At 48.3% G+C, this 115,343-nt stretch carries 102 protein-coding genes, 1 pseudogene and 1 riboswitch (2 of these 104 only partly in view); of the genes and pseudogenes, 69 read left to right on the top strand and 34 right to left on the bottom strand.

The features are described 5' to 3' along the window. The 5 genes from GRF59_RS06110 to GRF59_RS06090 form a co-directional block, all read left to right on the top strand. Positions 1-173, top strand: partial view of a radical SAM/SPASM domain-containing protein gene (locus GRF59_RS06110; protein WP_160496730.1) — the 3' end only. 748 nt of this gene lie to the left of the window's left edge; only the last 173 of its 921 coding nucleotides appear in the window; its start codon lies beyond the left edge, outside the window; it ends in the stop codon at positions 171-173. Between the two features lie 20 nt (positions 174-193). Then, entirely contained in the window at positions 194-643 is a 450-nt protein-coding gene (locus GRF59_RS06105) for an OsmC family protein (protein ID WP_160496729.1), read from the top strand. A 41-nt stretch (positions 644-684) separates the two neighbouring features. Next, positions 685-1,080 carry a hypothetical protein gene (locus GRF59_RS06100; protein WP_423802950.1) on the top strand — a complete coding sequence of 132 codons (396 nt, stop codon included), beginning with the start codon at positions 685-687 and terminating at the stop codon, positions 1,078-1,080. Between the two features lie 199 nt (positions 1,081-1,279). Next, positions 1,280-2,728 (top strand): aminotransferase-like domain-containing protein, encoded by a 1,449-nt coding sequence (locus GRF59_RS06095; protein ID WP_160496727.1) that lies wholly within the window; start codon positions 1,280-1,282, stop codon positions 2,726-2,728. A gap of 2 nt (positions 2,729-2,730) precedes the next feature. After that, positions 2,731-3,642, top strand: a complete 912-nt coding sequence (locus GRF59_RS06090) for a D-alanine--D-alanine ligase (protein WP_160496726.1) — start codon at positions 2,731-2,733, stop codon at positions 3,640-3,642. A 185-nt stretch (positions 3,643-3,827) separates the two neighbouring features. Here GRF59_RS06090 and GRF59_RS06085 read toward each other — a convergent pair whose 3' ends face one another. Continuing rightward, on the bottom strand, positions 3,828-5,924 hold the full coding sequence (locus GRF59_RS06085; RefSeq protein ID WP_160496725.1) for an acyltransferase family protein: 2,097 nt from the start codon (positions 5,922-5,924) through the stop codon (positions 3,828-3,830). A 252-nt stretch (positions 5,925-6,176) separates the two neighbouring features. Here GRF59_RS06085 and GRF59_RS06080 point away from each other — a divergent pair, with 252 nt between their 5' ends. The 4 genes from GRF59_RS06080 (at position 6,177) to GRF59_RS06065 (ending at position 10,707) form a co-directional block, all read left to right on the top strand. Further along, positions 6,177-7,064, top strand: a complete 888-nt coding sequence (locus GRF59_RS06080; RefSeq protein ID WP_237391773.1) for a GNAT family N-acetyltransferase — start codon at positions 6,177-6,179, stop codon at positions 7,062-7,064. Positions 7,065-7,204: 140 nt separating this feature from the next. Then, positions 7,205-8,560: a serine hydrolase domain-containing protein gene (locus GRF59_RS06075; protein ID WP_160496723.1), complete on the top strand. Its 1,356-nt coding sequence runs from the start codon at positions 7,205-7,207 to the stop codon at positions 8,558-8,560. A gap of 103 nt (positions 8,561-8,663) precedes the next feature. Beyond that, entirely contained in the window at positions 8,664-9,167 is a 504-nt protein-coding gene (locus GRF59_RS06070; RefSeq protein WP_160496722.1) for a hypothetical protein, read from the top strand. A 136-nt stretch (positions 9,168-9,303) separates the two neighbouring features. Then, positions 9,304-10,707, top strand: a complete 1,404-nt coding sequence (locus GRF59_RS06065) for an NAD-dependent malic enzyme (RefSeq protein WP_160496721.1) — start codon at positions 9,304-9,306, stop codon at positions 10,705-10,707. Positions 10,708-10,784: 77 nt separating this feature from the next. Here GRF59_RS06065 and GRF59_RS06060 read toward each other — a convergent pair whose 3' ends face one another. Both GRF59_RS06060 and GRF59_RS06055 read right to left on the bottom strand, forming a co-directional pair. Then, positions 10,785-11,633, bottom strand: a complete 849-nt coding sequence (locus GRF59_RS06060; protein ID WP_160496720.1) for a 1,4-dihydroxy-6-naphtoate synthase — start codon at positions 11,631-11,633, stop codon at positions 10,785-10,787. Further along, a complete protein-coding gene (locus GRF59_RS06055) occupies positions 11,630-12,337 on the bottom strand; it encodes a futalosine hydrolase (protein ID WP_423802932.1) in 708 nt (235 codons plus the stop codon). Before GRF59_RS06055 ends, GRF59_RS06060 begins: the two co-directional genes overlap by 4 nt. 225 nt (positions 12,338-12,562) lie before the next feature. Here GRF59_RS06055 and GRF59_RS06050 point away from each other — a divergent pair, with 225 nt between their 5' ends. Continuing rightward, positions 12,563-12,940 carry a nuclear transport factor 2 family protein gene (locus tag GRF59_RS06050; protein ID WP_160496719.1) on the top strand — a complete coding sequence of 126 codons (378 nt, stop codon included), beginning with the start codon at positions 12,563-12,565 and terminating at the stop codon, positions 12,938-12,940. Positions 12,941-12,959: 19 nt separating this feature from the next. On the opposite strand, the gene GRF59_RS06045 is transcribed toward GRF59_RS06050, so the two are convergent. Genes GRF59_RS06045 through GRF59_RS06035 form a run of 3 tightly spaced genes read right to left on the bottom strand, consistent with a single transcriptional unit; the run spans position 12,960 to position 16,676 of the window. Then, entirely contained in the window at positions 12,960-14,093 is a 1,134-nt protein-coding gene (locus GRF59_RS06045; RefSeq protein ID WP_160496718.1) for a Ger(x)C family spore germination protein, read from the bottom strand. A gap of 5 nt (positions 14,094-14,098) precedes the next feature. Further along, on the bottom strand, positions 14,099-15,589 hold the full coding sequence (locus tag GRF59_RS06040; RefSeq protein WP_160496717.1) for a spore germination protein: 1,491 nt from the start codon (positions 15,587-15,589) through the stop codon (positions 14,099-14,101). Beyond that, entirely contained in the window at positions 15,579-16,676 is a 1,098-nt protein-coding gene (locus tag GRF59_RS06035; RefSeq protein ID WP_160496716.1) for a GerAB/ArcD/ProY family transporter, read from the bottom strand. Before GRF59_RS06035 ends, GRF59_RS06040 begins: the two co-directional genes overlap by 11 nt. Positions 16,677-16,962: 286 nt before the next feature. Here GRF59_RS06035 and GRF59_RS06030 point away from each other — a divergent pair, with 286 nt between their 5' ends. Beyond that, positions 16,963-17,946, top strand: a complete 984-nt coding sequence (locus tag GRF59_RS06030; RefSeq protein ID WP_237391651.1) for a UDP-N-acetylmuramate dehydrogenase — start codon at positions 16,963-16,965, stop codon at positions 17,944-17,946. A 178-nt stretch (positions 17,947-18,124) separates the two neighbouring features. Beyond that, on the top strand, positions 18,125-18,724 hold the full coding sequence (locus GRF59_RS06025) for a nitroreductase family protein (protein ID WP_160496714.1): 600 nt from the start codon (positions 18,125-18,127) through the stop codon (positions 18,722-18,724). 108 nt (positions 18,725-18,832) lie between these two features. Here GRF59_RS06025 and GRF59_RS06020 read toward each other — a convergent pair whose 3' ends face one another. Continuing rightward, positions 18,833-19,267 carry a MarR family winged helix-turn-helix transcriptional regulator gene (locus tag GRF59_RS06020; RefSeq protein ID WP_160498148.1) on the bottom strand — a complete coding sequence of 145 codons (435 nt, stop codon included), beginning with the start codon at positions 19,265-19,267 and terminating at the stop codon, positions 18,833-18,835. 176 nt (positions 19,268-19,443) lie between these two features. Between GRF59_RS06020 and GRF59_RS06015 the strand changes: the two genes are divergently transcribed. The 6 genes from GRF59_RS06015 to map all read left to right on the top strand — a co-directional run bounded on the left by GRF59_RS06015 (position 19,444) and on the right by map (position 31,107). After that, complete coding sequence (locus GRF59_RS06015) at positions 19,444-20,970, top strand: MDR family MFS transporter (RefSeq protein WP_160496713.1); 1,527 nt, start codon at positions 19,444-19,446, stop codon at positions 20,968-20,970. A gap of 157 nt (positions 20,971-21,127) precedes the next feature. Beyond that, complete coding sequence (locus GRF59_RS06010; RefSeq protein ID WP_237391650.1) at positions 21,128-26,590, top strand: HAMP domain-containing protein; 5,463 nt, start codon at positions 21,128-21,130, stop codon at positions 26,588-26,590. Between the two features lie 186 nt (positions 26,591-26,776). After that, complete coding sequence (gene ymzB / locus GRF59_RS06005; protein ID WP_160496711.1) at positions 26,777-27,115, top strand: protein YmzB; 339 nt, start codon at positions 26,777-26,779, stop codon at positions 27,113-27,115. A 122-nt stretch (positions 27,116-27,237) separates the two neighbouring features. Next, complete coding sequence (locus tag GRF59_RS06000) at positions 27,238-27,819, top strand: TetR/AcrR family transcriptional regulator (RefSeq protein WP_341480058.1); 582 nt, start codon at positions 27,238-27,240, stop codon at positions 27,817-27,819. A gap of 184 nt (positions 27,820-28,003) precedes the next feature. Further along, positions 28,004-30,271, top strand: coding sequence for a YhgE/Pip family protein (locus GRF59_RS05995; protein WP_160496710.1), 2,268 nt, complete (start codon positions 28,004-28,006; stop codon positions 30,269-30,271). A gap of 89 nt (positions 30,272-30,360) precedes the next feature. After that, a complete protein-coding gene (map, locus tag GRF59_RS05990; RefSeq protein WP_160496709.1) occupies positions 30,361-31,107 on the top strand; it encodes a type I methionyl aminopeptidase in 747 nt (248 codons plus the stop codon). A 49-nt stretch (positions 31,108-31,156) separates the two neighbouring features. Here the strand turns inward: map and GRF59_RS05985 are convergent, their stop codons facing one another. From GRF59_RS05985 to fabV, 6 genes are all read right to left on the bottom strand, one after another. Continuing rightward, positions 31,157-31,357, bottom strand: a complete 201-nt coding sequence (locus GRF59_RS05985) for a hypothetical protein (protein WP_160496708.1) — start codon at positions 31,355-31,357, stop codon at positions 31,157-31,159. Positions 31,358-31,429: 72 nt separating this feature from the next. Beyond that, positions 31,430-32,575 carry a Ger(x)C family spore germination protein gene (locus GRF59_RS05980; protein WP_160496707.1) on the bottom strand — a complete coding sequence of 382 codons (1,146 nt, stop codon included), beginning with the start codon at positions 32,573-32,575 and terminating at the stop codon, positions 31,430-31,432. Continuing rightward, positions 32,572-34,059, bottom strand: coding sequence for a spore germination protein (locus tag GRF59_RS05975; protein WP_160496706.1), 1,488 nt, complete (start codon positions 34,057-34,059; stop codon positions 32,572-32,574). Before GRF59_RS05975 ends, GRF59_RS05980 begins: the two co-directional genes overlap by 4 nt. Beyond that, on the bottom strand, positions 34,056-35,147 hold the full coding sequence (locus tag GRF59_RS05970; RefSeq protein ID WP_160496705.1) for an endospore germination permease: 1,092 nt from the start codon (positions 35,145-35,147) through the stop codon (positions 34,056-34,058). Before GRF59_RS05970 ends, GRF59_RS05975 begins: the two co-directional genes overlap by 4 nt. 374 nt (positions 35,148-35,521) lie before the next feature. Beyond that, positions 35,522-36,931 (bottom strand): aspartate ammonia-lyase, encoded by a 1,410-nt coding sequence (gene aspA / locus GRF59_RS05965; protein ID WP_160496704.1) that lies wholly within the window; start codon positions 36,929-36,931, stop codon positions 35,522-35,524. Positions 36,932-37,197: 266 nt separating this feature from the next. Continuing rightward, positions 37,198-38,388 carry an enoyl-ACP reductase FabV gene (gene fabV / locus GRF59_RS05960; protein ID WP_160496703.1) on the bottom strand — a complete coding sequence of 397 codons (1,191 nt, stop codon included), beginning with the start codon at positions 38,386-38,388 and terminating at the stop codon, positions 37,198-37,200. Between the two features lie 222 nt (positions 38,389-38,610). Here fabV and GRF59_RS05955 point away from each other — a divergent pair, with 222 nt between their 5' ends. Further along, positions 38,611-38,940, top strand: a complete 330-nt coding sequence (locus GRF59_RS05955; RefSeq protein WP_160496702.1) for an antibiotic biosynthesis monooxygenase — start codon at positions 38,611-38,613, stop codon at positions 38,938-38,940. 174 nt (positions 38,941-39,114) lie between these two features. Here the strand turns inward: GRF59_RS05955 and GRF59_RS05950 are convergent, their stop codons facing one another. Further along, positions 39,115-40,284, bottom strand: coding sequence for an MFS transporter (locus GRF59_RS05950; RefSeq protein WP_237391649.1), 1,170 nt, complete (start codon positions 40,282-40,284; stop codon positions 39,115-39,117). Positions 40,285-40,466: 182 nt separating this feature from the next. Here GRF59_RS05950 and GRF59_RS05945 point away from each other — a divergent pair, with 182 nt between their 5' ends. Together GRF59_RS05945 and GRF59_RS05940 are read left to right on the top strand one after the other, a co-directional pair. Next, positions 40,467-41,252 carry an exodeoxyribonuclease III gene (locus GRF59_RS05945; RefSeq protein WP_160496700.1) on the top strand — a complete coding sequence of 262 codons (786 nt, stop codon included), beginning with the start codon at positions 40,467-40,469 and terminating at the stop codon, positions 41,250-41,252. Positions 41,253-41,474: 222 nt separating this feature from the next. Then, positions 41,475-42,728 carry an MFS transporter gene (locus GRF59_RS05940; RefSeq protein ID WP_160496699.1) on the top strand — a complete coding sequence of 418 codons (1,254 nt, stop codon included), beginning with the start codon at positions 41,475-41,477 and terminating at the stop codon, positions 42,726-42,728. 83 nt (positions 42,729-42,811) lie between these two features. Here GRF59_RS05940 and GRF59_RS05935 read toward each other — a convergent pair whose 3' ends face one another. The 4 genes from GRF59_RS05935 to GRF59_RS05920 all read right to left on the bottom strand — a co-directional run bounded on the left by GRF59_RS05935 (position 42,812) and on the right by GRF59_RS05920 (position 47,242). Beyond that, on the bottom strand, positions 42,812-44,050 hold the full coding sequence (locus GRF59_RS05935; protein ID WP_160496698.1) for an aminopeptidase: 1,239 nt from the start codon (positions 44,048-44,050) through the stop codon (positions 42,812-42,814). Positions 44,051-44,141: 91 nt separating this feature from the next. Then, positions 44,142-44,963: a carbohydrate ABC transporter permease gene (locus GRF59_RS05930; RefSeq protein ID WP_160496697.1), complete on the bottom strand. Its 822-nt coding sequence runs from the start codon at positions 44,961-44,963 to the stop codon at positions 44,142-44,144. 28 nt (positions 44,964-44,991) lie between these two features. Then, positions 44,992-45,939 carry a carbohydrate ABC transporter permease gene (locus GRF59_RS05925; RefSeq protein ID WP_160496696.1) on the bottom strand — a complete coding sequence of 316 codons (948 nt, stop codon included), beginning with the start codon at positions 45,937-45,939 and terminating at the stop codon, positions 44,992-44,994. A gap of 49 nt (positions 45,940-45,988) precedes the next feature. Beyond that, on the bottom strand, positions 45,989-47,242 hold the full coding sequence (locus tag GRF59_RS05920) for an ABC transporter substrate-binding protein (protein ID WP_160496695.1): 1,254 nt from the start codon (positions 47,240-47,242) through the stop codon (positions 45,989-45,991). A 244-nt stretch (positions 47,243-47,486) separates the two neighbouring features. On the opposite strand from GRF59_RS05920, the gene GRF59_RS05915 reads away from it, so the two are divergent. The 4 genes from GRF59_RS05915 (at position 47,487) to GRF59_RS05900 (ending at position 52,628) form a co-directional block, all read left to right on the top strand. Beyond that, complete coding sequence (locus GRF59_RS05915; RefSeq protein ID WP_160496694.1) at positions 47,487-48,932, top strand: serine hydrolase domain-containing protein; 1,446 nt, start codon at positions 47,487-47,489, stop codon at positions 48,930-48,932. A 230-nt stretch (positions 48,933-49,162) separates the two neighbouring features. Further along, positions 49,163-50,716, top strand: coding sequence for an efflux RND transporter periplasmic adaptor subunit (locus tag GRF59_RS05910; protein ID WP_160496693.1), 1,554 nt, complete (start codon positions 49,163-49,165; stop codon positions 50,714-50,716). 44 nt (positions 50,717-50,760) lie between these two features. After that, the gene (locus GRF59_RS05905) at positions 50,761-51,408 is read left to right on the top strand and encodes an ABC transporter ATP-binding protein (protein ID WP_160498146.1); all 648 of its coding nucleotides are present in this window, start codon (positions 50,761-50,763) and stop codon (positions 51,406-51,408) included. 2 nt (positions 51,409-51,410) lie between these two features. Next, entirely contained in the window at positions 51,411-52,628 is a 1,218-nt protein-coding gene (locus tag GRF59_RS05900; protein ID WP_237391648.1) for an ABC transporter permease, read from the top strand. A 117-nt stretch (positions 52,629-52,745) separates the two neighbouring features. Here the strand turns inward: GRF59_RS05900 and GRF59_RS05895 are convergent, their stop codons facing one another. Continuing rightward, positions 52,746-53,888, bottom strand: coding sequence for a VanZ family protein (locus GRF59_RS05895; RefSeq protein WP_160496691.1), 1,143 nt, complete (start codon positions 53,886-53,888; stop codon positions 52,746-52,748). 220 nt (positions 53,889-54,108) lie between these two features. Between GRF59_RS05895 and GRF59_RS05890 the strand changes: the two genes are divergently transcribed. Then, the gene (locus tag GRF59_RS05890; RefSeq protein WP_160496690.1) at positions 54,109-55,458 is read left to right on the top strand and encodes an amino acid permease; all 1,350 of its coding nucleotides are present in this window, start codon (positions 54,109-54,111) and stop codon (positions 55,456-55,458) included. A gap of 16 nt (positions 55,459-55,474) precedes the next feature. Here the strand turns inward: GRF59_RS05890 and GRF59_RS05885 are convergent, their stop codons facing one another. Further along, positions 55,475-56,071: a TetR/AcrR family transcriptional regulator gene (locus tag GRF59_RS05885; protein WP_160496689.1), complete on the bottom strand. Its 597-nt coding sequence runs from the start codon at positions 56,069-56,071 to the stop codon at positions 55,475-55,477. 282 nt (positions 56,072-56,353) lie between these two features. On the opposite strand from GRF59_RS05885, the gene GRF59_RS05880 reads away from it, so the two are divergent. The 3 genes from GRF59_RS05880 (at position 56,354) to GRF59_RS05870 (ending at position 58,874) form a co-directional block, all read left to right on the top strand. After that, positions 56,354-57,121: an SDR family NAD(P)-dependent oxidoreductase gene (locus GRF59_RS05880; protein WP_160496688.1), complete on the top strand. Its 768-nt coding sequence runs from the start codon at positions 56,354-56,356 to the stop codon at positions 57,119-57,121. 33 nt (positions 57,122-57,154) lie between these two features. Continuing rightward, positions 57,155-57,907: an SDR family NAD(P)-dependent oxidoreductase gene (locus tag GRF59_RS05875; RefSeq protein ID WP_160496687.1), complete on the top strand. Its 753-nt coding sequence runs from the start codon at positions 57,155-57,157 to the stop codon at positions 57,905-57,907. A gap of 175 nt (positions 57,908-58,082) precedes the next feature. Next, on the top strand, positions 58,083-58,874 hold the full coding sequence (locus tag GRF59_RS05870) for a hypothetical protein (protein ID WP_160496686.1): 792 nt from the start codon (positions 58,083-58,085) through the stop codon (positions 58,872-58,874). Between the two features lie 132 nt (positions 58,875-59,006). Here GRF59_RS05870 and GRF59_RS05865 read toward each other — a convergent pair whose 3' ends face one another. Further along, positions 59,007-59,399: a VOC family protein gene (locus tag GRF59_RS05865; protein ID WP_160496685.1), complete on the bottom strand. Its 393-nt coding sequence runs from the start codon at positions 59,397-59,399 to the stop codon at positions 59,007-59,009. A gap of 275 nt (positions 59,400-59,674) precedes the next feature. Between GRF59_RS05865 and GRF59_RS05860 the strand changes: the two genes are divergently transcribed. After that, entirely contained in the window at positions 59,675-59,887 is a 213-nt protein-coding gene (locus GRF59_RS05860) for a hypothetical protein (RefSeq protein WP_160496684.1), read from the top strand. A gap of 133 nt (positions 59,888-60,020) precedes the next feature. On the opposite strand, the gene GRF59_RS05855 is transcribed toward GRF59_RS05860, so the two are convergent. After that, a complete protein-coding gene (locus GRF59_RS05855; protein ID WP_160496683.1) occupies positions 60,021-60,890 on the bottom strand; it encodes a LysR family transcriptional regulator in 870 nt (289 codons plus the stop codon). A gap of 112 nt (positions 60,891-61,002) precedes the next feature. On the opposite strand from GRF59_RS05855, the gene dapA reads away from it, so the two are divergent. Beyond that, a complete protein-coding gene (gene dapA, locus GRF59_RS05850; RefSeq protein WP_160496682.1) occupies positions 61,003-61,887 on the top strand; it encodes a 4-hydroxy-tetrahydrodipicolinate synthase in 885 nt (294 codons plus the stop codon). A gap of 82 nt (positions 61,888-61,969) precedes the next feature. Here the strand turns inward: dapA and GRF59_RS05845 are convergent, their stop codons facing one another. Continuing rightward, on the bottom strand, positions 61,970-62,620 hold the full coding sequence (locus tag GRF59_RS05845; RefSeq protein WP_160496681.1) for a DUF2306 domain-containing protein: 651 nt from the start codon (positions 62,618-62,620) through the stop codon (positions 61,970-61,972). A 239-nt stretch (positions 62,621-62,859) separates the two neighbouring features. On the opposite strand from GRF59_RS05845, the gene GRF59_RS05840 reads away from it, so the two are divergent. The 3 genes from GRF59_RS05840 to GRF59_RS05830 all read left to right on the top strand — a co-directional run bounded on the left by GRF59_RS05840 (position 62,860) and on the right by GRF59_RS05830 (position 66,249). Then, on the top strand, positions 62,860-64,071 hold the full coding sequence (locus tag GRF59_RS05840; protein ID WP_160496680.1) for a phosphoenolpyruvate hydrolase family protein: 1,212 nt from the start codon (positions 62,860-62,862) through the stop codon (positions 64,069-64,071). 95 nt (positions 64,072-64,166) lie between these two features. Next, complete coding sequence (locus GRF59_RS05835) at positions 64,167-65,399, top strand: Tm-1-like ATP-binding domain-containing protein (protein ID WP_160496679.1); 1,233 nt, start codon at positions 64,167-64,169, stop codon at positions 65,397-65,399. Between the two features lie 25 nt (positions 65,400-65,424). Continuing rightward, the gene (locus GRF59_RS05830; RefSeq protein WP_160496678.1) at positions 65,425-66,249 is read left to right on the top strand and encodes a phosphoenolpyruvate hydrolase family protein; all 825 of its coding nucleotides are present in this window, start codon (positions 65,425-65,427) and stop codon (positions 66,247-66,249) included. A 108-nt stretch (positions 66,250-66,357) separates the two neighbouring features. On the opposite strand, the gene GRF59_RS05825 is transcribed toward GRF59_RS05830, so the two are convergent. From GRF59_RS05825 to GRF59_RS05810, 4 genes are all read right to left on the bottom strand, one after another. After that, positions 66,358-67,287: an alpha/beta hydrolase gene (locus tag GRF59_RS05825; protein ID WP_160496677.1), complete on the bottom strand. Its 930-nt coding sequence runs from the start codon at positions 67,285-67,287 to the stop codon at positions 66,358-66,360. A gap of 146 nt (positions 67,288-67,433) precedes the next feature. Beyond that, entirely contained in the window at positions 67,434-67,985 is a 552-nt protein-coding gene (locus GRF59_RS05820; RefSeq protein ID WP_160496676.1) for a DUF2812 domain-containing protein, read from the bottom strand. A 5-nt stretch (positions 67,986-67,990) separates the two neighbouring features. Beyond that, complete coding sequence (locus tag GRF59_RS05815) at positions 67,991-68,329, bottom strand: PadR family transcriptional regulator (protein WP_237391646.1); 339 nt, start codon at positions 68,327-68,329, stop codon at positions 67,991-67,993. A 154-nt stretch (positions 68,330-68,483) separates the two neighbouring features. Then, positions 68,484-69,005 carry a hypothetical protein gene (locus GRF59_RS05810; RefSeq protein ID WP_160496675.1) on the bottom strand — a complete coding sequence of 174 codons (522 nt, stop codon included), beginning with the start codon at positions 69,003-69,005 and terminating at the stop codon, positions 68,484-68,486. Positions 69,006-69,244: 239 nt separating this feature from the next. Between GRF59_RS05810 and GRF59_RS05805 the strand changes: the two genes are divergently transcribed. The 4 genes from GRF59_RS05805 (at position 69,245) to GRF59_RS05790 (ending at position 74,280) form a co-directional block, all read left to right on the top strand. Continuing rightward, the gene (locus tag GRF59_RS05805) at positions 69,245-70,306 is read left to right on the top strand and encodes a suppressor of fused domain protein (RefSeq protein WP_160496674.1); all 1,062 of its coding nucleotides are present in this window, start codon (positions 69,245-69,247) and stop codon (positions 70,304-70,306) included. A 43-nt stretch (positions 70,307-70,349) separates the two neighbouring features. Further along, positions 70,350-72,014 (top strand): DUF6138 family protein, encoded by a 1,665-nt coding sequence (locus tag GRF59_RS05800; RefSeq protein ID WP_160496673.1) that lies wholly within the window; start codon positions 70,350-70,352, stop codon positions 72,012-72,014. Between the two features lie 52 nt (positions 72,015-72,066). Next, the gene (locus GRF59_RS05795) at positions 72,067-73,365 is read left to right on the top strand and encodes a DUF1963 domain-containing protein (protein WP_160496672.1); all 1,299 of its coding nucleotides are present in this window, start codon (positions 72,067-72,069) and stop codon (positions 73,363-73,365) included. A gap of 117 nt (positions 73,366-73,482) precedes the next feature. Then, on the top strand, positions 73,483-74,280 hold the full coding sequence (locus tag GRF59_RS05790; RefSeq protein WP_160496671.1) for a hypothetical protein: 798 nt from the start codon (positions 73,483-73,485) through the stop codon (positions 74,278-74,280). Positions 74,281-74,352: 72 nt separating this feature from the next. On the opposite strand, the gene GRF59_RS05785 is transcribed toward GRF59_RS05790, so the two are convergent. After that, the gene (locus tag GRF59_RS05785; protein ID WP_160496670.1) at positions 74,353-75,084 is read right to left on the bottom strand and encodes an MORN repeat-containing protein; all 732 of its coding nucleotides are present in this window, start codon (positions 75,082-75,084) and stop codon (positions 74,353-74,355) included. A 332-nt stretch (positions 75,085-75,416) separates the two neighbouring features. On the opposite strand from GRF59_RS05785, the gene GRF59_RS05780 reads away from it, so the two are divergent. Beyond that, on the top strand, positions 75,417-76,178 hold the full coding sequence (locus tag GRF59_RS05780; RefSeq protein ID WP_160496669.1) for an SDR family NAD(P)-dependent oxidoreductase: 762 nt from the start codon (positions 75,417-75,419) through the stop codon (positions 76,176-76,178). A gap of 278 nt (positions 76,179-76,456) precedes the next feature. Then, a complete protein-coding gene (locus GRF59_RS05775) occupies positions 76,457-77,713 on the top strand; it encodes an MFS transporter (protein ID WP_237391645.1) in 1,257 nt (418 codons plus the stop codon). A 75-nt stretch (positions 77,714-77,788) separates the two neighbouring features. On the opposite strand, the pseudogene GRF59_RS05770 reads toward GRF59_RS05775, so the two are convergent. The 3 genes and pseudogenes from GRF59_RS05770 to GRF59_RS05760 all read right to left on the bottom strand — a co-directional run bounded on the left by GRF59_RS05770 (position 77,789) and on the right by GRF59_RS05760 (position 81,063). Continuing rightward, positions 77,789-78,366, bottom strand: a pseudogene (locus tag GRF59_RS05770) (flavin reductase family protein). 519 nt (positions 78,367-78,885) lie between these two features. Then, a complete protein-coding gene (locus GRF59_RS05765) occupies positions 78,886-79,869 on the bottom strand; it encodes a serine hydrolase domain-containing protein (protein WP_160496668.1) in 984 nt (327 codons plus the stop codon). 357 nt (positions 79,870-80,226) lie between these two features. Continuing rightward, entirely contained in the window at positions 80,227-81,063 is an 837-nt protein-coding gene (locus GRF59_RS05760; RefSeq protein ID WP_160496667.1) for a sulfurtransferase, read from the bottom strand. Between the two features lie 277 nt (positions 81,064-81,340). On the opposite strand from GRF59_RS05760, the gene GRF59_RS05755 reads away from it, so the two are divergent. The 14 genes from GRF59_RS05755 (at position 81,341) to nagZ (ending at position 98,054) form a co-directional block, all read left to right on the top strand. Continuing rightward, positions 81,341-81,670 carry a rhodanese-like domain-containing protein gene (locus GRF59_RS05755; RefSeq protein WP_237391644.1) on the top strand — a complete coding sequence of 110 codons (330 nt, stop codon included), beginning with the start codon at positions 81,341-81,343 and terminating at the stop codon, positions 81,668-81,670. Between the two features lie 75 nt (positions 81,671-81,745). Then, positions 81,746-82,357, top strand: coding sequence for a sulfurtransferase TusA family protein (locus GRF59_RS05750; protein ID WP_160496666.1), 612 nt, complete (start codon positions 81,746-81,748; stop codon positions 82,355-82,357). Between the two features lie 2 nt (positions 82,358-82,359). Continuing rightward, complete coding sequence (locus tag GRF59_RS05745) at positions 82,360-82,755, top strand: DsrE/DsrF/DrsH-like family protein (protein ID WP_160496665.1); 396 nt, start codon at positions 82,360-82,362, stop codon at positions 82,753-82,755. A 51-nt stretch (positions 82,756-82,806) separates the two neighbouring features. Beyond that, the gene (locus GRF59_RS05740; protein ID WP_423802949.1) at positions 82,807-83,934 is read left to right on the top strand and encodes an MBL fold metallo-hydrolase; all 1,128 of its coding nucleotides are present in this window, start codon (positions 82,807-82,809) and stop codon (positions 83,932-83,934) included. A 47-nt stretch (positions 83,935-83,981) separates the two neighbouring features. Next, positions 83,982-84,209, top strand: a complete 228-nt coding sequence (locus tag GRF59_RS05735) for a sulfurtransferase TusA family protein (protein WP_160496663.1) — start codon at positions 83,982-83,984, stop codon at positions 84,207-84,209. Positions 84,210-84,600: 391 nt separating this feature from the next. Next, positions 84,601-85,401 (top strand): sulfite exporter TauE/SafE family protein, encoded by an 801-nt coding sequence (locus GRF59_RS05730; RefSeq protein WP_160496662.1) that lies wholly within the window; start codon positions 84,601-84,603, stop codon positions 85,399-85,401. Between the two features lie 398 nt (positions 85,402-85,799). After that, positions 85,800-86,987 carry a glycoside hydrolase family 88 protein gene (locus GRF59_RS05725; RefSeq protein ID WP_160496661.1) on the top strand — a complete coding sequence of 396 codons (1,188 nt, stop codon included), beginning with the start codon at positions 85,800-85,802 and terminating at the stop codon, positions 86,985-86,987. A gap of 15 nt (positions 86,988-87,002) precedes the next feature. Further along, complete coding sequence (locus GRF59_RS05720; protein ID WP_160496660.1) at positions 87,003-88,757, top strand: alpha-L-fucosidase; 1,755 nt, start codon at positions 87,003-87,005, stop codon at positions 88,755-88,757. Between the two features lie 262 nt (positions 88,758-89,019). Next, on the top strand, positions 89,020-90,642 hold the full coding sequence (locus GRF59_RS05715) for a type 2 periplasmic-binding domain-containing protein (RefSeq protein ID WP_160496659.1): 1,623 nt from the start codon (positions 89,020-89,022) through the stop codon (positions 90,640-90,642). A gap of 144 nt (positions 90,643-90,786) precedes the next feature. Next, positions 90,787-91,698: an ABC transporter permease gene (locus GRF59_RS05710; protein ID WP_160498142.1), complete on the top strand. Its 912-nt coding sequence runs from the start codon at positions 90,787-90,789 to the stop codon at positions 91,696-91,698. Positions 91,699-91,711: 13 nt separating this feature from the next. Then, positions 91,712-92,590, top strand: coding sequence for a carbohydrate ABC transporter permease (locus tag GRF59_RS05705; protein WP_202128499.1), 879 nt, complete (start codon positions 91,712-91,714; stop codon positions 92,588-92,590). Between the two features lie 100 nt (positions 92,591-92,690). Beyond that, the gene (locus GRF59_RS05700; RefSeq protein ID WP_160496658.1) at positions 92,691-95,081 is read left to right on the top strand and encodes a helix-turn-helix domain-containing protein; all 2,391 of its coding nucleotides are present in this window, start codon (positions 92,691-92,693) and stop codon (positions 95,079-95,081) included. Positions 95,082-95,161: 80 nt separating this feature from the next. Continuing rightward, positions 95,162-95,221: riboswitch (Fluoride riboswitch) on the top strand. A 104-nt stretch (positions 95,222-95,325) separates the two neighbouring features. Further along, positions 95,326-96,690: a voltage-gated chloride channel family protein gene (locus GRF59_RS05695; protein WP_160496657.1), complete on the top strand. Its 1,365-nt coding sequence runs from the start codon at positions 95,326-95,328 to the stop codon at positions 96,688-96,690. 35 nt (positions 96,691-96,725) lie between these two features. Next, entirely contained in the window at positions 96,726-98,054 is a 1,329-nt protein-coding gene (gene nagZ / locus GRF59_RS05690; protein WP_341480013.1) for a beta-N-acetylhexosaminidase, read from the top strand. 71 nt (positions 98,055-98,125) lie between these two features. On the opposite strand, the gene GRF59_RS05685 is transcribed toward nagZ, so the two are convergent. Continuing rightward, positions 98,126-99,019, bottom strand: coding sequence for a DMT family transporter (locus tag GRF59_RS05685; RefSeq protein ID WP_160496655.1), 894 nt, complete (start codon positions 99,017-99,019; stop codon positions 98,126-98,128). Between the two features lie 150 nt (positions 99,020-99,169). Here GRF59_RS05685 and GRF59_RS05680 point away from each other — a divergent pair, with 150 nt between their 5' ends. Next, positions 99,170-100,072, top strand: coding sequence for a LysR substrate-binding domain-containing protein (locus tag GRF59_RS05680; protein ID WP_160496654.1), 903 nt, complete (start codon positions 99,170-99,172; stop codon positions 100,070-100,072). A gap of 22 nt (positions 100,073-100,094) precedes the next feature. On the opposite strand, the gene GRF59_RS05675 is transcribed toward GRF59_RS05680, so the two are convergent. Then, positions 100,095-100,676: a hypothetical protein gene (locus tag GRF59_RS05675; RefSeq protein WP_160496653.1), complete on the bottom strand. Its 582-nt coding sequence runs from the start codon at positions 100,674-100,676 to the stop codon at positions 100,095-100,097. A 48-nt stretch (positions 100,677-100,724) separates the two neighbouring features. Next, positions 100,725-101,258, bottom strand: coding sequence for a hypothetical protein (locus tag GRF59_RS05670; protein ID WP_160496652.1), 534 nt, complete (start codon positions 101,256-101,258; stop codon positions 100,725-100,727). Between the two features lie 243 nt (positions 101,259-101,501). On the opposite strand from GRF59_RS05670, the gene GRF59_RS05665 reads away from it, so the two are divergent. The 14 genes from GRF59_RS05665 to GRF59_RS05600 all read left to right on the top strand — a co-directional run. Further along, positions 101,502-102,224: a response regulator transcription factor gene (locus tag GRF59_RS05665; RefSeq protein WP_272914964.1), complete on the top strand. Its 723-nt coding sequence runs from the start codon at positions 101,502-101,504 to the stop codon at positions 102,222-102,224. Beyond that, on the top strand, positions 102,221-103,210 hold the full coding sequence (locus GRF59_RS05660; RefSeq protein WP_160496651.1) for a sensor histidine kinase: 990 nt from the start codon (positions 102,221-102,223) through the stop codon (positions 103,208-103,210). The genes GRF59_RS05665 and GRF59_RS05660 overlap by 4 nt, the downstream gene beginning before the upstream one ends. A 184-nt stretch (positions 103,211-103,394) precedes the next feature. Further along, the gene (locus tag GRF59_RS05655) at positions 103,395-104,168 is read left to right on the top strand and encodes an ABC transporter ATP-binding protein (RefSeq protein WP_160496650.1); all 774 of its coding nucleotides are present in this window, start codon (positions 103,395-103,397) and stop codon (positions 104,166-104,168) included. Then, complete coding sequence (locus GRF59_RS05650; protein ID WP_160496649.1) at positions 104,143-106,071, top strand: FtsX-like permease family protein; 1,929 nt, start codon at positions 104,143-104,145, stop codon at positions 106,069-106,071. Before GRF59_RS05655 ends, GRF59_RS05650 begins: the two co-directional genes overlap by 26 nt. Further along, complete coding sequence (locus GRF59_RS05645) at positions 106,071-107,090, top strand: DUF418 domain-containing protein (protein ID WP_237391643.1); 1,020 nt, start codon at positions 106,071-106,073, stop codon at positions 107,088-107,090. The genes GRF59_RS05650 and GRF59_RS05645 overlap by 1 nt, the downstream gene beginning before the upstream one ends. Positions 107,091-107,205: 115 nt before the next feature. Beyond that, positions 107,206-108,678 (top strand): sensor histidine kinase, encoded by a 1,473-nt coding sequence (locus tag GRF59_RS05640; protein WP_160496648.1) that lies wholly within the window; start codon positions 107,206-107,208, stop codon positions 108,676-108,678. 84 nt (positions 108,679-108,762) lie between these two features. Beyond that, on the top strand, positions 108,763-109,872 hold the full coding sequence (locus GRF59_RS05635; protein ID WP_160496647.1) for a PD40 domain-containing protein: 1,110 nt from the start codon (positions 108,763-108,765) through the stop codon (positions 109,870-109,872). Positions 109,873-109,895: 23 nt separating this feature from the next. Continuing rightward, positions 109,896-110,882 carry a hypothetical protein gene (locus GRF59_RS05630; protein WP_160496646.1) on the top strand — a complete coding sequence of 329 codons (987 nt, stop codon included), beginning with the start codon at positions 109,896-109,898 and terminating at the stop codon, positions 110,880-110,882. Positions 110,883-111,043: 161 nt separating this feature from the next. After that, positions 111,044-111,280: a hypothetical protein gene (locus GRF59_RS05625; RefSeq protein WP_160496645.1), complete on the top strand. Its 237-nt coding sequence runs from the start codon at positions 111,044-111,046 to the stop codon at positions 111,278-111,280. 862 nt (positions 111,281-112,142) lie between these two features. After that, positions 112,143-112,472, top strand: coding sequence for a hypothetical protein (locus tag GRF59_RS05620; protein ID WP_160496644.1), 330 nt, complete (start codon positions 112,143-112,145; stop codon positions 112,470-112,472). Between the two features lie 432 nt (positions 112,473-112,904). After that, complete coding sequence (locus tag GRF59_RS05615) at positions 112,905-113,960, top strand: hypothetical protein (RefSeq protein ID WP_160496643.1); 1,056 nt, start codon at positions 112,905-112,907, stop codon at positions 113,958-113,960. Positions 113,961-114,118: 158 nt separating this feature from the next. After that, on the top strand, positions 114,119-114,598 hold the full coding sequence (locus GRF59_RS05610) for a DNA polymerase III subunit gamma/tau (protein WP_160496642.1): 480 nt from the start codon (positions 114,119-114,121) through the stop codon (positions 114,596-114,598). Then, positions 114,559-114,915 (top strand): hypothetical protein, encoded by a 357-nt coding sequence (locus tag GRF59_RS29665; RefSeq protein WP_237391641.1) that lies wholly within the window; start codon positions 114,559-114,561, stop codon positions 114,913-114,915. Before GRF59_RS05610 ends, GRF59_RS29665 begins: the two co-directional genes overlap by 40 nt. A 72-nt stretch (positions 114,916-114,987) precedes the next feature. After that, positions 114,988-115,343: the start of a hypothetical protein gene (locus GRF59_RS05600; protein ID WP_160496641.1), read on the top strand. 4,132 nt of this gene lie beyond the right edge of the window; the window shows 356 of its 4,488 coding nt (coding positions 1-356); it begins with the start codon at positions 114,988-114,990; its stop codon lies beyond the right edge, outside the window.

Raw genomic sequence — 115,343 nt, 5'->3', positions numbered from 1 at the left:
TTTATAAGAATGCTTTTACAGACATTATCGAAGGCGAGCGGGCTACGAATATCGTAGACGGATTTTCACGACGTGAAGTGGTGGAAGAGCTTTGCCGCAAATGTGGATACCGGAAACGCTTTAACCATAAGGCCAACGGATTTGCCGCTGAATCTGAAGCCGCAACAGTCTGACAACCAAGGAGCTGATAACGATGAATCATTCATTTATATTGCAGGCAGAGTGGGACGGAGGCCGCAATAGCGAAGGGAGGATCGAAGCCGGTCAGCTGAAGACCGCTATTTCCATTCCCAAGGAGATGGGTGGACCGGGTATCGGCACCAATCCGGACGAGATGCTGCTTGGCGCTGCTGCGACCTGTTACTTGATTACGCTGGCAGCGATGATGGAGCGGGGCGGTTTGCCGGTTGAGAAGCTGTCGCTCCAGTCGGAAGGCATCGTGGACGTCACGAATAACATTTTTACGTACGTCAGCATTACGCATAAACCCTATGTACTACTGAAATCCGATGCCGAGGACAGAGATGTGGAGCATGCCAGAAGATTGGCGGAAAAAGCGGAAGGTTCCTGCATGATCTCCCGTGCTCTTGCCGGCAATGTGGCATTATCCACGGAGCCGCGCATCGAGAGAAGCGAACATTAGAGGTTAGGTACAGGTGTGAAGGAGAATTTCAAATGTCAGATTTGAAGGAAAATGGATTTCGAATGGTTTTTGGCTGGGAAGGCGATAATGAATTAGGTGAGATGTTGATCGGACAAATTCTCCGGGGAGAAAAGACGGCCACTTGCGCTCCGAAAGAGGAATATTCCGAAGAAGAACTGCATGCTACCTACGAGCCGGTCGGTCAAATCGTAACGGTTTACGATAAACAAGGTACAGCCAGATGCAATGTGAGACTTATAGAAGTGTTCGAGACTACATTTGGAAATCCGGACTTAAGGCTAGTACAGGGTGAAGGAAATGGGAATAACATCGGGCAGTTTCAGGATGACCATCGATTGGCTTGGAAGGATCTCGAGATCATCTTGAAAGATGATACGGTTCTCATTGTAGAACTGTTTGAGCTGGTAAAAGATTAAGCAGCATCAGCAAGTACTCACGGCGGTTCAACATAAATTGAATTCTGGGGCACTTCCCAAGGTCTGGGTCAGGGATCTTGGGGATGGCCCTTTTTGCCGTTATGCCAAGCCAAACCACGCCTGCCGTCAAAACACGGTGGGGTGGATCTTTCTTCCGCTTAAGCTTTATGCAAAGATAGTAGTACGGAGGGATCACGATATGTTCACCGATTTTAAAATTATAGAAGGCCGGCCATTGACGGTGCAGGTTAAAGAATATTTGAAGCAGTGGATTACCAAAGGCAAGGGCAGGGTGGATCAGAAGCTTCCTTCTACGCGAGAACTTAGCACCATGCTCGGGATTAGCCGCAATACGCTGGTGACCGTGTATTCGGAGCTTGAGGAGGAGGGATTCATCTACACCGTGCATTCCAAGGGGAGTTTTGTTTCCCGGGTCGGTATCGCCTCGGTCCCGTCCTGGTCGACGGATTGGCAGCAGCGTCTGAACAGCACGGCGAAACAGGCGGTCGATTATGATCTGATGAAGCGGGATTTGCGCGGGGAGAGAGGAATGATCAACTTCGCCAGCATCGCGCCGGATGAGAAGCTGTTCGACCTCGCCAACGTGAAACGCGCTTTTTTGGACCGCATGTCGCTGGAAGGGGAAATCCTGCTGAATTACGGCTATGCCAAAGGCTACAAACCGTTGATTCAATATCTGACGGGCTATATGGAGACCAAAGGCGTGGATATGGAAGGCAAGGATATTTTAATAACGAATGGTTTTACAGAAGCATATGACATCATCCTGTCTTCGCTTGAGGTTCCGAAGAAGCACATTCTATGCGAGAATCCCACACACCATACCGCGATTAAGATATCCCGATTGCATGGTTATGACATTACAGGAATTCCGATGGATCAGGATGGGGTAAGACTGGAGGCTTTTGAGCAGGCACTGAAGGAGCAGGAGTTTGGTCTTGCGTATCTCACGCCTTCATACCATAACCCTACCGGCATTGTCATGTCGGCCGAGAAACGGGTCGAAGTGCTGCGCCTCCTAGCCGAACACAGAATTCCGCTGATTGAGGATGGCTTTAATGAAGAGCTGCGTTATTCAGGTTCGCATATGGCCCCATTGGCTGCTTTTGGGGGAGAAGGCAACAGCATTATTTATCTGGGCAGTTTTTCCAAAATCCTGTTTCCAGGCATCCGGATCGGCTGGATTGCGGCTGACCGCGAGTTGATTGATGCGCTGGTCAGCGTGAAGCGCGCACGCAATATTCATACATCTACGCTCGATCAGGCCGTTTTATATCAATATTTCCACAATGGGAATTTCGAGAAGTACCTCAAACGGGCGAAATCGGAGTATAAACGCAAGCATGAGCTGGCAGTCCAATATTGCCATCAGTATATTCCCTTTAAGCGTCTGACCGGATCGGGAGGACTGCATTTGTTCATTGAATTGGAAGAGTTCTGCAATGCCAGGGAAATACTCGGCGAGTGCTATGAACAGGGCGTAGTTTACACTGCAGGGGACGTATTTTTTACCGATGGCGGCGGGTCTAACACGCTCCGGTTGGGCTTTTCACGGGTAAGCGATGACGAGTTGCACAGAGGCATTCAAATTATCGGCAGCGCGGTCAAAAAGAGAATGGAGGCATAATGATGAAGGTTGGCGTAATTATGGGGGGCGTTTCTTCCGAACGGGAAGTATCACTGGCAACGGGCCAGGAGATGATGGCGAATCTGGATTCTGGCAAATATGAGGTCATCCCGATCGATATCAAGCAGAAGCAGGATTTGCTGGAACAGGCGAAGGGGATTGATATCGCTCTCCTCGCGCTCCACGGCAGCTATGGGGAGGACGGCACGATTCAAGGCACGCTTGAAACGATGGGAATTCCGTACACGGGATGCTCACTCTTATCGAGCAGTTTGTGCATGGATAAGGATCTGAGCAAGAAACTGCTTCGTTACGAAGGTCTGCATACGCCGGATTGGACGGTTTTGCGAAGCATGGCAGATCTGGGGGACGGCAGAATGGATTCATTCGGGTATCCCCTCGTTGTCAAACCGAATGCGGGCGGCTCAAGCATCGGGGTTACGCTGGTCAGAAACGAGGAGCGGCTGCTTGATGCGGTCCAAACCGCTTTTTCCTTCGGCGAGGAGGTCCTGCTCGAGGAATATATCCAAGGCGAGGAGATCACCTGCAGCATCTTGAATGGACAGCATCTGCCGATTGTTTCCATTAAGCCAGGTGCGGAGTTTTTTGATTATACGTCGAAATATGAACCGGGACAGTGTGACGAACAGGTCGTTACTTTTGACAAAGAGACCCTGGAACGCATTCTTCAGGCGGCGGAAACAAGCTATCAGGCCATGAAATGCTCCGTCTATGCGCGAATCGATATCATGCTGAAAGACGGCGTTCCCTATATTCTTGAGGTCAATACGCTGCCGGGCATGACCCGTACCAGTTTGCTTCCGCGCAGCGCCCAGGCGGCCGGAATATCTTTTGGCGGGTTGCTGGATGCGATTATCGAAGGCTCGCTTTCGGAGCGGCCCCATGATGCTTAGTGATGCACCGTTGTTTCCACCCCGGCTCTTCCGCAGTATTCACCCTTTTCCTCCTCTTGCTTCACCAGACCATCTCCTTTTCAACGATACATTAACCCAAACCGCATGCCATTAGCGCATTACAATATGAAAAGAGGACCTCTTCAAGGAAGAAGTCCTCTTTAGCATGATAGATAAGTGCAGAATCATTTGGTTTTGTATCCAAGTTCCCCGGCAATCAGCCCTGCCAATATTTTGCCGCCTTGTGGTTTGAGGTGAACGCCGTCCGGCTCAAAGTATGATTTGCCGCTGCTTGCGGCGTGCCAGTCGAGAAGGGTGGTATTCGGGTAAGCGGCCGCGGCCTTTTTTATCGATGCGTTAACGACGCTTTCCCAGCTCCGCGGTACCCTTGCATTGACCAGCACGACCTTGCGCACGTCCTGCAGGGAATCAAGGAGCGACATCAACTGCTTGCTGCTGAATGGCCCATTGGTTCCAAGCTCGATCACCACCTGGTCGCCGAGTTTGCCTTGCGCCCTAAGGCTTGCGATCAAGCCTGGCGCTTCCGACATCTGTCTGCCGATTTTAGCGTCAATGACAGCTTCCGAAATCAGCTTCTGCAAGAAGGGTTCCGCATCCAGCATGACGGAATCGCCAATCGCCGTGATGGGTACTGCGCTTTTTCCCGCTTTGGATGAATCCGGTGCCGTGGAATTGCTGTCTTTTGACTCACCGGCAGGCGCAGTTTTACCGGATTTAGGGTTTGTTTCGGACGGATCTTGCAGATCCGAATTTACCGACTTTACAGTCTTATCTGTTTTGTCTTCATGCGGCTGTGTGTTGTGAACTTCTTCGGGATTAGGACTCGCTGTGGTTGTGTGTTTATTCTGTTCAGCACTTAATCCGCTATCCGGTTCAGGATGTGCTTCCGGATTCGAATCCGGTTGATCCCTTGGCGGTATCTGCTCCTGTACAGGCTTGCGAGATGAAGGCTGCTCGGACGCCTTGGTTTCAGGTGAGTCTCCATCACGATTCATGGGAGCAACAGATGCAGATGCCGGGGATGCCTCCTCTTTCAAGGTTGAAGCATTCACCGGTGTGCGGAGCGCAAAACCAGCGCATGATACCACAACCATGACCAAAACGGATGCAGAAGTTAGCCAGCCCCTGAGCGGTACGTTGGACAGGTTCACATGCCCCTTGCGGAATTTGTTCCACAATCTGCCGATCAAACCGCCCCGAATCGGTTCTTCAATATACTTGAAGGATAGGGAAGCCAGGAGCACGCTGGCTGCAGATTGCAGAATTGCCCGCCACACTTCGGGGTCGGAATTGGCTTGGGTCGTAAGTATAATCACGGGATAATGCCATATGTAAATGCTGTAGGAACGCAAGCCGAGCCAGCGAAGCGGCTTCATGCCGAGCAACTTTCCTACCATGCTGGCAGGATGCGCGGCAGAAGCAATGATCATTGCAGTCAAGACCGACAGGAGCAGAAAACCTCCGGGATACAAGAAGGAGTCATATTCATTGGTTTTCCACACCATGAGGAATACAGAGACAAGGCCGATGACTCCCGCTGCGTTGAGCACGAGGCGCGTTTGAAGTCCCGCTTTGACGGTTAACTTCCGGCTCGGCCATACGATGCTCAGTGCAGCGCCAATCAGCAGCGAAAAGGCTCGGGTATCGGTTCCGTAATAAACCCGGCTCGGATCCGCATCCGGATCATACAGGATGAGCATCATGATCGCCGAAACGGCCGCGGCCGTAAGAATGAAGAGGAAGACCGGACCGCGCTTCTTCAGCAGTTTCATAGCCAATAGCAAAAGCAAGGGCCACAGAAGATAGAACTGCTCTTCTACCGCCAGGGACCACATATGGCCAAAGGGAGAAACCGGACCAAACTTCTCAAAATAGGAGACCTGGTGAAAGATTAAGTACCAATTGTTCACGTAAAAGATGGATGAAACCACATCACCGCGAAGGACGGACAGCAATGAAGGATTGAATAATGTCACCCAGGCCACAATCGCTGCCATCATGACGAGCATGGCCGGAAGCAGCCTTCTGCAGCGGCGAATCCAAAAAGCTTTAAGATCAATGGTCTGCGTGCGGCTCCATTCGGCGGTTAACAAATCTGTAATCAGATATCCGGATAATACAAAAAAGATACTGACACCCAGCAGCCCTCCGGGTGCCCAGTTCACGTTCAAATGGTATAAAACGACAAAAAGCACTGCCAAAGTTCGCAGGCCGTCGAGTCCCGGCATATAACGCTTATGCAGTTTATGTTGATTAGACATATGGACAAACCCTGCTTTCTATGAGGGTAATGCCCCGTAAGGAACCCATTATGTATGCGGAAATCCTCATTTCCATTATGTTCATTTCCCTGATGCCTCCGACAAGATGATTTAATCAATGAAGTAGTTCACAGGTACTAACTTATCATATGGAGTTCACGTTAAAGTTACAAAATGATTGCTTTCAATTCACATTTTGTTCATTATGAGATTAATGCCAATGATTCCAATTAAGGGGGATAACCGGTGGGAATGGAAATTAAGAAATTTAGCGAATTTTCGGCTGTGGAGCTTACCGAACTGTGGAACGAAGGGTTCAAAGGATATGCTTCGGATATGACGATGAGCGTGGAGACATTCGTGAAAAGAATTCCCGATAACCAGCTGTCCATGGAAGCCTCGGTTGCCCTCTGCGATAACGGCAGGCCAATCGGCTTCGTCATGAGCGGTTTCCGCACGGTCGACGGGCGTCTGATGGCTTGGAACGGCGGTACTGGCATCATACCCGAGTACAGAGGCAAAGGTCATGGGAGGCAGCTGATCGGCGCGGCTTTGGACGTATATAGGGAAAAAGGGGCCAAGGTAGCCCTCCTGGAAGCGCTGAGCGAGAATGAACCTGCGATCAAGCTGTATACGAAAATGGGATATGTGCTTATCGACAAATTGAGATTTTATGAGCATAAGGAGGACTTGCGTCCGGATGCATTTTCGAGCGATAAGCCTTACGTGTATGATTATCGCTATGGTATCCCGCAGGATGTTCAGCATTTGAACCTTCCGGTAGGAAATATGCCGTGGCAGACACATTGGGAGAACATCGTGAACGGTCAATCGGTCATCATGTATGACGTTCAGGGTGAGGTTGCCGGCTATGCATTGTATAAGAGACTATTTGATGCGAGCGGGGAACATAGTTCGACATCATTATACCAGTGCCGGGCCGTGAAAGCTTCGGAAGGTGAAGCTGAGGGTTTGTTAAAAGCGCTGTTGTCTCTAGTCTATGCGCCTATGGATAAAAAAGTAATCCGGCGTACCGTTAATCTTCCGTTATCCGAGCAGGCGCTCGTACGAATTTTGGAAGAAGCGGGTTTTACGCCTCGGGTAAACCAGGTACATATGAAATACATTTTGAACGATTAGATAAAATTCTGGTAAATCTGCTAATAATAGTATACACTTATCTTAATTTTACGAAGGGCGGTGCTTCCATTGGTATAAAGGTTGCAAACTACTTAGACAACTAAATAGTTCATATACCTGATCCCATGGAGGAACCGAAGATGAAAGAATATCAAACGATCACAGATCAACTGGACCGATTGCTGACCGAATATATGAACAAGGACAAGGCAGCAGCAGGCATGGCAGTTGGTATCGTGTATAACCATGAACCCATTTATGCAAAAGGCTTTGGGGTTAAGAACATAGAGACAGGAGAGCCTGTAGACGGCAACACCCTATTCCATATGGCTTCGATATCCAAAACGTATGTGGCAACAGCCGTCATGCAGCTGGTCGAACAGGGACGGGTTAAGCTTGATGAGAAGGTCACGGCATACTTGCCCTATTTCTCATTACAGGATGAACGGTATCGCGAGATCACGGTCAGGCAGCTGCTTAGCCACACATCTGGCATGCCAGACGAGGACGATTACGAGTGGGACCGTCCGCAGCTTGATGAGGGGGCGCTTGAGCGTTATGTACGCAGCGTCTCGCATCTGAATCTGATGTGGGATCCGGGTATCGGGAAATATGAATACAGCAATATCGGATTTGAGATCCTTGGAGATTTGATTGCCAAAGCATCCGGCATTTCGTTTGAGCAGTACATGAAAGAGCATATCCTGAGTGTGCTTCAAATGAACAACAGCAGCTATCAACAACCGGATGTCGATCAGAGGTTGCTGGCAGTACCTCATATTATGGGGATGAGCCCGTCATTTGGCGCGAAAGTCAGCCGTATTTATCCATACAACCGTGCTCACGGGCCAAGTTCCACCTTGCTGACCAGCGCAGTTGAATCCTGCCTGTATGCGATGGCTTACCTGAACCGTGGGCGTTTGGGCGAAAGACGGATCATGCAGGAATCCAGTGTCGATCAGGTATGGCAGGAAGTCGCGCCGGCCGATGATTTCGGTTACTTCCGTCAGATCGGGCTCAGCTGGTTCATGGGGCAGTACAAAGGATTTAAAGCGAAAGCCCATGGAGGCTCGGATACCGGTTTCCGCTCCAATCTGGTGATTCTGCCCGAGAAGGGAATCGCGGTCACGATCATGTTCAATACGGACTATCTGGGTCTGCATTCCGTCAACAATGCCATTCTGGATGTGCTGCTCGGCGAGAAGGTAGACGTGATTCCGCGTTCATTAACGATGCATGTGGCTGGTATCTTGGCAGAGGAAGGCGAAGATGCAGCGGCACATGCTTATAGAGTTGCAATGAATGATCGGGCAGCGCAAGGATTCGTACCCGCAGAGATCGATTTTAGCTACCGTTTCATCGCCCAGAGGCTTTTAAACAACATGGAGACAGAGCATGCTATAAAGATTCTGAAGTTAGCCTTGAGACTCGATCCGGATTCGGAGGAGCTTCGGTTGATGCTGGAACCATTGGTGAATCAAGAGCTTCATTCATAAAATGAAATATTTGCATAAACGACAGCCATGGATGTATTATTGTCCATGGCTTTCTTGTCCTGCACGCTTAAGGTAGGATTAATCTGTGAAAGAAGGTGCTTAGATGGAGCTGTATTTTAAAGATAACTTCTTCAACGCTGGATTTACGGAGATCGTGAATGCAAGACAGGAGCCTGCCGGGAGCCTTGACTTAAAAAGTGCGTTCGGTTCATCCTTAGATGTGAACGACGCGGATGGAGTACTGGCATGCAGCGGCAAATTCCGTCTGCTTTCTAACAAATGGGAGATCGCGGATGCGGATGGCTGCATGCTGGGAGTATTAAGACATCGGCTGAGCTTCTTTTCCAAGAAATTCGAGTATGAAACGGTGGGAAGGGGAAGTTACGAAATTTTCTCTCCAGCCTTCTCCAAGGAGTATACCGTCACGAATGAAGCTGGAACTGCAATAGCAAGGTTCGATAAAATCAACGGTTGGTTTGAATCTGGCGCCTTTTGTTTGCGAAACGAGTCGGAGAGTCTGGATAGCTATGAGTTAATAGCAGTCGTTATGGGCGTGCATGAAACGAATAAGAGAGAAGCGAATGCCCATCACACGAACGTGACATAATGTTTTCTAAAGGGTGAAAAGCCTTCTGCGGCAAGGAATGGACTTCAGACGCTTGTTTTGGAGTCCTCTGCCTGTTATGATATGTGCGTGTTGTAATCGGTTTCAAATGAATAACACCATATTAGGGGGAAGCTTCATGGCTAACACAAGTATTATTCTACGCGTTGAACTTAATCATGAGAAAGCCACCTTCGGGGATGTGGCAGCCGCCATCAGCAAATCGGGTGGAGATATCACGTCAATCGACGTCATCAGACCGGGAAAGGATTTTTCCGTCCGGGATATCACCGTCGAAGTGGTGGACACGGAAGAGAGTAAGGTAGTCGAATCGCTTAAACAGAAGGAAGGCATCAAGCTGATCAACGTTTCGGACCGGACCTTCCTCGTTCATTTGGGCGGTAAAATCAAGATTCAACCTACATTGCCAATTAAAAACCGGGATGATCTGTCCCGCGTCTATACTCCTGGAGTTGCCAAAGTATGTACTGCCATTCATGAAAATCCGGAGAAAGCCTATTCGCTGACGATCAAGCGAAATACCGTAGCCGTAGTCAGTGATGGTACTGCCGTACTTGGCCTGGGAGACATTGGCCCTTATGCGGCTGCGCCCGTGATGGAAGGTAAAGCGATGCTGTTCAAACAGCTTGCCGATGTGGATGCATTTCCGATCTGTCTGGATACCCATGATACGGAGGAGCTGATCCGGACCATCAAGGCGATGAGCCCGATTTTCGGCGGGATCAATCTGGAAGATATCAGCTCGCCGCGCTGTTTCGAAATTGAGAGAAGGCTGACAGAGGAACTGGAGATTCCGGTGTTCCATGATGATCAGCATGGCACGGCCGTGGTCGTGATTGCAGGATTGCTAAATGCGCTAAAAGTGGTAAATAAACGCATTGAAAACATTCGCGTTGTCGTAAATGGTGTTGGTGCAGCGGGCGTATCCATCTGCAAAATGCTGCTCAGCGCGGGAGTGACGAAGCTGGTTCCGGTAGATCGCGACGGAGCAATCGTCCGCGGCGGAAGCTATTCGCATCCGATGTGGCAGTGGCTTGCGGATCAGCCTCAGGTGGAAGCGACCGAGGGATCGCTTAAAGAAGTGATCAAGGGCGCCGATGTTTTCATTGGCGTATCCCGCGGTAATTTGCTGAACGGAGAGGATATCCGGGGCATGGGTCCAGACCCGATCGTTTTTGCCATGGCCAATCCGGTTCCGGAAGTTTCGCCTGAAGAAGCCATTCCACATGCACGGGTGTATGCAACCGGACGAAGCGACTATCCGAACCAAATCAACAATGTCCTTGTATTTCCTGGGCTATTCCGCGGCGCATTGGACTGCAGAGCACGCTGCATTAATGAACCAATGAAGCTGGCTGCCGCACGCGCCATCGCATCGGTGGTGACCGGCGGTGAACTGAATGAGCTCTATATTATCCCAAGTATTTTCAATGAGCAGGTTGTCATTGAAGTGCGTAAAGCCGTTGTACAGGCTGCTATCCTGACAGGTGTTGCCCGAAGAATACCTAAGGATTTCCGCTAAACGCAAAATAGACAGCAAGAGAAAATCCCGGTGTCCTCGTTAACGAGGACACCGGGATTTTCTACTCATGAATGTATTTATGGCAGCATGAGCGCTTGGGGATCGATCGGAGGTACAAGTCCTTCGTCAGCTGCACGGGTAAGCAGCGATGTAATCGCAGCATAGCCGTCCTCACCCAGATTCGCGGTAAAGCTATTGACGTACAGATTGATATGGGCATCGGCTACCTTGGGATCCATTTCCTGCGCATGGCTGAGCACATACTCACGAGATTCATCAGGATGCGCCCATGCATACTCAACGGAAGCGCGTGCCCAATCTGAGATGGCTTTCAGATCAAGAGATCGTTTGGCAACGATAGCACCCAGCGGAATGGGGAGCCCTGTGTCCTGTTCCCACCAGTTGCCGAGGTCCGTCATCAACGTTAAGCCATAATCAGGATATGTAAATCTGGCTTCATGTATAACGAGCCCGGCATCGATATGCCCGTCACGTACGGCAGGCATGATTTGATCGAATGGCATGACCACGATCTCTCCGATACCTCCGGGAACGTTTTGTGCAGCCCAAAGCCGGAACAACAGATAAGCGGTGGAACGTTCGCTTGGAACTGCAACTCGGCGTCCGGATAATGCGGAAGGGTCCTTAGGCGCATGATCTCCGCCTGCAGCCAGGACAAGCGGTCCGCAGCCTCTGCCTAATGCTCCGCCGCAAGGCAGGAGCGCATAACGATCCAACACCCAAGGCAAAGCAGCATACGAAATTTTAAGAACATCATAGTCGCTCTCATCCTGAGCAGCCAGATGGTTGGTAATATCAATATCGGCATAAGTCACATCCAAGGCAGGAGCACCAGGAATCAGACCATGCGTCCACGCATGGAAAACGAATGTGTCATTAGGACAAGGGGAAAATGCAATTTTCATTCTGAAATAACCCTCCTTAAAATGTTGCCTGCTGCTTCAAGTGCGGCAAAGGCTTCTTTCATCCGCCAGGCGGAACGGTCCCGGGGTCCAACGGCATTGGAAATGGTGCGCAGCTCGAGAACAGGCAAATTCCACAACTTGGCTGCGGTAGCGACACCGAACCCTTCCATGCCTTCTGCCGTCGCATCGCTGATCCTTGAAGTCAGGGCTTCGGTCTTTTCTGCTGAGCCAGTTCCGGTCGTAACCGTTAGGATGGAGCCGCGGTTAACGTTGATTCCTGCAGACAGCATGGCATCCGTTAAGGCCTCTGCCAAACTGGAATCTGCCGGGATCACAGAGCTGCCAAAACCAAGCTCGTCCACACTGAGGAATCCATCGGGCGTTTCAGCACCCAGATCAGCGGCAATAATCCGGTCTGCGATAACCGTTGAACCTACCTCCGCTTTACCGACGAATCCGCCGCCGATACCTGCACTGATGACAAGTGCGTACGAGGCTGCTGAGAGCTCCGCTGCAGTCCTTGCCGCCGCCGCTGCAGGTCCAAAGCCTGCAAGCTTAACGTCAAACAGATCCGAATCGCCAATTCCGCGGAGAACGGCCTGCTGTTCAGCCTCTACGGCTGTCATGATAAGCACACGTCCAGAAGGACGATTCATCCGGGCAGGCTTTCCGCCGCCCAGCACAGTATCTACGTCTGATTTCATGCGCACCTTCCTCTCTCATGAATCATGTTAGTCATATTAAATATTTCACTGCCCGTTAATGTAAGGCCTCAATATATAACCTTATCCTGATCGGGGCATCATGTAAAGCGGTAGAGGCTATCAGACCACTGCATAGGCCGATGTTTGACAAGCTCAGCCTAACGTGTAAATAATTAGAACAGCATGATAGGCAAGCAAATCCATCATCCTGAAGGAGGAAACGATATGCCGACGGAACAGGAAATCAAGACAGCCATGCAAGCGTATATTGACCGATTTAATGAAGATGATCTGGAGGGAATTCTTTCCCTTTTTGCAGAGGAAGCTACTGTGGAGGATCCTGCGGGTATGGCTCCGATTATAGGAAAGGCTGCCATTACGGAATTTTACACCAAGGTGGTCAACGGGAAAACCCGAATCCATCGTGAAGAGCCGATCAGGGGTTCACGTAGTAATTCAGGTGCGATGGCAATACATATAGAAACTCATGCAGAGGGCTCGACTTTGATGATTCACGCGATAGAAGTCATGACTTTTACCGATGCAGGACTTATTTCGAGCATGAAAGCTTATTGGGGACCAGGCGACATGGAGAACAAGTGAGCTCCGGGAGGCACTCGGTTTACATTTTATACGTGTTGGAATGGTCTATCTTCACCTTTACCTCCACATTGTCGATCTCTATTGACGGAAGCAGCGGACCTCCGCTGCTTTTTTGTTTCCATAGAGGATAGTGATGCCGGTAAATCCATTCTTCGAATTGATACAGGTCAATTCCTTGCTTTTTAGCCGTATGGAAGTTTTCAATGATATCACGCTGCAGTTTCTTTTCCGCAACGGTTTTCATTTGCTTTTCATCGAGACCCTTTTTCCAGGCTGATTCCGTAATATTGGCATGCATGGATACTTGAACGATGAAGTTCATTTTTCCATTTTTTTGGCTCATCCGAATCTTCGACGTTGGATTGTTAAGGCTCAGAGTGGTTGGAGCACCTTCCGTTGCTTCCAGATTCAGTGGAAACCGATTTACGTGAGTAAAGATAAGCAGTCTTGCCCCGCTTAGTTCCGCTTCTGGGACCCAGCCCATGTTTGTCCCCTTTTGAACGGCATAGACACCCTTAAGCTCCATCATGGAATCTTTTTTATGATTCGTCGACCAATGTTTCGAGGAAAGGGATATATCCGGTAGCAGGACGGTGGTCGCCGGTTCGCGGATCGCATCCATCAGTTTCTGTAATCGGATAGGCTCGATGCCGGAGCGCTGCTTATAGACCTCCCGGGGTTCGAACATTTCCAGCATGAGCGGGGACTGGTTAAAAGTTGTTTCCGCGTTGAATATATCCTCAATGGGATCTTTAGTGCCATACACCCACGGCGTATAACGGAGATCTCTTGACCTGAGCAGCTCTTCAAAAATATCATTCATATGCTTCAAGGCAGAATCCGATAACACAATGGATTTGACATGGGTCCACAAGGTTTGATGCTGGGCGGATGGATAGAGATCATAGAAGGCGAGGTTTACCGTTTTTCCTGTGCCCTTGCCTACCCAGGTGGTGTTTTTACTGTTATTCCCGCCAGTGTCGCTTTGCGAAATGGAGCTGAAATCCGTCAGTTTGCCGTAGACGGTATATTGGCCATTTTGATAATCAATGCCTATGGCAGTAACGATATTCATGTCCTGAACGGATTTTAAATCCCAGCAGCCCGTGAGTAACAATGTGCAAAGCATCAGCGTGATGACTGCCTTCTTCATTCCGCTTAGCCTCCTTTTCGCGTAGAATCCTTGGTGCGAAGTACTTTCGGACGGCGGATCATATCCTTGACCGGTTTGCGGAACAGGCCTTCCCATACATCCCGGCCGATATAAGGAGATATAGGTGCAAGATAGGGAACGCCGTAACATTCGAGCGTCGCGAGGTGTACGACCAGCGAAAAGACAGCGATAAAAAAGCCGAACATCCCGAGGAAAGAAGACAATAAAAGTACATACAGCCTGATGATGGCTGTGGTTCCCGCCAATACCTGATTGACCAAAGTGAAGGTCGCGATGATCGTCACGGCAACCATCACTATCATCGTGGGGGAGGTGATACCTGCCCGAATGGCCGCATCTCCGACAATGAGACCGCCGACGACGGTGATGGTCTGTCCAACGGATTTGGGAAGCCGAATCCCGGCTTCATGAAACACTTCAAACAAAAACAGCATCATAAAAGTCTCCAGCGGTATGGACAGCGGCAGACCTGTTCGTGAGTTCATGATGGTAGCCAGCAAAGGGGTCGGAATCTGCTCGATATTGTAACTGGTCAACGCGATATAGAAGCCAGGCAAAAATAAGGCGATAATTAAACCCGCCAAACGCATGATGCGTTGAATGGAGACAATATGAAAAGGCATATTGGTATCTTCAGGTGATTTGATTTGGGAAGTGAGCGTAATAGGAGCAATAATAGCCATGGGAGATCCATCGAAAATAATGGCAAATCTGCCGCTGAGAATGCTGTCGGCCACATAATCCGGTCTGCCGATATAATCGGTCAACGGAAATATGCTTTTCAAATCGCCCTGAACCAGGTCCTCGATCTGCGACGTGCCGATAATGGCATCACCCTCATAAGCATTAAGGCGGCTGCGGATTTCAGTGACGATTTCGGGATTGATGACGTCTTTGATATACAGAAGCGAGACTTTGGTTTGCCCGCGTTCAGACAACGTGAAATTTTCCACGCAAAATGACTGCGATCTCAGACGCTTGCGCACCAGGGCCACATTGATGGTTAGCGACTCGGTAAATCCGTCATGCGGGCCTTTAATGGAGGATTCGGTCGAGGATTCTTCCGGCGCACGGTTGGGCTGCTTACTGACATCCATCGTGAAGAAGGCAGACAGCTCTTGAAAAAAAACGATCAGCATCCCGCCGAATACTTTGGAATCCAGTTCTTTGAGCAGCTTGTCGTCGTTCAGACGGGACAGGGGGATGTACTGGCAGTCCTCAATATCCTTTACATTTGAAAATCCGGTTTTGCCGTACATTTTTTCAAGTCTGGGCAGTACGAACTGATTGATTTGTTCCGCGTCGGACATGCCATCGCAATAAAGCAGCAGGATCGTTTGCTTTTGATCTGGGGAGCCCACGTAAAAAGGATGCAGAACCACATCCTGACATTCGGCATAATATTGTTCTAGGAAAGCTTTATCGATGGTTTCGTTATTATTGGCAAAGGGCTCTGGCTGAGTATCATGTGCCATGGTCTTGATGTACCTTCTTTCTCGATGAGATATAGGCGAGTATGAACAGAGCGATAACCAGCACAATCAAAAAGACAAAGGAGGCAGGGAAGTAGTAATCCTTCAATAGATGAAGAAACAAGATGTCGTTGGGGCCGAGCAGATTGATAACATAAAGAAAGATCATGAGCGCTGCGAGGGTCCAGATTCTCGCTTTTTTCTTTTTAATATTCCAAATATCCACTATTAAATACAATGCAAGCGTAATACGAATGAATGCGCCGGATAGCCATTGATAGATAGAGAAGAAATCGGTTTGAGCGATATATCGACCCAGTGTGGCGATTCTCCATTCCTCGTATGCGGGATAACGCTGCCGCTCTGCTTCGATCGGGTTAAATATGGTGATTGCTCCCACCAGAGGCCCAAGGGTCAATCCGATCAGTACCAGAGCTAGCACAAGAAGCTGCCAGCCTTTTGCCGGCTTTTCAAGTTTGGGCTGCAGCATGAGGTAAAGGATAATTTCAAACGAACCGGAACAGGCATACATGACGCCTTTGGCAATACTGGCCCACCCGTTCTCGAAAAGGGGAAGCAGTTGGCTGTAGTCCTTATACTGGATATTGGTGAACATGATGAAGAAACCCAGAGCAACGACAATGGGCAGCAGGATGCCGGAAGCCGTGGCAATTGTCTTGAATCCTTTGATGCAGGCATAATAGCACAGGACCAGCAGAATTAACGAAGTCACAAAAATCGGCGTTGCGGATAAGAACGTGATTTTAGCCCATTTCGTCGTGTCCGTTAACGTGAAGAAACAGATCGAGAACAAATATATGCTCATTAGAATTCTGAAGATATTGGCTGTTACTTTTCCGGCTTGATCTTTGATCCACATCTCGATGCTTTTATCTTGCATCTGTTTGGCAATAAAATAGACCATGTACGTCATGAGCAGCAGCGGAGCTGCCGATATGATGACAGCAATCCAGGAATCCCTCCGCGTCGTTTGAAGAAGAACGGGAATGATGAATACATGGTTGATGATGCCAATCGATAACAAGATGATCATGATGCCTTGAGACAGCAAGGGTTTGGGCGATTTCATGGTTGTCCACCTCGGAAATAATTTACAATCAATACAGACCATTATTGACCTGAGATGTCAGAAGGATACTTGAACAAGAATGTATGGTGCTGATTTTTTGTCCGTCATCATTTCCATACTCTGCAAGCACGTATAAAATGACACATAGCGTTATGCAGGACGATATATTAGAATAGATAGGTCTACACTAAAAAGGTACCATCAGGATGATTAATCCTTAAAATGAAGTTGAAAGCGAGAAGGAACCCTAATGTTGAATAACCGGATGACTTTTGAAAATTTATGCATGCGAAATGAACCTCTTGCCAATCATTCCTCTTACCAAATTGGCGGAAAGGCGAACTTTTTTGCTATGCCGGAAACTGTCGAGGAGCTGCTGACGCTGCTTCAGGGATGCAAGACGCATGGACTGGACTATTTTATTTGCGGCATGGGCTCCAATTTGCTGTTTCCGGATAATCCGCGGGAGGACACTCTCTATATTTCCCTGAAAAAATTCGTGTACTGGGACATAAAGCCGTCCAAATGGTTTATTTCCTCCGGAACTCCGATGTCCATGCTGGCGATCAGCGGGCTTTTGTTTCGTATTCCGGGCTATGAATTTACGTACCTTCTACCAGGAGGGCTCGGCGCAGGCATTTACATGAATGCCAAATACAACCACCATCAGATCAGCGATATTATCAAGACGGTGTATTACGTGGATCTGTCCGATCCGACCCTGTCTGTGCAGTCTATCGACGTCTCGCAGTGCAAGTACGGCTACAAGCAGTCCATTTTCCAAATGAATCCATGGCTCGTACTGGGGGCGGATATGCTGGCTGTGCCGGGCGAGGAACAAATCGTTCTGGGCAATGAGTTGCTGGCACGCTGGAAAGCGCAGGAAGGGATGTCCACATTGGCTTCATTCTACTCCTATATGGATGCGGAATCTTCGGCTTTGACGAAGCAAGGGCTGGTCATTCCGGGAGAAATGACGGACATTGCTAATTATCGTAACGGCAAGCGCCATTTCGAGTATCCGTCCTGCGGATCGGTATTCAAGAACAACTATGATTACGGCATTCCTGTCGGCGCGCTTGTGGACCGCTTGAATTTGAAAGGCAAGGAATACGGCGGAGCCATGATTTCCCCATATCACGGGAATATGATTATTAATCACAACCATGCAACGGCCGAAGAAATTAAGTACTTAATGAACACGATTATCGAAGGCGTGAATACGGCATTTGGTTTTGAACCGGAGCCGGAGGTTGTCGTGGTAAAGTAAGCCATGAATAGGCAGCGCCAGACTAAAGAAACCTTTCCAATACGGGAAAGGTTTCTTTTTTATTGATCTGGGTTTAAATAAGCATAAAACATAAACTTTAAAACAAAGTATTGCAACAGAGAAGATAGGAATATATAATAAAAAGTAAGTAAATAAATTATTGGAGGTAACTATACAAATGTCTAACGAATTTTTCTCCGCACTTAAAGGAAGACGTTCCATATATGGAATCAGCAAGGATATAACCGTATCTGATGAAAAAATCCAGGAAATCGTGAATGAAGCTGTAAAACATACACCATCCTCATTCAACTCCCAAAGCGCACGTGTTGTCGTTCTTTTGGGCGAACAGCATGACAAACTGTGGAACATTACAGAACATACACTGAAAGCTGTCGTTCCAGCTGAGAACTTTGCACCAACAGCCGAGAAAATGGGCGCTTTCCGCAATGGATATGGTACAGTATTGTTCTTCGAGGACAATTCCGTTATCGAAGGTCTTCAATCCCAATTCGAGACCTACAAGGATAACTTCCCTGTATGGTCCCTGCAATCCTCCGGTATGCTTCAACTGGTGATCTGGACTGCACTGGAAGCAGAAGGTCTGGGAGCAAGCCTGCAGCACTACAATCCGCTGATTGACCAACAAGTTGCAGCTGAATGGAACCTGCCTGCAAGCTGGAAACTGCTCGCTCAAATGCCTTTCGGTAAAGTATTGGCACCTGCTGGCGAGAAACAATTCCAACCGCTTGAAGAACGCGTTAAAGTATTTAAATAAATTCGTTAAGCCGAATTGCCGGCTATCAGCATAAAAGGACGGAACCCGAGGAGTCGCTTCGACTTCCTGGCTTCCGTCCTTTTTCAATTCATGCATGATGCAATAGAATCATGAAGAGGATTTGCTCTTCTTCACATTCAGCTGCTTGATCTGTTCTTCCAAAATAGCGCTTGCTTTGCCAATAAATTGGGTAATGAGATCCAAATCTTCATCCGTGTAAGAGGAAGCTAGCTCATGCATGGACTGGTGAAGCGGTCGATAGGTGTTACCGACTTCTTCTTTATATTCATATTCCGGCACAAGAATGACCCTGCGGCGGTCATTGGGGTCATTTGCCCGGCGGACGTAGCCGACTTTTTCGAGGCGGTCGATCAATGCAGTAACACTGCCAGTGGCAAGGCCAGTAATTTTAGATAATTCTCCGGCGGTGATCGGGCCGGTTTCACGGAGGATGTCTACGGATTTCAAATCATTGTTGTATAACCCAAGCGAAGCAGCTACGTTTTGCTGGTATAGAACCGTCCGGGTTCCGAGTCCACGCATAAGCGAGACAAGTTGTTCTTGTTGATCGGGAGCTAATTGATCATGCGGATGGCTTGACAAAAGACGAACCTCCTTTTAAAATCTCAATATCTCGATGATCGAGATATTTGATGAACGAGGTAATGAATCAAGTTCATTCTATCGAAATCATTAATCTTTTGTAAAGGGGTTTACAGATGGAGGCCGCAAAAAGCAACATAAAGTTGGTTGTGGCAGGCTTATTGCTTGCCATTTTTATGTCAGCCATTGACAATACCATTGTCGCTACGGCGATGGGAACGATTGTATCCAAACTCGGCGGCATGGACAAATTTGTATGGGTTACATCCGCTTATATGGTTACAACGATGGCCGGCATGCCGATTTTCGGCAAATTATCCGATATGTACGGAAGAAAGAGATTCTTTATTTTCGGTTTGACGGTGTTCCTGATCGGTTCGGCGCTGTGCGGTTTCGCCCAGTCGATTGAACAGCTCAGCATTTACCGGGCGATTCAGGGAATTGGCGGCGGGGCGCTGATGCCAATTGCCTTTACCATTATCTTTGATATCTTTCCGCCTGAGAAAAGGGGAAAAATGACCGGGCTTCTCGGTGCGGTTTTTGGTGCGGCGAGCGTCGTTGGACCGCTGCTTGGCGCATATATCACCGACTATTTCGGCTGGGAATGGGTATTTTATATCAACGTTCCCATCGGGATCGTATCCTTCGCGTTGATCATGAAGAATTACAAGGAATCACCTGGCCATTCGAAACAAAAGATAGACTGGTGGGGAGCATCGACTCTTGTAATTGCCGTCATCAGTCTCATGTTCGCGCTGGAGCTTGGGGGCAAACAGTATGATTGGAGTTCGGCTCCGATCATTTCATTGTTTGTCAGCTTCGCAGTCTTTTTCATCGTGTTCTTTTTCGTGGAATTGCGGGCGAAAGAGCCGATCCTTCCATTCTTTTTGTTCAAACGCCGATTGTTTGCATCCTCGCAAATCTTGGCGTTCCTGTATGGCGGAACGTTTATTATCCTGACCGTGTATATTCCGATATTCGTACAAGCGGTATATGGTGGCTCGGCGACCAATGCCGGACTTATTCTGACACCGATGATGCTGGGCTCCGTTGCAGGCAGCTCGATCGGGGGGATTTTCTCTTCGAAGACGAGTTACCGGAATCTGATGATCATATCAGTCATTTCCTATATCGCGGGCATGTTCCTGCTGAGCACGTTAACGCCTGACTCGGCGCGGATTCTGCTTACGTTGTTCATGATCATCGTCGGCTTCGGGATGGGCTTCTCGTTCTCCCTGCTGCCGACAGCTTCACAGCATAATCTGGAACCGCGGTTTCGCGGAACTGCCAATTCAACCAATCAATTTCTCCGCTCGCTGGGGATGACGATGGGAATCACGATCTTTGGCACAATCCAGAACAATGTATTTGCAAGCAAGCTGGCAGAGGGTTTCAAGGGCATGGGCGGAAATGCAAATGCAGCCATGGCCAATGTTGGCGACACGAGACAAATTTTCGAACCGAGCGTTCGCGCAAAAATTCCGGAGGCAATCCTCAGCAAAATCGTTGACGCGATGTCCAGTTCGATTACGCATGTATTCCTGATCGCTTTAATCCCGATTGTTATCGCTGTTATCTTCGTCTTCATGATGGGGAACTCGCGGGTTACGATCACGAAAAAACAAAATAACACAGAGGCTTGATTGAATGCAGAGCGCCCGGTATGACGGGCGCTTTTTTTGTTGCTGCTTTTCGGATTTGGCAGAAAAATGACAGATTTTGTTCGGCATAGTAAAATGGGAGAGATAAGATTTTATAAGCCAATCCATTGAAAATAAATGTTGAGAGAGGAAAATGACCATGTCGGACGCGAATCTGGATTCGCATAATGATCAGGTACATACCGGAGAATTGCTGAATGCGCTCATGGCACTCAAGAAGGGTGATTTTTCTTATCGCATGCCCTATGATCACACCGGAATTGCCGGTAAAGTGGCAGATACATTCAATGAAATCATGGAAATGCAGGAGAACTTGGTTAATGAAATCCAAACCGTAGCGAAAGTGGTAGGCAAAGAAGGCAAGCTTACGCGCAGATTCTCGCATAAAAATACGGGGGGCTCCTGGCAGCAATCCATCGAATCCTTAAATGGCCTAATAACAGATCTAATACAGCCTACCAGTGAGATGGTACGGGTGATCAACGCTGTGGCCCAGGGCGACTTATCGCAAACGGTTGAGCTTGAATTTGAAGGTAGACCGTTGACTGGAGAATATAAGAAATCAGCTAACAATATCAATAAGATGGTGAATCAGCTTAGCAACTTCGCTTCCGAAGTGACGCGGGTGGCGAGAGAGGTCGGTACAGAAGGAACTCTCGGCGGCCAGGCGGATGTCAAAGGCGTTTCGGGAACATGGAAAGATCTGACTGAAAATGTTAACAATATGGCGGCCAACTTAACGAACCAAGTGCGCAGTATTGCTCAAGTCACCACGGCTGTAGCGAAGGGGGATCTGACCAAACAGATTACCGTGAACGCCAGTGGCGAGATTTTGGAACTTAAGAATACGATTAATACCATGGTGGATCAGCTGTCGACCTTTGCTTCTGAAGTGACGCGGATGGCACGTGAAGTAGGTACGGAAGGCAAACTTGGCGGACAAGCCAACGTTCGGGGCGTCTCCGGGACGTGGAAAGATCTGACGGATAGCGTTAATGACATGGCGTCCAATCTGACGGACCAGGTCCGTAATATCGCCGTCGTAACGACGGCCGTCGCCAACGGGGATCTATCCAAGAAAATTACGGCCGATGTACAAGGAGAACTGCTGGAGCTTAAGAATACCATCAATACCATGGTGGATCAGCTGAGCAATTTTGCTTCCGAGGTCACTCGTGTGGCGCAGGAGGTATCCGCTGAAGGTAAGCTTGGCGGCCAGGCAGACGTTAAAGGCGTCTCCGGAACATGGAAATTCCTGACGGACAGCGTCAACACGATGGCGGGCACTCTGACGGATCAGGTTCGCAATATTGCGGAAGTCACTACCGCAGTAGCCAAAGGGGATCTGTCGAAGCATATTACGGTGGATGCCAAGGGCGAAATCCTTGAAATGAAGAATACGATCAATACGATGGTAGACCAGCTCAGTATGTTTTCCTCTGAAGTCACGCGCGTAGCCAGGGAGGTCGGCACGCTCGGCATGCTCGGCGGCCAGGCTCAGGTTAAGGGAGTTGCGGGGACGTGGCGCGATTTGACGGAGAGCGTTAACTATATGGCTTCAAATTTGACGAACCAGGTCCGTAATATCGCTGTCGTGACGACGGCTGTCGCCAACGGGGATTTATCGAAAAAAATCACGGCCGATGTTCAAGGCGAAATTCTGGAACTCAAAATAACGATCAATACGATGGTGGATCAACTGAGCACTTTTGCTTCCGAAGTCACGCGCGTAGCGCATGAGGTAGGAACGGAGGGGAAACTCGGCGGCCAGGCGCAGGTGAAAGGCGTGGGCGGAACCTGGAAAGACCTGACGGAGGGCGTAAATAACATGGCTCGCAATCTGACGGACCAGGTCCGCAATATCGCGGATGTCACGACAGCCGTCGCCAAAGGGGATTTGTCCAAAAAGATCACCGTCGATGTGAAGGGTGAGCTGCTAGAGCTGAAAAACACGATGAATACCATGGTGGATCAGCTGAGCATGTTCGCATCCGAGGTAACGCGCGTAGCCCGGGAGGTTGGAACCAAAGGGAAGCTTGGAGCGCAAGCGGATGTACAGGACGTATCGGGCACCTGGAAGGATCTAACCGATACGGTGAACAATATGACCCGGAATCTGACTGTTCAGATGCGCAATATTGCAGGCGTAACAACGGCTGTTGCCAATGGCGACTTGTCCAAGAAAATCACGGTCGAAGTCAGCGGTGAGCTGCTTGAACTCAAAAATACCGTGAACACGATGGTGGATCAGCTGAATTCTTTCGCCTCCGAAGTGATTCGGGTGGCACGCGAGGTAGGAACCGACGGCAAACTGGGCGGTCAAGCACAGGTGCTCGGAGTAGCAGGCATTTGGAAAGACCTTACCGATAACGTTAACGGCATGGCGAACAACCTGACCGATCAGGTCCGCGGTATCGCGAAAGTCGTCACCGCTGTAGCCAACGGCAACCTGAAGCAGAACCTGACGGTAGAGGCTAAGGGAGAGATTGCCGAGCTCGCGGATACGATGAACAATATGATCGAAACGCTGGCTACTTTTGCCGATCAGGTTACGACCGTATCCAGAGAGGTTGGCGCAGAAGGGAAGCTGGGTGGTCAGGCTAGCGTCCCTGGAGCCGCCGGTACCTGGAGGGATTTGACGGATAACGTTAACTACATGGCGAGCACGCTCACCACACAGGTTCGTGCCATCACGAATGTAGCAACAGCCGTCACAAACGGAGACTTATCGCGAACGATCGATGTGGCTGCAGCCGGAGAGGTGGCCAGCCTGAAGGATAATATCAACGAGATGATTCGCAACCTCAAGGAAACGACACGGATCAATACGGAACAGGACTGGCTGAAAACCAATTTGGCGAAGTTCTCGCGGCTTCTTCAGGGGCAACGGGACTTGAATGCGATCAGCCGCATGATATTAAGCGAGCTGGCACCGCTTGTTTCCATGCAGCATGGTGTCTTTTATATCAACGAACCGGTAGATGGCGAGCCGGTGCTGACTCTCTTCGCAAGTTATGCCTATCAGAACCGGAAGCATCTCTCCAACCGTTTCCGCGCGGGCGAGGGATTGGTTGGACAGTGCCTGATCGAAAAGCAGCGAATACTGCTCACGAATGTCCCGCATGATTATGTGGTGATATCGTCAGGATTGGGGGAAGCTGCGCCGCTCAATATTGTCCTGCTTCCGATCGTATTCGAAGAGCAGGTGCTTGGCGTCCTCGAACTTGCTTCCTTCAGGACGTTTAACGATATCGACCTTGCCTTCCTCGACCAGCTTACTGAATCGATCGGGGTTGTCGTGAACACGATGCAAGCCAATCGCCGTACAGAGGAACTGCTGAAACAGTCTCAATCGTTGACAGAAGAGCTCCAGAAGCAGCAAATGGAACTGCAGCATACCAATGAAGAGCTGGAGGACAAGGCCAAGCTGCTGGTCATTCAAAAGGCCGAGGTGGAGAGCAAGAATGACGAAGTCGAAATCGCGAAGAAGTTTTTGGAGGAAAAGGCTGAGCAATTGGCCCTCACCTCTAGATACAAATCGGAGTTTTTGGCGAATATGTCGCATGAGCTGAGAACGCCGCTGAACTCCCTGCTGCTTCTCGCGGAACAGCTGGCGGACAATCCGGATGCCAACTTGACCGATCATCAGGTGAAATTCGCGAAGACGATTCAAGACTCCGGCGTTGAACTGCTGAATCTGATTAATGATATCCTGGATTTGTCGAAAATCGAGTCGGGCACGGTATCGCCGGATTACAGCGAAATTTCCATTCAAGGGATGGTAGGTAACCTGGACCGTTCCTTCCGTCATATGGTGGATAACAGCAGACTGGATTTTGCCATCAAGATCGACCCTAACGTGCCGGATGCCATTGTAACGGATCCGAAGAGATTGCAGCAAATCCTTAAGAACCTTCTCTCGAACGCGTTTAAATTTACGGAGGAAGGTCAGATTCAAGTCCATGTGAGGACTGCCGAAGATGGCTGGAATGCTGAAAATGAAAAGCTGAATCAGGCTGCCGCCGTGCTCTGCTTCTCCGTAAGCGACACCGGGATCGGCATTCCTGAAGAGAAACAGCACATTATATTCGAAGCGTTCCAGCAAGCAGACGGAAGCACGAACCGGGAATACGGCGGAACCGGGCTTGGCCTTGCCATATCTCGGGAAATCGCGACGATGCTTGGCGGAGAACTTACGCTGTACAGCGTCGTTGGCAAAGGCAGCATCTTTAATCTGTACCTCCCTGTCGACGCCGAATTGCCGCCGAAGGAAGAACCCGTTAAATATGTTCCTGAGGTGATTGATGTCACTCCTCCGGAAAAGAAGATTTCCTTTACGCGCAAGAGCGATCGGATCAACGATGACCGTGATCGGATCGAGCCGGGTGACCGGGTGTTCTTGATTGTGGAGGACGACATCAAATTTAATGAAATCCTGCTGGAGATTCTGCACAAGAAAAATATTAAAGCGGTTATGACGACCAAGGGCTCGAATGCGCTCGAGCTTGCCCTCAAGTATAATCCGCAGGCCATTACGCTGGATCTGCGCCTGGGCGATATGGATGGCAGGATGGTCATTGAGCATTTGAAAAATGATATCCATGTCCGGCATATTCCCGTTTGCGTCATTACGGTCGAAGAAAATGAAGTCGAACTGATGCAAAAAGGAGTATATGACTACATCTGCAAACCGGTTACGAATGAAGAATTGGAAAATACGCTGGACAAGCTGAGCCGTTTTGCTGACCAGAAGGTTACTCGTCTGTTGATCGCTATGAATGACGAAGATCGCCGAAACGATTCCATAGCGCTTATTGGCAATCAAGATGTTGAAACCACGGCCGTGAAATCTGCCGAAGAAGCTCTGGCTGAACTGAAGCGGCATGATTTTGATTGCGTTCTGCTTGATAATGATCTAAAGGATATGGATGTGCTGCAACTGATCAAGGAGATCATCCGGATGCCGAAAAACAAGCATTTGCCGATTGTTCTCCATCGCAGCGGCAAGTGGAGCCATTTAGAGGAAGAAGAGCTGGAAGATTTAATGAGATCAGCGGTACTCAAAGAAGCCAAGACGGCTGTACAGCTGCTGGACGAGACCAGCATCTTCCTGCACCGTAATGCCGAGAACCTTCCTGAAGATTCGCGGACGACCATCATGAAGCTGTATCAATCCGACGACATGATCAAATTCAAAAAGGTGCTTGTCGTTGATGACGACATCCGCAATGTATTCGCATTGACGACGATTCTGGAACGTCATAATATGATGGTCATTCCGGCAGAGAATGGACATGAGGCGATTCGCTTGCTGGAGGAAACCCCGGACATTGAGATCGTGCTGATGGACATTATGATGCCGGTTATGGACGGGTACGAAACAACGAGAGCGATCCGCCAGAAGCCGGAATTCAAGGATTTGCCGATTATCGCATTGACGGCGAAGGCGATGAAAGGCGACCGCGAGGAATGTCTTGAGGCCGGAGCCTCCGATTACATTACCAAACCGGTGAACAGCGCCCAACTGTTATCCATGATTCGCAGCTGGCTCGGCACGGAAGCCGAGCCTGAAGAGCAGGATTCTGGAACCGACTCGGAGTAAACGAACATTAACGTTAAGGTGCGTTTCGTGAGGCAGCAGCCCACGAGCGTACCTTTTTTTCTGCTTAGCTGTTCGTTCATCATGATGCTGATTTTTACAGAGGCGGATGTTTTGTGATTAGCCGTAATGGTTAGACTCATAGTAGGCAAGATACAGCGACTATAACCGATGAAAGTAGGGCTTATGATGAGCGATAAACTAAATTTGATCCAGGAATGGTTGGAGAAACATCTGCAAAAGACGATTCTCATCCGCAAAGAGGAGCAGGGAGATTTGGATGAAACCCGGGTGCTGCTCGAGGGAGTGGAATATAAAGAAAATGTATCTACGATTGACGATTATGCAGAGGGAAGCTCGCTTATATTGCACGGACCAGGCAAAGTGTTGAATGAACAGGGGGATATACCGCTGCCGCAAAATACATTTCAGATTTATGTGGACGGACTTGCGGATTGCCAGGCCGGAGAAGATGGAATAACGATGAAAACAGATCGTGCAAAGTATTTTATTTCTGAAATATCATAATTTTCTAATATTAAAACTTTGTCATATGAGCAAGAACGTGGTAAAGTAGATCATGACCTTATGACTGAATTTGTTTTGTGGTCATGCATGCGCGGCATGGCGTCAGATGGGAGGGGAAAAACATAGGAACGGTGGATCGGAAAAAACAAGTACTTGAAGCAGCTTCGCGGTCATTTGCTTTGTTTGGCTATAAAGCGACGACAATGGATCAGGTGGCCAAGATCGCGAATGTGGGAAAAGGAACCATTTATACGTTTTTTGATACGAAAGAACAGCTATTCGATGAAATTTTGCATGGCGTTATTTCTGAAATGAAAACCATCATTCAACGGGAAGTCGACCATGATAAAACCTTTTTTGATAATTTGTTCCGCGTATTGGATTCTCTTCTGGAATTCCGCAGTGAGCACGAACTCCTCATGAAGTTATCCCAGGAAGTCAGGGATGTGGGTACTCCACAATCACAGGAAGCGATGAACCAGGTAGAAAGCGTCATTTTGGCATATATTGAAAAAGAAATCCGGCATGCCATCGCGCAGCATGAACTGCGGGATTGCGATCCTGGCATTGTTTCTTTCCTCATGTTTAAAATGTACGTCGCGTTGACATCCGAATGGAACAAAAATCACGAGCCTCTGACAAAAGATCAGATCAAAGAACATATCCGCCTTTTTTTAGAGGATGGACTCGCAGTGCACGCGTAAGTGAGGCACATGGCAGGATAGTTCAGTGAAGGACACCACCACAGTAAGCGCATGTAGGCGGACCTACTCCGAATGGGAATGAGTTACGGGGTTGGTTTCGCTCGCGTATGAATGACCAATTGAAGGAATCAGTCAGAGATATTGAGAGAGAACATACACTTGGAGAAGGGGGACTATCACTTACATGAATGCAATATCCGTGTTTTTCAAAGATTTAGGTGCGGCATTGAAGAACCCGAAGGTGCTGATCCCCGTGATCGCCGTCATGTTCATACCGATTATGTACAGCGGTGTTTATCTGGCAGCCTTTTGGGATCCATACGGTCATTTGGATCGATTGCCGGTCGCCGTGGTCAATAAGGACAGTGGTGCCGAGTTTAAAGGCAAAGAATTGCACATTGGTTCGGATTTGGTTGATGAGCTGAAGAAGAACAAAGATTTTGGGTGGGAATTTGTTAATGATCATGATGCGGACAAGGGAATTAGCGACAACCGCTATTATATGAAAATTACCATTCCCGAGAATTTCTCCAGCCAGGCAACAACGCTAATGGATGATCAGCCGCATCCGGCGACGATCCAGTATGAGCCCAATGGAGATTATAACTTTATCGCATCGCAGATCGGGAATACAGCGATTAAGGACATTAAAGCGAAGGTATCCGCCAAGGTGACCGAGTCTTATACCGAAAATCTGCTGGACAATTTTACGGAAGTATCAAGCGGCCTCGCAGATGCCGGTGAAGGTGCAGGTAAGATTCACAGCGGCAGTACGGAACTGGATGACGGTGCCACCAAGTTGAAGGAGAATCTGAACAAACTTGCGGCAGGTACGTTAGAGGCCAAGGGAGGTATGGAGCCTCTGGCGAAAGGAGCAGGAGACCTTAACAAAGGCGCAGCGCAGCTCAGCCAGGGCTCCAGTGAATTGTCGAGCGGTCTGGATCAGTTGAATGCTGCGGAAGGCCAGCTATTGACAGGCGCACAGCAAGCACAGCAAGGCGGAGAGCAGCTGCATACCGGACTTCAAGGCTCGCTGGATGGAGCGAAGAAGCTGAATTCCGGGCTTCAGAGCTCGGAGCAGGGCGCAAACAAGTTGGAGTCGGGGCTGAAGTCTTCTGAGCAGGGCAGTGCTGATCTGGCATCAGGCCTGAAATCTTCGCTGGACGGAACCGCGAAAGTTTCTGAAGGCGCTAAGAGTGTGGCTGATGGTTTGCAGCAGCTGGCCAAATCCAGTCCGGAGCTTGAGCAGAATCCTCAGTTCCAGAAGCTCATGGCCGCCAGTCAGGCAGTCGCTGAAGGAAGCGCCAAGGTAACGGCCGGTCAGCAAAAATTATCCGAAGGTGCAGAATCCTTGCGTGGTGCGCAAAAACAACTGCTTGACGGTGCAACGGCGCTGCATAGCGGTCAGCAGCAGCTGCTCGAAGGCAGCGGTCAGCTCGTTCAAGGGCAAGAGCAGCTTGTACAAGGCGCATCCAAGCTGAATGACGGTCAGGCCGCACTCACTGCCGGCCTGACAACTTTCGGCGAAAAACTGAATGAAGCAGCCGGGGGCAGCAAGGCTCTTGTTACAGGTTCGCAGCAGCTTCTGAGCGGTACTTCTCAGCTTGAAGGGGGAGTCAGCAAGCTTTCGGGGGGATTGACGACTCTTGCAGACGGATCGCAGCAGCTGAATAACGGAGCAGGCGAACTCGAGAAAGGTATCACGAAGCTCGATGATGGATCGAAAGAATTGGAAACGAAGCTGAATGATGCGGCAGACAAAACCTCCGAGCTGAAAAAAACGGACGCTCTGGTTAAGATGTTCGCTAAACCAGTAGATTCCGAAGAGAACGAATCCCGTAAGATTCCAAACTATGGTACCGGCTTGACGCCTTATTTCATGTCTCTTGGATTGTTCGTAGGCGCATTGATTTCGACACTTGTCATCTCGCTGAAAGGAACAACGGTGGAAGGCGCATCCGGATTCAGCCGTTTCGTCAGTCGCTCCCTCTCGTTCGCGGGAATGAGTTTGTTCCAATCGGTGGTGGCTGCAGCCATCATTTTGCTGGGATTGGGACTGAAGGTACAGAGCGTCCCTCTGTTCTTCCTGTTCACGTTCATCACAAGCTTAACGTTTATGTTCATCGTGCAGGCAGTGGTAACCTGGCTTGACATGCCTGGACGATTCCTCATTATTATTTTGCTAATTCTGCAGCTGACCACCAGCGCAGGTACATTCCCGCTGGAACTGATTCCGGATTGGTTGAAGCCGCTCAATCCTTGGCTGCCAATGTCGCATAGCGTTCTTGGCTACAAAGGGATTATCTCAAGCGGAGATTTCGACCTGGTATGGAAACAAGCCGGAATATTGGGTATCGATGCGGCGATTTTCCTCGCATTGTCATTGGTATATTTCTTATGGCGCGGAAACCCGAAAAAACAGACGGGTTCTAAACCGGCTGAAGCTGTATAAAGTAATTTTAAGTCCTGATCCTCTTCGGATCAGGACTTTTTACGGATAACAGGGTATAATAAAGTGATCAGACAGGAATGAGGGATTAGATGATTACGATTAAATCAAAAGCACAAATTGAGCACATGAAAGAAGCCGGGGCCATTCTCGCGGCATGCCACCGGGAAATTAAAAAGATGATCGTTCCCGGCATCACAACCATAGAGATTGACCGATTCGCTGAACAATTTATCCGCAAGAATGGGGCAACTCCGGAACAAAAAGGATATAATGGTTTCCCCTATGCGACCTGTACATCGTTGAACGATGTTATTTGTCATGGCTTCCCCGGTAAAACGGTTCTGAAGGACGGCGATATCATCACGGTAGATATGGTCGTTAACTTGAACGGATGGCTGGCCGACTCCGCCTGGTCTTATACGGTAGGCCAGGTTTCCGAACAAGCGCAGCATTTGCTGGATGTGACGAAGGAATCCTTGTACAAAGGGATCGAGCAGGCAGTTATCGGCAATCGGATCGGCGATATTTCCCATGCCATTCAGGTATATGCGGAGTCAGAGGGCTTCTCGGTTGTCCGTGAATTTATCGGGCACGGGATTGGCAAGGATATGCACGAAGAACCGCAGGTTCCTCACTATGGCCCACCAAATGTAGGACCGCGCCTGAAAGAGGGAATGGTCATTACGATTGAGCCGATGCTCAATACCGGTACTTACCGGAGCAAGATGGATAGCGATGGCTGGACAGCCAGAACCATGGACGGAGGACTTTCCGCGCAATATGAGCATACATTAGCCATTACGGCGAATGGACCGGAAATTCTAACCATGCAATAAAAGTAAAAGAGAGGACGCATGTGCGCCTCTCTTTTTTCTTTGCATTTTGTTAATTCAACGAGACCGCCACAAACGCGACGATGGCCAATATGATGGTAACCGCGTAAATCGAGGTGAGTCTGGTGATATTGCTCTTGGTTTTCTTTTCGTAATTGGGATTCTTCTTCTTGTTCTCCGCTGAAAAACCTACCAGAAACGTTGTAATCAACGCCAGAACAGCCACTCCTATCACGAGAGCGTACATCCACATTGATGATCGATCACCTTTCCTTTGGCAATAACAAACGAGCATACCATTCTCATCATACCATGAGAACGATGATTAATTAACCCTTTGTTTGTATTTGCCCGAACTGTCAATGGTGACCCGGACATCGATGGATTTAATGGAATCTTTGTCAAGAATGAACGGCTTGGTACGATGGAGTTCATGCCACTTTTTGGGGTTTTTGCGATACAGATTTTCATCAAGCATAAAAACGTCGGCTTTTTGATCCAGACCCTTTTTATAGCTCATCTTGATCTCGTTTTCGACAACAACGCTTGCCATTTTTTCCATGGTTTTGTGTGGAGTATCCTTGACGAGTTCATCCACATATGCATTGATAGATACACGAATCATGAACCTTGGCTTGCCCTTATCCATGACAGGCTTAATATACAAATGCGGTTTCACCATGATCAGTGAGGCAACGGGTTTGCCCTCATAGGGAATATTGATCGGTGATCTTTGCAGCTGCCGCTGAATCCAGCGGGTGCCTTTGAGATCATCCTCCCACAAATGCCCGCGGTATTCCTTGTTTTGAAAAAAATACGCCCCATTTATGCGGAACATAGGACGGGAATCCTGATCCTCGAACCAAGTATTGTCTTCTATCTCCAACGATGGAATCATGGCGAGCCCGGAGGGTTCGTCCATCTGAGCGATAATTTTGAAGACGTACACGGGCAGGATAAAGGATCGTTGCGAATAGATCTGTTGAGGTGAGTCCATAATCGTTTCTAACGGCGACAGATTCAGGATCGATTTTTGACTCAACACTTTTTTTAGCGATTCTTTGGTACCGTACATCAAGATATTGTAGCGTATTTCCCGGTAGCGGTTGAGCATCTCGTAAATTTGATCCATGCCGTGCTGCATGGTATTCTCCGTCAAGATTACGGATTTCATATGCCCCCAGAACACTCTCAGCTGCGAAGTGGAGTACATGGTCGTCAGCGACTCGGTTACAGTACGCCCTTCTCCGATGCCAACCCAGACGGGGACCGGCTTACCCAATTCCGCATTTTCGGCTTTGGCGACATTCGTGAAGTTCAACACTTGTGCATAACTCTTGAATTTACCGTTCTCGTAATCAATGCCAAGAGCGGTCACATAAGCCATGTTCTGTATATCTTTGGAGTTCCAGCATCCTGGAACCAGTACCAGAAGAACAAGACACATGAAAATGTGCGCTATTTTTCTCATGTTGTATTCTCTCCTTGATGATCCGAATCAATCGTATCTAGAAACGTAGGCCTTTTACGGAGCAAATTCCAGGGGCCACGCAGCAAAGATTTCAAGAAGTCTTTCGGCATCATGGGTGATATTGGGGCCAGATACGGAATTCCGAAAGTCCGGAGTCGTGCTATATATGCCAAAAGGAGAATGATTCCGAGAATCAGCCCATACATGCCCAGGAAGGACGATACGAAAAACAGGCCGAACCGGATAACGCTCACGACAGAGCTTAACGTTTGATTGACCAGCGTGGCTCCCGCCACTGCGGTGATGGCTCCGACCACGACGGAAGAGGGGGATACCAAACCGGCCCTGATGGCCGCATCACCGATAATTAATCCACCGATGACCGTCAAAGTTTGACCGATGGAACTTGGAAGCCTGACGCCAGCCTCCCTGAATATTTCCAGTAGGACAAGCAGGAGGAATAGCTCCATTTGTGCAGATAGGGGAAGTCCCATCCTGCTCGTCGATATGGTTGCCATAAGCCGAAAAGGGATTTGATCTTGATGGAATGCGGCTAATGCAACCCAAAAGGAGGGCAGCAGCATGGATAGCAGCAGACTGATGCCGCGGATCAATCTGACAAAGGAAACGTAAATATAGTTGAAATGAACATCCTCCGGAGACTTCATCAGTAGGGAGAGTGAACCCGGACCGATCAATACCATCGGGTTACCATCAATAACAATAATAAATCGACCGCTAAGCAGGCAGGTAATGACATAATCCGGACGGCCCGTAAAATCCAGCAGCGGGAAGAGTGAATACTTTGAATCGGATAGCAATTCCTCCAGTTGATTGATCGTATAAAGCCCGTCAATGTCGATCTTCGACAGGCGTTTGCGTACCTCAACCAGGATCTCAGGGGAGATGATATCATCAAAATACATCAACCCCACTTTCGTGCGGGTACGCCTGCCAAGAATCGATTCCTCGCAGCACAGCGAATTGCTTCGGATTCGTTTGCGGATAAGGGCCACATTCGTAACATAATCTTCGGTAAAACCGTCTTTGGGACCTTTAATGGAAATCTCAACGGTAGACTCTTCAGGCGAGCGTTTGGGGACGCTGCTGATGTCCATCGAGAACAAGCCATTGTTATGCGGAAAGAGTAACACGAGACCACCTTGATAGACCGTATCTTCCAACGTTTGAGCAGTAATGGGTTCCTCAAATGGCACGAGGGGGAGCTTGCCGTACAGCTCGTCACCTTGCTCGATTGAATAACCGGTATCCTGATACATCTTCTCTAGCTCTGGCAATACAACGAGACTGATTTGACTGGAATCGGCAAGGCCGTTGGCATAGACGAGTACGACATCCGAGGCGGGAGTGTCTTTTTTGATTCTGTAACTTCGGATGACAACGTCAGAGCTCTTGATAAACAAGTCTTTTATCTTCTGAAGCGTCCATATATTGCTTCCTGATTTGGAATCGGTGGATGTCATGCGGCTCCCTCCTTGTTTTTACGAGGTAAGAATGAAACGCCAAACCAGATCACAGAAAGGAACAAGCTTAAAAATAACGTAAAGGGAAAATAGTAGTTATACATCGTTTGATAATAAGCATTTTGACTTATAGGGAACATGGCAATCAGTATATAGCTGAACGTAACCGCAAGAATAAATCGATTGGCCATCGTTCTGTTCTTGAACGGAAGCATTTCAACGAGCAAAAACTGCGCCAGACTGATTCGCACGGTAGCTCCGGCAAGCCACTGATACACGGACAGGAAATCGACATGCTCCACATATTCCCCGATCTTAACAAGTCTCCATTGTTCATAGGGAGATTCCATTTGCTTCGCCGCTTCCTGAGGGCCGAATTCGGTAATGGCGCCAACGACTGGCCCGAGCGTTATGAATGAAATAATCAACCCGTAAACGATAAGCTGCCACGGTTTAACCTTGGATTTTATCCGATGCTGCATGGTTAGAACCACAAGGATTTCTACAAACCCTCCACCGACGTATAGCATTCCATGTATCGGAGGGTATAATCCATGCTCCAGCATAGGTGTTAACATCGCGTAATTTTTCTGTGGAGAATTCGCTACACCAACGAAAATTCCTAGAATAACGACAATGGGAAGTAAAATTCCTGCCCCGATGGCGATTGATTTAATACCGAGCTTCGCCGAATAAAAACTTACAAGTGCCAAGGTCCCGATCAAAACTACTTTCGGTGTCGCCGGCAGATAATTGCTGATCGCCCAGCTGGACGTATGGTAAAGGGTTATTCCACCGATCAGATAAAGATGAAGAATCATGGGGGCCACCAAGATCCATGAAATGACCGGATTCGTCCGTTCAGCAATCCACGGCTGCAGCTTTTGTTGGCCGCTTCTTTTCATGAAAATGGCGAGCATCAAAGTCCATGGCACAAGAAGAACCGTGGAGAATATCACGGAAATCCAGGCATCTCTGCCGGAAGCATCCAGTACCATTGGATTGATCACGACATGGCTTGTCAGTCCGTTCATCAGCATGAGGAGAACACAAATCTGAGGAATCGTGACTTTGGTTATATTTTTCATGGGATTTGCATCACCCGTTCCATAGAAATTGTGTTGGCATCGTCTATATTTTAGGCTGATTCATCCAAAATTATGTAAGAGAAGGAAAACAGGGGTTTCATGCAAGAGAACAAAAAAAGACAAATGCTCGAAACATCTGCCGATACATATTAAAAATTCAATATATGAAAAATTCACAAAAGGAAAGCATATCACGGATCTAGTTACTGTATCGATTCGACTACCCACCACCTACTTAAATTGAAAAAAGGGAACTATCATACGCCGAACAAAGGATCAAGGCATTACGCCGCAGGATTAGAATTTATTAATGCAAAAGAGCAGTGCCATGATAATGGCACTGCTCAAGGGTAACGACGATCGAAAATTAAATCCTATTCCTTATTCAACAGTTCTTCGCCGGCAATACCCGGGTTGGTCATTTGATAAGGATCAAGGATGATATTTAATTCTTCTTCGGTCAAAACGTTATAGAGGAGGCAAAGTTCGCGTACTGGTTTGCCGGTGGTAATTGCTTCACGGGCAATTCTGGATACGACTTCATAGCCGAGATGCGGATTAAGTGCAGTAATGATACCAACGCTGTTCTCGACGTATTCACGGCAGCGCTCGACATTAGCTTGGATTCCTTCCACGCAGTGCTCTCGGAATACACGGAACCCGTTATTCATAATTTCAAGGGATTGCAGGAGGTTATACACAAGAACGGGCTCCATAACATTCAGTTCAAGTTGTCCGGCTTCCGATGCAAGGCAAATGGTATTGTCATTACCAATGACCTGGAACGCAATCTGATTAATAACCTCGCACATGACCGGGTTAACCTTTCCTGGCATAATGGAGGATCCCGGCTGTCTGGATGGCAGCGTCAGCTCGCCTAATCCTGCTCTTGGGCCTGACGCCATTAGGCGGATGTCGTTCGCAACTTTGGACATGTTCATCATGCAAATTTTGAGTGCAGCCGACACTTCGGTATAGGCATCGGTATTTTGGGTTGCGTCAACCAGATGGTCAGCGGGTTTAATCGGGAAGCCGCTCAGCTCAGCCAGAACTTCAGCGACATGCTCGATGTATCGGATATCCGCATTCAGTCCCGTGCCGACTGCCGTGGCTCCCATATTAATGTGAAGCAGGTTGTTTTTGGTCGCATGAAGGCGCTGGATATCGCGATCCAGCACGCGTGCGTATGCTTGGAACTCTTGTCCCAAACGAATCGGAACCGCATCTTGAAGATGGGTCCGGCCCATCTTGATGACGGAATCAAATTCTTCAGCTTTATCCTGGAATGCTTGACGAAGATCTTCCATGGTTACAAGCAGTTTTTCGATCATGGTCAAAGTGGCCAGATGAACCGCCGTCGGAAATGAATCGTTCGTAGATTGGGCCATATTCACATGATTGTTCGGACTGATGTCGGCGTAGCTGCCTTTATCTTTGCCAATCAATTCAAGTGCGCGATTCGCAATGACTTCATTGGTATTCATATTAATAGACGTACCCGCTCCGCCTTGGATGGGATCAACGATAAATTGATCCAACCATTGTCCGCCAATGATTTCATCAGCAGCCTGGACGATGGCTTCACCTTTGGCAGGGAGCAGTCGTTTAATCTCCATATTTGCGATCGCAGCACCTTTTTTGACCATGGCCATGGCCCGGATCAGTTCGGGGTGAATCCTTTGGCCCGTAATCGGAAAGTTTTCCGCTGCCCGCATCGTTTGTATTCCGTAATAAGCTTCTGCTGGAACTTCTTTCGTGCCGAGAAAATCTTTTTCTAATCTCATGAATACATTCCTCCGAGTTTTGTGAACTGGAAATTAGAGTGAGATGAGAACGCTTTATTTCATCAGACCCGCTACCATTATACGGTGTAACAGTGGGAACTGCTAGTCCTATGTCATTAGAGAATGAAAAAAAGGCGGATTTGTCCATCGGTGATATACAACTGTACCGCAGAGAGCGAAATGATATCTGAAGGAAGATAAATTCCTGTACTAATCGAAGTGAAAAAAGGCTCGCCATCGCCGGCGAGCCTTTTCATGATTAACAGTTAGATGGAATTCGGCACTTTAACGTCCGGATCGACATCTGCATCGTAGTCCACGCCATCGGTCTCAAATCCGAATAGCTGGAAGAATTCACGTCGGTATCCTTCCAAATCGGTCAGTTCGTAGATATTTTCCGTTGTTACGCTGTCCCACAGTTTAACGACTTCAGCCTGTACATCCTCGCGAAGCTCCCAATCGTCAATTCGGATTCGTCCCGATTCGTCTACCGGAGTTTCACCTTCGGTATATAACCGATCTGTGAAGAGGCGATAAGTCTGCTCGATACAACCTTCATGAAGGCCTTTTTCCTTCATGACTTTATACAAAGATGAAATATAGAGCGGTACAACCGGAATCGCGGAGCTGGACTGGGTCACCAACCCTTTGCTCACGACGACGTAAGCGCGTCCCCCGGTGGATTTCAGTTGTTCGTTCATTTTCAGAGCTGTAGCTTCAAGATGATCCTTGGCCCGGCCGATGGAACCTTCCCGATATACCGCCTGGGTGATTTCGGAGCCTATGTAGGAGAAAGAAATCGTAGTGACGTCTTCAGTGAGTACCTCACCCCCGCGCAGCGCTTGGATCCAATCCTCCCAGTCATCGCCGCCCATGACGGCAACGGTATCATGAATTTCTTTTTCCGTTGCGGGTTCAAGGGTAATTTCCGTGACCTCACCTGTATGGAAATTAACTGTTTTATTCGTGAAAGGTTTACCGATGGGTTTGAGTACCGAGTTGTAAACCTCACCAGTTGCTGCATCGGTTTTACGTGCGGAAGCCACGCTATAGATCACCAGATCTACCTTGCCAAGCTTCTCCTTGATCAACTGAACCGTTTTTTCCTTCGTTTCCTTGGAAAATGCATCCCCGGTAACACTGAAGGATTTAAGGCCGGCTTCCTGTGCTGCCTGTTCAAGAGCAGCCGAGTTATACCATCCAGCAGAGGCAGTTCGTTTTTCGGAGCCACTGCTTGGACGGTATACGCCTACCGTATTGGCACGGGCACCAAAAGCCGCAGTTATTCTTGCCGCTAGTCCGTACCCCGTGGAAGCGCCAATCACGAGCACATTTTTCGGACCACGTATTTCCGGCTTGGACTGCACATATTGAATTTGCTCTTGAACCTGTGCTGCGCAGCCTGCAGGATGCGAAGTAGTGCAGATGAATCCGCGTGTTCTCGGTTTAATAATCATATTTTACATTTCCTCTCTTCCAATAAATGATCCATATCAAGACATTTAGAGTGACTCGATTCTATTGTATCAATTTTTTAAGAAACGACCAACCTGAGACGGGAGAGTTATAAAAATATATAAGAGAGAAGGAATGTTTGACATTGATAATCATTATCATTTAATATGATTGTAATGGACTTCAGATCTTTTAACATCCATACATATAAGGGAGGCGCTGGAATGTTAATTCAGCTTCGCAAAATAGTTGTAACGGCCGGAAATGCCGATCAAGTGGTTGCCAGATTCAGCAAAGAAGGTGCGGTAAACAGCATGGAAGGGTTTATCGATAAGACAGTTATGGTCTCGAAGATCAGCCGGGAAGAAGAGGAAGTGGTAGTCATGATCCGCTGGGAGTCGCGTGATGCCTGGAAGAATTGGGAGAAGAGCGATGTCCATTTGCAGGGACACCGTGATAAGAAAGGGCAAGAGCCTCCAGCTTATATTTTGAGTACCAAGGTAAGTATGTACGACGTGCAAAGCGTAACAGAGGCTAAAGCGGTTTCTAATTAGTACCTCTTGCTGAATATACACACATACGAAAACCTCGGAGAAGGGCATTTGATGCCGATCTCTGAGGTTTTTTTGGTGTCCAAGCCAAAGGAAATCCATCGGAGTCATCGTTGATCCCATGATCAAGTTTCTGATCACAATGGATAATCCATTTTATCTCCGTATTATAAGGGGTTAAGACACTTCACCGGATTTCTTTCGTCCGTACATACGGTACAATACAATCCCGAAGAGCATGCCAATAAAGGACATGACGGAAATCGTCAGGTACATGACTTTTCCACCAAAAGCCTGATATAGCGCGCCTCCGGCAAAGGATGCCAGAATACCGGATACGCCGAAGAAAAGAAGCGCGAGTACAGTCTGTCCAGTTGCTCTCCATTCGACAGGAACGATGCTATACAAGTATTGAATGGCAGCCGTATAGAAAACCGGGAAGGTCAGGATTTGCAATAACTGAATGTACGCGAGCCAATTGGGATCCGTGATCCACGCGGATATGAAAAAGCGGATAAAGTAGAATGCTCCTGCGATAGATATAATAGCAAGTTCTTTATTTTTGCGCAGCCACCAGAAGCTCAGCGAGAAGACAAGAATCTCACTGCCCGCTGCCAAGAACCATGCCAGGCCGAGCAGATCGGGCTTGCCTCCCAAATCCTTGATGTACAGGCCCAGGAAAGTGTCGTTCATTCTGGCCGGTATAGAGCTGATGAATACCAGTACGAGAAACAACAGCGTTTCTTTATTACGCAAAAAGTTTCTCAGACTGCCCATGGTTACGGGCTTTCCTGAGACGGGGGCATCCGGCATCAGATAAGTGACGATCAAGCTGATGACACCGAGTCCGGCAAAGGTATAACCCAAGCTGTGAGCACCAAATTGAGTCATCAAGTATCCGGCAAGCAATGACATCACCGCATAGCCCAAGGCTCCGAACGTCCGGAGCGAACCATAGCTGATCCCAGCAGATTCCGCGACGCGGAAATTCAGGCTCTCGGTCAGCGGATCGATCGGCATCAGAAAGAAATACGTCAGCATCACAAATACGATGATCAAAGCGTAGTTGCTAGTGCTGTACAGCAAATATCCCGTAACAGAAGTACAGACCACCAGGACCAGAAGTACTTTGCGGATGGTCCGCGTCCGGTCGCTGATCATGCCCCACAGAGGCTGGGCAATCAGGGTGATGAATCCGCCGATGCCGATGATGGTTCCGATCTGCGTTTCGTTTAATCCTTGTTCGCTGAAGTATAAAGGCAGAAAAGGGATGAACATGGATAGAAGAGCAAAGAAAAGAAAATTAAAAGATTTAACGGTGACAGAAGATCTCATTGAATGATTCATATCCTTCCCAAATGAATGACAGCAGTTCTGCTATTTTACCATAGGAGCCGGTGTTTTGGTGAGAAGAAAGAGAAAACGCAAAGGCTGGCATATCAGCCTCAAGCCATCGAACCGATGTTAACTTTTATGGTACACTATGAAAAGAAATTCATAGAACTTAAGCTGTAAGGAGATCTGTACAGATGAAATTGGTATCGTGGAATGTAAACGGACTTAGAGCCTGCGTGAATAAAGGGTTTAATGATTACTTTAAAGATATGGATGCGGATATTTTCTGCGTTCAGGAGACGAAACTTCAGGAGGGCCAGATTTGCCTGGATTACGGTGAAGAGTATACTCAGTACTGGAATTACGCCCAGAAAAAAGGATACTCTGGCACAGCGGTCTTCTCCAGATCAAAGCCGATGTCAGTCTACTATGGAATAGAAGAAAACAGCGAGGCGGAAGGCAGAATGGTCACACTGGAGTTCGAACATTTTTATCTGGTCAATGTCTACACGCCTAATGCCAGAAGAGATTTGTCGCGGCTGGAGCTGAGATTGGAGTGGGAGGAACGTTTCCGCGGATATGTTACGAAACTTGATGCCCAAAAACCCGTGATCATTTGCGGTGATTTGAACGTCGCGCATCAGGAGATCGATCTGAAAAATTGGAAATCCAATGTGGGCAATTCCGGCTTTACGCATGAGGAACGCGGCAAGATGACTGAGCTTTTGGGTGCCGGTTTTGTGGATTCGTTCAGACATTTCTATCCGGAACGCAATGATGCGTTTACCTGGTGGTCCTTCATGCCCAAAGTAAGAGAGCGGAACATCGGATGGCGGATTGATTACTTTCTCGTTTCGGCACGGCTCGTACCTGCGCTAACCGATGCACGAATCGATGCGCAAACGATGGGCAGCGACCACTGTCCGATCATTTTGGAGCTGGATGAGAGCAAGCTGGCACTGATCGATACCGAAAGCTAACCCGGATCAGAACACGAATTTCACATGCATTTTGTAAAAGCAGCCTTAACCGCTCCGCGCGGCTCGGCTGCTTTTTGTTTTTTTGCCTGGCAGTCTCGCGCCCATCCCGCTGCTTGAATACCTGTCTATAGCAGAAAGTGCTTGATAATTCCGCATGAATCGCGAGCGACACGCGCCGCTCCGGCCGCTATAATGGGTGAAAAAATAAGAGGATGTGGAGAGATGTCAAACCAAAATATGCAAGCGAAGCCCCAAAATACGGCGCTTGCCGTGCTGTTGGGAGTTAGCGCCGCACATTTGCTGAACGATGCGATGCAGTCTGTCGTACCGTCCATGTTTCCGCTTTTCCAGCAGCAAATGCAGCTCAGCTACGCCGAAATCGGTTGGGTTGCTTTTACGCTGAACATCACCGCTTCCATTTTACAGCCGGTGATCGGATATGCCACAGATCGCCGGCCAGTTCCAATGCTGCTCCCGCTGGGGATGCTGTTCTCGCTGCTGGGGATGGTCGGGCTGGCATTATCGCCTTCTCTCGGCTTGCTTCTCGCTTCGGCGGCATTGATCGGAATCGGGTCTTCCGTGCTTCATCCGGAGTCCTCCCGGGTCGCCCACTTGGCGATGAGCCAGCGCAAAGGACTGGCCCAATCCGTCTTTCAGGTTGGCGGCAACGCCGGTCAGGCCTTCGCCCCTCTGATGGCGGCGTTCATCATAAGCCCGCAGGGTCAACTGGGTTTCCTGTGGTTTATTGTGCTGGCGGGTGCAGGTTTCGTACTGCAAATCGGAGTCAGCCGCTGGTACCGCGTCCAGACCCGCCCATCTGCGGGCACGGGCAGCCGTGTACACGGAGAAGGGGGGAGACGCTTCGGCAAAGGTTTTATCGCTTACGTGCTGTTGATCTTGATTCTGATGCTGTTCTCGAAATTTGTCTATCTGGCAAGCATGACAGGCTACTATTCCTTCTATTATATGGACAAATATCATTTGTCCTTCCAGCAGGCACAAATTTGCATCTTCGCGCTCCAGTTCGCAGGCATGGTCGGTACGTTTCTCGGTGGACCTTTGGCCGACCGCTTCGGACGTCAGAAAATGATCTGGTTTTCGATTCTCGGCACGGCTCCGTTTTCGCTGCTGCTGCCGTATGCGGGGCCATCTATGGCCGTCGTTTTATGCGTATGCATCGGGCTGATTCTCATGTCGGGCTTTTCCGTCATTATCGTGTATGCGCAGGAAATGCTTCCCGGCCATGTCGGGACCGTGGCGGGACTGTTTTTCGGATTGTCGTTTGGCATGGCCGGACTAGGGTCCGTTGCCATGGGTTGGCTGATGGATGCGCACGGAGTCGAATTCATGACGAGGGTATGTGCCTTTTTGCCGCTTTTGGGTCTGCTGGCTCTCCTTTTGCCGAAGGATTCTGTCATCATGGGGAATACCGGAGAGAGTGCAGTCCTGCCGGGAGCAGAAGCTGCCAACGGGTAGAACGTACGACGCTTGAAATGAAAAAGGACGGTTCTTCCCATGTTGCATGCGGGAGAATCGTCCTTTTTCATTTTGGATCTGTTTTATCCGTTGGCCCAGACGCCATTCCGGAATACCGGTTCGATCGTGCCGTCCGGTAATTCGCCGTCAATCTCAAGTGACTCGGATCCGACCATGAAGTCCACATGCGTCAAACTGACGTTAGCACCGCGAGCCAGCAGTTCTTCCTTACTGAGCTTGGTCCCGCCTTCAATATTCACCGGATAGGAGCTGCCGAGCGCGAAGTGGCAGGAAGCATTCTCGTCGATGCCGGTATTGAAGAATACGCGTTTCATTTTGGAGATCGGGGAGTCGAATGGCACCAGCGCCATTTCGCCTAAGTACGATGCGCCTTCGTCGGTTTCAAGCAGCGACGTCAAATGTTCGCGTCCGGAATCGGCTTCGTATTCGACGACCTTGCCGTCTTTGAAGGTCAATTGAATGCCTTCGACGAGGCGTCCGTTCAGGTTCAGCGGAAGTGTGCTGGATACCGTCCCGTTTACGCCTGTGCGGTCCGGCATCGTATAGATTTCCTCCGTCGGCATGTTGGCGACGAAATAGTTGCCATCCTCGTTGTTATCCCCGCCGCCCAGCCACAGGTAGCCTTCCGGCATCCGCACGTGCAGGTCGGTTCCCGGCGCGCGATAATGGAACCCCTTATAGCGTTTTTGGTTCATGAATTCCTGTTTGCGCTTCAGTGTTTGGATATGCTCCTTCCAGGCGGCGACCGGATCATTGTCCTCTGTTACCCGGTTCATTTGGAATACGGCCTCCCACATCGCTTCCACTCGCGACTCTTCAGGCAGATCTGCGAAGACTTTGTCCACCCAAGCTTTAGTCGGAGCCTTGATCAGCGACCAGGTGACTTTGTTGCTGCGCACATAGGCTTGATATTTTTCACGGGCTACAGCCGCAGCTTTGACAGCCGTAGATACTTTGGAAGAGTCGATGCCACGGAACAGCTCCGGATCCGGGACCTTGATATGTAATACCGCTCCGCCGCCTTCGGCGAGCTGCTCCATCATGTCGGCCTGCCATTTCGGATAATAGCCGAAAGAATCGTCAGAGGCTTTTTCGTAGCGGATTCGAGTTATTTTTTCATCATCCCAGTCGACTTGCACGAATTTGGCTCCGGCTTCATAGGCTTTCGACACAACGAGGCGCGTGAAGTCCACGGCTTCCAATGGAGATTGAACGAGAAGCACTTGGCCCGGTTGAATGTTTACGCCCACTTTGATGACGAGTTCTGCGTATTTTTCCAGCATGTGATTGAAATCTTTCATTGCAATGTGTCCTCCGGTTTCTTTTGTTGTCCCTTCTAGTATAACCCGAATCGCACTCCAATGCTTTTCGGATTTGCAGAAGAATCGCCTTTTAGCTTTTAATAGCACCAGCGGCAATATCTGAAATGAACTGCTTGCTGATGAACAAAAACATGATAATAAGCGGAATGACAGCAAGCAGCGTACCGGCGATGACGAGCGAGTAATCCGTCGTGTAGATGCCGTTTAATGAAGCGAGTGCAACCTGTAATGTGAATTTCCGTTCATCGGTGAGGATAATCAGCGGCCACAGATAGTCGTTCCATGCTCCGATAAACGTGAAAGCGCCCAAGAAAGATAGAGCAGGTCGCAGAATAGGAAGGGAAATATTCCAGTACAGCCGGAAAAATCCGCAGCCGTCGATTTTACCCGCATCCAGCAGCTCTGACGGAACCGAGTCCTCCGCATACTGGCGAATCCAGAAAATACCGAAGGCATTCGCCATGCCGGGAATGATCAAGGCCTTGAATGATCCGACCCATCCGAATTTAGCCATGATGACAAAAGAAGGGACGAGAGACAGCTGGGCAGGGGCCATCATCGTGGCGAGCAGAAGCACGAACAGCCACTTTTTTCCAGGGAACGTGAACTTGGCGAAAGTATAGCCAGCCAGCGAATCGAAGAAAAGAACCAGGATCGTGCTGGCCGTTGCGACAAATAACGTATTCAGCAGCGTTCGAAAAAAGTTGATGCTCTCGAAGACCCTTGAGATATTATCGAATAAATGCGTTCCAAACCATAATTTTGGCGGAAAACTGTAGATTTCAGGTGTGGTGCGGGTCGCCATGACGGCAAGCCAGTAAAAAGGAAACACCGAAACGATCAGTCCCGCGATCAATCCCGCGTATAATAAAACGTTTTTGCTTCGTATCATACGAATCCCTCCCGGTAGATATTGAACCTCACAGGGTTCCTTTCCCCTGAACCACTTTCCAGTTGAAGATGGAGAAGAGGGCAATCAGAACGAACATCCCCCAGCCGACCGCCGAGCCGTAACCGAAATAATTGTTGATAAAAGCTTCGCGGTACAGATAGAGAACAATCGTCAGCCCGCCGCCATTGGCTCCTCCGTCGTTGCCAACCAAGACCTGAGGCTCTGTGAAGATCTGCATGCCTCCAATCGTGGATGTGATTACAGTGAACAGGATAATGGGACGAAGGTTCGGAAGCGTGATGCGGAAGAAAGATTGTATGCCTGAAGCACCATCGATTTTGGCCGCTTCATACAGTACGGAGGGAATACTCTGCAGCCCTGCGAGATAAATCACGGCATTGTAACCTACCCAGCGCCAGATCACCATGAAGGATACAGCCAGCTGGATGCCCCAAGTATGGTTCAGCCATTCCACGGGATCGAGGCCAAACGAAGTGAAGATGTAATTCAATAGACCGTAGTTATTGGAAAAGATCGTACTGAACACGATGGAGACAGCGACAAGCGAAGTGACGTTCGGCAAAAAGTATCCGATGCGGAAAAAGGTACGGAACTTCACAAAAGAAGCATTGAGCAGAAAGGCCACGACCAAGGCCGAGAAGAGCATCGGAATCGTGGAGTAAATCCAGATCAGCAGCGTATTGCCCACCGCTTTCCAAAACTCGGGATCCGTCAGCATAAACCGGTAATTATTCACGCCGTTAAAGGTCATGACGCCGATACCGTCCCATTTTTGGAAGGACAGATACATCGAGAATAGAATCGGAAACAATCCGAATACGGCAAACAGAAGATAGAAGGGCGATATCGCCAGATATTCCTTGCGGTGCTTCCAGATTTCCGAAGATAATTTGCGTTTGGCTGGCACTGGATACGGATGATGCGGCTCCAGCGGTTGACGAAGCGGTTCTCCCATACATTTCAACCTCCCCAGATAGATTGCGTTCTCACCGGATAAGTAGCGTTTAACGGAGCAGTTCTTTTTTCACGCGCTTTAGGGCCGCATCCCAGGCAGCGTCCGGATTTTTGCCCAGAGCAACGGACTGGAGCTCACGGCTGACAATACCGTTCAAATTCGCATACTTGCTTCCAAAATACGCCGGTTTGACGTTCCGTGCTGATTCGGTGAAAATGTCACCGGTGCTTTGGCCGCCGAAAAAGTCTTCTTTCTCCTTCATGACGGGTGCATCCAGCGCCTTGGTAGCCGATGGAAACAGATTGATATCTTTGAAGGCCGTGACCTGGTTCTCCGGATTCATCAGCCATTTCATCACTTCAAAGGCTTCCTTGGGTTGCTTGCTTGTTTTCATGATGGCGAGAAAGGAACCGCCATTATTGCCGTCGCCGCCGGGGGCGCGTGCTACACGCCATTTGCCCGCCGTGTCGGGTGCTGCGTCCATCAGGATTTGCTTGCACCATACGGCTCCGACGAACGAGGCGATTTTTCCATTATTCGTGGCCGCATTCCATTCGGAGCTGAAGGTGTTGGTGTTGGCGACCAGACCCATTTGAGAGGCTTGAACGGCCAAATCCCAGGCTTTTTTCATGGAGGAATCAGAACTTTCCCCGATAAAATCATCTTTTTTGTCAAAATAAATCTTGTCGGACTGGGCATTGACCTGCGTGTAGATGCCGCCAATGTTATCAGTCAATTTCACTTTACCGTCAAATGCCTGCTGCAGCTTTGCGCCGGCTTTGAAATAATCCTCCCAAGTTCCCATTTGCTCATGGACCTCTTCGGGGTCGGTAGGCAGGCCCGCCTTACTGAACAAATCTTCACGATAAAATAGCGCGGTCGGTCCGGTATCGATCGGCATCGCGATCATTTTCCCTTCAGGCGTTACGCCCATCTGCCATTTCCAATCCAGGTAATCCGCCTCGATGTCTTTTGCGCCAAGCTCATACAGATCATAAAACCGGTCGGCGCTTGGGAACAGCTCGGTGACCCAATCATTGAAAGCGACGATATCGGGCCCATTGCTTCCTGCAGCCAAGGTTGTCTTAAGCTTGGATTTGAAATCACCGCCGATCTTTTGGGCGTTAATCCGCACATCTGGGAATTGCTTTTGAACAGCCTGAATGAGCTTGTCATCAAGACCGCGATTCCAGTACCATAATGTAAGCGTTTTCTGATTTGAGTTTGATGAATTGCTGGAGCATCCGCTAAGCATCAAGACAACAATCAACAGCCAGAAGAAGTACATGCGGGGTTTTCCCATCCATTTAGCCTCCATTCCTTTTTCAGCAAGTTCACGTAACTCCTATCCACATTCTCTAAAATATGTATAATGATAGTTATTATATAAATCGAAATAAAGAAAATGACTCATGATCACTTAATGAACGAAGCTGACCCTATGGAGCCGATACTTTATTTCAATTTATATTAATCGCTCTTTTTTGAATTGAAACGGTATTCCTTTTTCAAACCAAGCCACTTAAAAACTAAGGGAGAGTGGATGTATGCAAGATACGGATGTTTCTCTGCCAAGAAAAAGCACGGAGGAATTGGGGATCGCAGCAAAAAACGTCATCGGGTTCCTGGATGGATTGAAAGCGCATCACATCGAGCTGCACAGCTTTATGCTTCTGCGGCATGGGCATGTTGCGGTAGAAGGATGGTGGAGCCCTTATGCGCCTGAACTTCCGCACATGCTGTTTTCGCTCAGTAAGAGTTTTACCTCGACTGCGATCGGTATGGCTGTGCATGAAGGCTTGTTGACTCTGGATGATCCGGTCATCTCCTATTTTCCGGATGACTTGCCGGCTGAGGTGTCGTCTAACCTCGCGGCAATGCAAATTCGCCATCTTCTTATGATGGGTACAGGACATGACAAGGACACCATGGACGCGCTTCATGAAGCGGAGGACGGTAACTGGGTCCGGGCTTTCTTGAATGAGCCTGTAGATCATGAACCGGGCACGCATTTCCTGTATAATACCGGGGCGACATATATGTTGTCTGCCATTCTGCAGAAAGCAACCGGACAGAATCTGCTGGAGTTTCTGCACGGCCGCCTGTTCGAGCCACTGGGCATTCGCAATCCGACATGGGAAACTTGCCCGCGCGGCATACATACCGGTGGTTTTGGCTTGAACGTGAAGACAGAAGACATAGCGAAGTTCGGTCAGTTGTATTTGCAAAAAGGCGTTTGGCAAGGCAAGCGGCTGATTGAAGAAAGCTGGATTGAAGAAGCCACTGAGAAGCAGATATCCAATGGTGACGGAGGGGACAGCGACTGGGCCCAAGGCTACGGTTACCAGTTCTGGCGTTGCCGTCACGGTGTATACCGGGGGGATGGCGCGTTTGGCCAATTCTGTATCGTGCTTCCGCAATACGACGCAGTGATCGCTATGACTGCCGGCACAAATGATCTGCAAGAGGTTTTGAATTGCGTGTGGGAACACTTGCTGGATTCGTTCCTGCCTCGGCCCGCTGAAGCAGATGAATGGTCAGAAGATCTGAAGAAGCGGCTTCATGAACTTCAGCTGGAAGCTCCAAAGTTTGCGTCGGAATCAGAGCTGGAGGCTCAGATTAGCGGAAGGGTTTATGCTTTGGAAGATAACGAAACCCGAATCGATCGCCTGCGGGTTGAGTTTGAGCAGGACAGAGCATTACTGACTATAGATGACTTCCATGGTTCTCATGAGCTGAGTCTGGGACGCGAACACTGGTTAACGAGCTCCTCGCGGCTGCTTAACCGGCAGGAAGGACAATTCGCGTCGAGTTTTACCTGGAAAACGCCGCAGACGCTGCTTCTTACGCTTCGTGGAATCGAAACGCCTTTTTGCTTGACGCTCGAGATGCAATATGAGGATGAAAATACGCTCGATTTTCGTCAAGGAATCAATGTTTCGTTCAGTTCTTCCGAGGGGGACAGCGTACGGGGAATAGCTTTGCTCGAATAGCTGGTCTACTTGCCTACTTGATGGAATCTGATAAAAACCCATCCCGCAGTTTGCGGGATGGGTTTTTTGTCGAGCGAAATTCACTCTGCGAAAATGGATTTATAATTGATACCAGAATATTTAATTCTCCTTTAATGATCATTTCAGCCTTCATTAAGCTGTTTTTCAGCTATTTTTAAATGAAGGGTGGTAAGATCATCTTCAGTTAAGGGAAGGGAGAATGAAGTTGAATGAACAAGGTAACTAAGAACGTATTGATCATCTGCGGCTGCGTTGTCGTGATTGGAGCGGGAGGGACGTATTTTGTCCAGAAAAGCTCGGCAAAGCCTAAGACGGAAACAGCGACGATTACATACGAAGTCAAGAAGGGAGATTTATCAAAAACGGTTACCTCTTCGGGAAATGTGGAGGCTTCTAATTCCGTCAACTTATCCTTCAGCGGGAAATCCAAAGTAACCAAGGTTAACGTCAATGCCGGAGACAAGGTTCAAAAAGGGCAGTTGCTTGCCGAAATGGATGCAACCGCCCTTCAGAATGCGCTCCTGTCGGCACAGGCCAACTACGACAGCGCGAATGCCAAGCTGAAGAGCTTGCAGGACGGCACGGACTCAGACACGATTGCGGATCAAAAGTATCAGGTGTCCAAAGCAAAGTCGGATCTGGATAGCGCGGAAACGGATCTCGCCAACGCTAAAAAACTGGCCAATCCAACCTATGTTCAGCAGCAGATCGACAAAGCCAAGGCAGCGGTGGTGAACGCTCAAACGAAGCTGGATCAAACCAAGCAAGGGACGGATCAGTCTCAGATTCTGTTCGCTCAAGTAGCTTTAGAGAGTGCCCAAAATGCTTATAAACAGGCTGCATCCCGGCAAAGCGGCAGCCAGGATTCAACTCAGTCCTCTGTGACTTCGGCCCAGAGTAAAGCCGACAACGCAAAAAGGACCTACGACCAGGCAGTTACACAGCTGAACAAGCTTCAAAAGGGACCCGAAGCAAGCGAACTCGCGATGGCCAAGGCTAGTGTGGCGCAAGCCCAGGCCAGTCTGAGCGATGCAAAGGCAAATATCCAAGGAGCTAAGATCTACGCACCTTTTAACGGCATGGTTTCGGCAGTGAACATCAAAGCAGGTGAATATCCGGCGGGGGATAGCACTGCGGTATCCATGTTTTCCACGGAAGGTAATTATAAAATTTCGGCTTCCATCGATGACACGGATATTACGGATGTGAAGGTTGGACAAGAAGTTAATATTACTTTTGATGCCATGACAGGCGTGACACTAAAAGGCAAGGTAACCACGAAAGCCGTCCTTGGTGAAATTCAAAGCAGCGGTCTGGTCACTTTCCCGGTAACTGTAGAGATTACTCCTGGACAAGATCAAGCAGATAAGCTGATTCCAGGTCTGAGCGCGACGCTAGCTATCATTACCGACGGCAAGAAGGATGTACTCAGCGTACCGGATGCTGCGATTAAATCATTTGGCGGCAGAAAAATCGTGATGGTTGATCATAACGGTACAACAGAGCAAAAAGAAATCACCACTGGACTTGATGACGGTGCCAGTACCGAAGTGGTATCGGGCCTGACGGAAGGCGATAAAGTCAGCATCACGATGACGACCTCAGCGAATAAATCATCATCCTCGTCCATGATGCAAGGCGGATTTGGCGGTATAGGTGGTTTTGGCAGCGGCCAAATGCAGGGAGGCCGAGAATTCAACCGCAGCGGGGGGACGACCAACCGGCCAAGCGGCACGAGCACAAGTAACGGAGGTGGCCGGTAGTGATCACCTTTGATAATGTGGATAAAATTTATGCTTCCGGCGAGATGAGGGTGCATGCTTTAAAAGGAGTGACCCTGCACATTGAGGAGCGGGAGTTTGTGTCCATCATGGGGCCTTCCGGCTCCGGAAAATCCACCATGATGAATGTAATCGGATGTCTGGATAAACCTAGTTCGGGCATGTACACATTGGACGGGACGGACATTGGCTCCGCAACGTCCAAGCAGCTTTCAGAAGTCCGCAATCAAAAAATCGGTTTTGTTTTTCAGAACTTCAATCTTCTGAAGCGGACCTCCGCCATTGAAAATGTGGAGCTTCCTATGCTGTATGCAGGGAAAAGCAAAAAAACTCGCCGGGAAAGGGCAGAGTACTGTCTTGAACTCGTGGGACTCAAGGACAGGATGCATCATAAGCCAAATGAGCTGTCCGGCGGCCAGCAGCAGCGTGTTGCCATCGCACGTGCCTTGTCCAATGATCCGGCGATAATTTTAGCTGATGAACCAACCGGGAATTTGGATTCCGCATCCTCCGAAGAGATCATGAGTATTTTCAAACAGCTGAATGACGGCGGCAATACCATCGTTCTTGTCACGCATGAACCGGAGATTGCGGCACATACCAATCGAATCATTTGGTTCCGGGATGGGAAAATCGAGTCGGACCGGCTGAGTACGGGGCGTGGCTCCGTATGAACATGAACGAGTTGCTCAAGCTTTCATTCCGTAGTTTGCAATCCAACCTGCTCCGCTCATTTTTAACGATGCTGGGCATCATGATCGGCGTGGCGACGGTCATCGCCATGATTTCGATCGGCCAAGGCACGAACAACCAGGTGACCAGCCAAATCCAGAGTCTTGGTTCCAACCTGATTACAGTAACCGCCTCTTCCAGTTCAGGGCAATCGGGTGCGGCGGGTGGAGGGAGCGACGCAACGCTGAAACTCTCGGATGCCGATCCAATCTCGAAGATCGATACCGTTAAATATGTGGCACCCGTCATGCAGGCCAACACACAGTTTAAAAATGGGGCTAATCTTACCTCTACAAGCATCGTGGGAACGACGCCAAGCTATGCGGACATCAAGTCCTGGGAGACGGATATCGGCCGCTTTTTTACGGAGGATGAGGTGACGGATAAGTCCAAAGTGGTCGTTTTGGGTGCGACTACAGCCGAGAATCTGTTTGGCAAAGCCGGTTTTGACGCCATCGGCAGCATCGTGAAAATCAACAATATACCGTTCCGCGTGATCGGCGTGCTGAAATCGAAAGGTTCCTCGGGCTCCACGGATACGGACGATACGGCGATCGCGCCAATTACAACGGTTCAGGCGAGATTCCAAGCAGGCAGTTCCAAAAGCGCGATCCGTCAGATTCTGGTTGAAGCCAAGTCTCCAAGCTCCATTCAAAGCACGATGTCATTGATGGAATACACGATGCGTCAAAGCCATAAGCTGGGCAGCGGCGAGGATGATTTCAAGGTGCAAAGCCAAGAGGACGTGCTATCATCGGCGGAGAGCGTCACGAAGACGCTGACCCTGTTCCTTGGCGGCGTGGCAGCTATTTCCCTTCTTGTCGGCGGCATCGGCATCATGAACATTATGCTTGTCTCTGTGACGGAACGAACGCGCGAGATCGGAACCCGGAAAGCCATTGGCGCCAAAGAAGGCACCATACTCTCCCAGTTTCTTGTCGAGTCCGTGACGTTAGCCATACTTGGGGGCATCATCGGCGTTCTTCTTGGATTTGGCGGTTCCAAGCTAGTGGGGAACATGATGAGTATCAAGACGGCAATTTCCATGAATTCGGTGCTTCTGGCCGTGGGATTCTCAGCGTGCATCGGCATTATCTTCGGCGTATTTCCCGCCAGGAAAGCCGCCAAGCTGGATCCGATCGAGGCGCTGCGTTACGAATAGCGTGAATGCACGAAAAAAGAGAAAAGAGCCTATAACGGCTCCAAGGGTGTCGAGAAAGTCAACGGACTTTCCGGCACCTTTTTTATGGGGAAATGACTTTCGCATGAAAAAGACCGCCTATCGAAGGCGACCTTTTTCGCTTGAGTGGGTTTCCGTTTCTTCATTTTGCTCCGGCGTGCTGTCCCATAGAATTACATGGCGGGTTTTGCTGATATTTTCGTAAAAAAGCGTCGGCTTCTTTTTGAACACATGAATGACCAGATGGATGAAAAACCATGCATTCATGACAAAAACGACGATACCAAGGAAAAGTCTGGCGAAGTCCGGCACATTATCCAGCGATCCGGCGAGGAGCCGGTTCAGTCCGAAAAATACCCAATACAGCAAGCCGTAACGCTTAACGAGGGCTGCTAATGTAATACGTTCTCCCATCTTGGTCAAGCGGATGCGTACCAGCCATTTTCCGGGAGTCAGTCCGTTCGTGAACCAGGGAATCAGTATAAAGTAAATCCCTGTCGCAACCCAGAAGGATGCGGGGATATGCAGCAGGAAACATATCGCCATTAATATAGGCCAGATCACCGAGTCAATCATGAATGCGATGGCTCGGCGCGTGTATGTCACTCTTTTGGCTGTTAAATCTACATGGTCATCCAGCTTCTCAATTCGCGGCAGAAGGCCGGAAAGCCATTCCGCAGCCAGATATCCGCAAATTCCGCCCAGCGTATTCATGATCAAATCATCGACATCAAACACGCGGTAAGCATGATCATAAAGTCCGTAAATGCCGGTCAGCTGGGTTACCTCAAAAAAGAGGGACAACAGGAATGAATACAAGATGGAGCGGATCCATCCGGTACGGAAATAATATCGCAGCACCATGCCGAATGGAACGGTCAGCACAATATTGAACACGACCTGAAGAAACGCCCGTTCCTTCAGCAGATGCAGATAAGTGGAAGGATCGGACCCGACGACCGATGTTTCCTTCAAAATATCATGGATGAAGTTCAGAGGGAGCAGCTGCATGGCACCCGAGAACAGAGCAGCGTTATGCCGGGAAGCCGGCAGTGGCAGAATGACCAGGAAAAAAGCGTTCATCAGATAGAGCAGAAACAGGTACAGTACAAAAGCGCGAACCTTATTTACATATCCGTATTTTCGGTATTGAAAAATCAGAAACGGCAGCGTAAACAGAAGTGCCGCAACCGGGAAAGACATAAAGGCATAGGAAATGGGAAACAGATAGGAATGTAGCATGAGATCACCGCCATCCTTGTCATCATGATTCTTGACTGCGTAAAGCAGCCGTGTTTGATCATAACACAATTCGAGATGAATCCTGTTTAAATTTAGTTTAAATTTTGCTGAAGCCGAGGAACCTTTATATTCACAAATGCGAACAATGGGGTATACTGAACTATACAATTATGAAAATAGATCGTCATTTTCAAACGATTTACATTGCAGGAGGATATGAATGGGACAAGCAGAAGGATCACTACAGAAAAAATTAAAGCCTAGACATATCAGCTTTATGGCAATGGGCGGCGTCATTGGAACCGGCATCTTCAAGGGCAGCGCGGAAACGATCGGACTTGCGGGACCCGGCGTTGTCGTGACTTATATTTTTGCCGGACTACTGCTTCTGGTGGTCATGGCCGCCATGGCGGAGATGGCAACCGTATATCCGGGCCGGAATATGAAGGATTTCGTGCGCGAAGCTTTTGGAGAAAAGGTCTCCTTCATCATGGGCTGGATGTATTGCTTCATGTGGTTGTCGGTATGCGTAATTGAAATCATCGCTGCAGGCAGCTTTTTGCAGTATTGGTTTTCGGAAGTGCCATTATGGGTGCTTAGTTTAGCCAGCGCGGCTTTTATTATTCTCATTAATTTACTCAGCGTGGGAACCTTCGGAGAATTCGAGTTTTGGCTGGCGGGTATCAAGATTGCCATGATTATTATTTTTATCGTGCTTGGAGCGGGGCTCATCTTTGGGATCATTCCGAGCGAGCATACACCTTATTTGCAGAATTTTACGAATCATGGGGGATTCTTCCCGAACGGTTGGACGTCCATTTTCTCGGCTATGCTGGTCGTGATGTTCTCTTATGGCGGATCCGAACTCATCGGCTTGACCCTGACAGAGACAGAGAATGCAGAACGGATTCTGCCTAAGGTAGTAGGGAATTTTATATTGAGGATTATTTTATTCTTCACACTTCCGATTCTCATCATTTGCGGCTTGATTCCGTGGAATGAAATAGGGCCGGAGAGCAGCCCGTTCGTACAGGTCTTATCATCGACGGGTCTTGCAGGGGCGGCTCATATCATGAACTTCATTCTGGTCACTGCCGTTCTCTCGGCCGCCAATTCGGGGATATACGGCGCATCGCGGATGTTGTTTTCCATGGCTGCCGCCGGCGAAGCTCCGAAAGTTTTCGCCAAAACGAACCGAAAGGGCAGTCCTGTCAATACTCTTTTGTTATGTGCGGTTATTTTGCTGGCTGGCTCCATGCTGGGCATTTTCGCTCAGGATCAGCTTTTCCGCGTGCTGATGGCCGTGCCTGGCTTTGTTGTGCTGCTGGTGTGGATGTGCATCGCACTATCCCAACTGAAGCTCCGCAGCAAGTATCCGGTTACGCCGGCGTTTAAAGTCTGGGGATATCCATATATCACGGGAGCCGTCGTACTGTGTCTGGCCGTCATCGCGGTGATGTTCCTGTTCGACGAGCAGAATCGCTTCAGCATCGGGATTTGCCTGGCTGTTCTTGCGCTGCTTGTCGTTTGGTCTTTTGCCAAATTCCGATCGGGACGGGATCGTCCATGACAAGCCATCGATTCGGTCAGGGCTTTCTAATAAACACAACTCGTTCGATTTTACTGTTAACGAGTGCAAGTAATTGGTCCGCCATATAGGTCGCCGAATATTTAAAGTCATTTTCTGCCCAGTGCATGATGACGCCCACGGTGGCGGACAACCGATAGCTCAGCATCAGTTCATAATCCAGGGGAGGATCACTTGGTTCCATTTCCATATGCATATCCTCCCGCATGGATTGGCGCAATGCCTCATACAGATCCTTACTGATTGATTTATGTATCGAAAGGAGTGCCTTAAACTCATTTTTATGATCCTCGATATGCTCAAACAGCTTCAGGCTGGAGGGATAGATTTGAGTTGCATCAACCTCTTCCATTCCTGGGTAGGGGTCCAGGAGCGCTTGGCGAATGCCACGTAAAAAATGCTCGCGGATCTCATTCAAAAGTTCATCTTTACCAACATAGTGCTTATAAAAAGTTCCCCGGTTATAATCCGCTTTGTCGGCCACATCCTGAATCGTGACCGAATCGTATCCTTCTTCCAAAATCAGTTCAACAAAGGCGCTTCGTATGGCTTGTCTGGTTCTTCTGGCTCTACGGTCTAGTTTCTCGTTCGACATGAATCGGTTGTACCTCCATTTCTCTAACTATCCCTATCTTACCTGACATCCAAAGAATAATCGATATTCATGAAGGTTAAGCAACAAATCGCTCTGTTTTGTTCTTTATCCGGGAGTTCGGATACATTTTAGTGTGATCTGTCACCTACGCAACAATACCTTAAAATATGATTATTGTATATGCAACTAAATGGGAGTAACCTATGGATGTAGGCGAGAATGATCCCGCTTACATCCTCATCAAGGAACTTTTAAATATATAAAAAGGAAGGCGAATATACAATGAGCGAATCTCAAGTGAAAACAGCCGTCATTACCGGTGCAGCCGGAGGGATCGGCAAAGAGCTTGCCCGCCGTCTTGCTGATCGTAAATTGAATCTGGTCCTGGTGGATTTGAAAAAAGAAGCCATCGATCAGGTGATTGAAGAACTGGGACTCAATGATCGCAACGCGTTGGCCGTTGCTGCCGATGTATCCAAAGAGGAAGATGTGCAAAATTACGTCAACCAAGCGATTGAGAAGTTTGGTACGATTGACTATTTTGCCAACAATGCGGGGATTGAAGGTCCTTCAGGCCTGATCGATGAACAAAGCGTTAAGGCTCTGGATATGGTCTACAACGTGAACGTCAGAGGCGTGTTCCTCGGACTGCATTACGTCATTCCGGTTATGAAAAAACAAAAATCCGGAGCGATCCTGAACACATCTTCGCTTGCTGGTTTGATGGGGGCTCCCGGAATGGCGCCGTACATCATGTCCAAGCATGCCGTGATTGGTTTGACACGCGTTGCAGCGAACGAACTGGCTCCTCTGGGCATTCGTGTAAATGCGGTCCTTCCCGGAACGATAAATACGCGCATGATGCGTCAAATCGAGAAGAATTCTGGAGCTCCCGATCAATACAAGGAAGCCAATGAAGCGGCTACTCCGCTTGGACGTTACGGTGAGCCTGAGGAAGTCGCTGCTGTGATGAACTTCCTGCTGTCGGACGAAGCCTCGTTCGTAACTGCGTCCTTGTACACCGTAGACGGGGGTATGGTCGGACAGTAAGTATCTACAAATGAAGAATTGGAGTGAACAATCATGAGATTGCAGAATAAAGTATTGATCGTCACCGGTGCAGGCAGCGGAATTGGCCGGGCTACGTCCTTGAAGCTGGCTTCCGAAGGCGCAGTTATCGTATCTTCTGACTACAATGAAGCTACAGCCAAAGAAACGGCGGAAATGATTCAAAAAACAGGCGGACAAGCATCATATGTGAGAGCAGACGTTTCCAAACCTGAGGATATTCAGAACCTGATCGATCAGACCGTGGCCACACACGGTACCATCGACGGGATCTTCAACAATGCCGGAGTAGGAGACGTGCGATCCTTCGACGAACATACACCTGAATATTTTAACCATGTCATTTCCGTGGACCAATTCGGCGTGTATTTGGGTATATATTATGCTTCCAAAAAGATGAAGGAGCTTGGTGTTCAAGGTACTATCGTGAATACGGCATCGATTTTCGGATACATGGCAGCGAAGGGCAGCTTCGCTTATCAAGCGGCAAAGGCAGCCGTGGTCATGATGACCAAGTCCGCAGCACTTGAGCTTGCCGAAGACGGAATCCGCGTGGTTGCCGTTGCGCCTGGATTTATTGATACGCCGATTATTAAAGACGGAGATGACTTCAAGAACTTCCTGGCGGATCAGCATCTGAGCAAAAAACTGATTCAGCCGGAGCAAATTGCCGATGTGGTTACGTTCCTGTTCTCTGCTGAAGCTTCGGCCGTCAACGGACAAACCGTTCCGGTCGACGATGGATTTTTGATCTTCAAACGTTCCTGATAAGAACGAATGTTCTAGAAAAGTGATTGACTTCGCTTCTGAACGCGTATATATTATGAATATAAAACGAACGGATGTGCGGGAGAAGCACCTCGCAAGATGGGCATTATGCCTTTCTTGGGGGTGCTTTTTTTGCATTCCAACGCTAATTCTTTATGAACTGGAGTTGATTTCATTGTTGAATCGAACAAACAAGTACAATCGCGTTGTGACCATTGTTTTGGTTTTTATGATGTGTCTGATGATGGGTATATCCGGCCCGTCATATGCACTCGCTTCAGACTCGGTCTGGGAAGCTGCGCTGGAGGACATCGGAAAGCTTCACGATACCTTTATTGGTCTGGAATCGGCGAATCAACTGGAAAAGCAGCAAATTCAAGATCTGCGCAAGCAAAATAACGATAAGCTTAAACTGATCAATACGCGCGTGCAGCTCATCGACATGGTTAAACTCGATAAACTGAAAACAGAAGCGGAACAGGTACAGAAGAAGTATGCACCGCTGTTGGCGGAGTATAGCGAGCTTGGCAGGAAGGCTACTGAAGCGAGAAAGCGCAAAGACTCAAAATCGGCTCTTTTGTATGATCTCAAACGTAACCGTCTAAAGACATCGGTCAATAACGCGCGGCAGGAGATTAAGGGGAAGAAGGATGCTTATCTGGCGGCAAAGAAGATAGCCTCCGCAAAGGCAAAGGTCGTCAAAGATATTTTGATTGGCGTGCAGGCTCTAAAGAGACAAATTACAGCGGAGAATCAGAAAATGGCGGAATGGAACAAGGACAGGGCGGCTGCGGACAAACGGTATAAAGCAGCCGTTAAGGCGGGAAACGCGGTGACAACAGCATCCGAATTAAAGCAAATCGTTGCGGAACTGAACCGGATTCATGACGCGCAGAATAAGATTATGGGTTGGGAGAGGGACGTTGCCCAAACGCTGCGATCAGCGGAAGCGAAATTGCCTTCGTGACAATACGTTTTTGATGAACCATTATCGATTGAATGACTCGTAGTGAGAACCAATTTGAAGGTGCCACACGTTACGGCATGATAAATGAAAAGACCGGATGGCCGCTTAAGGCTTCCGGTCTCGTAGTGTATTCTAGTAGCTTAACTGCCATGAGACCCCGAATTTATCCTGGACCCAGCCGAACTTTTTCGCGAATGGATATGTCGACAAAGGCATGAGGACGGCTCCTTCCTCGGACAGCTTATGGAAAGCCTCGGTGATCTCCTCTTCGGAATCACAGGTAACAAACATGGAGATGGCGGGCGTGAACGAGAAAGCATGCTTCACATTGCTGTCAATGCACATGAACGACTGACCTTTCAGCGAAAAATCCGCCTTCTGCACAGACCCCTCAGCCCCCGCTTCATTCTCTCCATAGCGAGTGATGCTATGAATCTCCGATGATGTAAAAATCGAGACATAGAAGTTCATGGCTTCTTCGGCATGTCCCTCAAACATAAGAAAGGGGGTAATGCTGGAATTCATAAAATAGATCAGCTCCTTTTTGCTGTAGAGATCACAACTCTTAGTACTAGCTTACCGTATTTATTTCATGATAGCCAAACTCACTTTGTGTATGCACTCGAATTGGGTTAAAATATCACTACTATAATAAATTGAACTAAAGAAATAGAAAGCACTCCGCCTGTACTCCGGGTGAAATCAAGGAGAAGCCAAGCTAAACTTTAGTTCATTTTATATAGGCAAATACAAATGAGAAATCATTCTATTCATTCGAACGTAAAGGAGAACCATAGATTATGGCTACAACCCGAGAGCTTCTTACCGATGCCGATTTTCAGGAGGCTGAACAGAAGAAGATGCCGATCCGCGTCTTTCGAGACGATCATCTCATCGATGCTCTAACTTATATCGTCCGGTTTACGGATACGACGATTATTACCCAGTCGGATGTTAGTGATATGACCTATCATTCCCGCCGGGAATGCCAGTTTTATGAGCTTCGAAAATAACAAAAAGTCACGATTTTGAAGACTCTGTTGACTTGGCAATGATAAGATGGAAGCTCAAAAAAGAGAACCTTTGGGTTCTCTTTTTTGGTTATAGAGAATTGCTTTATTTCCCTGACATTCGCTGATCATGATCCTAAAGACTTATGAATTCAATAAATTCTTTCAAGGCATGGGACACCCATTTTTTGGGATGCATGACCAACTGCAGCTTTAAATGCAGTTCATGGCCGACCAGCGGGAGGATCGCTAGCTCGCCTCTGCGAATTTCATCGTCTGCGGCCATTTTCGGCAGGATGGATATGCCGTTGCCGGATATCACGCACCGTTTAATCGCTTCGGGATTTCCCAGCTCCAGATCGATCTGAAAGGGAATTCCTTTGGATTTCAAAATCTTCTCCATCATGATTCTGTAGTTACAGCTGTCTTCTGGCATAATCCATTCGGCGTTATTCAGATCGTCTAGATGGACATTATCCAGATGGGCAAGCGGGTGCTCTGGATTGACGATCAGCACAAGAGGTTCTGTTCGAAGGGTCTGCCAGATCAGAGAGGTATCGGAAGGATGATTATCGAGAATCAAACCGATGTCAAGATCGCCTTCTTTGACTCTTTTGACAATATGGTCTTCCTGTTCGGGGAGCAATCGGATACGCAAGTCGGAATGCTGCTCACGAATCTTTTCAAGATAGATGGGCAGAAAATAGGAGGCAAGTGAATCCATGGTTCCGATCGAGAGGGTACCGCCTCCCTGCCTGTTTAACTTTTCGTGGGACTGCTGGTACAAATCGAGCATTTGGACCGCGAGGGGAAGGAGTTCTTCTCCTGCGGAAGTAAGACGCATGATTTTGCCATAACGTTCAAAGAGTTGTACGCCGTAAAGCTTCTCCAGCTTCTGAATTTGCGTTGTGACGCTGGATTGTGCATATCCGAGCTCTTCGGCAGCGCGGGTAAAGCTTTGCCGGACAGCAACCTCACGGAAGGTTTGAAAGTACGTTAAGTCCATAACGCTCACCTCATCAATATTATTGATAACGACCATCAACTATTATAGATAACAGTGATGGCTATTTCTATGATAATTTGAGATTAACAAACGAATACAGGAGGTCATTCTAATGATGAAACGTCAGGATATGCATGGCATCATCGTTCCGGTAGTAACTCCCTTTCGGTCTGATGGCGGGCTGGACCTGGAATCATATCGAAATTATGCCGGCAGATTAATAACGCATGATATTCAAGGCTTGATCATCAACGGGACAACGGGAGAATCTCCAACGGTTGCATGGGAGGAAGCGGAGCAGCTTACCAAATTGACATTTGAGCTCATGGATGGAAAAAGCTCCGTTCCCGTCATCATCGGCACCGGCACGAATGATACGTATTCGACCATGAAGCGGACCGAAAATGCCGCGAAGCTCGGTGCGGATGCGGTGCTGGTCGTCGTGCCTTACTACAGCAAGCCATCGCAGGAAGGCATTATCAAGCATTTTGAAAAGGTCGCAGAGGTTGGCATTCCGGTCATTGCTTATGAGATTCCATCGCGGACCGGGATACGTCTAAGCGTGGATACCGCAAGAAGAATCTTGGACATGGAAGGTGTCATCGGCATGAAAGACAGCTCGGATAGCCTGGAGCTTACCGCTGAGCTGACGCGGTTAGGAGCAGGTCCGCTGCTTTGCGGAGATGATCTGCAATTTCATGCCAAGCTGAGCCAGGGAGCAAGCGGAGGGATATTGGCATCCGCGAATATGAACACGCAGCGATTCATCGATGTGTATAACATGGCAGCGGGGGGAGACCTTAAAGCAGCCAAGCATTCCTTTGACACGTTGGTTCCGCTGATTCGGACATGTTTTCGGGAGTCCAATCCCGCTCCCTTAAAACGAATCCTGGCCCTGAAGGGAATCATTGCATCCGATCAGCTTCGACTTCCGATGACCCCGGTCTCCGAGGAGTTCGGGATGGAACTTGTTCGAATGTTGGAAGATTTAATATAGGAGCGAATACAAATAAGCCGCTGAGAAGCGGCTTATTTGTATTTTGGCATCAAGAATGTCGGCGATAAGTTAGAATACAAGATCAGGTTGGGCCGAAAGTTCGTTGTGGCTTCTTCATCACCATACGGATCACGATTTCGGCTATGAAATAAAGGAGCGGAATCGTCATATACACGCTGACGCGGTAACTGTCAGCATACGACCAGCCGGCAGAGGCTTGGAAGAAAGACGTGAGGAGATGCACCGTCAGATTGGTGAAACAGTACGCATAACTGCGAATCATCCATTTTTGATGGCTTTGTATGCGTTTCTTCCGAATTTGCAGGATCGCGATGACGGTAAAAGCGGGCCATAACATGGTCAATACATTAAACGCAATGCTTACCCCACGCCCGCCTGTCGCATACGGGGCCATATAACCCGAGGTAAGGCCTACCAGCATCACGGTCACAAGGTACCAATAGCCGTTTAATCTATGGAATTTGCGATTCGTTCTGCGGAACCGGTCTGAGAAATTGACGGCTCCCGACACCATTCCGATACACGCGAACACGACATGCACCCGCATCACGGTCAGCCATAGGTTTTTGTTCAACGGATGGTTCAGATTGGTCTTGGAACCGAGAAACACGGCAGCCTCCGGATCTTGAATCCATTGTACGAAAGCGATGTAAAGAATAAAAATGGCGACGATCGCCAGCATGAGGACATAGGAAAGTTTGGATTTAGACATCAGAATATACTCCGCTCTTTTCTTGAAAGGATTCCATGTTGAAATGAACAAATTCGGCCTAAAAGAAAAATCTTTGCACATCGAGTCTATTTTATCATGTTGCGGAGTGTTTTGCTGTTCAAGTTTCATGGTGTCGTGTTCGACCGGCAGATTATCTTATGCATCGAATTTATCTTATAATAGTAGTAAGGCACTGCAGAATGAGATCATTTCTGCGGTCTAACTGGACGAAGGGGATTATGAACTTGGCTGTACATCGAGGACGGATTTTGGAGCAATTGCATACGCAAATACAAACAGGGGAGCATATTATCGGCGTTGCCGCAGGGGCGGGTATTTCGGCCAAGTATGCCGTCAAGGGCGGGGCGGATATCATATTGGCGTTGAACTCGGGTCGATTCCGGCAGATGGGGCTGGGATCGATCGCCGGTTTTATGCCGTTTGCGAGCAGCAATAGCATGGTGATGGAATTCGGTTCCCGGGAAATTTTATCGGTGGTTCGCGATCATCCGGTTGTCTTCGGACTTTGCTGCACCGATCCGACCATTGACCTGCCTTCTTATTTGGATGCGATTCACAAAAACGGATTTGCGGGCATGATCAATTACCCGACACTAGGGCTGATCGACGGACAATTCCGCGAAGCGCTGGAAGAGGAGGGCATGTCCTATCTGCAAGAGGTGGAAGCTGTCCGGCTCGCGCATGAGCAGGGGATGTTTACGATGGCGTTCGTCTTTAACGCGGAGCAGGCTGCTTTTATGCTGGATGCGGGAGCGGACGTGATCTGCGCCCATTTGGGCGTAACCGCAGGCGGTTTAATGGGGACGAAAAAAGTGCTGTCGCTCGAAAAAGGGGCAGAGATGGCGAGGCAAATATTCGCCGTATGCGATGCTGCGGACCGGAATCCCATCAAGCTTGTATACGGGGGACCCGTTCATACTCCGATCGATGTGCAGTACATGTACGATAACACAACGGCGATGGGGTATGTGGGAGGCTCCAGCTTCGAGCGGATTCCGACGGAAGAGGCGATCGTGGATACGACGCATCGCTTTAAAATGACCGGACATATCGAGCGTGACCGGCAGCTGATGGATAAACTTAGCGCAATGGACGAGCCGTATGATTACGTCGCGTATGTTAAAGAACATATTGCACAACATTATATGAACAACATTTCGTTGACCGAACTGGCCGATCAGATCCATGTCTCCAGAACGCATTTAAGTGCTCTTTTCAATAAGGAGGTCGGCTGTACGTTTCCGGAATACATCGCTAAATACCGCATCCATAAGGCACAGGAGGTCATGAAGCACACCAAACTCTCGCTTTCGCGGATTGCTGAGCTGGTCGGATACCCCGATTACGTCCATTTCAGCAAAACCTTTAAAAAATATGCCGGCATGACACCTCAGAACTTCCGCAAACAAACATCGGACAAATATACATAAAGATCATACAAGGGTACGATTACTTTCTTTTGAAAGCGCTGTATTATGGGGTTGTAGAGGTGATTTGATCGCAGTATTTTGAAGGAGGTTATACGGTGAAAACGATAGCTATTGCAGGAACATTCGACTCTAAAGGCGCAGAATTTTTATATGTCAAATCGGTTATTGAAAGCTTGGGCTTGAACACGTTTACGATTCATAGCGGCGTATTTGAACCCATGTTTACGCCGGATGTATCCAACATCGACGTTGCGAAAGCCGCCGGTGTGGATATCCGGGAGATTGCTGCAAGAAAAGACCGGGCAGCCGGAACGGAAGCGCTGGCTAGAGGCATGGGGCAGATCGTTCCGAAGCTGTACGCGGAAGGGAAATTCGATGGAATTCTGTCCTTTGGCGGAACGGGAGGAACTTCGATCGTGACTGCCGGCATGCGCGGTTTGCCGATCGGCGTTCCCAAACTGATGGTTTCCACCGTTGCATCGGGCAATACCGAACCTTATGTGGGGACAAGCGACATTATCATGTTTCCGTCCATCGTGGACGTATCGGGGCTGAACTCGTTCTCGACCAAAATATTCACCAATGCCGCGCATGCTATGGCCGGGATGGTGCAGTTCGAATCAGCGCCTCCGCAGGACAAAAAGCCGCTTATCGCTGCCACGATGTTTGGTGTTACGACGCCATGCGTCACCTATGCCAGAGAGTATCTGGAGGAGCAAGGCTATGAGGTGCTGGTATTCCATGCGACAGGCACGGGTGGAAAGACGATGGAAAGCCTGATTGAAGGCGGATTTATCGATGGCGTACTCGACCTGACGACTACCGAATGGTGTGACGAGCTTGTAGGAGGCGTGCTGGCAGCTGGCCCGAATCGGCTGGAAGCAGCAGGACGCTGCAAAGTTCCGCAGGTCGTATCGACCGGAGCGCTGGATATGGTCAATTTCGGTCCGTTCGAATCCGTGCCGGAGCAATTCAAAGACCGCAATTTGTACAAACATAATCCCTCGGTAACCTTGATGCGGACGACAGTGGAGGAGAACCGGCAGCTTGGCGAGATTATAGCGGATAAACTGAATCAAGCGCAAGGCCCAACCGTGCTGATGCTTCCGCTCGAGGGTGTATCCATGCTGGATGTTAAGGGCGAACCGTTCCATGGGGCCGAAGAGGATCAGGTTCTGTTCGATACCTTGAGACAACGCATTAACCGTCAAACCGTTGAATTGATTGAAGCAGATACAGACATTAACGATCAGGCTTTTGCCGTCGCAGCCGCCAAGAAGCTGGTGGAGCTGATGCAGCGGGAGCAAACGGTGAACAAAGGGAACTAAATCATTTGGAGGAGGACATCATACGATGAAAACAAGAACTGAAATTCTGGAGAAATTAAAAGCAGAGGTAGCCGCAGGTAACGTCCTGTTGGGAGCAGGAGCAGGCACCGGAATATCCGCCAAGAGCGCGGAAGCAGGCGGCGTTGACCTGATCATTATTTATAACTCGGGACGTTACCGGATGGCTGGACGGGGTTCGCTTGCCGGACTGATGGCTTACGGAGATGCCAACCAAATCGTCGTGGACATGGGGAACGAGGTGCTGCCTGTAGTGAAAGAGACTCCTGTATTGGCAGGCGTGTGCGGCACAGATCCGTTCCGGATCATGGACATTTTCTTGAAGCAGATTAAAGATCAAGGTTTTGCAGGGGTTCAGAATTTCCCGACGGTTGGCCTGATCGACGGCGTGTTCCGCGCGAATCTTGAAGAAACGGGAATGGGATACGATCTGGAAGTAGACATGATCCGAAAAGCGCATGAGTTGGATTTGATCACGACACCTTACGTATTTGATGTGGATCAAGCGAAAAAGATGGCTGAAGCCGGTGCCGACGTGCTTGTCGCACATATGGGCTTAACAACCAAAGGGACGATTGGAGCCAAAACTGCGCTCACGCTGGATGATTGCGTCGAAAAAATCCAGGCGATTTGCGATGCGGGCAAAGCCGTGAATCCGGATATCATGATTTTGTGCCATGGCGGCCCGATTGCCGAACCTGCCGATGCGGAATATGTACTGTCCAAAACCAAAGGCGTCGAAGGATTCTTCGGAGCTTCCAGTATCGAGCGCTTTGCCACCGAGGTCGGCATCAAACAGCAAACCGAAGCGTTTAAGAACATTTTGAAATAAAAAAATACACGGATAAACCATACTCAAGCGCAACCATAAAATAGCCATAGCATTCGCCCATACGAAAGACGATATTAGCGTCCTCGTATGGGCATGCTATGGCTTTCACTATTTTCCTGCATAAAAAAGCAGATAATCCCTCACGTGATTTTTCCAATACTCCCCGTCATGCCCGCCTTCCGAATGATGATACTCTGATGTGACGCCGCTCGAATGAAGTTTCTTATAGAGGGCCTTCGTACCCTGATAGAATTTATAGCTGTCTTGATTTCCGCAATCCAAATAAACGGATACCCCTTCCAGATTAACCTCGTCTGCGAGCATCAATGGATCGCGTCCCTTGCGGATGGAATCGGAAGGATAAAGCCATTGTTTCAGGTCCCCTGTATTGCCCCAGTCATCCATCCATAGTGCCGGACTATGTCCGCCAACCTTGCTGAATAGATCCGGTTGCTGGAACGCATTGTAAAGTGCGGCCCAACCACCCATGGATAATCCTCCGATCATTCTGCCTTTTTTGGAGGATTCCGTGCTGAAATGCTCATCTACATAAGGAATGAGGTCTTTGATAAGGTAGTCGCTGTAGTTGCCTTCGGACTCGGAATTAAAGCCGTAGCTGTTGCCGATTTGAGGAGACACGATGATTAGTGGATTGATTTTGCCTTCGGACAGCAGCTGACTGGCGGCATGCTCCATCCCGAGATCCGGCATCCACATGTTCTCATTGCTGCCGTAACCGTGGATAAGATACAGAACCGGGTATTTTTTGGAGGTGTCATATTCATCTGGCAAATAGATATTGAACTTCATTTCTTTGCTTAAGGATGCGCTGAGGAAAGTTACTTTCTGCAAATTGGGATGGGTGGATAGGACTTCTGCATGAACAGGTTCAACACTTGAGTTGACCGATGCATCATTAACATTTTCGTTTACAGCAGACACCTCGGCTGGAGCTTGAGCAGGTTTTTCGTTTGCGCACCCCGCTGCCGTTAAACCGAGAAGCAGCACACAGGCCGCCGCCAGTCCATTTAGCCGCATAGAATGATCCTCCTTAAGATTTTTAGATTATCCATTTTTCACTACATATTCGCACAGACCGGAAGGAAAAGAAAGGCTGCGAATTACGGAGATTCATACGGATTTCTACGTTTCGAAAAGGAGGAGCGTTCTGTGCCATCAACATATTAGTTTGCTTGTTTTTTTATTTTATTGCCCATTTTGACGTAGCCATATCCAAGCAGACCAAAGAGAATGATGTAAATTGCCATGACGGGAAGGATGATTCCCCATAAGCTGCTGCTGAATCTGGAAAACAAATTAGCCATATTGACTGAAAAAATCACCAGATTTAAAAGCAGCAATAAGCCTATCACTCGTTGTAGTTTCTTATATTGCACGACGAGAGATTCACGATCTGTATACAGCCGAGGGCGTTCTCCCGGATTCCATTCTCTGCGAAAATAATGCCATACGCCCTTATAGGAGGTGATATGCTCCCAGCCTGCATCCTGATACAAGTCGAAGTAGTCCTGCAACTTGCTGCTTGTACGCAGTTCCGGCTGATAATCCATGCCGTACGTATATCGAACCGATGGGTCATAAGAGAATAGGCTTGTGAAAAGTCCCGGTTTCTTCAAATGAAGCCCTTGCTCCGATAATTCATTAATCCATTGTTCCTCTTTCTCATAATTCCAGGCCCATGTCAGACGATGCTTTTTCTTCAAATTCTCACTCAATGGACTCACTCCTTTTCGCTCATCATAACGAGCCGTCCGGCCTGCAAGAGTTCCTCAAGGCGGGCCATTTCCGCGGCTAAAACCATTTTTCCGTCTTCCGTAATCTCGTACATCTTGCGCCGGCTATCCGCGCCTTCAGGCATGGGGCTATGATCAATCAGACCTTTGTTCTGTAACGTATTGAGCGCGGTATATAAGGTGCCCGCTCCGATTTTCACGCGGCCGTTGCTTATTCTTTCGGTATCTTGCATCATCCCGTATCCATGCGAAGGGTTGCGGTATAACGCAATCAGGATGTAATAGAAAGCCTCTGTCAGCGGCAGCATCTCACTTAGCTTATCCAACCGGTTTCCTCCATTCAACTATCTTGACGAACGATATATCGTATATCGATATAATAACTGACGATATATCGGGTGTCAATATATAAATTGGTATTTATTCCCGATTCAATGGCCGAGGCTTGCATTTCAAACGATATGATTAACATATCCGGGGCTAAGGATTGGAGCAGCTTATGGCTTCCTCCAGCAGCTCGAGATGTTTATGCTCGCTGTGTTCGTCTGTCACTTTCGCTTCATACGTATAAATGATATCTTTGGATTTGGCAGAAATAAGAATCCGATCATTTATCGTTTTATAGTGCATTTCGATTCCATTGATCAGTTGTTCGTCCATTTCATCTTCGTAGGAGACATCTACATTGCTTACTGTGATCCTAAAAACGTCTGTTCCTGTATATGGTCCGTACAATGTGGCCGTATCCTTGCTACCTTCAGGAGTTTTAACAAGCATTCCTTTCTGATCTGTAAAAGTATAAATGATGGAGTCCCGTTCCTGTCCCATTGGATCTGATAAGAGATCGATCTCTTTTACTTCAAATCCTGTTACTCTAGGAATGATTCCGAACTTATATTTCTCCACTTCTTTTGTTGCCTGATTCCAATCATTCGGTTTCGATGAGCAGCCAAGGATTAGAGAGACAATGATTAAAATCATTAATAATGCAATTTTATTCATGTTTTCCTCCTATGAGTGGATTAAGATTTTGACATACATGGGTATAAAACTCCGAATTATTTATTTGTATAATAGCAAAGGATAAAATGCCTTTTCTATTATTTACCATTAATAGAATGGTATAATATATTTATTGCGTAAAAAAGCACATTAATAGGAAGATTCCGCAATGTAGTATAGCAGTAGAATGAGAGTAACTTGGATATTCATATAAGAATCCTTGAAGGGAGAATGCTCAATTGAGTGAAGAAATCAACACGTCCGGTTGGGATGCCATCGGTCAGCAATTAGCGAAAATTTATGGTGATCAGGAACCGAAGCATTATGGAACGCTTCTGTCTTACGCTCTGGGCGGACAAGACCCTTTGGATGGAATCAGCGCATACAAGAGTGAGACGCCCGTGCCGCATTGGCATTTCGTAACCTATGGTTTTACGGAGTTGTATGATAAAGAATCGGATCTTGCCGAGGAAAGCGGATATGGGTTCGAATTAACGCTCCGCCTGGTCCGCAGCCCGGATGAGGAAGAACCGCCGGCGTGGGCGCTGAATTTGCTCCAGAATATGGGGCGTTACGTGTTTAACAGCGGCAATGTGTTCCGATCAGGCGATTATTTGGATGCGAACGGTCCCATTTGCCTAGGCTCAGATACGCAGCTTACGGCGCTGGCTTTCGTTTGTGACCCTGAACTTCCAGCCATGGATACACCGAATGGCCGTATGGTGTTTTTGCAGATGGTCGGCATCACAGGGGATGAGCTTGAAGCGATGCAAACCTGGAATACGCTAGGCCTGCTGAAGGCGGGTCTGAACCATATACCGCATTACATAACGGATTTAACGCGCGGGTCGCTTCTCCGTAACCCAGACGTATCGGGAGCTGTCGAGAAAGGAATGGAGGAAGAAGGCTCGAGCACGGGCTTTTTGTACGTCGACCAATTGGCTTGGGCGCCGGGCAAAAAAAGCTTGTTCAGCAAGTCTCCTGCCGTCCTTCGTCTCGGGGCGAAACAAGCCGGAATTATCGGCAAGCTGCTGCTGGGACGCATTTTGAAAGGGAAAAGTCTTCGCTTGGTGGGTCCAGGGATCAGCGTTAGTTTCGAGCCGGGCGGCATTGCGGAATGCGCGGCAGAAGGGGATGAAGTCCGCTTGATCCTGAATGATGCGACGGCAGCCGAAATCAGCCGGCGACTTCTGCCGAAGGAGGGTTCGTTTGAACTGCCTGAATTAAAAGGCATCTCGATCCACATCGTACCAACCCATATTAAAGATCAGGAAGGAAACGTAGTCGAAACCATCGGATAAAGGTGGACGAATACATGCGTAGTTATTAAGGGGGGACTCTTTCATGAATGAGGCGGCTAAAGCTTTTTTGCAACACGTATGGATTCAAATTACGGATATTTATGATAAAGAAAACAAACGTATCAGTGAATTGCCAAAGCGCAGTATGCTGCAGGCGGGGATCAGGGACTACCTGCGGGTCGCATGGAGAAGGCCGGAGCGCAACGATGGATACGGCCACATTTACATCGATGTGGATGAACCGTTCGATTGGAGCGACAGTTCCTACAAGTCGGAGGCCGGACCTTATATCGAACAAATGACGGAAGAGATTTGGATTCGCGAATTTTTCCCTGCTCTGCTCGAACGAGTGGAAAATATGTTCTTGGCAGGATCGTATTCGCCCGTATTCTTTGATTATCGATTCGAACTGGTCCTGGAATACGACCGCGACGATTCCGTATTGCACCATTCGATGATCCTGATAAACGAGGATAAACGGCAGGCTTTGAAGGAGCGAATGGATTCGTTTATTCAAGTCAAAATCATGCCCGACCTTCCCGTTCTTCCGGATAAAAACGATGAGTTCTTCTTCGCAAGGAATCTGATGAATCCCGATTTGTTCGAGCAGAAACAGGAATGCGTGGATCCGCTGATTCAGCGTCTTCGCGATAAGCTTCGCTCCAACCGTAATCGTGCGGAAGGATGGGCAGCCGAATATACCTCGGCATTCAAAGGCTGGGCAGAGGAGCGGTTTTTGAACCGCTATTTTGTTCAGAGCGGAAATTACGGATTGGAGTGGGCGTTGAAGGGGGCTGACGAGAGGGAGGAACTGGATTCGGACGCGCTGGAATTCTTTATCTATGCGGCTCTGCGCATCGGCGCGACGGAGCCGAAGACCAGACAGCAGTATCTTGAACTTGCCGTACAGCTTGGTTCGGAAAATGCCGCAGCCTACCTGAAACAGGGAAGCGGGCGTTTTGAGAGTGCGCGCGCGAGTCAGCTGTTTCAGGGGAATGCCAACGATATTTTGCAGACAATTGATATACGCATTCTTTCCGAAGAGGAAGCAGCCTACGGTGAAGCTTTGCAATATATTACGGACCTGTTAAAGCAAGGATTTCCGAAAGGCTACAAGCTTACGCTGAAGAGCAAGGCCAAACAATACCTTCCGGTCAAGAAAATGGCCAAATCGCATCTGCATCAATTTTTCGGGAATGCTTTAGGCTACCCTGCACTGTATCCTAGAATTGCGCAGTATGCGGAACTGGCTATGGAGCCGTTTGCCTGGTACGGGGATGTGGAGCCTGGAGAGAAATCCGTCATGCCGGGAACCTATGCGATATTCGGACTCGGATTATATACGGATGCATTTGATTCGTTAGTGCTCAGGTATATGAAGCTGGTCGATACGGAACATCAGTCCCTGCAGGATTCATTTGCCGAAGCTTACATCGATGCCCATGGGCTTACGCCGAAAAGCATGGGGATGCTGGTCTCTATATTGCTTGGGAGCAGCGAATCGGCCAAACCGCTGAAATCCGTTTCGATCGACCGTCCTGAACTGGCGGAGGTGGTGCTGTCCGAACTTGCCGACAAGGAAATGCACGAGCGGGAACATGTATTGTACATGCTGTTCGGGAGTCGCAGCAAGCTGATGAATCTGGCCAAAAAAGCGGCCTTTCCCCTGAAAGACAAGTTGGAGCAAATGTTGGACTGGATTCGATAAGAAGCTGGAAGACGGCATTAACGTTACAACCAGGTGATGAAGGAGATTGCACATGACACAACGTATTCCATGCAAAAACGAAAATTGCGCGGCCACGATACTACCGGCAACGGCAGCCAAAACAGGCGGTATATGCATGCCTTGCCATCAGGAGCAAGAGAGGCAGAAACGGCAGGCTTATATCGAAAAGCACCGTAGAACGGTGAATCTGTATGAAAACGTGACGAATCCGGTAGAAATTCTTAAAATCATGCATTCGCGCATAACCTACGATCCGTTGATTCAATATGTTCCTTATCCCTTAAGCAAAGAGCAGTTGTATGCCTCGCTGTCCGCAGAGGAAATGGTCCAAATGCAAGAATATGCACTGCACCTGTTGGAAGCGAATAATGAAGATGAAGAGTTATGCCGTGATATCTTGGCCTCGTTGGTGTGCTATCGCAATGTCAATATTGCGGATTGCCTCCCTCAGCTGATGGAAAAGGAAATGTACGATCCCGGTGTTTTATACAAGGATGCTTCACCTGAAGTCCGGAACCGGATACTGGAACAGGTGGAATGGGACGAAGAGAACCGGAATCTCATGCTGCTCGCGTTGGCGTGGATCGGGGATGAACCGATCATGCGCAAGTTTCGGGAATGGAGCGACAATAAACCGGACTGGGCGGAGCAGATGTATGTTTCCCCTGAATATTATGCCCGTGAAGCGGGCTGGGAGCTGACATTAACCGGGAACCGCAGGGATTTGGTCCATGACCGGAGTTTTGCGGTTACAAGTTTTAGAGGAATGCCATTGAGTGGAGAAGGTTCAATATTCTTTGTACGGAAAAATGAGGCGTCTTGTCCCTGGTGCTGCGGCCCGTTGACCACGTTAATGGATGCGGATACCCATCATCCGGCGTTGGCCTATTTGGACTTGACTTCTGAACGGCTGCAGGTAAATACCTGCATGAACTGTGGATGTTACGGCGTTATTTACATGGAATATGATGCCTGGGGACAAGCGTACTGGAGCGGTGTCAACGTTATTCCCGAATATCTGGGAGACGTGATGCCCGAGGAATACAGTGAAGGGTTTTTGCCAGCCGAGCCTCAGCTGACATGTTCTTTCGAATCTCGTTCCGCGTATTATGCGTCCATCTGGGAAATGTCCCAACAGAGCTCTCAATTGGGGGGACATCCCAGCTGGGTTCAGGATGCCCAGTACCCGGATTGTCCGCGCTGCGGACAGAGCATGCATTTTATCGGACAGCTGGATGGGTCGGACCTGGAAGCGTATGGAGAAGGCATATATTATATGTTTATTTGTACAGAGGATCGGATGACGGCAACCACATACCAGCAGAGTTAGCCGAACGGAGAAAGGAATCCGACTTTGGGTGGTTTATATAAATAGAACTGGGGTTAAGAAAATCGAGGTTAAGATTATTAAGATAACGATTACTTCAACAATGAAGCGGGGATTATGATGGACACGAAAGCGAAAAAAATACTGCTGGATACACACTGGAAATCAGGTGTTTGGAGGAGCGGGGGATTTTCCTGTTCCCATGAAGATTTTCAGTACGCCAAAAGCAAAGGGCTCATGTTCGATCCGCTGACGATGACGCATGACGAATGTATACGTAAGCTGCATGAACTTCATGCGAACGTGATGACTAAAGAAAGGGTAGTTACCGCGTTTCTGCACAGTCTTTCAACCCGGAAAGTCTATTTGCGAAGCGCATTATCGAGCTGGGCTCTTACACAAGCCCTCCCTCTACATACGTATAACCAGCAGCCGGCGGAGCAGGCGGGTTATAGTGCTTGCGGGTACTGCAATGAGAAACGGATCATGTCGAACGAGCAATATATGAATGAAGATTTGAACGTGCTTAATTTTGAACGGATAAAATGGGGAGGGGTACGTTTAAACTGGCTCGTTTACTGCCTCATGGATTTGGAATGCCTCCGACAAGAAGAGGAACTGACGGTGCAGATCGAAGATATCGAGATTTTGCGACAAATGATCCAGGCGATCGAAGATTGCGGAGACAAGGATGCCGCACGTCAGTTGGAGAAGCGCTGGAAACAGGTACTGCCTTCGAATCAACATGAACGTGACTCCGTGCTGGAGATTTGGGGATATGCCGGTTTGCTGGAATCCAAGGATGATTACCGCAAAGAACGAGGCAGGGGAACTGATTTTATGTCCATGGCGACTTGGCGTGGAGAAGACGGATACTCGCGGGATATGCTGGAGTACTATTTCGGTCCTTTTTTGTAACGCTATACAGGAGGCTAAGAAGAAGCCGGACTCCACATGGAGTCCGGCTTTATTTTCAAAAGACATAGAGGTTTATTTCAGCGGTACCTGCTTGGATAGCTTTTCAAACTCGTCGAAGTGGGGATTTAATCGACTTTGAATGCTTTGCAAGTATTTTAGCGCTGCATCATTGATGCGCTGCTTGGCCTGGGTATCGGCCGGGAAGATGGAGTAGCTTTTAGCGATGGAACCTTTGCGATAATCTACGCTGAACAGGGTACCATTTTTCAACGATTGTTTTAAGTTAATATTGCTGCCCAGGACGGCCAGCGTTTCTTGCGGGCTTTTGTAATTAAAGCTGAAATCTGGATCGGCCAAAGCATGAATCACGTCATAACCGGTTTGAATGGAGCCATTTTTGAAAGCGCCGGTTTGAATCTCATTCCAGCGAACGGCGCCGTCTTCCTGGGTTACTTTGTGGGTTAGAGTTCCTTTTCCGTCCATAACGTCCTGTTTCCACGTACCGGAATATACCACTTTATGCTTTTCTCCTTCTGAAACATATTCGTTCATATATTTTCCCGATCCCTCGCGTTTCCCCGCCACGAAATCGCCCGAATATTGTTTGTTGTCCCCCCACTGGATCGTCCCGCGTCCGTTAGGTATCCCGTCTTTGACTTCACCGTAATAAGTGACTTGTTCGGAGATTTTCACCCATTCTTTGGTTGACGAAGCGCTTGCTGGAGTAGGCCCAGAAGTGATAAAAACAGATGTTAACGAAGCGAAAAGCGCTACGGATAAGGAAACCGCAGTTATTTTCTTCATAGAAGATGTCACCCTTTCTCTAAGCAAAATGATGTATGTTTAGACATTACCCTTATTATTTAGACGTACTATACAGGAATAAGTTACCACTGGTGGTCTAGATGGGTAGATTGAATGGAAAAGTAGCCGTCATTGGAGCAGCTATGGAACAAGGGGAAGCGGAGGCGAAGTGGGTTATTGATTTGTGATGCAAGGGTTCGTAAAAAGAGTTCTGCTTTTTTTTGTGTGCTTTGAGAGGTTGTCTGGAAATGATTGCCTCTGCGGTAGAGTCATGTTTTAATGAATTTATGTTTATGTATGCGCTGAGAGAATTATAGGATGGAGGTATATGAATGCAGCCAAATTTTAGCATCCAGGACAAAGTAGCCATTGTAACAGGGGCCAGCAAAGGCATAGGTTATGGATTAGCCAAGTCGCTGGCAGCAGCTGGAGCGATTGTAGCTGTTATGGCACGAAGCAGGGATTCACTAGACCAATTGGTAGATGAGATTTCTCAAGCAGGCGGCCAAGCGAAGGCCTATGAGCTGGATGTTCGGGATGTGGAGCAGATCCGGAATGTATTCGAGCAGGTTGCCAAGGATTTTGGAAGATTGGATATCGTTGTAAACAACGCAGGTCTAGGCGAAGGAATGCCCGCAGAAGATGTGACGGAAGAATATTGGGATGCCATGATGGATGTCAATTTGAAGGGCGTATTTTTCTGCTGCCAGGCTGCCGGTCGCATCATGCTGAAACAGGGTAGCGGCAAGATCATCAATGTCAGTTCGCAGGTAAGCATTGTAGGAATACCGGATGGGGTTGCCTATTGTGCTTCCAAAGGCGGCGTGAATCAGTTAACGAAGGTGCTTGCGCTGGAATGGTCCAGCCGGGGAGTCTGCATTAATGCCGTAGGTCCAACGTTCATCTATACGCCAGGCACGGCTGAGCGATTGGATACACCTGATTTCAGAGACGAAGTATTAGCCCGAATTCCGGCAGGAAGGATCGGCACGATTGAAGACGTGGCAGGAGCCGTCATTTACCTGGCTTCGCCGGCATCTGATCTTGTCACCGGTACTTTGATGCTGGTTGATGGGGGATGGACGGCGCAGTAGCAGCCGTATTCGATTTGGTGGGTGGGAAGGTATTGAGAAGGGATCGCGTAAGTCGCGGTCTATTTTTTTTATATGTACGGACTTAAATATTGAGATTCTGCTTCGCCAACGATACAAACGGTATCCGGCTTCGCTTACTCTGCTGGGCAAGAAATGTCCGATTTTGTGATCATGATGAAGTATCTTAAAGTCTCCCTAAAAGGGAGTCAGTCGAACTTTTTTTCTGAAAAGGTTATTGACTCTCCTCTTACAGCAGGCTTTATGATGACATTCGAATCATGAAAAGGGAGGAAAAACGAATGTCAGGATCCGTTCAACTGCTTCGAAATAGTTTTGTTCGATCGGTTATGATTTCCACACTGTTTTCTCAGGCGGGCATTTGGATTCGTAACTTTGCTGTTCTCTTGTATGTGATGGAGGCAACAGGAGGAGACTCATTTGCCGTCTCAATGATTTCTGTTGCGGAATATGTGCCAATATTCATTTTTGCTTTCATTGGCGGGGTATTCGCGGATCGTTGGCGTCCCAAAAAAACGATGGTGTGGTGCGAGGTATTAAGTTCATTATCCGTAATCTTGGTCTTTGCTGTATTAGAAACCGGAACGTGGCAGGTCATATTTTTCGCAACCCTATGCTCCTCCATATTATCACAGTTTGCCCAGCCTTCCGGCATGAAGCTATTAAAGAATCATGTGAGTGATGAAAATGCCCAATCTTGTATATCTTTACTGCAAACCATCACTTCGGTCTTTATGGTGCTTGGTCCGATTCTCGGAACGTCGGTGTATCAGCAATTCGGAATTGAAGTCTCCATATTTATGACCGGCGCTTGTTTTCTACTTTCCGCCATTGCTCTGGTATTCGTACCGTCCGATCCATATCCATCCCAAAACCGAGAGACCGATAAATCTCCGCTACTTCACGAAATGATGGACGGCATTCGTTATGTTTTTGCAAATAAGTATATCTTGCAGCTTACATTATGTTTCACATTGGTTGGACTTGGAGTCGGGATCATATCTCCGTTGGGAGTCTTCCTTGTTACCGAGCAGCTAGATTTGCCTGCAGAGGCTCTGCAATGGATCAGTATACCGTATGGGTTAGGTGAAATTGTTGGAGGAATCGTCACTTTTGCCTTTGCGGCGAAGATCACCCCGCAACGTTTCCTCATGATCGGATTGCTTGTCGATGGTTCCGGGATCATCTTAGCAGGGATGTCTACCGAGATATGGCTTACAATGATGGCCCAATTCATCATTGCTCTTTTACAGCCAGCCATTTTTATCGGTAACAGCGCCTTGGTCATGCAGCATGTCGATCAAAATTTTATCGGGCGGGTGATGGGAATCCGTACCCCGCTTATGACGGGATCAATGCTTCTTATGATGAGTGTTGCAGGTGCGTTAAAAAATACGCTTTCCCTTCCCGCTGTGTACGGAATCGCCGGGTGCTGCTTTTTTGCCGGGTTACTGGTCATGATTCCGCTATTTCGAAGCAAAGGAGAAGCATCTAGACGCAGCATGAATCACTCATAGATGTTCCGTCGCAATGTATGGTTACCTATATATCTTGCTTCGATTTCTTGGTTGCAAACACCTTATCTGACTAGTCTATTTCACAGATTTCGGTCCGAATACCGGCGCTAATTTGGATGCTGACAGCTGCTCGCCGAGGCCGAAATATTCGCAGAAATTCATAATCATCGGATTCCATTTCGAAGGATCAATATAGTTGGAGTTTGTATCCATAAGAAGATCATCTTGGATATGAACTTTCTCGATGTGTACTTCAATGGCGACAAGGGAACTTGGTTCTTCGAATGGATGCAGCTTCACAAGCTTGGCTTCCAGATGGACGGGGCATTCTTTGACACGCGGTGCTCGAACAAGTTGGGACGGAAGCCCCTCATGGCTTTGGATTCTGGCACCGGATTGCGGCCTGTTAACAGAGTCAGCTGATCTATTGCGGGAATCAAGTCAATAGACGGAAGATTAAGTACACACTCGTGTTCACGGATCAAATTCTGAACGGTCTGCGACTTACTGCTGAGCCCGAGCATACATGATTGATTGAGCCACCAGGCAGACGACATAGGAGCCAAATTGGGCGTACCGTCTTCATTGATTGTACTTATAAGCACGACAGAGGTGCCAAAGTACATGATTTTGGGTTCGATTACCGTATGCATAATAGCGTCACTTCCCTTCGAAGATGAATCAATTTGCATTTAATGTATCACACACTTGTTAAGTAATGTGGAGATAGGGAATAAGACAGCAAGAATGTATAGGTCTGTTACAGATGCTTTGGACAGTATATGCAGTTTTATGCCTTCTCTTTGTCCCGCGCCGTCTATGTTCGAATAGTCCCAACGCAAAAAAAAATGATGGTTCCGCAGCATGAAGGGAATTTCATTCAATTTAATATTATGTATTGGTGTAGCCTGCCCCAGAAGCTCTGCAAAGCCTCCGAGAGTTTGCAACCACTTTTATCGACTTCTTGTACAATCTGTTAAACGAAAAGCGCAAAAAGGGCCGCAACAGGTCCTCAAAAAGCCACCTGTCACAGCCCTCCAACCCGCGTCCGACGCGGTCTCTAGGTGCTTGCTTGTGCTGTTCAAAAGCGTATTTTGCAGCAAGCACCACAAACGGATCAACCGGTTTTTATCGAAAATCCGGCTCTTTGTGAAACCATTAAATTCTGGTCTTCAACATTCAATCAGCATATCCATCAGCTTTTGACCGAGCGCTGCCGTAGTCGGCGTGACCCTGTTGCTCAGCGCGATGACAGTAAAATCCCGCTTCAGATGGCGAAACATCGTTGAGGTGAAACCGTTGATTCCGCCATGATGAAACACGATAGGGGGAATGCTGGTGAACCAGCCATATCCGTAGGGTTGGGAATGGTTGGCATACATTTCTTGAGATAAATGATGATCGAATAAACGATTGGAGCGTAAAGCACGGTCAAAGCGATAGAGATCGTCGATCGTGGAGAGAAATCCACCTGCTGCATGTGCGTTCGACATGTCGATATAGGCTGACCGCATCATCTTGCCCGCCGGATCCAATTCATAACCGGTTGCACAGTTTGGAACGATCATGCGGGCATCATCCAGCCGTGTATTCTTCATTTCCGCGGGAATAAGCACATGCTGTCTCACATAATCGGCGTACGTCATACCGCTGATGACCTCAATGACTTTCCCCAGTAAGATGTAGCCCGAGTTGGTATATTCAAACTGCGTCCCAGGCTCAAAATTCAAGGGAAGATCATCGAATGCAACAATAAGCTCATCTATTGTATGCGGCAGCAGGGAGAACTGCGGGAACTCCGGAAGCATGACCAGGTTTGGAACGCCTGAACGATGGGTAAGCAAGTGCTCGATCGTTACACCGAACCACTGAGGGTATCCCGGCAAATAGGTTGTTACACGATCGGCGATCTGAAGCTTACCTTGCTGAACAAGGGTTAGAATGGCCGCCGCAGTAATCGGCTTCGTGATCGAGCCAATGCGGTAGACCGTCTCACGTAGATTCGCTGCACCCCATTCTATGCTTGCGAGGCCATATCCTTTTGCGAGGAGGATTTCTCCTTGTGCAGCAACAAATACACTGCCGTTATATTTCTCATGATCTTTCAAGGATCGTATATGCTGTTCAATTTTCTGGTGTTGAAATGTCGTTTTCATCGTATCGTTAACCCCTTATCTTAGTATTTACGAGATAAAAGGCTTACGATTAGGCTGGGTATCAATCAATAGACATTCCGCCCTTCTGAAAAAATGCATATAGAATACGATTGTGTTCTATGAACATTACTTATCATGCTTTGATGAGGAATGTCAATGTAGAACTTCCCGAGAATACCCCTCTCTATGGAGCTTGCAAAAACAAGAGCTGCACATTGCCGGAAAATGCTCTGTAACTACTTGCTACGACTGCCGTTGACTCCTCGTTGACTCCCTAGCGTTTCGAGAGATTCTGATGTAGGATACACCGCCATACCGCAAATGAAAAAGACCGCGTCGGACGCGGCCTCTTGTCTTCTATTCTTCTCCCGTTGCAACCGGATTCTCGCTATACGAAATCCAATCGCTCCAGCTCCCCGAATACAGCTTCACTTTTTCATATCCCGCTTCTTTCAGTCCGATGAAATTCGGACAGGCCGAGACGCCAGATCCGCAGTATACAATGATCTCTTTATCTGTGGGGAATTCCTGATAATGCTCCTGCAGTTGGTTCGCAGGAATCCACTTGCCATGCTGATCCAGAAGCAGCTTCCAGAACTTGTTCCTCGCTCCCGGAATATGCCCGGCAACCTTGTCCAATGTTTCTTCAAAACCTTGGTATCGGCGCGGATCTCTCGAGTCAATCACGACGATATCTTCTCTGCCCGCAGCATTCCGCACATCCTCTATACTGGCCAAGATCTCCGGATGAAGAGTGTAAGGGTAGCTTGAAGGCACGCGAATCGGCTGGTCGGCCGAAACCGGATAGCCCGCAGATTTCCAGGCCCCAAAGCCTTCATTCATGACATATGCCTCATGATGACCCAGATAATTCAGCAGCCACCACAAACGGGAAGCATACATTCCGCCTTGATCGTCATAAGCAATGATCCGTGTTTCAGGATTAATCCCTTTTTGAGCCAGTGTTCGGCTGAGTTGTTCGGGGTCGGGAAGCGGGTGACGTCCTCCATGCTCGCGCACAGGGGAGGAGAGGTCTTTTTCCAAATCGAGAAATACGGCTCCCGGAATATGCTCTACCTCGTAGGCTTCTCTTCCGGAATCCGGCTTGCCCAGCTCGAATCGGCAGTCCACGATCGTCACATCCGGTTCATACATTCGGGCCAACACCCAGGGCTTGCTTACAATAGCACTCATGCAAAGACACCGCCTTAGAAAATGTTATTAGAATAACCCTATTATATCGAGGGAACATTCAAAAGATAAACTAAACTTTTATGAAACCCGAGTTCCACTAGACCAAAACAATAAGAACCTTATCGGATTTGAATCATCAATATGAAAATGACTTGACACATGAATAAGAACAAGATAGAATTTATACCCGTGGGGGTATTGTTAATGCGAATTTCCTCCCACAATTTTTTATAGCTTTTTAAATACCCCATAGGGTATAAAAAGGGAGGTTGTCGTAATGAAAAATCAGACTTGGTCGGAGATGACGTCAAACGAAGTTGAAGCGTTGATTGCGAGTGGGCGTGAGGATGTTCAGTTCATCGATGTGCGGGAATTGGCCGAATATCGAGAAGGGCATATTAAGGCAGTTCGGTTGATACCGCTGAGTCAGCTCGAAGTACGTCATGATGAGATTGACCGGAACCAAGAGACCGTCATGATCTGCCGCAGCGGCAACCGCAGCCGTCAGGCCTGTGAATTTCTTGCATCCCACGGGCATCTTAAGCTCCATAACATGACCGGCGGCATGCTGAATTGGCAAGGGAAAACGATAAGAGATGAATCATGATGGGGATATCCCATTTTTGCAAAATTGAGGTAGCTGTTATAGGTCATTTTAAGAAATATTGAAGAAGGTGAAGATGTGGATATCAAAGTTGACCATGTCGTAGATGCAAAAGGGCTCGCTTGTCCCATGCCGATTGTCCGGACCAGAAAAGCAATGAATGATTTGAACGCAGGCCAGGTGCTTGAACTTCAAGCCACGGACAAAGGTTCCGTAGCTGACATTCAGGCTTGGGCAAAATCTACGGGACATCAATTTCTGGGTACACAGCAAGAAAACGATGTTTACCGGCATTATGTGCGCAAATCAGAACCGGATGAGGTCAAAGAAGAAATCACGTTCCCGCATTCCGTTCGGAATGAAGAGCTGGAAGGCTTATTGGAGAGCAGCCGGGAGTTTCATATATTGGATGTCCGCGAGCCTGCAGAATATGCTTTCGGACGCGTCAGAGGTTCCCGAAATATCCCACTTGGCGAATTGCCGCAGCGGATCGGCGAACTGAATCCCGAGGATGAGATGTATATTATTTGCCGAACCGGTAACCGCAGTAACATGGCAGCCAACCTCCTGACAGAGAAAGGCTTCAAGAATATTATTAACGTCGTTCCCGGCATGTCTGAATGGACCGGAATCGTAGAACGGGATGAATTCGAATTGAAAAACAAAATCAAACCTATTGGAGGAAAATAAAAATGGCAACGAAAGTAGCAATTATTGCAGCAAACGGTGGATTGTTCGACGCATACAAGGTATTTAACATCGCAACGGCAGCAGCGGCAAGTGACGCTGAAGTAGGTATTTTCTTTACTTTTGAGGGTCTGAATCTGATTCATAAGCAAGCTCATCAACAGCTCCCTATGCCTGCAGGCGCAGAGCATTTCGCAGAAGGATTCCAAAAAGCGAATGTCCCTTCCATTCCTGAACTCGTATCTATGGCGCAGGAACTTGGCGTGAAAATCATCGCTTGTCAAATGACAATGGATGTCATGAACCTGAAAGAAGAAGATTTCATTGATGGCATCGAAGTTGGAGGAGCAGCTACCTTTATCGATTTTGCGAAGGACGCGAACATTTCCTTATCGTTCTAAGAACAGGGAGGAGGAGAAATCATGTCAGAGGAGACAAAACAATTATCGCTGATGAAAATGACGCCTCACGCATTGACTCAGATCGTCGCCGGGCAAGAGGAATTGTTTATTTTGGACGTTCGGAACGAAGCTGAATTCAGCGATTGGAAAATCGAAGGCGAGAACATTGAAATCATCAATATCCCCTATTTTGATCTTTTGGACGGAGTTGATCCTGCCCTCGAGCGCATACCTGCTAGTAAGCGACTCCTCGTCGTATGTGCCAAAGAAGGTTCATCGCAATTCATCGGTGAGCAGATCGTTGAAGCAGGACGCGAGCATGTCTATTACCTTGAAGGCGGCATGAAGCAATGGAGTGAATATTTGGAGCCTATAAAGGTCGGGGACCTGAAAAGCGGCGGGGAAATTTATCAGTTCGTTCGAATCGGCAAAGGTTGCCTGTCCTATATGGTTCTGTCCGGTGGCGAGGCAGTCGTGATTGATACCGCCCGTATGATTCAGCCCTATATTGATTTTGCCGCAATGCATGGTGTACAAATCAAGCATGTATTGGATACCCATCTGCATGCGGATCATATATCCGGCGGTCGCGCATTGTCTGAAGCAACGGGTGCATCCTACTGGCTACCTCCGAAAGATGCAGAGGAGGTTACGTTCTCGTATCACGAGCTAGTGGAAAACGAAGATCTTCTAATTGGCGACGGTAAGGTGAATATTCATCCGATCTACACGCCAGGGCATACCATAGGCAGCACGACTTTCCTGGTCGATAGCGAGTACCTGCTCACGGGAGATATTCTGTTCGTGGCATCGATCGGGCGTCCGGACCTGGCAGGCAAAGCGGAGGACTGGGTCGGTGATCTACGCCATTCCTTATATGGATTGTACAGCGGAATGCCTGATGGACTCATTGTGCTGCCGGCCCATTTCGGCAAAGTGACCGAGCTGGATAAGAGAGGTCAAGTATCGGCGAAACTGGGCGATTTGTTCACTGACAATCCAGGACTTAACATATCGGATGAAACTACGTTCAGACGGACGGTGACCGAAAATCTGCCGCCCCAGCCCCATGCTTATCAAGAAATCCGTCAGACGAATATGGGGAAAATACAGCCGGACGAAGAGGAGCGGCGGGAGATGGAGATGGGTCCGAACCGCTGTGCCGTTCACGATCATTAGGGAATAACATTCATGAAGAATGACAAGAAAATAAGGGAGGAACAGGTATGAACGCTGATCAAGTGCTGGATGCCAAAGGACTCGCATGTCCAATGCCGATCATACGTACCAAAAAAGCCATTGAAGAGCTCGCGTCGGGGCAAATTCTGGAGGTACAGACAACGGATAAAGGTTCGCAGAACGATTTAACAGGATGGGCGAATTCGACGGGACATCATCTCCTGGAAAGCGCTGAAGATAACGGTATTTATACATTTTGGATCAAGAAGAAATAAAGAATCGCTCATTAAAAGAGCAAACACTCCGGTAGCGCGGAGTGTTTGCCATTTTCAATAACGTGTATCATCATCACTTTCATTGTTATTTCGGTTATAATCATTAACTGTGGTATATGATCCTTACGTTGAGATGGCTATAGGTTTCTTCCGTGTAATGTTGATTCGGACAGCTCTTGGTGCAGCGTAGATGATCCGATTCGGCCACTAGCCGTTCGGAACATTCAGGGCAGCGGTCTTGAAACAGGCTTTTAAGTTTGGCAAGCATGTAAGATTCACCATCCTATTCCCATTGAATTACTTGGGATTATTATAACGCGTAAAGTTCCATTAGTATAGTGCATTTCAAAAATAATATTCGACTATGAACCGGCAGAGGAGGTGCACTTCCATGGATGTCACCGGACATATCGTCATGTTTTTCATTGGACTGATCGGTTCGTTCTTTTCAGGACTTCTGGGGATCGGAGGCGCGATTATCAACTATCCCCTCCTGCTGTACGTTCCTGAATGGTTTCATGCCGGCGGCTTTACGGCCAAGGAAGTATCGTCGATCAGCATGTTTCAAGTCTTCTTTTCCTCGCTGGCCGGCATTCTCGCATTCAGGAAGCAGAGCAAGAAGGAAAAGCCGCTGATGCACAGAGGATTAATCGCCAACATGGGAATCAGCATTCTAATCGGGAGTTTGGGAGGGAGCGTCAGTTCAAGATATCTCCCCAGCGACGTCATCAATATTGTTTACGGCGTTTTAGCCGTCATAGCTGTCATTCTGATGATGGTGCCCAGTCGTGGGAACCGTGAGGAAGCTTCGCTGGAATCTGTCACTTTCAATCCTACGATGGCATCGATCGCGGCATTGCTCGTCGGAATCGTATCCGGCATCGTTGGAGCTGGAGGATCTTTTATTCTCATACCGATTATGCTGACACTATTGCAAATTCCTACCCGCGTTACCGTGGCATCCTCGTTGGCTATTGTATTTATTTCTGCCATCGGAGGGGTATCGGGTAAGCTCATCGGTGGCGGCATTCCGCTTTTGCCAACGCTATTCACCGTGATCGGAAGCGTGATTGGAGCGCCGATCGGCACACGGGTGAGCCGCCACTTGAACGTCAGATACTTGCGCATCGGTCTTGCCGTATTGATCGCCGCCACGGCGATTAAAATCTGGTGGGGCATCATCGCTTTTTAGCAGCCTGATTCAGGTCATAAGCCTGTGAAATGGAACCCTTGGTATAGAGGTGATCCTTTCGCAGGCTTTTTATTGTGAAAATAGAGGATTTTTATCGGAAGCGTTTAATATGAAATGCCTTCGGACTTTGTCACACATCGGAAAAAACAAGTTTTGGAGATGCACATTCTGATGCCGTATTCATGATAATTTTTCTGGTGCTGATTGCATTGAGAGTAAAAACGGATGACGCTTTGCCTCTGAAACGATGTTTAAACAAGGCCGACGAATCTTCAACCTATCAGCGGATGAAGTAAAAACGGCAGTAGACCGGAAAAGTAGACGATTGTGAATCAAGGCTTCTCCTGGTTACAATTCAATCCAAAGACAATCAACATGATACTGGGAGGAATGAGACAATGAGTCAGGTGAAGGACGAAGGCATTCGCGTTGACGGCAAGTATGAACAAGCCCCATCGCTTACGAAAGAACGCTGCGAGGAAGCGATAACCTTTATTTTAGGACAGGTAGATCGCAATCTTGAAACCTTTAAAGATACGTTTCCTTCGGAAGCGAGTACGGACAACGTGTACAGGCAGGTAGGCAATACCGAATGGACCCCGGCATTCTGGACCGGCATGCTATGGCTTGCGTACGAAACAACCGGGGCGGAGAAATACCGGCAGGCGGCGGAGAATCAGCTCGGCAGCTACAGGCAGCGGGTGGAGGAACGCCGTTATACGGATACCCATGACCTTGGTTTTTTATATACGCTCTCCTGCGTGTCGGCATATAAGCTGACTGGTAATGAAGAAGCAAAGCGCGTGGCTCTGGAAGCCGCAGACCTTCTCTATATCCGGTATTTGGAGAAAGCCGGAATCATTCAGGCGTGGGGAAATCTCAGCGATCCGAAACAGCAGGGAAGGATGATTATCGATTGCCTGATGAATCTGCCTCTCTTATTTTGGGCCAGCGAGGTATCCGGCGACAGAAAATATAGAGATGCGGCGGATTCACATGTGCGGCAGGCGGCGGCGTATCTCATCCGCGAGGATGCTTCAAGCTTTCATACCTTTTACATGGATACCGAGACCGGAGCACCGAAATATGGCTCCACGGCGCAAGGTTATTCAGATGATTCCTGCTGGTCACGCGGGCAAGCTTGGGGAATATATGGTTTTCCGTTGTCTTACCGTTACACGGAAGATGAGGAACTCATCGATCTGACGAAAAAAGTGGCCAATTATTTCTTGAACCGGCTTCCGGACGACTACGTCGCGTACTGGGATCTCATTTTCACGGGCGGACCCGAGGAAAGGGACAGCTCGGCCGCAGCCATCGCGGTTTGCGGACTGCTCGAAACATCCTCGCATCTGCCGCTGACGGATCCTCTGAAACGCCAATACGAGAATGCGGCGTCCCACATTCTGGAGTCTTTGATTGACAACTACATGACCCGCGATGTCCCTTCTTCGAACGGGATTTTACTTCACGCGGTATATAGCAAGCCAGGAAACAACGGCGTGGATGAATGCTGTATCTGGGGCGATTATTACATGTTTGAAGCACTGGTTCGCGTGACGAGAGACTGGAAGCCATATTGGTAGGAGGGGGCGAAGTTGATGGAAGAAAAGGGAAAAGAAAAGAACGCACTGAATCTTGTAAAAGCGCCTGAACAGGATCCGAAAACGGCGTGGTGGACCGGATCGAGGTTCGGGATGTTCATTCATTGGGGATTATATGCCATCCCGGCTCAGGGCGAATGGATGATGTATGCGCAGAAAACACCGGTGCGGGAATACGAGAAGCTGGCAGGGCAATTTAACCCAATCGCATTCGATGCCAAGGCTTGGGTGAAGCTGGCCAAAGATGCCGGTATGCGGTATATCGTTATCACGGCCAAGCATCATGACGGCTTCGCCATGTTTCATTCCGCAGCGGATCCCTTTAACATCGTGGACGCAGCTCCGTTCGGCCGCGATCCCATGCTGGAGCTCGCGGAGGCCTGCAGGGAAGAGGGGATCGTGCTCTGCTTTTATTATTCGCATGTTATCGATTGGCATCATCCGCACTCGCTCCATAAGGAGCACAACAATACCTGGGATTACAAGCTCGAGGAAAAGCGTTTCGCCGAGTATTGGGAGGGCAAAGTTAAACCGCAGTTGCGAGAATTGCTAACCGGTTATGGGCGAGTCGGATTGTTGTGGTTCGATACGGCCGGAGGCTTATCCGAAGAAGACAGCAAGGATATCGTGGAGCATGTGCGGAGCCTGCAGCCGGACTGCCTGATGAATTCCAGGGTTTCGCATGTTATGGGGATGGGAGACTACGTTTCCAAAGGGGATAACGAGATCGGGATGAGCGGTGAGGACCGCAGGCCGTGGGAAACGCCGATGACGCTCAACCAATCTTGGGGATATACAACCCGGGATCAAATATGGAAAACGGCGGATTCATTGGTCCGCAAGCTCGTCAACGTGATTGGTAAAGGCGGCAACCTGCTGCTGAACGTAGGCCCCACACCGGCAGGCGAAATACCTGAGCTTTCAGCACAACGTTTGCGTGAAGTTGGAGCGTGGACGCACCGGAATTCCGAGGCTATTTATGGCACAGAAGGAAGTCCGTTTCTTGGTGAACTGCAATGGGGAGGCATCACGGCAAGAACGGGCAGGTTGTATCTTCACATTTTTAACGATAAGTGGCCGAAAAACGGGCTTAGAATATTCGGAATTCGCAACTCTGTTCTACGCGCCTATGCGTTGGCTGACACGGAACGAAGAGAACTGAGTTTCGCGCAGGAGTATGATGAAGCGCTGAATTTGCATACATTGAAACTCGATCTGCCGCCTGATCCTACGGATTCATATGTCTCTGTCATCGCGATTGATTTGGTAGGTGCGAACGATTTCGACCGGACGCTCACACAGTTGCCTGAAAGCAGCTTTCAGCTCGATGTGCCTCTAGCCAAGGTGCGATTGGTCCGTCATGCCGATGAAACGGCTGGATTTTATGCACTGCGCAGTGCAGAATGGACCTTCAAACTGATTGAACCGGGAACCTATGAAGTGTTCTTGGTCAGTTACAAGCGGCATGATCAGACATGGGGGGATCTATACCCGGAACCTGTGGTTTTGGAGGCTGCCGGACAATGCTTGGCCGTTGATCCGCGCGAGGATGAGGCGGATCCGGATTCACCTTCGTGCCAGCATCCGTATGTTCCCGTGTTGTCCAATTTAGGAAAAGTCACCTGGGCTGAAGCAGGCATTCAATCTTTGACGCTTATCTCATCGAAGTTGAAAGATCCTTCGCCCCGGTTTACGGAAATTTGGCATGCCGATGCCGTCAAACTTAGGGCCGTGAGGCTTGTGCGTGTTTAGAATTCCCTACCAAGGTTTTTATTACGTGAATTGGAGTGAAAAAGCCCATTACAGCGGGCTTTTTCGCCCTTTGAGTAAATGAAGGATATTTAAAATTGCAAGGGAAAATTAGAATCGTCAGTCGATAATCTTACGAAAATACAGGTCTTATGAAAATGTTCCAGTTCCTAAAAGCAATCATTCTTTCCTATACTTTGCATACCGGCTGATCGGTGAAACGAAAGTCCGGAACATTCGAGATGAATAAAAAGGAGGCGCTTTCATGGAAAGAAAGATTAGAAAGTTGGGTCACATACTCTTGGTAACTGCCTTGGCTTTATCGCTCGCCGCTTGCGGCAGCAGTGCCGGAAAAGATCAGGCCGCGGGAGAGACTTCACCGGAAGGCAAAACCGCTGAGCCGCCAAAACTTAACCACCTTACATATTGGGTGAGCATGCATTCTGCAGCCGCAGCACAAATGAAAACCTATGCGGAAATGGGGATGTACAAGGAGCTTGAGAATATTACGGGCGTCAAGGTTGATTTTCAGCACCCGCCAACCGACTCGGCTCAGGCCCAAGAACAATTCAACCTAATGATGGTATCCGAGAAACTGCCGGATGTGATCGAAACTTCATGGATCGGTTATCCGGGGGGACCGGAGAAAGCGATTCAAGACAACAAAATCATTAAATTGAATGATTTGATCGATCAATACGCACCGAATTTGAAAAAACTGCTCGATGAGCATGAGGATTGGAAGAAGCAGGTGACGACCGATGACGGCAGCCTGTATATGTTCCCCTTCTTTCGGGGTGGTGAAAAAGTCCGGGTCTTCTACGGGCCATCGATCCGCAAAGACTGGCTCGACAAGCTGGGACTTCAAGTGCCGACCACGATCGATGAATGGTATCAGGTGCTGAAGGCATTCAAGGAGAAAGATCCGAACGGCAACGGAAAAGCCGATGAAATCCCACTGTACATAACCAAAGACGATGTGGGCATCGATGCGCCTTTCCTTGGCGCCTGGGGAATCAATTACGGGTTCTACCAAATCGATAACCAGGTGAAGTTTGGTCCGATTCAGCCGGAGTACAAAGAATTTTTGACCACCATGAACAAATGGTATAAGGAAGGTCTGCTCGATAAAGACTTCGCGGCACCCAACGACAAGTTGTTTGACGCGAAAATGACGGGCAATCAACTTGGCGCTGCACCGACCTATAACGGCGGCGGCATCGGCAAATACGCTAATTTGATGAAGGACAAAGACCCGAATTTCAACTTGGTGGCTGCACCTTATCCGGTTCTGAACCCAGGCGACAAGCCGCTGTGGGGCCAAAAGGACTTTGCGACCAACGGCATCGGCGCTGCGATCTCGACCAGTAATCCGAATCCGATTGAAACGGTCAAATGGCTGGATTATGCCTACGGTGACAAGGGAGAATTGCTGTTTAACTACGGCAAGGAAGGCGAGGCTTACAAAATGGACAACGGCAAACCCGTCTTTCTGCCTGAAGTTCTCAATCCTCCTAGCGGCGTGAGCCTGCAGCAATCTTTTGCGAAGCATAATCGTTCGACGTGGAGCGCGCCATTCGTGCTCAGCGACGATTTCCAAATGCAATATTTGGCGCTGCCGAATCAGCGGGATGCTCTCGAAATCTGGTCCAAGCCTACCGATGAGCGTAAAATGCCGCTGGTAACGCCAACCAAAGACGAAAGCTCGCAGTACGCCTCCATTATGACAGACATTAATACGTACAAGGACGAAATGTTCCTGAAATTCATTATGGGCGCTGAGCCGCTGGATAACTTCGATAAGTACGTCAAAAAAATTGAGGCTATGGGCATAGAAGATGCCATCAAGATTCAGCAGGCTTCTCTGGACCGGTTCAACAAGCGTTAAGCGAGAAAAGAATGGTTGTGGGGATGGCCTTGGCCATCTCCCGGCTATTCCGGCAAGACTCTGACATGAAGGGCAGGGAGACAAATGTGGCAGGTAACGAATAAGAAGCTAACGAACAAGCGTCCGGCGAAAAGCCGTTTGGATATGACCAAGGGCCAGATGATCCGAAAAGACCTCCGTCTTAACTGGATCATTTACTTGATGGCGCTGCCCGTCATCGCCTATTATCTGATTTTTCATTACGGTCCGATGTACGGGCTTTTGATCGCTTTTAAAGATTATTCGCCCGCTCAAGGGATCTGGGGAAGCCCATGGGTGGGATTCAAGCATTTCGACAGCTTTTTCAATGGCATTTATTTTTGGAGGCTGATCCGAAATACGGTGCTGATTAATGTTTACGACTTGATTTTCGGCTTTCCGGCGGGAATTATTTTGGCGCTGCTGCTGAATGAGATTCGCAAAATGATGTTCAAGCGCTTCGTGCAGACGATCTCGTATTTGCCGCATTTCATTTCGATCGTCGTCGTGGCGGGGATGATGTTCGATTTTCTCAGCCGTGATGGTTTGATTAACCAGCTGATCGGCATGTTCGGCATCGCTCCGATCGATTTTTTGAAGGAATCGGGCTGGTTCCGGTTTATTTTCGTATCCTCGGGCATTTGGCAGGGGGTAGGCTGGGGCTCCATTATCTATCTGGCTTCGATTGCCAATATCGATCCTACGCTGTATGAAGCGGCGAAAATCGACGGGGCAAGCCGCTGGCGGCAGATTTTCCATATCACGATCCCTGGCATCATGCCGACGATTGTCATCATGCTGATTCTGAACATGGGCAATATGCTGTCCGTGGGCAGCGAAAAGGTGCTGCTGCTGTACAATCCGCTGACTTACGAGACGGCCGATGTCATCTCGACGTACGTGTACCGCAAAGGGATTTTGGAGGCCAGCTATAGCTTTACGGCTGCGGTGGGTCTGTTCAATTCCGTTATTAGTTTAATCTTAATCGTCTCAGCCAACGCAATCAGCAAACGCGTATCCGAAAACAAACTGTGGTAAGGAGGGACAAATCATGGGTGCTCAATCGACAGGCGAAAAAGTATTCAGCGTCATCAATACGGTGCTGATGCTGCTGCTTTGCTTCATCACGCTTTATCCTTTCTTGTATGTTTTGTTCGCCTCCTTAAGCGAGGCCTCCAGCTTTATTCAACATCGGGGCATGCTGCTGAAACCGCTCGGGTTAAACTTCGAAGCTTATAAGGCGGTATTCAAGAATCCGATGATCACGAGCGGTTACAGGAACACGCTCTTCTACGTATCTGCCGGCACGGCGATCAATCTGTTCATGACAGCCCTGGGCGCTTACGTGCTTTCCCGCCGGAATCTGTATTTCAAGAATTTTCTGATGTTCGGCATCGTACTCACCATGGTTTTCAGCGGGGGACTGATTCCATCCTATATTCTGGTCAACAAGCTGGGCATGATGAACACCCCTTGGGCGCTGCTGATTCCGGGTGCCATCTCCACGTTCAACCTGATTATTATGAGAACCGCTTTTCAGGGGGTACCCGTGTCGCTTGAAGAATCGGCTAAAATCGACGGAGCGGGGGAATTCACCATCCTCTTCCGGATCGTCATTCCGTTATCCATGCCGGTCATTGCGGTCATGATCCTGTGGTATGCCGTAGGCCACTGGAATTCCTATTTTTCGGCGCTCGTATATTTGCGGGACCGAACGATGTATCCGCTTCAGCTGGTCTTAAGGGAAATTTTGATCGCCAATTCGACGGACTCCATGTCCACGGGCGTGGCGGCTGACGACAAGTACGCCATCGGCGAGACGATCAAATACGCCACGATTATCGTATCTACGCTGCCCATTATCTGCTTGTATCCGTTCTTGCAGAAGTATTTCGTCAAAGGCGTATTAATCGGTGCCATCAAAGAATAAAAACAGTGTCCAGCCCTGCCCGGTTACATTATAATGAACCTAATCGTTCATGATTCACGCATGATTTGACGATGCATGAATAAGGTAGGGGTGATGCTTGGTGCAATGGCTTCTTCGTTCACTCGGCTTCCGAAATTTAAGAAGCGTGTGGATCACGATGTTAATCTCGAATCTGGTTCTGCTGCTTATTCCTGTATCGATGGGTGCATTTTTGTACACCAAAGTGGAGGAGAGCCTGGAAAATGGGGCGAACCGCTCCAATCAGGCAATGCTTGAGCAGCTTAAACTGTCACTCGACAGTAAACTTAACGAAGTGGATAAACTGGCGCAGCAGATTATTTTCGATCCGAAGCTTGAATATTTGTTGAAGCTGAATGAAGATCAAAACAGCCCGGACCGTTATAAATTCATTGAGTTTATGAGGGACACGTTGTCCCGGCCGGGCAACATCACGAATTTCATCATGGATTATTATGTGTACTTCCGCAACAGCGATTTGGTCCTGAAATCCGGCTTGTTAACGGATTCCCGCAAATTTTACGATATGTATTACAGTTATCAGGGCATGTCCTATGAACAGTGGCGGGACGGGATGCTGACCAGCTTCCATACGATGGCCTATCTGCCTTCCGCCACGCTGCTGCGACGCGCGGAGTATGACCCGATGCAGAGCATTGAGAAAACGCCGCTGAATGTCATTACGTTTACGCAGTCTCTCCCCGGCCGTGACCGCAGGGATATAACGGGGAGTTTCGTTATATTGATTGATGAAAGCCAAATCAAGGAAATGTTCGCCCAGATCGAGTCGGCAAGCGATAGCTCCATTTATATTGTCGACGGAGAAGGCAGAACGATTATGGCTACGGACCGTGAACCGCTTCCGTCTGCCCTGCTATCCGGCATTAACGGTACCGGGGGATTATTCAATCACACTTTGAACGGCGACGAGAAGGTGGTGTCGTATACGGCTTCCAAGAAGGAGGGCTGGAAATACGTCCTCGTCACGCCTCGAAGTGTGTTCATGCAGCAAGTCCTGTTAATTAAAAAATGGGCCATGATCCTGTTCGGTCTCTGTCTCGCTGTTGGACTGCTTGCGGCATTCACCATCGCCTACCGGAATTACAGCCCGCTCCGCAAAACGGTGAATACCATTCTCGGCGGCAAGGAGTGGAAGGGCCGGTTGTCCGGAAACGAATATGAGTTCATTGTCCAGTCGATTGAAGGCTCATTGCATGAGGAGAAAAACCTGCGCAGCCTGCTGGCCCAGCAAACGCCCGTCATCAGGTCCAATTTCCTGTCGCGGCTGATTCGGGGCCAAATGGAGGTCGATGCATCACATACGGGAGGACATTCGCTCAGGTTTATGGACATTCATTTTGTAAGCGATTACTTCTCCGTGATCGTCGTACAGCTGGACAGCATCTCCAGATTCAACCCGGAGGCAAGCGAGGAACAATGGGCGCTGGCACGGTTCATCATATCGAATATCGGGATGGATATGATTCCAAGTCCGCATCAGACCTTTGCCGTGGAGCTTGACCGTGATCGCGTCGCTCTGTTGAACAATTACGAGGTAGAATGCAAAGATGAAGTAAGCCAAAACATCAAAAATATGACCGAATCGCTTAAAAGCATGGTCGAAGAACGGTTCAAAATCGATATTACGGTTGCGGCGGGTCTACCGCACGCTGGAGCCAAGAGTATCAGCGAGAGCTACGCAGAAGCTTTGGCGGCCCTTGAATACCGGATTATTAAAGGCGGAGGGAGCATTATTTATTTCGAGGATATTACGAATGTCCACTCCCATTACTATTATCCGATCGATATCGAGGTGCAGCTGATCAACTTCGTCCGCAGCGGCGATACGGAAAATGCGCTCAAGCTGCTGGACACCATTTATATGATGAACTTCGAATCCGGCAGCATTACACCGGAGCTTGGGAGATGCCTGTTTTTCAATATTACCAGCACATTCTTGAAGATTATCAACGCCACGGGGCAGGAGCAAAATGATATTCTCGGACCCGAAGTCGATCTCGTAAAGGATATCTTTTCGTATGAAACGGCGGAAGGCATGCATAAGAGAACGAAAAAGCTCTATGAAATGCTCGCAGAGACGTTGGTGACGGAACGGACGGATCATCGCGTTCAGCTGCTGCAGGATATGTCCGAGTTCTTGGAAGAGCATATTACAGATCCCAATATGGGACTTGGCATGATTGCCGACCGGTTTGATATGACGCCGCAATACATCTCAACCTTTTATAAGAAGCAAAGCGGAATGAACCTGAGCGATTACATCGTCCGGAGAAGGGTCGAGCTCGCGAAACAGCATATGTGCGACAAGGATCTGACGAATGCCCAAATCGCCCAATTGGTCGGATATACCAGCGATGTCGTGTTTATTCGGGCTTTTAAAAAAATAGAAGGCGTGACGCCGGGCAGATATCGTGAGAACCTGCTTGATTATGCATCCGGCGACGCGGGTTAAAATGAAGTGAGCATTGTCTCTGCAAAGAGAACCTGTTGACGGCGGGCAATTTATTCGTTTACAATATGAACATCGTTAACAGGTAATAGGGCGATGGAGTTCGCCATAACCGCCGCAAGGCTGATGACTCCTACCAGTGAAAAGGAAGCACACACTGGTAGGAGTCTGTTTTATTTTAACTGCTCCTGCCGAATGTGCGGAAATTTCATACATATCAAGCAGGAAAAGGGGCATAACAGAAGTGATGAAGAACACGAATGATGGGAACATTCAGAAACGGTCGAATTTTTGGCACGCGGCGTTATTGCGGAGCTTTTTTAAATGGATTTGGCTGGGTGGCGTCGTCGGCATCCTGAGCGGATCGGCATCCGCCATATTCCTGATCGCGCTGGAGTATGTGACGGATACCCGTTTACAGCATCCATGGCTGCTCTTTTTGCTGCCTCTTGGCGGAGCGCTGGTCAGTTTCATGTATCTGAAATTCGGGAAAAACAGCTCAAAAGGCAATAATCTCATCATCGAGCAAATCCATAACGGGAACGAGGCGATCCCGCTGCGAATGGCTCCCTTGGTCCTGTTCGGAACGCTGGTGACCCACTTGTTCGGCGGATCGGCCGGTCGCGAAGGGACGGCTGTACAGATGGGCGGGAGCCTTGCGGAGCGATTTGGCAAATGGATCAAAGCTGGCCCCATCGATCGAAAAATTCTGCTCATGTGCGGGATCAGCGGTGGTTTTGGATCGGTGTTCGGGACGCCGCTTGCAGGTACGGTATTTGGTCTTGAAGTCATCGCGATCGGCCTGATTCAGTATGAAGCGCTCATTCCATGCTTTACGGCCAGCTTCGTAGGTCATCTGGTAACCACGCAGTTGTGGGGTGTAGAGCATGTTCAATATCCGCAGATGATTGCTACGGCACTTACCTTGATCGTACTTCTTAAAGTAATCGCCGCTTCCCTTTTATTCGCTTTGGCAAGTATTTGCTTCAGCGAATTGACGCATGCGCTGAAAAAACTGTTTTCGATTTTATTCCGAAATCCGATGCTGAAAAGCGCTGTTGGAGGCCTGATCGTAATCGGATTGGTCTATCTTGTTGGCTCACGCGAATATTTGGGACTGAGCGTTCCATTGATCACGGATGCTTTTCATCAGGATATACCGACCTTTGCGTTCCTCTGGAAGCTGATCTTCACATCGGTTACACTGGGAACAGGATTTCAAGGCGGGGAAGTCACGCCACTATTTGCAATCGGCGCCACGTTAGGCCATACGCTTGCAGACTTGTTTCATATGTACGGACCGTTCCTGGCGGCTTTGGGCTTTGTCGCGGTATTTTGCGGAGCGACGCATACGCCGATTGCTTGTTTTCTGATGGGAATTGAATTATTCGGTTCAAATGGCGCGGTGTATCTGTTCATCGCATGTGTGATCAGTTATCTGTTCTCGGGCTACAGCGGCATTTATACTTCACAGCGGATCGGAGTATCCAAGAGCCACTTGATGAATGTACCGCCCGGAACCACCTTAGCCACAAGGCGGAATCTTACATTCATGGAACGCCGTTCGAAAGTGCATAAAGAGGCTGAAGAAACCGATAATCAACATAAATAAACCCTTCGTTCATCGGTAAGGGAAGGAGCATGGACGTGAAACGGATATGGCAGCTGGGTATGACCTTAATGCTTGCGGGGATATTGACCGCCGGATGCGGCGGCGGAGCACAAGATGCCAAAACATCGGAACCACAGACGGGAAATACTTCGCAACAAAATTCAAACCAAGGCTCGAATGGCTCGTCGAAGGCGGATGGATCAGGTACGTCTTCCGGAAGCAGCCAGACAGAGCCCGAGGATGTAAACAAGGTGCCGAGTGATCCGGCATTGGAACAGCTGAACAATCTCAGTACGGAGGAAAAGATTGGTCAATTGGTTTTGGTCGGTATGGATGGAACAACAAGCAGTGAAGCGACGCAAGAACTGATTGAGAAGTACCATGTCGGCGGATTTATTTTCTATAAAAACAATATCGAGAATACGTTGCAGGCGCTCCAATTGTTTAATGATCTGAAAGCAAATAATAAATCGAATCCGGTGCCGCTCTGGATGAGTGTGGATGAAGAAGGCGGACGCGTGTCCCGTATGCCGAATGACTTCGTGAAGGTACCTACAAGCCGGGCGATCGGAGATAAAGACAGCACAGACCTGTCGAAGGGCATTGGCGGGATACTTGGGCAGGAGCTTTCAGGATTCGGCCTGAACATGGACTTTGCCCCTGTTCTCGATATTAACAGCAATCCGAAGAATCCGGTCATTGGAGACCGTTCATTTGGCAATAAGGCGGATCTTGTGAGCCGACTCGGGATCGCAACCATGGAAGGTTTGAGAGCCCAGAAGGTTGTGCCCGTCGTGAAGCATTTTCCCGGACATGGAGATACATCCGTCGATTCGCATATAGGCCTGCCCGTCGTGAATAACGATCTAAGCCGTCTTCGTAAAATGGAGCTCATTCCGTTCAAGGAAGCGATAGACAATCGCGCGGAAGTGGTCATGATCGCACATTTGTTGATGCCCAAGATCGATCCGGATCATCCGGCTTCATTTTCGAAGAAGATTATCACGGACCTTCTCCGCAATGAACTGAATTACCAGGGTGTCGTGATTTCGGATGATATGACCATGGGGGCTATCGAGAAAAATTATGATATCGGCAACGCCTCCGTCAGCGCCATTTTGGCAGGAGGCAACATCATTTTGGTCGGACATGATTATGAGAAAGAAAAAACGGCCATCGAAGCGCTGAAGACGGCGGTTAAGGATGGCAAGATATCAGAGGATGTGCTGAATAATCGCGTCTACGCCATACTGAAGCTGAAGCAGGCGTACGGGCTATCGGATAAACCGGCGCAAGGACCGGATGTGAAGCAGATCAATTCGGATTTGAATCGTTTGTTGAAGCAGTTTGGATTGAAGAAGTAATGTGATCGAAAAAAACAGCCCGGGATTACCCCCGGGCTGTTTTTTTTTCTTGTTATCCACCTGCATTAGTATCATGTATACGAAGATCCGCGTGCTAATTTACGGATGCCAAGCAGCTTTTTGACATCCAGTTCGGAAAATGCAACGCCGCTCAAAACGAGTGCAGCACCGATATAACCCTGCAGCGTCAGCGTTTCCTTCATGAAGCAGATACCAAGTACCGCCGCCACCACGGGTTCCAGCGCGAAGATCAGCCCGGTATGCGTCGGAGTCGTGTACTTTTGTGCAATGGCCTGAAGAACGAAGCCTAATGCGCTGCATACGAGGCCCAGAGCAAGTACCGAAATCCAGCCTGAACCGCTATTTGGGAACCTTGGTGTCTCGAACGCCAAAGTGAAAACAAGGGCAAGCACAGCCGTAACACCGAGCTGGAGGATACCGATACGGATGGAGTCCGCTTTTTGGGTTGCGCGTCCAGTCATGATGATATGAATGGCAAAAAAGAGCGCAGACAGAATGCACCAGGCATCTCCAGCTTGTAAAGAGGTATGGGCTTTGAGCGTCAGCATACCAATGCCAGCCATAGCGAGGACCAGGCCCGCAATTAAACGCTTGTCCAATTTGTTTTTCGTAAATACGGTACTGAGTATAGGAACGAAAATGACGGTCATGCTCATTAGAAAACCTGCGTTGGACGTTGAAGTGCTCTGAAGTCCAAGCATGATGGAGACGAACATACCGAACAGCAATAGTCCAAGTATCATCGAATAGAATAAGTCTTTTCGGTCAGTCTTCAACAGTTTTTTATAAAACACGCAGCCTGCAGCAACAAATGCAACCCCGAACCTTAGTGCGATTAGATTGATGGGCTGCAGAGAGTCCAGACCGATTTTCATGAATAAGTAGGATGTTCCCCAAAAAACGGTGACCAGTAGTACGATTAAATCTGCTTTGTATTGTTTCATTAAATGCCCCAGCCTTTATGTAAGTTTCAACTTGTGCCTGAATCAGTATAAGTGGTATTTTAAGATAAGAAAATTGAATGTTTATAATTGCAAACATGAGAAAAATTCATGTAAATGATGTGCGAAAATAATGAGATAGGCGTGTGAAATGTGAGTTTAATCAAATACGAAGTTTTTCATACCGTGGTGGAGCTGGGCAGCTTGACGAAAGCGGCGGAGATTTTGGGTTTAACACAGTCGGGTGTCAGCCATGCCATTCACAGCCTGGAGTCGGAATTTGGATTCTCGCTGCTTAGCCGGAGCCGTTCCGGCGTGAAGCTGACGGATAATGGGGATCGGGTTCTGAAATATATTCGGGATATGCTCTTGGTTCAGGAGCAATTAAAACAAGAAGTCGCTTTAATCAACGGGATTGAGGTGGGGACGATTCGGATCGGCACCTTCACCAGTATCTCCGTTCAGTGGCTGCCAGGCATGATCAGGCAGTTTCTTAGCCAACATCCGAACATTGAGGTCAAACTGTTTGAAGGGGATTACCATGAAATCGAAGAGTGGCTTCTGAAGGGGGAGATTGATTTCGGATTTGTTTCCCTGCCTACCATGGATTCTTTTCATATCATTCCGCTGAGGCAAGACCGGATGCTGTGCATTTTGCCTCCGGATCATCCGCTCGCTGAGCAGCGGGTTGTCCGGTATAGTCAGATTGCGGATGAAGCATTTATCATGCCGAAAGAAGGCAGCGATTACGATGTCCGGCGCGTATTGCGAAAGGGAAGGATCAAACCGCCTATCCCGTTTCAGGCTGCGGATGATTATGCGATCATTGCGATGGTCGAAAATGGCCTCGGCATCAGTATTTTATCTGAAATGATTTTACAGGGAAGAACGAATCATATCGTCGCCCTGGAACTTGAAGATCAGAGCTTTAGGTCGCTGGGGATTGCTTTGAACACGTCTAAAAGCAGCACTCCGGCTACCAAGAAGCTGATCGCGACCGCCAAGGAATGGCTGACCGGCTGGCAGCCGATGTCCCAAACCGGAATCAGACGCTAAGAGGGGCATCACGTGTGATCGGTCAGGCCTCCCACCATACCAGATCCGCCGTCGTGCCTACAAGTCCGGCTACCGTAAGCGATGCGCTGACTGACATGGTGATCGTCTGGCCGGGTGGTACCACATAACTTCCATTTTCATTATAGATGAACGGACCGGCTTGGAGCGGAACGCTGTAAAAGGTAGTCCCTCCCGTAACGGCCGCGGTGGAGGAACGGGCGGTCATGACGCTCGTGCGCGTGCTCGCGAAATTACTGTTCACCGGTGTTAGCGTCGTAGGGGAGGTCAATGTTCCTCCCTTGGTAAGCGTCAAGTTGCCGCTGAAAGACGAGAGCAGATTCAAGGCTACGTTTACGCCGCCCGTTTCCCTTGATACATAAAGAGTTTTCCCGCTTCCTGCCGGATTGGAGACTTGAATGGTTATGGTAACCGTACCGCCAAGCAGTCCAAGACTCGTCGAGTTGATGGCGTTCACCACATACAGATTTCCGGTTGCCCCGGCGCTTGTCTCCGGAGGCGCAATAATACCTGGGGATTTATACGTATTGGTCAGGTTTGTATAGACTGGCTGATTGGGTTCATCAAAGACATAATCATTGGGCATAGGTCTCCCTCCTCATGGTTATAAGATAACTGCTGAATTCAGCACTCGTTAAGCTTCCCACCAGGAAAGGTTTATCGATGCTGTCAGTGCCCCTGTGCCAAGGGTTACCGTTAAAGTCTGGCCAGGCGGGACGACGATGGAACCGTCCAAACTGATGACATAGATGCCGGTCGTAATTGGCATGTTCAAATAGAGGATAGGTGTTCCGCCGAGCGTGCCGTTATTTTGACGGGTAGTTACGATGGAGACGATGCTGCTGCCGAACAGGTTGTTTTGAACAGTCGGAGTCGTTCCGCCGGTAATCGTACCAGCTGAAAGTACATTCACTGCAGCTGCTGCCGTCGCTCCGCCGGAAATTCGCGAGACATATACCGATTTTCCGCTTCCTGCCGGATTGCTGATTTGCAGCAGAAGGCTTTGTGAAGCCGGTACGCTGACGCTGCCCGATGTGAGCGTAAATGATTCTCCTGACGAAGCGGCTCCTGAACCGGCAAATGTTCCGATACCCGGCGAAGTAAATGTGTTAACGCTTTGTGTGTACAAGGGTCGGGTTGATCTGTTGAAAATGTTGAAATTAGCCATGTTGTCATCTCCTCCTTAGCTGCAGGTTCAGTCCCACATCGGTAATCCGATTGCGCAGCAGCCGGATTTTTGTATAAGATTTATCCAGGATACATTTTCAGGAGAGCTGAAAGACTTCGTGATAATTTCATGAATAAGAGTTCCTGTCTGGTGAGAGACACCAAGAAGACGGTTTTACTTATTGTATGATTCGCATGAGTAATTGGATTGAGAGAGATTCCAGAATCCGCGAATGCGGTGTGAATGGAGATGAGACAGCTGGAGCGGATAAACATACTGATCATTGAGGACGATACGAAAATTGCAGGCTTGCTGAAAGCGCATATCGAGAAATATGGCTTCGCGGCTGCAATCGTCACAGATTTTAGCCAAGTGATAGAAGATTTCAAAAAAATACAACCTGATTTGGTACTTCTCGACGTAAACCTGCCGAAGTTCGACGGGTTTTATTGGTGCCGGCAGCTCCGGTCGTTGTCCACTTGCCCGATCCTCTTTATATCCGCAAGAGATAGTGAGATGGATCAGGTGATGGCGCTAGAAAACGGTGCGGATGATTACATAACGAAACCTTTTCATTATGATGTGGTGGTGGCCAAAATCCGCAGCCATCTGCGTCGTGCATACGGCTCTTATTCAGCGAAAGCGGAAGAGCGAACGGTTGAGTCGGCCGGTCTGATGTTATACCCCGAACGGTTCCTGCTCACATACCGAGGGCTGGAAGTTGAACTCACGCAAAAGGAATCCGTTTTGGTCGAAGCGCTGATGAAGAAAGCCGACCGGATCGTAAGCCGAGGGCGTTTATTGGATTTGATGTGGGAAGACCGGCATTTTATCGATGACAATACCCTGAATGTCTACATCACAAGAATTCGGAAAAAGCTGAAGGAACTGGGGATCGAGGAGCCGATCGAAACGGTTCGGGGGGCGGGCTACAAGCTTCGGTTGGAAGGAAATGATGGGGCATGAAGCTTTTTCTGAGAGAGCAGCTGCCGTTGATCTTGTTTTACACGGGTCAGGTGATTCTTGTCAGTCTGTGGTATTGGGTCGCAGCGGAGGAGCACACCGTTTCGGCGGTTGTGTACGGCGCATTGCTCGGTCTGGTTATGCTGCTGCTGTATCTGGCGTACCGATATTATAGTCAAAGAAGGTTGTATGCTAGGCTTGAATCGCCGCTTGGAGAGATGGATCAATCGTTGAACGAGCTCGGGGAAGCGCCTCTGGCGGAAGCATTAAGCGACTTGCTCCGGAATCAATTCCAGTTGTACAAAAACGAGCTGTACGGCACACAGCAAAAGCTGGAGAATCACGCTGCTTTTATCAATCGTTGGGTCCATCAGATGAAAACCCCGGTTTCCGTGATTCAGCTTTCGCTACAGGACTTGGATCTCGAAGACGAAGTTTCGGAAGGGATGCAAGAAGAAATAGACAGGCTGAAAAAAGGCTTGGAAATGGCGCTTTACACTTCGAGGCTGGATAAGTTTGAACAGGATTTCAAGGTGGAAGGCATTCATCTTCGGGACGCCGTGGAGAATGCCGTTGCGGAGAACCGGCAGTGGTTCATACGGAAGCAAGTCTATCCCGAGATTTCCATCGCTATAGATATGAGCGTGATCAGTGATGCCAAATGGCTTGCTTTTATGTTGGGACAAGTTATTGTCAACGCCGTCAACTATTCCGAGAGTCCCGGAAAAAAGGTTCAATTCATCGCTTACCTGCTTGGTTTAAATACTGTTCTTGAAATCAAGGATGAGGGGATAGGCATTGCTAAGGAAGATCTGGGCAGAGTCTTTGACCCTTATTTTACCGGAAACCAGGGCAGACAATATCATGAATCGACCGGAATGGGCCTTTTTCTAGTCCGGGAGGTATGTAACAAGCTGGGTCATCAAGTGGAAATTGAATCGGTCCTTGGCGAAGGAACGACCGTGAAATTTGTATTTATTCAATATTAGTTGTGTGTGTAGAAGGCGCTGCGGGAGTCGCAGCGTTTCTTTCTGTTTTTTGATAACAACAACAGAACATAACCTTACAAATGTTTAAGGTTGGGGTAAGGAGAATCCATAGTTTATATGGAAGCAATGTTATAAAGTGATGTACATAGAAAAGCATGAATGACAGGAAGGAGAAAGACGAAGCATGACTGATATTTTAAAAGTTACCGGTCTAAGCAAAGTATATCCGGGGAAAGTGACGACAAGGGCATTAACGGATATCGGGCTTACCATTCAAAAAGGAGAGTTTGTCGGAGTCATGGGACCCTCGGGGAGCGGTAAGACTACGCTTCTGAATATGGTATCCACCATCGACACGCCAAGCTCAGGCACCGTACTGATCAACGGGAGCAATCCGCATGAAATGAAGAAAAAGGAACTGGCTTTATTCAGAAGACGCGAGCTGGGTTTTGTATTTCAGGACTTTAATCTTCTGGATACGCTGACCGTGGCAGAGAACATCGTTCTGCCGCTTACGCTGGATAAGCAGAACCTCAAATTGATGGAAGCGAAACTGGACAAAATTGCTGAACGCTTAGGTATCGCGGATATTCTGAATAAACGGGTCTATGAAATATCGGGAGGCCAAAGACAGCGCGCGGCCATCGCTCGAGCCATCATACCCGAACCGTCGCTGCTGCTGGCAGATGAACCGACGGGGGCGCTCGATTCGAATTCTTCACGCACGGTGATGCAAACGCTGGAGAATCTGAACGAAACGGACGGTGTTACCATGATGCTCGTGACGCATGATGCCCAGGCAGCCAGCTATTGCCACCGCGTCGTATTCATCAAGGATGGGGTGCTGTCTGGCGAAATTCGCAGAGGAGACAGCCGTCAAGCTTTTTTCCAGAAGATCATCGACATGCTGTCATACTTGGGAGGTCATACGAATGAGCTTTCGTCAGTTCGCGTTTAATAATGTCAAACGGAACGCCCGGGCGTATTTCGCTTACTTCCTTAGCAGCAGCTTTATGGTCATGGTATTTTTCACGTATGCGCTCTTTATATTTCATCCGGATATTGACCAGACCCGGATCGGATCGAGTGTACAGATGGTCATGCAGACAATGGAATACATCATCTACACTTTCGCATTTTTGTTCGTTTTGTATTCGATAGGCACTTTTTTGAAGGCCAGAAATAAAGAATTCGGCATCCTGACAATTCTGGGAGCCACCCGCGGGCAGCTGAGCAAGCTCGTCTTTGTGGAAAATATGTTGATCGGCGCCTTGTCGATCGTGACGGGCATGCTGGCAGGGCTCCTACTGTCCAAGCTATTCCTGGCTCTGAGTGCCCGGATGATCGGCATCGAGCAGCTGGGTTTGTATTTTCCGACGAAAGCGCTCCTTTTGACGGTTACTGCTTTTATTATATTGTTCCTCGTTATTTCTGCCTTCACCCTTATTTTGATTAACCGCAACCGGGTGCTGGAGCTGCTCAAGGGATCAAGCAAACCCAAGAAGGAGCCAAAGGCATCCTTGCTGGTTTCTCTGTTTGGCATTCTCTTGCTGGCAGCGGGCTACTACGGAATCGATAAGAGTCTTACGCTCGCGGCGGTGACGGGAATTGCAGGCACTTACTTCTTCTTCACGCAAATCACGGTGCTCGCGTTCCGTTTGCTGAAGAAAAGCCGGCGCCTGACATGGCGCGGCACGAATCTGATCTGGATTTCGGAGATGGCTTATAAAATCAAAGACAATGCGCGGATATTGTTCATGGTAACCGTGGTCACTTCCATCTGCTGTATGGCGGTAGCTTTCATCATGTCGGTGAATTTGAGCAACCAAAGCAAGTACAAGGAAGATCCCTATTCGATCCGGTATTTCTTGAATGAACCGAACCAAGATCAAGCAGATTTGATATCCATTGAACACAAGCTTAGTGAGGAGGGGATCAAATATCGAATCTTCTCCACCGAATCCTATTTGGCCAATGCATCGGGTCGCAAAACAAATGTGTCTATTATGCCGGCGGAAAGTTACGGTCATATTGCGCATGAGCTCGGCCTGGCTGAGGCAGGGACTCTGCAGGGGAATCAGGCAGTGTTGGTCCAGTCGGACAAAGAAGCGAAGAACAACCCGGATTGGGATAAGGGCACCCATGTAACCCTTCATGATCCGAAAGCCAGGCTGCAGATTGTGAAGGAAATACGGACTAAGCAGGAAGTCTCGCCGGTTTCGGGTACCAATCTTCTTATCGTGAACGGGACGCTTTACGAACAATTGAGGAAGCAAATTCCGGAGGAGAAAAGCTACTGGATCGATTATGCGTACATTTTCATGATTCCGGCCTGGAATGGAGGCATCGCTCCGGGTAGGAATGATGAGGAATATAAAGTAGGCATGGAGCTCGAACGGTGGAACGAAGATCGGATTGAAAAAGGGGAATCGATACTTCCGATGACGACCCGGGGCGGCATGTACGCCACGCATGAACAATCCGTTTCCATGATGAGCTTCATTGGCATATTCATCGCTTCCCTGTTATCGGTTTGTTCGGCAAGTTTTCTGTATTTCAAACTGCATTCCGAGCTTAGGCAGGATCAGCGTATCTACACTTCAATGTCCAAAATCGGCTTGAGGACATCAGAAATGGGCAAATCGGCGACCATTCAAATTGCGGCTTTGTTTTTCATCCCCATATTTGTTTCCGCGATCCAGACGCTGGTTGTGCTCAACCGTGTACGTGAAGGTTTCGGTCTGGATGATGTCAATCAACCCGTGTTCATTGCTTCGGCCGCTTTTCTGATCATTCAAGCCGTCTATTTCCTTCTGGTCTGTTCGCGTTACATCCAGAAGCTGAAGCGGGTGATGGTGTAATGAAAGTGGGTATGGAAATGAAGAGAATCGACATATTGGATTACTTGCGCGGATTTGCGCTGGTCGGCATTATTTTTATTAATATTTTTCAAATGATTCCATATATCCATGTTCCGAAGGAGTACGGCTTTTGGAACCACTTGGAGCAGGGGATTTTGAAATTCATCGATATGGCGGTGTATGAAAGGTTTTATACGATTTTCAGCTTTTTGTTCGGCGTGGGATTCTTCTTGTTTATATCCCGCGCCCGCGCCCGGGGGGACAAAGCGTATCTTTTATTCGTGCGGAGATTGCTGATACTGTTCGTGTTTGGATTCATACACCATCAGTTTCAACCCGGGGAAGCTCTAATGCTGTATTCGATTTTGGGGTTGCTGCTTCTCCCTTTGTATCGATTGAAGCCAGCCTGGAATTTGGCCATCGCGATCATCCTGCTGGTTTCCAGCGTATGGCTGGGTTCCATCGGGATGAGCCTAAGTATGTTCGTGTTCGGCCTCTGGGCCGGACAATGCCGCATATTCGAGCAGGTCGATCGTTACTCCAAAAGATGGATTACCGTTCTGGTGATATCTCTTGTTCTCATCCCAGCGGGGTTATGGGCTCAGCAAGAAATCCTTGACCGGACAGGCATGGTGGACACGGCGATGGTCGTAGGAAGCCTTGCGGAAGACGTTTTTTACGTGACTTCGCTCACCCTGCTTCTACAGCATTCATGGATGAAAAAATGGCTTATGCCGCTGAGTAAGCTGGGGCGTATGGCACTGACGAATTATTTGATGCAGACCGTATTGATTTTAACGCTGGATGTGGTGCTGGATCTGAGCCATCATGCCTATTACTTGATCTTGGCCATGATCGCCACCGAGATTCTATTGCTTCAAATGCTGTGCAGCTTTCTGTGGCTCAACCGCTTTGCCATGGGACCGCTCGAATGGCTTTGGCGTCTTGGAACTTATGGAAAAATACCGGAACACTACAGAAAGAACAAATCTGAACAAGCAGGAAAAATATCCTTTTGAACAACAGCTTTCTTGAAATTGTGCCTGTTCTCCGCTACTCTTAGATCATCTCTCGGATACCGGTGTCTTGCGTAAAATTGAAGATAACGGGGAAGAGACAAGCGGAGGATGGGTTATGCGAATCAGTTTGAAATGGAAATTCACCGGCTTTTTAGCCGTTTTGCTCATATTTGCGATCGGATTGCTCAGTTTCCTTATCCTTCAAGGGATATCAAGCAACCAAAAGCAGCAGTTGGAACACATGATGGAACAGCAATCCCAAGTGGCATCCGACCGGATTCGGCAGCTGTACGTAACAGGCACCCAGGTGGACGCCGAGACATTCATGCGTTTGCAAGGGCCGGCGTTGGCACGCGAGCTTGGTACGGTCAGCGGAATGAGGGTCATACTGTATGATGCAAAAGGAAAACAAACCGGAGACTCTCTGATCATGGCGGAAAAGCCGGATGTTCAGCGTGCTCTCCGTTTTGCATTGCAAAATAAAATCGCTTATGAGGAACACGGCGAAATACTGGAGTATTTATCTCCCGTTCCAAGTGAGCAGGGACAGCTTGGCGTTATCCATTTTCAGACCTCAGTCAGCAGCCAGCACGCATTTTACCGCAGTATGCAAAATTTGTTTGTCATTGCAGGCGCTGTTGTTCTGGGTATCTCCTTTATCTTCGGATGGATTTATATGAATCGGCAGGCCACCGCAATAGATCGTTTGAAAAAGGCGACCGACTACATCCGAAAAGGGGATTATCTGGAGCAGCCCAGCCTGCAACGAAACGATGAACTGGGGGAGCTGAGCAGCGGGATTTTCGATATGAACGTGGCCATTCAGGCCAATGTGAATTCGTTGCAGGAAGAGCAGGCGAAGCTGCTTCTAACGCTGGAAAAGCTGCGCCAGCTGGAAAAGCAACAGAAGGATTTTATCCATAACATCAGTCATGAATTCAAGACGCCGCTGACCTCAATTCGTGCGTACGCGGATCTGTTGCATATGTATCCGGATGACCCGGCTCTTATACAGGATGCTTACGCATCCATCACGAAAGAAGCCGGAAGATTATATGATCTGGTGGAGCGTGTGCTCCATCTGGCAGCATCCGAGAAGTATGAATTCGATCACCACCCCGAGGAGGTTGAGCTCCAGGAGCTGCTTCAAGACATAAGTTCCAGAATGAAGGGGAAAGCAGAACAATTTGAAATATCCCTTCATACGGAACTTCGGCCGTCAAGGATCATCGGGGATCGCAATAATTTAACTCATATTTTTATTAATTTGCTGGATAATGCAATTAAGTATAACGTTGCCGGGGGAGCGGTAACGATGATGAATAAAGTCGTGAACGATCATGTGGAAATCCATTTCCGCGATACGGGGGTCGGCATTCCGGAAGATCGTCGAGAACTGATTTTCGAGCCGTTTTACACAGTGAATCATGACCGGGCGCGGAAGTCCGGCGGCAGCGGTTTGGGTTTGGCACTGGTGAAACAGCTTACGAAGCAGAATCACGGTGAAATCAGTGTGGAAACTCCTTTAGAGGGACCAGGAACAGAGTTTGTGGTTACATTTCCGCTCGCAAATGAGAAATGTTTATAAGTTGGAAACATTTCGATAATTTTTAGAAATGATTGATCTTTATACTGAAGAACAGTTAGAGACGAACGAAAAGGAGGGGCCGCGATGCAAAAAAATAGATGGAAAACTCGCTTGGGCATAGCGGTGATGATTGTCATGCTGGCAGCAGTGACCGGATGTAACGGTAACGGCAGCGGGAAAGTGACAGTCAAGACCCCTCCGATTCGGGAGGCAAACGCCAAGGTAGAGCTCAAACGGATTGATCGTCAGGATGATTCTTATGGATTGGCATGGTTATCCGATACGGAGATTATCAGCACGAAATCGCCGCTCTGGAAGGAGAGCGAACTGTATGCTCACTCGCTCATCAAGGAGAAAGATCCGGACCGGCGGCTCGGTGTGGAGAACGCTATAACGGTAAATCCTTCCCCGCTTCGCACGCATTTGTTCGTCAGCAACCGAATGGAAGCCTCGTTTGTAAATATGAAGGATGGAATAAAAACGCCGCTCGATATCAACGACGGAACGTATTCCATTTTGAATGGCGACGTGCGGGGTGCATGGTTGGGAGAAGAAGGATATGTTTTAGCAGTAACCTACGGACTCGGCATAGCGGAGCTGGATGGAAGGATAACACCGATTCTTAAAATGAACGGCCGGCAGTTTCCGGTTAAAGTCGAATCCGCTCCAGACAAATCGATTCCGGATGGATACCTGGTATACTTCATCGATCAGGCGCACTCGCTCTATAAGCTGAGGGTTGTCACAGGTACACAAAGTCTGCCGATGTCTAAAGGAGAACCCGAGTTGATTCGTCAACATGTTGCGGACTTCTCCGTTTCCCCGGATGGAAACCATCTGGCACTTTCGGTGGAAACCGGGGATAACAACAATACGCTGACTCTTATGCAGAGGGATGCCCCGCTCAAGGAGACCATTGTGGCGGAAGGACGGCTGGCGAGACAGATGTCCTGGTCGCCCGACGGCTCCAAACTTGCGTACTCCTTGTTCAACTTGGAGAGGGGAAGCTCCGGTCTCTATGTCATGGATACGAAATCAGGGTATATGACATTGGTATCTCTATATCCCAATTTGAAAAGTCTCCTGGTATGGAGTCCTGATAGTAACCTCCTGATGATGAGCCAGGAAAATCCGGAGATGAATCTGACTACCGAAAATACCAAGCTAATGACCGAAATATACCGGTTCAAATGAAAGGAAATGAAAAGGGGGGCATGATGTTGAAGTTGAAATCCGTTCAATTGCTGCTGTTACTGGTGACCGCGCTTATGGCGTCAGGCTGCGGCAATCAAAAAGAGGTAACCGTTCAAAATCCCGCGAACCAGAAGGAGCCACAAGAAAATACGGCGCAGCAAGATAACCAAGAGGATACCTTGGAGCAGTTCAAGCTGTTGGCTTCCCAGGTGAAGGAACCAGGCGAGGTCATCGCATTTTTGGATGCGAATATGCCCAAAGTGAATTCGGAGCAAGGGGATCAATTATTCATGGAGCTTGAGAAATTTTACGACCGGTATGTGCCCAGCTTGAATGATAATTTTTTAACGATGCTGTCCAAACCGGAAACTGCCCAGAAAATGAATGAGATCGGATATCCTATGGATATCAACAACATTAAAGGCGATGATACCCTGAAGCAGTGGCTGCTGGATCAACAGAAAGGCGGTCTTGCGCTGGGGAATACGGAAGGACAGTTTTACTGGAAGGTTGACTATAAAACGCTGCACAAATATGACAAGTACGTCTCTAATGATATCAAGAGTTATATTGCCTTGAAGGCTCTGGAGACGGAAAAGAACTATTTCGAGGATGGAACGATCGCCATTACAAGAGAAGAACTGGGAGACCGGATCTTAAAGGCGGAGTATTATCTGACCGAGCATCCGGATGGACTCCGGGCCAAGGAAGTTCTGCAAATCTATAAACAATATCTGAACACATATTTGACCGATTACCGTTACGATGCCATTGATGATAAGACCTTAAAGCTCTTGCCTACCGTTAAAAAGAGCTATCAAAGCTTTATGAGCGAACATCCCGACTCGAAGACGACTATCCTGGTCAAAAAATACCTTGAAGTGATCGATAAGAATAAAGATGTCATTTACCAAAAAGGAACGGACAGCATCATGGGACCACCAAAGGAAGATATTCAATCCTTCTGGGATTCGCTCGAAATGAAGGTTGATAGTTTGTTCGTCTCCTAATATGAAAAGACGCGGATTTAACCGCGTCTTTTTTTTGTTGTGCATGAAATTGTTTTTACCTATCAAGCATTTAAATCTTTGATGCTGCAACCTATCCGTAGGATAGGACGACAACGATAGTAAGGGCATTACTGCTCAACATTATAAAGGAGTTGTTGGATATGTTAGACCATCTTTTTCAGAAGATTGATGGAAGTTATGGGGAGGACGCATTTTTTATGGGGCTGGCGTTCAAGTTCGAGAAAGGGATAGCGATTATTGATAAACATTTCGATGAAGAAATCGCCGACGGCTTCATTCTTGAGTGGGTCAGCTTTATGGAAATGGCACATCCAATATCCGTTGTGTGCAAGGATACAGATGAACTTTTTTTAATTCTGAAGGAAGTTGCCCTGTAAATAACAGGGCTTTTTCTATATTTAAAAAGGATTAATTGGATACGACAATTTTATGAAAACTCCTTATATTACAGTAGTCTCTCTATCCATCCATATAGTTTCAACGGCTGGAACAAAAAAAGTTTAGAGAGCATTATTTTCACTTATATTGAACTGCGAGGTGGTATTTTTGAAATGCCCATGCGGCAGGTTTATTACGAAACAAGCTCTTGTTCTAGCGAACATATACGAATGTACGGAAGTCAAATGTATTCACTGCCTATCCGATCACCTAAATGTCCCATACCAAGAACTTTTGGATCGGTACATGGGAATATATGATTGCCGTCCATGTGCTCAAGACAAGAAAAAGGAGGAATTAAGAAGGAAGCTACTGGGATTAGAATAATGTACATGACAAGGGGACGGGCTAGAGATGGAACAGTTGGCGGGAGACTTCGTGAAATGCATAAAATGTGGATTTCGGTTTGTGACATCTAAGGCAAGGGAGAATTATCATCTGGAAGAATTAAAAGGAGAACCTTTGCTCTGTCTTCATTGTATTGGTGAAGTGACCGGTAAGGTGATGAACAAGTTTGGATATCTAGTCAAGTTTGAAGACTTGGAACCGTCGAACCACAGAATGCAGTCGATTCCCAGGGCTATAACTGGATGCAGACCATGCATGAAGAAGAGAAATTCGTTTTGAAATCAAACAGAAGTGAAGCGTAAAAAATACAATTCATCAAGTGTAAATATTACACTTCAAACCCATGCCTGATGTGTAATTTCTACACCCGAAGTATATCAAGTGTAAAAGATTATTAAGAGAAGGAAGTAAAGAAAGTTTAGGCACAATGGCTATTCTGAAGGGAGATAGAACATGAGAGAAGAACAAATGAATTCTACTGAAAGCGACGTAGATCAGGTCGTTGAAGTGAATGTAGAGGATCTCGATGGAGAGGTTATCGAAGATTTCACCCAACAGTTATCCATAAATGGTCAGTTTATATACAATGCTCGCAATGATGGTGTGATACTCATTGTAGAGAATTTGGGTTTCGGTGACGTGTATGTAAGCGACAAACCGTACGCTAAAGTTGGAGAGGAATCCCATAGACTTGTGTTCAAAGAACAACGTGCTTTCCAGACCGATCAACTGTTCTTCACGTCAGCAAGTCAACCCGTGGTGTCCATCATCGAAGTGAAATAAACGACTCAACGGAGATGCATGAATTCTTGTACGCAAGTCGGTTAAGAGCATGCTCTTGGTAACTTATATTGTTACCGAAGTCAGAAACCTACGAAGAGGAGGTGACGCAGATGCGTACGGATAAGATTAGCATTCAAGATATATATGCCTCTATCCACGCCACTCTTCGGGAAGATCCTGAGACTCTGAGTTTGCTAGGTTTGACTGCTGCCACTCCTTTAGAGGAAGTCTTGCGATTAACATAGCCGACCGGGTATCCGAGTTCTTTGATGATCAATTCATCAGGGGTCTGACGAAAGGAAGTGCGTTCAAGGGGAGGATGTCACAAGCTCTAAAGCTGATGACATCGACTCAGGGAACAGCTACAAATTCATTGCCCAAATAGCATTCACTATTGGGTTAGATGAAAATTAATAAGGAGGTCTCTATTTTATGGGAGTTACCAAAAACAAGAAGATGCTGATTAAGGGTGCGGGTAAGTTCATGGCAAAAATTCCGAATTGTGATGACCTCATCACAATCGGTACACTAAACAACATGAAGCTGGATATTCAGCTTGACATGCAAGACATTGAGGGTGGAGATTCCAGCGTATCCCTGGATACTTTACTTCGCAAGAAAACCATTGACATTACCGCGGAATCCGCTAAATTTGACCTGAATATGGTTCGTCTCGTACTCGGTTCTAAGCTGCGTGAAGGTGTTTCCGGTGCGGCATATAGCATGGTGACCGAGACCGTTAATGTACCATCGTCGTCTCCGTACCAAGTAACCTTATCGCATGTTGCTCTTGCTTCTCCTGCGCCAAAGGCCTATGAGGGCAATGTTGGTGGGTCGGACGTGACCGCAGACGTGTCTGTTTCTGGTGATATCGCGGTCTTTGATATGGCTCTTGCAGGTAAGCAGGTCGTGATTGTGTACGCGGTTGGTCAATCAGGTGTGACTCAAGATCCGGATGGTTTCGTGTGGGTTCTGGAGGAAAAACATACCGTAAAACAAAAAGGATCTGACTTCACGGTTGACCTTGCATACGGATCTAACCTGAATGTTGATCCTCAGATTTCTGTCCGTACACTAAAAGAAAACAAACTTCTGAAGAAAACGACGAGTGCTTCTCCAACGGAAGAGCAATACGTGATTAACGGTGGGGTGCTGAAGTTTAACTCTGCTCTGAAAGATGTGGACATCTACGTCAACTATAAGCGCAATGAAGTCGTAGATATCTTGGATATCACGACGAAAGACATTCCATTGACAGTGCATGTCGTACACGACGGTCAGTTTGAACAGAAGGATGGCACAATTCAGGGCTATCAAACTGAACTGTATCAATGCCGCGTAAAGTCCAACTTTACTCTTGACGCACAACGTCAACAAGCCTCTACACATAGCATTACACTAACGGTAATTGATCCTGAACGCGTCGACGGAAAGCTTGGTTCTATTAAGCGCTACGAAGCAGGTCAAGTACAAGGCGTCGATTGCTAATTAACGAAGACCCTCCACGGAGGGTCTTTTACATATGCGTTGTTATTTTTTAGCATTTATTACTTAGAATGTGCTGTGAGATGGCTTGTTGGAATTCCCCCGCCCAGGGTCATCTCGTATGACTTTATTTTGGGGGACAAATCAAAGGGGGCTTTTGAATGAGCGACAAAGAATTCGTAATTCCACGTTCGGGCGAAACGAATATACCGCGTGATCATGAACTTGAAGAACAGGTAGCAGAACAACCATCTGCCGCAGCTAATCCAGAGGACAGCAAAAAGGCCATTACACAGGATGAAGCTGATATTCGCGAGAAAGTTTTTTTTGAGGAAGATGAAAAAATTCGGCTCCGTGACGGAAAAACATACTACATTCCGCCGCTCGGCCTAAAGGATGCGCGGAAGCTCATGAAAAAGCTAAACACCATTGATAACGGTGTCATTATCGCTAACTTGATCCCGGAGGGCAGTGAAGACGAGGACCGATTCGAAGAGCTGATGGAAGTACTGCTGATGGCGTTCAAGCCCTACTATAAAGACATGACGACCGAGCATCTCGAAAATTATGTGGATCTGGAATCGGCTAAAAAGATCATCGATTGCATGATTGGTCTGAATGGCCTAAAAAAGTCGTTGTAACCTCTAAGGAAGAGGAAGAGGACTACGAGAATAAGCAGCCGGTAGATTGGGCGAACATCTTCTTCAAACTAGCGCATTACTGCAACTTGAAAAAGCAGGATGTCTGGGATATGACCCTACCTCAGTTGGGTTACTACTTAGAGCAGTGCAATGAACATATTGAATTTACAATCAAAGTATCTTCCATGTCACTTGGCGGACTGGGATTATTCGGCGGCGGTATGACGACCGAACCGATTCAGGATGAAGAGAAATATATCGATGGATACAAGATTGCTGAGGCTGAAGACATGAACTTCCTTGCTCAGTTGCTATAATTCTTTGCAAACTTCTGTCTGCTCCTGAATGGAGGGGGCAGGAGTTTTATTATATAGGGGTGGTGAGAATCCATGAATAATAACCAAACTGACATCATCTTGGAGATTCAGAAGTCAGTAGACAGCATGATCCGACTTGGGCAGAATTTAGAGACATTAGACTCTAGATTTGGCCGGTTAAATCAACGCATTGCTACCATGCAATCATCATTTGATGGATTAGATCGGCAGATATCCGGTCGGAGTGGTAGTAAGCTTCAAAATCAATTCCAGCGTAAAGCCAATGACCCGCTCCAAGATGACGAGACGAGAAGCGGCCACGCGTGGAGCAAAAGTTCTAATCCGGGATCAGCATTCAAAAAAAAGATCGAACGAACTACAGAGTCCTTCAATGATCATTTAAGCCGCAATTTGCAAAAAGAACTGGA

This window comes from Paenibacillus dendrobii, from assembly GCF_009807035.1.
Classification (GTDB): domain Bacteria; phylum Bacillota; class Bacilli; order Paenibacillales; family Paenibacillaceae; genus Paenibacillus_AQ; species Paenibacillus_AQ dendrobii.
The sequence above is the reverse complement of the archived record's forward strand: the minus strand, read 5'-3'. Positions and strand labels throughout refer to the sequence as shown.

Coding starts and splice junctions, on each gene's coding strand:
- GRF59_RS06105 (WP_160496729.1), top strand. CDS start 194: ATGAATCATTCATTTATATTGCAGGCAGAGTGGGACGGAGGCCGCAAT.
- GRF59_RS06095 (WP_160496727.1), top strand. CDS start 1,280: ATGTTCACCGATTTTAAAATTATAGAAGGCCGGCCATTGACGGTGCAG.
- GRF59_RS06090 (WP_160496726.1), top strand. CDS start 2,731: ATGAAGGTTGGCGTAATTATGGGGGGCGTTTCTTCCGAACGGGAAGTA.
- GRF59_RS06085 (WP_160496725.1), bottom strand. CDS start 5,924: ATGTCTAATCAACATAAACTGCATAAGCGTTATATGCCGGGACTCGAC.
- GRF59_RS06080 (WP_237391773.1), top strand. CDS start 6,177: ATGGAAATTAAGAAATTTAGCGAATTTTCGGCTGTGGAGCTTACCGAA.
- GRF59_RS06075 (WP_160496723.1), top strand. CDS start 7,205: ATGAAAGAATATCAAACGATCACAGATCAACTGGACCGATTGCTGACC.
- GRF59_RS06070 (WP_160496722.1), top strand. CDS start 8,664: ATGGAGCTGTATTTTAAAGATAACTTCTTCAACGCTGGATTTACGGAG.
- GRF59_RS06065 (WP_160496721.1), top strand. CDS start 9,304: ATGGCTAACACAAGTATTATTCTACGCGTTGAACTTAATCATGAGAAA.
- GRF59_RS06060 (WP_160496720.1), bottom strand. CDS start 11,633: ATGAAAATTGCATTTTCCCCTTGTCCTAATGACACATTCGTTTTCCAT.
- GRF59_RS06055 (WP_423802932.1), bottom strand. CDS start 12,337: ATGAAATCAGACGTAGATACTGTGCTGGGCGGCGGAAAGCCTGCCCGG.
- GRF59_RS06050 (WP_160496719.1), top strand. CDS start 12,563: ATGCCGACGGAACAGGAAATCAAGACAGCCATGCAAGCGTATATTGAC.
- GRF59_RS06045 (WP_160496718.1), bottom strand. CDS start 14,093: ATGAAGAAGGCAGTCATCACGCTGATGCTTTGCACATTGTTACTCACG.
- GRF59_RS06040 (WP_160496717.1), bottom strand. CDS start 15,589: ATGGCACATGATACTCAGCCAGAGCCCTTTGCCAATAATAACGAAACC.
- GRF59_RS06035 (WP_160496716.1), bottom strand. CDS start 16,676: ATGAAATCGCCCAAACCCTTGCTGTCTCAAGGCATCATGATCATCTTG.
- GRF59_RS06030 (WP_237391651.1), top strand. CDS start 16,963: ATGCGAAATGAACCTCTTGCCAATCATTCCTCTTACCAAATTGGCGGA.
- GRF59_RS06025 (WP_160496714.1), top strand. CDS start 18,125: ATGTCTAACGAATTTTTCTCCGCACTTAAAGGAAGACGTTCCATATAT.
- GRF59_RS06020 (WP_160498148.1), bottom strand. CDS start 19,267: ATGCGTGGACTCGGAACCCGGACGGTTCTATACCAGCAAAACGTAGCT.
- GRF59_RS06015 (WP_160496713.1), top strand. CDS start 19,444: ATGGAGGCCGCAAAAAGCAACATAAAGTTGGTTGTGGCAGGCTTATTG.
- GRF59_RS06010 (WP_237391650.1), top strand. CDS start 21,128: ATGTCGGACGCGAATCTGGATTCGCATAATGATCAGGTACATACCGGA.
- ymzB (WP_160496711.1), top strand. CDS start 26,777: ATGAGCGATAAACTAAATTTGATCCAGGAATGGTTGGAGAAACATCTG.
- GRF59_RS05995 (WP_160496710.1), top strand. CDS start 28,004: ATGAATGCAATATCCGTGTTTTTCAAAGATTTAGGTGCGGCATTGAAG.
- map (WP_160496709.1), top strand. CDS start 30,361: ATGATTACGATTAAATCAAAAGCACAAATTGAGCACATGAAAGAAGCC.
- GRF59_RS05985 (WP_160496708.1), bottom strand. CDS start 31,357: ATGTGGATGTACGCTCTCGTGATAGGAGTGGCTGTTCTGGCGTTGATT.
- GRF59_RS05980 (WP_160496707.1), bottom strand. CDS start 32,575: ATGAGAAAAATAGCGCACATTTTCATGTGTCTTGTTCTTCTGGTACTG.
- GRF59_RS05975 (WP_160496706.1), bottom strand. CDS start 34,059: ATGACATCCACCGATTCCAAATCAGGAAGCAATATATGGACGCTTCAG.
- GRF59_RS05970 (WP_160496705.1), bottom strand. CDS start 35,147: ATGAAAAATATAACCAAAGTCACGATTCCTCAGATTTGTGTTCTCCTC.
- aspA (WP_160496704.1), bottom strand. CDS start 36,931: ATGAGATTAGAAAAAGATTTTCTCGGCACGAAAGAAGTTCCAGCAGAA.
- fabV (WP_160496703.1), bottom strand. CDS start 38,388: ATGATTATTAAACCGAGAACACGCGGATTCATCTGCACTACTTCGCAT.
- GRF59_RS05955 (WP_160496702.1), top strand. CDS start 38,611: ATGTTAATTCAGCTTCGCAAAATAGTTGTAACGGCCGGAAATGCCGAT.
- GRF59_RS05950 (WP_237391649.1), bottom strand. CDS start 40,284: ATGAATCATTCAATGAGATCTTCTGTCACCGTTAAATCTTTTAATTTT.
- GRF59_RS05945 (WP_160496700.1), top strand. CDS start 40,467: ATGAAATTGGTATCGTGGAATGTAAACGGACTTAGAGCCTGCGTGAAT.
- GRF59_RS05940 (WP_160496699.1), top strand. CDS start 41,475: ATGTCAAACCAAAATATGCAAGCGAAGCCCCAAAATACGGCGCTTGCC.
- GRF59_RS05935 (WP_160496698.1), bottom strand. CDS start 44,050: ATGAAAGATTTCAATCACATGCTGGAAAAATACGCAGAACTCGTCATC.
- GRF59_RS05930 (WP_160496697.1), bottom strand. CDS start 44,963: ATGATACGAAGCAAAAACGTTTTATTATACGCGGGATTGATCGCGGGA.
- GRF59_RS05925 (WP_160496696.1), bottom strand. CDS start 45,939: ATGGGAGAACCGCTTCGTCAACCGCTGGAGCCGCATCATCCGTATCCA.
- GRF59_RS05920 (WP_160496695.1), bottom strand. CDS start 47,242: ATGGGAAAACCCCGCATGTACTTCTTCTGGCTGTTGATTGTTGTCTTG.
- GRF59_RS05915 (WP_160496694.1), top strand. CDS start 47,487: ATGCAAGATACGGATGTTTCTCTGCCAAGAAAAAGCACGGAGGAATTG.
- GRF59_RS05910 (WP_160496693.1), top strand. CDS start 49,163: ATGAACAAGGTAACTAAGAACGTATTGATCATCTGCGGCTGCGTTGTC.
- GRF59_RS05905 (WP_160498146.1), top strand. CDS start 50,761: ATGAGGGTGCATGCTTTAAAAGGAGTGACCCTGCACATTGAGGAGCGG.
- GRF59_RS05900 (WP_237391648.1), top strand. CDS start 51,411: ATGAACGAGTTGCTCAAGCTTTCATTCCGTAGTTTGCAATCCAACCTG.
- GRF59_RS05895 (WP_160496691.1), bottom strand. CDS start 53,888: ATGCTACATTCCTATCTGTTTCCCATTTCCTATGCCTTTATGTCTTTC.
- GRF59_RS05890 (WP_160496690.1), top strand. CDS start 54,109: ATGGGACAAGCAGAAGGATCACTACAGAAAAAATTAAAGCCTAGACAT.
- GRF59_RS05885 (WP_160496689.1), bottom strand. CDS start 56,071: ATGTCGAACGAGAAACTAGACCGTAGAGCCAGAAGAACCAGACAAGCC.
- GRF59_RS05880 (WP_160496688.1), top strand. CDS start 56,354: ATGAGCGAATCTCAAGTGAAAACAGCCGTCATTACCGGTGCAGCCGGA.
- GRF59_RS05875 (WP_160496687.1), top strand. CDS start 57,155: ATGAGATTGCAGAATAAAGTATTGATCGTCACCGGTGCAGGCAGCGGA.
- GRF59_RS05865 (WP_160496685.1), bottom strand. CDS start 59,399: ATGAATTCCAGCATTACCCCCTTTCTTATGTTTGAGGGACATGCCGAA.
- GRF59_RS05860 (WP_160496684.1), top strand. CDS start 59,675: ATGGCTACAACCCGAGAGCTTCTTACCGATGCCGATTTTCAGGAGGCT.
- GRF59_RS05855 (WP_160496683.1), bottom strand. CDS start 60,890: ATGGACTTAACGTACTTTCAAACCTTCCGTGAGGTTGCTGTCCGGCAA.
- dapA (WP_160496682.1), top strand. CDS start 61,003: ATGATGAAACGTCAGGATATGCATGGCATCATCGTTCCGGTAGTAACT.
- GRF59_RS05845 (WP_160496681.1), bottom strand. CDS start 62,620: ATGTCTAAATCCAAACTTTCCTATGTCCTCATGCTGGCGATCGTCGCC.
- GRF59_RS05840 (WP_160496680.1), top strand. CDS start 62,860: ATGAACTTGGCTGTACATCGAGGACGGATTTTGGAGCAATTGCATACG.
- GRF59_RS05830 (WP_160496678.1), top strand. CDS start 65,425: ATGAAAACAAGAACTGAAATTCTGGAGAAATTAAAAGCAGAGGTAGCC.
- GRF59_RS05825 (WP_160496677.1), bottom strand. CDS start 67,287: ATGCGGCTAAATGGACTGGCGGCGGCCTGTGTGCTGCTTCTCGGTTTA.
- GRF59_RS05810 (WP_160496675.1), bottom strand. CDS start 69,005: ATGAATAAAATTGCATTATTAATGATTTTAATCATTGTCTCTCTAATC.
- GRF59_RS05800 (WP_160496673.1), top strand. CDS start 70,350: ATGAATGAGGCGGCTAAAGCTTTTTTGCAACACGTATGGATTCAAATT.
- GRF59_RS05795 (WP_160496672.1), top strand. CDS start 72,067: ATGACACAACGTATTCCATGCAAAAACGAAAATTGCGCGGCCACGATA.
- GRF59_RS05790 (WP_160496671.1), top strand. CDS start 73,483: ATGGACACGAAAGCGAAAAAAATACTGCTGGATACACACTGGAAATCA.
- GRF59_RS05785 (WP_160496670.1), bottom strand. CDS start 75,084: ATGAAGAAAATAACTGCGGTTTCCTTATCCGTAGCGCTTTTCGCTTCG.
- GRF59_RS05780 (WP_160496669.1), top strand. CDS start 75,417: ATGCAGCCAAATTTTAGCATCCAGGACAAAGTAGCCATTGTAACAGGG.
- GRF59_RS05775 (WP_237391645.1), top strand. CDS start 76,457: ATGAAAAGGGAGGAAAAACGAATGTCAGGATCCGTTCAACTGCTTCGA.
- GRF59_RS05765 (WP_160496668.1), bottom strand. CDS start 79,869: ATGAAAACGACATTTCAACACCAGAAAATTGAACAGCATATACGATCC.
- GRF59_RS05760 (WP_160496667.1), bottom strand. CDS start 81,063: ATGAGTGCTATTGTAAGCAAGCCCTGGGTGTTGGCCCGAATGTATGAA.
- GRF59_RS05755 (WP_237391644.1), top strand. CDS start 81,341: ATGAAAAATCAGACTTGGTCGGAGATGACGTCAAACGAAGTTGAAGCG.
- GRF59_RS05745 (WP_160496665.1), top strand. CDS start 82,360: ATGGCAACGAAAGTAGCAATTATTGCAGCAAACGGTGGATTGTTCGAC.
- GRF59_RS05740 (WP_423802949.1), top strand. CDS start 82,807: ATGAAAATGACGCCTCACGCATTGACTCAGATCGTCGCCGGGCAAGAG.
- GRF59_RS05735 (WP_160496663.1), top strand. CDS start 83,982: ATGAACGCTGATCAAGTGCTGGATGCCAAAGGACTCGCATGTCCAATG.
- GRF59_RS05730 (WP_160496662.1), top strand. CDS start 84,601: ATGGATGTCACCGGACATATCGTCATGTTTTTCATTGGACTGATCGGT.
- GRF59_RS05725 (WP_160496661.1), top strand. CDS start 85,800: ATGAGTCAGGTGAAGGACGAAGGCATTCGCGTTGACGGCAAGTATGAA.
- GRF59_RS05720 (WP_160496660.1), top strand. CDS start 87,003: ATGGAAGAAAAGGGAAAAGAAAAGAACGCACTGAATCTTGTAAAAGCG.
- GRF59_RS05715 (WP_160496659.1), top strand. CDS start 89,020: ATGGAAAGAAAGATTAGAAAGTTGGGTCACATACTCTTGGTAACTGCC.
- GRF59_RS05710 (WP_160498142.1), top strand. CDS start 90,787: ATGACCAAGGGCCAGATGATCCGAAAAGACCTCCGTCTTAACTGGATC.
- GRF59_RS05705 (WP_202128499.1), top strand. CDS start 91,712: ATGGGTGCTCAATCGACAGGCGAAAAAGTATTCAGCGTCATCAATACG.
- GRF59_RS05695 (WP_160496657.1), top strand. CDS start 95,326: ATGAAGAACACGAATGATGGGAACATTCAGAAACGGTCGAATTTTTGG.
- GRF59_RS05685 (WP_160496655.1), bottom strand. CDS start 99,019: ATGAAACAATACAAAGCAGATTTAATCGTACTACTGGTCACCGTTTTT.
- GRF59_RS05675 (WP_160496653.1), bottom strand. CDS start 100,676: ATGCCCAATGATTATGTCTTTGATGAACCCAATCAGCCAGTCTATACA.
- GRF59_RS05670 (WP_160496652.1), bottom strand. CDS start 101,258: ATGGCTAATTTCAACATTTTCAACAGATCAACCCGACCCTTGTACACA.
- GRF59_RS05665 (WP_272914964.1), top strand. CDS start 101,502: ATGGAGATGAGACAGCTGGAGCGGATAAACATACTGATCATTGAGGAC.
- GRF59_RS05660 (WP_160496651.1), top strand. CDS start 102,221: ATGAAGCTTTTTCTGAGAGAGCAGCTGCCGTTGATCTTGTTTTACACG.
- GRF59_RS05655 (WP_160496650.1), top strand. CDS start 103,395: ATGACTGATATTTTAAAAGTTACCGGTCTAAGCAAAGTATATCCGGGG.
- GRF59_RS05650 (WP_160496649.1), top strand. CDS start 104,143: ATGAGCTTTCGTCAGTTCGCGTTTAATAATGTCAAACGGAACGCCCGG.
- GRF59_RS05645 (WP_237391643.1), top strand. CDS start 106,071: ATGAAAGTGGGTATGGAAATGAAGAGAATCGACATATTGGATTACTTG.
- GRF59_RS05640 (WP_160496648.1), top strand. CDS start 107,206: ATGCGAATCAGTTTGAAATGGAAATTCACCGGCTTTTTAGCCGTTTTG.
- GRF59_RS05635 (WP_160496647.1), top strand. CDS start 108,763: ATGCAAAAAAATAGATGGAAAACTCGCTTGGGCATAGCGGTGATGATT.
- GRF59_RS05630 (WP_160496646.1), top strand. CDS start 109,896: ATGTTGAAGTTGAAATCCGTTCAATTGCTGCTGTTACTGGTGACCGCG.
- GRF59_RS05625 (WP_160496645.1), top strand. CDS start 111,044: ATGTTAGACCATCTTTTTCAGAAGATTGATGGAAGTTATGGGGAGGAC.
- GRF59_RS05620 (WP_160496644.1), top strand. CDS start 112,143: ATGAGAGAAGAACAAATGAATTCTACTGAAAGCGACGTAGATCAGGTC.
- GRF59_RS05615 (WP_160496643.1), top strand. CDS start 112,905: ATGGGAGTTACCAAAAACAAGAAGATGCTGATTAAGGGTGCGGGTAAG.
- GRF59_RS05610 (WP_160496642.1), top strand. CDS start 114,119: ATGAGCGACAAAGAATTCGTAATTCCACGTTCGGGCGAAACGAATATA.